At 53.5% G+C, this 115,343-nt stretch carries 95 protein-coding genes (1 of these 95 running past the window's edge); 61 read left to right on the top strand and 34 right to left on the bottom strand.

Translation table 11 applies throughout. The features are described from left to right. The first annotated feature begins 64 nt into the window (after window positions 1-64). Complete coding sequence (locus MKY96_RS16470; RefSeq protein WP_340941699.1) at window positions 65-1,183, top strand: GNAT family N-acetyltransferase; 1,119 nt, start codon at window positions 65-67, stop codon at window positions 1,181-1,183. Window positions 1,184-1,218: 35 nt separating this feature from the next. On the opposite strand, the gene MKY96_RS16465 is transcribed toward MKY96_RS16470, so the two are convergent. Together MKY96_RS16465 and MKY96_RS16460 are read right to left on the bottom strand one after the other, a co-directional pair. Then, on the bottom strand, window positions 1,219-2,826 hold the full coding sequence (locus tag MKY96_RS16465; protein ID WP_340941698.1) for a response regulator transcription factor: 1,608 nt from the start codon (window positions 2,824-2,826) through the stop codon (window positions 1,219-1,221). Continuing rightward, complete coding sequence (locus tag MKY96_RS16460) at window positions 2,816-4,615, bottom strand: sensor histidine kinase (protein WP_340941696.1); 1,800 nt, start codon at window positions 4,613-4,615, stop codon at window positions 2,816-2,818. Before MKY96_RS16460 ends, MKY96_RS16465 begins: the two co-directional genes overlap by 11 nt. A 190-nt stretch (window positions 4,616-4,805) precedes the next feature. On the opposite strand from MKY96_RS16460, the gene MKY96_RS16455 reads away from it, so the two are divergent. The 4 genes from MKY96_RS16455 to uidA are packed head-to-tail and all read left to right on the top strand — an operon-like array spanning window position 4,806 to window position 9,817. After that, window positions 4,806-5,750 (top strand): carbohydrate ABC transporter permease, encoded by a 945-nt coding sequence (locus tag MKY96_RS16455; RefSeq protein WP_340941695.1) that lies wholly within the window; start codon window positions 4,806-4,808, stop codon window positions 5,748-5,750. 11 nt (window positions 5,751-5,761) lie between these two features. Beyond that, entirely contained in the window at window positions 5,762-6,592 is an 831-nt protein-coding gene (locus tag MKY96_RS16450) for a carbohydrate ABC transporter permease (RefSeq protein ID WP_209875756.1), read from the top strand. 27 nt (window positions 6,593-6,619) lie between these two features. After that, the gene (locus MKY96_RS16445; RefSeq protein WP_340941693.1) at window positions 6,620-7,969 is read left to right on the top strand and encodes an ABC transporter substrate-binding protein; all 1,350 of its coding nucleotides are present in this window, start codon (window positions 6,620-6,622) and stop codon (window positions 7,967-7,969) included. A 36-nt stretch (window positions 7,970-8,005) separates the two neighbouring features. Further along, window positions 8,006-9,817, top strand: a complete 1,812-nt coding sequence (gene uidA, locus MKY96_RS16440; RefSeq protein ID WP_340941692.1) for a beta-glucuronidase — start codon at window positions 8,006-8,008, stop codon at window positions 9,815-9,817. Window positions 9,818-9,910: 93 nt separating this feature from the next. Here uidA and MKY96_RS16435 read toward each other — a convergent pair whose 3' ends face one another. After that, window positions 9,911-10,753, bottom strand: coding sequence for an AraC family transcriptional regulator (locus MKY96_RS16435; protein ID WP_340941691.1), 843 nt, complete (start codon window positions 10,751-10,753; stop codon window positions 9,911-9,913). 148 nt (window positions 10,754-10,901) lie between these two features. Here MKY96_RS16435 and MKY96_RS16430 point away from each other — a divergent pair, with 148 nt between their 5' ends. After that, window positions 10,902-12,878 carry a hypothetical protein gene (locus MKY96_RS16430; RefSeq protein ID WP_340941690.1) on the top strand — a complete coding sequence of 659 codons (1,977 nt, stop codon included), beginning with the start codon at window positions 10,902-10,904 and terminating at the stop codon, window positions 12,876-12,878. Between the two features lie 264 nt (window positions 12,879-13,142). On the opposite strand, the gene MKY96_RS16425 is transcribed toward MKY96_RS16430, so the two are convergent. Further along, complete coding sequence (locus MKY96_RS16425; RefSeq protein WP_340941688.1) at window positions 13,143-13,655, bottom strand: GNAT family N-acetyltransferase; 513 nt, start codon at window positions 13,653-13,655, stop codon at window positions 13,143-13,145. A 101-nt stretch (window positions 13,656-13,756) separates the two neighbouring features. Next, the gene (locus MKY96_RS16420; RefSeq protein ID WP_340941687.1) at window positions 13,757-14,614 is read right to left on the bottom strand and encodes an AraC family transcriptional regulator; all 858 of its coding nucleotides are present in this window, start codon (window positions 14,612-14,614) and stop codon (window positions 13,757-13,759) included. A gap of 253 nt (window positions 14,615-14,867) precedes the next feature. Here MKY96_RS16420 and MKY96_RS16415 point away from each other — a divergent pair, with 253 nt between their 5' ends. Both MKY96_RS16415 and MKY96_RS16410 read left to right on the top strand, forming a co-directional pair. Then, window positions 14,868-16,544: a carbohydrate-binding protein gene (locus tag MKY96_RS16415; RefSeq protein ID WP_340941686.1), complete on the top strand. Its 1,677-nt coding sequence runs from the start codon at window positions 14,868-14,870 to the stop codon at window positions 16,542-16,544. Window positions 16,545-16,783: 239 nt separating this feature from the next. Continuing rightward, window positions 16,784-22,546 carry an S-layer homology domain-containing protein gene (locus MKY96_RS16410; RefSeq protein WP_340941685.1) on the top strand — a complete coding sequence of 1,921 codons (5,763 nt, stop codon included), beginning with the start codon at window positions 16,784-16,786 and terminating at the stop codon, window positions 22,544-22,546. Window positions 22,547-22,909: 363 nt separating this feature from the next. On the opposite strand, the gene MKY96_RS16405 is transcribed toward MKY96_RS16410, so the two are convergent. The 3 genes from MKY96_RS16405 to MKY96_RS16395 are packed head-to-tail and all read right to left on the bottom strand — an operon-like array spanning window position 22,910 to window position 27,272. Then, window positions 22,910-23,872, bottom strand: a complete 963-nt coding sequence (locus MKY96_RS16405; protein ID WP_340941684.1) for a sugar ABC transporter substrate-binding protein — start codon at window positions 23,870-23,872, stop codon at window positions 22,910-22,912. Further along, entirely contained in the window at window positions 23,869-25,467 is a 1,599-nt protein-coding gene (locus MKY96_RS16400; RefSeq protein WP_340941683.1) for a response regulator transcription factor, read from the bottom strand. The genes MKY96_RS16405 and MKY96_RS16400 overlap by 4 nt, the downstream gene beginning before the upstream one ends. Window positions 25,468-25,469: 2 nt before the next feature. After that, on the bottom strand, window positions 25,470-27,272 hold the full coding sequence (locus MKY96_RS16395; RefSeq protein WP_340941681.1) for a cache domain-containing sensor histidine kinase: 1,803 nt from the start codon (window positions 27,270-27,272) through the stop codon (window positions 25,470-25,472). 269 nt (window positions 27,273-27,541) lie between these two features. Here MKY96_RS16395 and MKY96_RS16390 point away from each other — a divergent pair, with 269 nt between their 5' ends. The 9 genes from MKY96_RS16390 (at window position 27,542) to MKY96_RS16350 (ending at window position 39,522) form a co-directional block, all read left to right on the top strand. Next, a complete protein-coding gene (locus tag MKY96_RS16390) occupies window positions 27,542-28,582 on the top strand; it encodes an ABC transporter substrate-binding protein (protein ID WP_036729933.1) in 1,041 nt (346 codons plus the stop codon). Window positions 28,583-28,816: 234 nt separating this feature from the next. Beyond that, the gene (locus tag MKY96_RS16385; protein WP_340941680.1) at window positions 28,817-30,328 is read left to right on the top strand and encodes a sugar ABC transporter ATP-binding protein; all 1,512 of its coding nucleotides are present in this window, start codon (window positions 28,817-28,819) and stop codon (window positions 30,326-30,328) included. Between the two features lie 7 nt (window positions 30,329-30,335). Next, window positions 30,336-31,376 (top strand): ABC transporter permease, encoded by a 1,041-nt coding sequence (locus tag MKY96_RS16380; RefSeq protein WP_340941679.1) that lies wholly within the window; start codon window positions 30,336-30,338, stop codon window positions 31,374-31,376. Next, window positions 31,366-32,334 (top strand): galactofuranose ABC transporter, permease protein YjfF, encoded by a 969-nt coding sequence (gene yjfF, locus MKY96_RS16375; RefSeq protein WP_340941678.1) that lies wholly within the window; start codon window positions 31,366-31,368, stop codon window positions 32,332-32,334. The genes MKY96_RS16380 and yjfF overlap by 11 nt, the downstream gene beginning before the upstream one ends. A gap of 184 nt (window positions 32,335-32,518) precedes the next feature. Further along, entirely contained in the window at window positions 32,519-33,580 is a 1,062-nt protein-coding gene (locus tag MKY96_RS16370) for an ABC transporter substrate-binding protein (RefSeq protein WP_340941676.1), read from the top strand. 203 nt (window positions 33,581-33,783) lie between these two features. Beyond that, window positions 33,784-35,703, top strand: coding sequence for a carbohydrate-binding protein (locus MKY96_RS16365; protein ID WP_340941674.1), 1,920 nt, complete (start codon window positions 33,784-33,786; stop codon window positions 35,701-35,703). Between the two features lie 29 nt (window positions 35,704-35,732). Next, a complete protein-coding gene (locus tag MKY96_RS16360) occupies window positions 35,733-37,334 on the top strand; it encodes a glycoside hydrolase family 43 protein (protein ID WP_340941673.1) in 1,602 nt (533 codons plus the stop codon). Window positions 37,335-37,378: 44 nt separating this feature from the next. Next, a complete protein-coding gene (locus MKY96_RS16355) occupies window positions 37,379-38,461 on the top strand; it encodes an endo-1,4-beta-xylanase (RefSeq protein ID WP_445671442.1) in 1,083 nt (360 codons plus the stop codon). 359 nt (window positions 38,462-38,820) lie between these two features. Further along, window positions 38,821-39,522, top strand: a complete 702-nt coding sequence (locus MKY96_RS16350; protein ID WP_340941671.1) for a hypothetical protein — start codon at window positions 38,821-38,823, stop codon at window positions 39,520-39,522. An 86-nt stretch (window positions 39,523-39,608) separates the two neighbouring features. Here the strand turns inward: MKY96_RS16350 and MKY96_RS16345 are convergent, their stop codons facing one another. Continuing rightward, window positions 39,609-40,562 (bottom strand): IS3 family transposase, encoded by a 954-nt coding sequence (locus MKY96_RS16345; RefSeq protein WP_445671476.1) that lies wholly within the window; start codon window positions 40,560-40,562, stop codon window positions 39,609-39,611. Continuing rightward, complete coding sequence (locus MKY96_RS33945) at window positions 40,484-40,786, bottom strand: transposase (protein WP_445671425.1); 303 nt, start codon at window positions 40,784-40,786, stop codon at window positions 40,484-40,486. Before MKY96_RS33945 ends, MKY96_RS16345 begins: the two co-directional genes overlap by 79 nt. Window positions 40,787-40,984: 198 nt before the next feature. On the opposite strand from MKY96_RS33945, the gene MKY96_RS16340 reads away from it, so the two are divergent. After that, a complete protein-coding gene (locus MKY96_RS16340; protein WP_340941669.1) occupies window positions 40,985-41,452 on the top strand; it encodes a hypothetical protein in 468 nt (155 codons plus the stop codon). On the opposite strand, the gene MKY96_RS16335 is transcribed toward MKY96_RS16340, so the two are convergent. Further along, window positions 41,390-42,220 carry a helix-turn-helix domain-containing protein gene (locus MKY96_RS16335; RefSeq protein ID WP_340941668.1) on the bottom strand — a complete coding sequence of 277 codons (831 nt, stop codon included), beginning with the start codon at window positions 42,218-42,220 and terminating at the stop codon, window positions 41,390-41,392. The two genes, MKY96_RS16340 and MKY96_RS16335, sit on opposite strands and share 63 nt — an antisense overlap. A 504-nt stretch (window positions 42,221-42,724) precedes the next feature. Here MKY96_RS16335 and MKY96_RS16330 point away from each other — a divergent pair. The 5 genes from MKY96_RS16330 (at window position 42,725) to MKY96_RS16310 (ending at window position 48,800) form a co-directional block, all read left to right on the top strand. After that, window positions 42,725-43,708 carry an ABC transporter permease gene (locus MKY96_RS16330; protein WP_340941667.1) on the top strand — a complete coding sequence of 328 codons (984 nt, stop codon included), beginning with the start codon at window positions 42,725-42,727 and terminating at the stop codon, window positions 43,706-43,708. A 17-nt stretch (window positions 43,709-43,725) separates the two neighbouring features. Further along, a complete protein-coding gene (locus MKY96_RS16325; protein WP_340941666.1) occupies window positions 43,726-44,607 on the top strand; it encodes a carbohydrate ABC transporter permease in 882 nt (293 codons plus the stop codon). 69 nt (window positions 44,608-44,676) lie between these two features. Then, window positions 44,677-46,254, top strand: coding sequence for an extracellular solute-binding protein (locus MKY96_RS16320; RefSeq protein ID WP_340941665.1), 1,578 nt, complete (start codon window positions 44,677-44,679; stop codon window positions 46,252-46,254). A 96-nt stretch (window positions 46,255-46,350) separates the two neighbouring features. Continuing rightward, window positions 46,351-48,096 (top strand): sensor histidine kinase, encoded by a 1,746-nt coding sequence (locus tag MKY96_RS16315; RefSeq protein ID WP_340941664.1) that lies wholly within the window; start codon window positions 46,351-46,353, stop codon window positions 48,094-48,096. Next, entirely contained in the window at window positions 48,093-48,800 is a 708-nt protein-coding gene (locus MKY96_RS16310; protein WP_340941662.1) for a response regulator transcription factor, read from the top strand. The genes MKY96_RS16315 and MKY96_RS16310 overlap by 4 nt, the downstream gene beginning before the upstream one ends. On the opposite strand, the gene MKY96_RS16305 is transcribed toward MKY96_RS16310, so the two are convergent. Beyond that, window positions 48,797-49,636, bottom strand: coding sequence for a YheC/YheD family protein (locus tag MKY96_RS16305; RefSeq protein WP_340941661.1), 840 nt, complete (start codon window positions 49,634-49,636; stop codon window positions 48,797-48,799). The two genes, MKY96_RS16310 and MKY96_RS16305, sit on opposite strands and share 4 nt — an antisense overlap. A gap of 169 nt (window positions 49,637-49,805) precedes the next feature. Here MKY96_RS16305 and sbnA point away from each other — a divergent pair, with 169 nt between their 5' ends. The 6 genes from sbnA to MKY96_RS16275 all read left to right on the top strand — a co-directional run bounded on the left by sbnA (window position 49,806) and on the right by MKY96_RS16275 (window position 57,684). Then, on the top strand, window positions 49,806-52,028 hold the full coding sequence (gene sbnA / locus MKY96_RS16300) for a 2,3-diaminopropionate biosynthesis protein SbnA (protein ID WP_340941660.1): 2,223 nt from the start codon (window positions 49,806-49,808) through the stop codon (window positions 52,026-52,028). A 248-nt stretch (window positions 52,029-52,276) separates the two neighbouring features. Then, window positions 52,277-53,503 carry an MFS transporter gene (locus MKY96_RS16295; protein WP_340941659.1) on the top strand — a complete coding sequence of 409 codons (1,227 nt, stop codon included), beginning with the start codon at window positions 52,277-52,279 and terminating at the stop codon, window positions 53,501-53,503. A 1-nt stretch (window position 53,504) separates the two neighbouring features. Then, window positions 53,505-54,818, top strand: a complete 1,314-nt coding sequence (locus MKY96_RS16290) for an alkaline phosphatase family protein (RefSeq protein ID WP_340941657.1) — start codon at window positions 53,505-53,507, stop codon at window positions 54,816-54,818. Between the two features lie 370 nt (window positions 54,819-55,188). Continuing rightward, complete coding sequence (locus MKY96_RS16285; RefSeq protein ID WP_340944597.1) at window positions 55,189-55,932, top strand: metal ABC transporter ATP-binding protein; 744 nt, start codon at window positions 55,189-55,191, stop codon at window positions 55,930-55,932. After that, window positions 55,925-56,767, top strand: coding sequence for a metal ABC transporter permease (locus tag MKY96_RS16280; RefSeq protein ID WP_036729903.1), 843 nt, complete (start codon window positions 55,925-55,927; stop codon window positions 56,765-56,767). The genes MKY96_RS16285 and MKY96_RS16280 overlap by 8 nt, the downstream gene beginning before the upstream one ends. Further along, a complete protein-coding gene (locus MKY96_RS16275; protein WP_340941656.1) occupies window positions 56,764-57,684 on the top strand; it encodes a metal ABC transporter substrate-binding protein in 921 nt (306 codons plus the stop codon). Before MKY96_RS16280 ends, MKY96_RS16275 begins: the two co-directional genes overlap by 4 nt. 95 nt (window positions 57,685-57,779) lie before the next feature. Here MKY96_RS16275 and MKY96_RS16270 read toward each other — a convergent pair whose 3' ends face one another. Beyond that, on the bottom strand, window positions 57,780-58,463 hold the full coding sequence (locus tag MKY96_RS16270) for an O-methyltransferase (RefSeq protein ID WP_340941655.1): 684 nt from the start codon (window positions 58,461-58,463) through the stop codon (window positions 57,780-57,782). Between the two features lie 146 nt (window positions 58,464-58,609). On the opposite strand from MKY96_RS16270, the gene MKY96_RS16265 reads away from it, so the two are divergent. From MKY96_RS16265 to MKY96_RS16250, 4 genes are all read left to right on the top strand, one after another. Beyond that, window positions 58,610-59,491: a LysR family transcriptional regulator gene (locus MKY96_RS16265; RefSeq protein WP_340941654.1), complete on the top strand. Its 882-nt coding sequence runs from the start codon at window positions 58,610-58,612 to the stop codon at window positions 59,489-59,491. Between the two features lie 99 nt (window positions 59,492-59,590). After that, a complete protein-coding gene (locus MKY96_RS16260) occupies window positions 59,591-60,079 on the top strand; it encodes a DUF2975 domain-containing protein (protein WP_340941653.1) in 489 nt (162 codons plus the stop codon). A 10-nt stretch (window positions 60,080-60,089) separates the two neighbouring features. Further along, the gene (locus MKY96_RS16255; protein ID WP_340941652.1) at window positions 60,090-60,305 is read left to right on the top strand and encodes a helix-turn-helix domain-containing protein; all 216 of its coding nucleotides are present in this window, start codon (window positions 60,090-60,092) and stop codon (window positions 60,303-60,305) included. A gap of 29 nt (window positions 60,306-60,334) precedes the next feature. After that, window positions 60,335-61,114: a DUF817 domain-containing protein gene (locus MKY96_RS16250; RefSeq protein ID WP_340941651.1), complete on the top strand. Its 780-nt coding sequence runs from the start codon at window positions 60,335-60,337 to the stop codon at window positions 61,112-61,114. A 5-nt stretch (window positions 61,115-61,119) separates the two neighbouring features. Here the strand turns inward: MKY96_RS16250 and MKY96_RS16245 are convergent, their stop codons facing one another. Further along, entirely contained in the window at window positions 61,120-62,247 is a 1,128-nt protein-coding gene (locus MKY96_RS16245) for a saccharopine dehydrogenase family protein (protein WP_340941650.1), read from the bottom strand. A 123-nt stretch (window positions 62,248-62,370) separates the two neighbouring features. On the opposite strand from MKY96_RS16245, the gene MKY96_RS16240 reads away from it, so the two are divergent. Beyond that, entirely contained in the window at window positions 62,371-63,432 is a 1,062-nt protein-coding gene (locus tag MKY96_RS16240; protein WP_340941649.1) for a LuxR C-terminal-related transcriptional regulator, read from the top strand. 157 nt (window positions 63,433-63,589) lie between these two features. Further along, complete coding sequence (locus tag MKY96_RS16235; protein WP_340941648.1) at window positions 63,590-64,216, top strand: hypothetical protein; 627 nt, start codon at window positions 63,590-63,592, stop codon at window positions 64,214-64,216. 119 nt (window positions 64,217-64,335) lie between these two features. Here the strand turns inward: MKY96_RS16235 and MKY96_RS16230 are convergent, their stop codons facing one another. The 5 genes from MKY96_RS16230 to MKY96_RS16210 form a co-directional block, all read right to left on the bottom strand. Beyond that, window positions 64,336-64,878 carry an NADPH-dependent FMN reductase gene (locus MKY96_RS16230; RefSeq protein ID WP_340941647.1) on the bottom strand — a complete coding sequence of 181 codons (543 nt, stop codon included), beginning with the start codon at window positions 64,876-64,878 and terminating at the stop codon, window positions 64,336-64,338. Window positions 64,879-65,073: 195 nt separating this feature from the next. Next, window positions 65,074-66,024 (bottom strand): 2-keto-3-deoxygluconate permease, encoded by a 951-nt coding sequence (locus MKY96_RS16225; protein ID WP_340941646.1) that lies wholly within the window; start codon window positions 66,022-66,024, stop codon window positions 65,074-65,076. A gap of 5 nt (window positions 66,025-66,029) precedes the next feature. Beyond that, window positions 66,030-67,487, bottom strand: a complete 1,458-nt coding sequence (locus MKY96_RS16220) for a glycoside hydrolase family 1 protein (protein WP_340941645.1) — start codon at window positions 67,485-67,487, stop codon at window positions 66,030-66,032. 28 nt (window positions 67,488-67,515) lie between these two features. Continuing rightward, the gene (locus tag MKY96_RS16215; protein ID WP_340941644.1) at window positions 67,516-69,423 is read right to left on the bottom strand and encodes a beta-glucoside-specific PTS transporter subunit IIABC; all 1,908 of its coding nucleotides are present in this window, start codon (window positions 69,421-69,423) and stop codon (window positions 67,516-67,518) included. Between the two features lie 138 nt (window positions 69,424-69,561). Further along, complete coding sequence (locus MKY96_RS16210; protein WP_036729881.1) at window positions 69,562-70,392, bottom strand: PRD domain-containing protein; 831 nt, start codon at window positions 70,390-70,392, stop codon at window positions 69,562-69,564. Between the two features lie 349 nt (window positions 70,393-70,741). Between MKY96_RS16210 and MKY96_RS16205 the strand changes: the two genes are divergently transcribed. Continuing rightward, on the top strand, window positions 70,742-71,788 hold the full coding sequence (locus MKY96_RS16205) for an aromatic ring-hydroxylating dioxygenase subunit alpha (RefSeq protein WP_340941643.1): 1,047 nt from the start codon (window positions 70,742-70,744) through the stop codon (window positions 71,786-71,788). Between the two features lie 113 nt (window positions 71,789-71,901). On the opposite strand, the gene MKY96_RS16200 is transcribed toward MKY96_RS16205, so the two are convergent. Together MKY96_RS16200 and MKY96_RS16195 are read right to left on the bottom strand one after the other, a co-directional pair. Further along, complete coding sequence (locus MKY96_RS16200) at window positions 71,902-72,507, bottom strand: histidine phosphatase family protein (protein WP_340941641.1); 606 nt, start codon at window positions 72,505-72,507, stop codon at window positions 71,902-71,904. A gap of 152 nt (window positions 72,508-72,659) precedes the next feature. After that, window positions 72,660-73,628 (bottom strand): quinone oxidoreductase family protein, encoded by a 969-nt coding sequence (locus MKY96_RS16195; protein WP_340941640.1) that lies wholly within the window; start codon window positions 73,626-73,628, stop codon window positions 72,660-72,662. 174 nt (window positions 73,629-73,802) lie between these two features. On the opposite strand from MKY96_RS16195, the gene MKY96_RS16190 reads away from it, so the two are divergent. The 16 genes from MKY96_RS16190 (at window position 73,803) to MKY96_RS16115 (ending at window position 90,891) form a co-directional block, all read left to right on the top strand. After that, a complete protein-coding gene (locus MKY96_RS16190) occupies window positions 73,803-74,258 on the top strand; it encodes a MarR family winged helix-turn-helix transcriptional regulator (protein ID WP_340941638.1) in 456 nt (151 codons plus the stop codon). A gap of 42 nt (window positions 74,259-74,300) precedes the next feature. Next, entirely contained in the window at window positions 74,301-74,651 is a 351-nt protein-coding gene (locus tag MKY96_RS16185; RefSeq protein ID WP_445671441.1) for an ArsR/SmtB family transcription factor, read from the top strand. Between the two features lie 253 nt (window positions 74,652-74,904). Next, window positions 74,905-75,570 (top strand): TetR/AcrR family transcriptional regulator, encoded by a 666-nt coding sequence (locus tag MKY96_RS16180; RefSeq protein WP_340941636.1) that lies wholly within the window; start codon window positions 74,905-74,907, stop codon window positions 75,568-75,570. Next, window positions 75,563-76,843, top strand: a complete 1,281-nt coding sequence (locus MKY96_RS16175) for an MFS transporter (protein WP_340941635.1) — start codon at window positions 75,563-75,565, stop codon at window positions 76,841-76,843. Before MKY96_RS16180 ends, MKY96_RS16175 begins: the two co-directional genes overlap by 8 nt. Before the next feature lie 3 nt (window positions 76,844-76,846). After that, on the top strand, window positions 76,847-79,165 hold the full coding sequence (locus tag MKY96_RS16170; RefSeq protein ID WP_340941634.1) for an ABC transporter permease: 2,319 nt from the start codon (window positions 76,847-76,849) through the stop codon (window positions 79,163-79,165). Between the two features lie 9 nt (window positions 79,166-79,174). Continuing rightward, window positions 79,175-79,933 (top strand): ABC transporter ATP-binding protein, encoded by a 759-nt coding sequence (locus MKY96_RS16165; RefSeq protein WP_340941632.1) that lies wholly within the window; start codon window positions 79,175-79,177, stop codon window positions 79,931-79,933. Window positions 79,934-80,005: 72 nt separating this feature from the next. Beyond that, on the top strand, window positions 80,006-80,719 hold the full coding sequence (locus MKY96_RS16160) for an ABC transporter ATP-binding protein (protein ID WP_340941631.1): 714 nt from the start codon (window positions 80,006-80,008) through the stop codon (window positions 80,717-80,719). After that, entirely contained in the window at window positions 80,712-82,310 is a 1,599-nt protein-coding gene (locus tag MKY96_RS16155; RefSeq protein WP_340941630.1) for a hypothetical protein, read from the top strand. Before MKY96_RS16160 ends, MKY96_RS16155 begins: the two co-directional genes overlap by 8 nt. A gap of 107 nt (window positions 82,311-82,417) precedes the next feature. Then, on the top strand, window positions 82,418-83,302 hold the full coding sequence (locus MKY96_RS16150) for a MerR family transcriptional regulator (RefSeq protein WP_340941629.1): 885 nt from the start codon (window positions 82,418-82,420) through the stop codon (window positions 83,300-83,302). A gap of 27 nt (window positions 83,303-83,329) precedes the next feature. Continuing rightward, on the top strand, window positions 83,330-83,815 hold the full coding sequence (locus tag MKY96_RS16145; protein ID WP_340941628.1) for a GNAT family N-acetyltransferase: 486 nt from the start codon (window positions 83,330-83,332) through the stop codon (window positions 83,813-83,815). 13 nt (window positions 83,816-83,828) lie between these two features. After that, window positions 83,829-84,314, top strand: coding sequence for a GNAT family N-acetyltransferase (locus tag MKY96_RS16140; RefSeq protein WP_340941627.1), 486 nt, complete (start codon window positions 83,829-83,831; stop codon window positions 84,312-84,314). A gap of 411 nt (window positions 84,315-84,725) precedes the next feature. Continuing rightward, complete coding sequence (locus MKY96_RS16135; protein WP_340941625.1) at window positions 84,726-85,664, top strand: ring-cleaving dioxygenase; 939 nt, start codon at window positions 84,726-84,728, stop codon at window positions 85,662-85,664. A gap of 31 nt (window positions 85,665-85,695) precedes the next feature. Beyond that, window positions 85,696-86,289, top strand: coding sequence for a flavin reductase family protein (locus tag MKY96_RS16130; protein ID WP_340941624.1), 594 nt, complete (start codon window positions 85,696-85,698; stop codon window positions 86,287-86,289). 291 nt (window positions 86,290-86,580) lie between these two features. Further along, window positions 86,581-89,010 (top strand): RNA polymerase recycling motor HelD, encoded by a 2,430-nt coding sequence (gene helD / locus MKY96_RS16125; RefSeq protein ID WP_340941622.1) that lies wholly within the window; start codon window positions 86,581-86,583, stop codon window positions 89,008-89,010. Between the two features lie 146 nt (window positions 89,011-89,156). Then, entirely contained in the window at window positions 89,157-89,693 is a 537-nt protein-coding gene (locus MKY96_RS16120; RefSeq protein WP_340941621.1) for a hypothetical protein, read from the top strand. 208 nt (window positions 89,694-89,901) lie between these two features. Next, window positions 89,902-90,891, top strand: a complete 990-nt coding sequence (locus MKY96_RS16115) for an aldo/keto reductase family protein (RefSeq protein ID WP_340941620.1) — start codon at window positions 89,902-89,904, stop codon at window positions 90,889-90,891. A gap of 21 nt (window positions 90,892-90,912) precedes the next feature. On the opposite strand, the gene MKY96_RS16110 is transcribed toward MKY96_RS16115, so the two are convergent. Beyond that, the gene (locus MKY96_RS16110; RefSeq protein ID WP_340941619.1) at window positions 90,913-91,797 is read right to left on the bottom strand and encodes a LysR substrate-binding domain-containing protein; all 885 of its coding nucleotides are present in this window, start codon (window positions 91,795-91,797) and stop codon (window positions 90,913-90,915) included. 313 nt (window positions 91,798-92,110) lie between these two features. On the opposite strand from MKY96_RS16110, the gene MKY96_RS16105 reads away from it, so the two are divergent. The 4 genes from MKY96_RS16105 to MKY96_RS16090 all read left to right on the top strand — a co-directional run bounded on the left by MKY96_RS16105 (window position 92,111) and on the right by MKY96_RS16090 (window position 94,205). After that, window positions 92,111-92,458, top strand: a complete 348-nt coding sequence (locus tag MKY96_RS16105; protein WP_340941618.1) for a DUF4064 domain-containing protein — start codon at window positions 92,111-92,113, stop codon at window positions 92,456-92,458. A gap of 252 nt (window positions 92,459-92,710) precedes the next feature. Continuing rightward, the gene (locus MKY96_RS16100) at window positions 92,711-93,130 is read left to right on the top strand and encodes a MerR family transcriptional regulator (protein ID WP_340941616.1); all 420 of its coding nucleotides are present in this window, start codon (window positions 92,711-92,713) and stop codon (window positions 93,128-93,130) included. Then, on the top strand, window positions 93,127-93,666 hold the full coding sequence (locus MKY96_RS16095; protein WP_340941615.1) for a hypothetical protein: 540 nt from the start codon (window positions 93,127-93,129) through the stop codon (window positions 93,664-93,666). Before MKY96_RS16100 ends, MKY96_RS16095 begins: the two co-directional genes overlap by 4 nt. After that, window positions 93,663-94,205 (top strand): AAA family ATPase, encoded by a 543-nt coding sequence (locus MKY96_RS16090; protein ID WP_340941614.1) that lies wholly within the window; start codon window positions 93,663-93,665, stop codon window positions 94,203-94,205. The genes MKY96_RS16095 and MKY96_RS16090 overlap by 4 nt, the downstream gene beginning before the upstream one ends. Before the next feature lie 86 nt (window positions 94,206-94,291). On the opposite strand, the gene MKY96_RS16085 is transcribed toward MKY96_RS16090, so the two are convergent. From MKY96_RS16085 to MKY96_RS16075, 3 genes are all read right to left on the bottom strand, one after another. Further along, complete coding sequence (locus MKY96_RS16085) at window positions 94,292-95,188, bottom strand: hypothetical protein (RefSeq protein WP_340941613.1); 897 nt, start codon at window positions 95,186-95,188, stop codon at window positions 94,292-94,294. 62 nt (window positions 95,189-95,250) lie between these two features. Further along, window positions 95,251-95,745, bottom strand: coding sequence for an RNA polymerase sigma factor (locus tag MKY96_RS16080; RefSeq protein ID WP_340941612.1), 495 nt, complete (start codon window positions 95,743-95,745; stop codon window positions 95,251-95,253). 211 nt (window positions 95,746-95,956) lie between these two features. Next, window positions 95,957-98,608, bottom strand: a complete 2,652-nt coding sequence (locus MKY96_RS16075) for a family 16 glycosylhydrolase (RefSeq protein ID WP_340941611.1) — start codon at window positions 98,606-98,608, stop codon at window positions 95,957-95,959. A 122-nt stretch (window positions 98,609-98,730) separates the two neighbouring features. Between MKY96_RS16075 and MKY96_RS16070 the strand changes: the two genes are divergently transcribed. Both MKY96_RS16070 and MKY96_RS16065 read left to right on the top strand, forming a co-directional pair. Continuing rightward, a complete protein-coding gene (locus tag MKY96_RS16070) occupies window positions 98,731-99,141 on the top strand; it encodes a hypothetical protein (protein ID WP_340941610.1) in 411 nt (136 codons plus the stop codon). A 23-nt stretch (window positions 99,142-99,164) separates the two neighbouring features. Continuing rightward, window positions 99,165-99,362, top strand: coding sequence for a hypothetical protein (locus MKY96_RS16065; RefSeq protein ID WP_340941608.1), 198 nt, complete (start codon window positions 99,165-99,167; stop codon window positions 99,360-99,362). Between the two features lie 80 nt (window positions 99,363-99,442). On the opposite strand, the gene MKY96_RS16060 is transcribed toward MKY96_RS16065, so the two are convergent. From MKY96_RS16060 to MKY96_RS16040, 5 genes are all read right to left on the bottom strand, one after another. Continuing rightward, entirely contained in the window at window positions 99,443-101,014 is a 1,572-nt protein-coding gene (locus MKY96_RS16060) for a response regulator (protein ID WP_340941607.1), read from the bottom strand. Between the two features lie 2 nt (window positions 101,015-101,016). Then, window positions 101,017-102,858 carry a sensor histidine kinase gene (locus tag MKY96_RS16055; protein ID WP_340941605.1) on the bottom strand — a complete coding sequence of 614 codons (1,842 nt, stop codon included), beginning with the start codon at window positions 102,856-102,858 and terminating at the stop codon, window positions 101,017-101,019. A gap of 159 nt (window positions 102,859-103,017) precedes the next feature. Next, window positions 103,018-104,688: an extracellular solute-binding protein gene (locus MKY96_RS16050; protein WP_340941604.1), complete on the bottom strand. Its 1,671-nt coding sequence runs from the start codon at window positions 104,686-104,688 to the stop codon at window positions 103,018-103,020. A gap of 45 nt (window positions 104,689-104,733) precedes the next feature. Beyond that, complete coding sequence (locus MKY96_RS16045) at window positions 104,734-105,618, bottom strand: carbohydrate ABC transporter permease (RefSeq protein WP_340941603.1); 885 nt, start codon at window positions 105,616-105,618, stop codon at window positions 104,734-104,736. Between the two features lie 35 nt (window positions 105,619-105,653). Continuing rightward, a complete protein-coding gene (locus MKY96_RS16040; protein ID WP_340941602.1) occupies window positions 105,654-106,550 on the bottom strand; it encodes an ABC transporter permease in 897 nt (298 codons plus the stop codon). A 173-nt stretch (window positions 106,551-106,723) separates the two neighbouring features. Between MKY96_RS16040 and MKY96_RS16035 the strand changes: the two genes are divergently transcribed. Continuing rightward, window positions 106,724-107,467, top strand: coding sequence for a glycoside hydrolase family 16 protein (locus tag MKY96_RS16035; protein WP_340941600.1), 744 nt, complete (start codon window positions 106,724-106,726; stop codon window positions 107,465-107,467). Window positions 107,468-107,477: 10 nt separating this feature from the next. Here the strand turns inward: MKY96_RS16035 and MKY96_RS16030 are convergent, their stop codons facing one another. The 3 genes from MKY96_RS16030 to MKY96_RS16020 all read right to left on the bottom strand — a co-directional run bounded on the left by MKY96_RS16030 (window position 107,478) and on the right by MKY96_RS16020 (window position 112,510). Next, window positions 107,478-108,452: a phosphotransferase gene (locus MKY96_RS16030; RefSeq protein WP_340941599.1), complete on the bottom strand. Its 975-nt coding sequence runs from the start codon at window positions 108,450-108,452 to the stop codon at window positions 107,478-107,480. Between the two features lie 105 nt (window positions 108,453-108,557). After that, entirely contained in the window at window positions 108,558-109,103 is a 546-nt protein-coding gene (locus tag MKY96_RS16025) for a MerR family transcriptional regulator (RefSeq protein ID WP_340941598.1), read from the bottom strand. 293 nt (window positions 109,104-109,396) lie between these two features. After that, window positions 109,397-112,510 (bottom strand): glycoside hydrolase family 2 TIM barrel-domain containing protein, encoded by a 3,114-nt coding sequence (locus MKY96_RS16020; protein WP_340941597.1) that lies wholly within the window; start codon window positions 112,508-112,510, stop codon window positions 109,397-109,399. Between the two features lie 132 nt (window positions 112,511-112,642). On the opposite strand from MKY96_RS16020, the gene MKY96_RS16015 reads away from it, so the two are divergent. Beyond that, complete coding sequence (locus tag MKY96_RS16015; protein WP_340941596.1) at window positions 112,643-113,464, top strand: AraC family transcriptional regulator; 822 nt, start codon at window positions 112,643-112,645, stop codon at window positions 113,462-113,464. Between the two features lie 21 nt (window positions 113,465-113,485). On the opposite strand, the gene MKY96_RS16010 is transcribed toward MKY96_RS16015, so the two are convergent. Next, complete coding sequence (locus MKY96_RS16010; protein ID WP_340941595.1) at window positions 113,486-114,946, bottom strand: alpha-L-fucosidase; 1,461 nt, start codon at window positions 114,944-114,946, stop codon at window positions 113,486-113,488. Window positions 114,947-115,066: 120 nt separating this feature from the next. Between MKY96_RS16010 and MKY96_RS16005 the strand changes: the two genes are divergently transcribed. Then, window positions 115,067-115,343: the 5' end (the start) of an AraC family transcriptional regulator gene (locus MKY96_RS16005; protein WP_340941593.1), read on the top strand. It continues 557 nt past the right edge of the window; only the first 277 of its 834 coding nucleotides appear in the window; the start codon lies at window positions 115,067-115,069; its stop codon lies off the right edge, out of view.

Genomic DNA, 115,343 nt, shown 5'->3' with positions numbered 1-115,343 from the left:
GGGATGCCCATAGAATATAGTCAGGGAAGCAGTTGAATATACAGACTGGAAAGGTAGGACGACAATGGTTAACTACAGAACGGCAGCTCCGCACGAACGCGAGGAATACATAGATTTGGCCAACCTTGCCTTCCGCTTTGATTTTGAAATTCTGATGCCCAAGGCGTATGACAAGAGTGTAGATTCATCAGCGATGCATAAGGTTGCTGTGGACGAGCAAGGCAGGCTGCGTGCGCTGGTGGCTGTTTTTCCAGAGTCTCTGACGGTATGTGATCATACGCTGCGCACCGGCTATCTGGGTACGGTATCTGTTCATCCGCGTGCGCGAGGCGAAGGTCATATGAAAGCGCTGATGAACCTGTGGCTTGAAGAGCTGCAGGGTACCTGTGATATGGTTGTATTATATGGACAGCGGCAGAGATATGAGTATTTCGGCTTCACGCTTGGCGGTGTCAAGTTCAAATATACCGTGGCAGAGGCCAATGTCCGCCATGGCTTAATAGGGGTGAATGACACCGGAATATCCTTCAGTCCGCTGTTTGAGGTTGAAGGAGGAGCAGAATTTGCTCATAACATGAACACCTCACGGCTTGCTTATGTTGAACGTAACTTAGAGCAATTGCCGCTGATTTTCAGTACACTCTGTCAAAAGGCACTCGGCGTTCTGGATCAGGGCAAGCTGATCGGGTATCTGGTTGTCAACGAAGCGGGCGATGATATCGCTGAAATCGCGCTGAAGAGGGCGGATGACATTCTGCGGACGATCAAGGCCTATATGGCTTACATCAGCGAAGGGCAGATAACGTTGCACGCGCCGGAATATGACATCCCGCTGAATAAGGCTCTTGGCGGCATTGCGGAAGACTTCGTGACCGAGAACTCGGATATGTATCATATTTTGGATTTCGCCAATGTCCTGAAGGCGTACCTCACGCTGAAGTATAAGACCACAGGCATTATCCCGGGAGAATTCACCGCAGTCATGGACGGACAGCCGGTGACGGCGCGGGTGGACGAAGAGGGCGTGAGCGTCGAGCGGTCAGCCAAGCCGGATGCAGTTGTACTTAGCAGGCAGCAGGCCCAGGCCCTGCTGCTTACACAGCACAGCCGTTATATGGCCTTGCCTGCACCCGCAGGCTGGTTCCCGCTGCCCCTGTTCTGGTACAAGATTGATAAATACTGAGTCATCCGTCGCGCGATAATCCCGGCTGTTCCCGCCTACAGCGACTTGCGGAATTCCGCCGGAGTCATGCCGGAGAAGTTACGGAACAGCTTGATGAAGTAGCTGACGTTGTCATAACCCAGCTGCTCCGCGATTTCCACGATGGTCAGATTCGTCTGATTCAGGAGATCGCGGGCCTGCTCCATTTTCACTCTGGTCACGTACTCGATGAAGGTCAGCCCGGTCTCCAGGCGGAATAACCGGCTGAAATGGGTGGGGTTCAGGCCCAGGCGCTTCGCCATCTCCTCCATTCCGACCTTCTCGCCTATATGATTCATCACATACCGTTTGGCTTCGGCTATTTCTTTGCGGACATTCTGCTTCCACATGGAGCTTAGCATGAGTATTTTATCCTTCAGGAATTCCTCCAGCCATTCCATAAGCTGCTCCAGCGTTTCGAATTCCTGGATTGAGCGCTGGAGCCGCTCACTGTTGAAGTTGCTGACGAAGTTCTGCATGACGACATATTTCAATTCCAGCTCCATCACCATCTTGAGCAGCCAGCTCTTCACACTCTCCACCGGATACTTCTGGTCCCCGATATACTGCTTGATCTCCCTGACCTTGGCCGCAAGCTGCGGGCTGTCCTCCTGCTGAATGCAGTCCCTTAGCTGCTGAAGGATCTCCGAATAATGCACGAACAGGTCCTCGCCGCTGGTCTGGACAGGTGCATACTTCATAACCGCTCCCTCGGCAGTATAGAAGCGCAGGGCCTGGGAATCCAGCAGCGCCTGAATCTGCTTCTTGATATCGATCAGACTTGGAGTAGCCTCCCCGTAAAAGAAGGAAATTCCCATCCGCAGATGCAGCTTCGCCATTCTCTGGACATGCCGGAAGTTATCACGGAACTCCTCATAAAGATTGCGGACGAGGATATGCGGCAAAGGAATGAACAGGATGAACTGCCGTTCCGTCAGCGCGAACTGGATAATGCCGTCAATCTCCAGAAATTCCTGCAGCACATTATCCATTACGAATTGCAGGTTCACGACTCCGCCGAACCGCCTCTCCAGCTCATAGGAGCGCTCCGGGACCGCCAGTACAGGCAGATACGGGGTGCCTTTGTGCAGGCTGATGCCCATCGCTTCGGCTTGTCCGAACCACTCGGCTTCATCCCAGACCGGCTGCTCCACGAACATGCGGATGAACCTGGTCCGGATGGCGGCGTGGTTCTGGCTGACCAGCTTCTCCATCTGGAGATAGTGGTTACGGGATTTCAATTTCACCTCCAGCCGGGCCACCGCTTCCGTCAATACGGCAATCACCTGATCGATCTGCAGACTCTCCTTCAATATATATTCGGCCACATTCAGTTTCACAGCCTTCTGGGCATATTCGAATTCCCCGTGGCAGGACAGGATAATCGTCTGAAGCTGAGGGTTCATCTCCCGCGCCTTCTGGATTAGCTCCAGTCCATTCATCGCCGGCATGCCGATATCCGTAAGCAGAATATCCGGCTGATGCAGCTGGCAGGCTTCCCAGGCCTGTCTGCCGTCCGAGCAGCAAGCCGATAGTTCAAGGCCGAGGGTGTCCCAGGGAATCGAAGTGCTTAAATACTCCAGCACCGGATAATGATCGTCTGCCAGTACTACTTTATAGGTCATGATTATCTGCTCCTATCCGCTTCACGGGCATGATTAACTGTACGGTGGTGCGCCCCCCGTGAATGCTCTCAATGTTCATCTCGAAGCGCTCCCCGTAGATTAGCTTGAGCCGCTGGTAGACGTTGATTAATCCGATGCCGTGAGCGGACTCTGCCACTGGCGTCCCGTCAGCACTCAAGGCGCCGATCTCCGCATCCTTCTGCCTGATGTGCTGAAGCAGGGCTGCGAGCGTATGCTCCTCCATTCCCGTGCCGTTATCCTCGATGGTAATGGTTAGCCTGGACTGAACGAGTCCGATGGTGATGACCACCCGCCCTCCGCCCTGCAAGAACCCGTGCTTGTAAGCATTCTCAATAATAGGCTGCAGGATGAACCTCGGCACCGTCTCCAGCAGCAGCTCTTTGTCCACATGCACTGCATATTCCGTAGGATATCTCATCGTGAACCGCATTAATTCCATATACTGCTTCGTGAAATCAAGCTCACTGGCAATGGAGACGAATTCCTCCCGGCTGGAGAAGCTGGCCCGCAGCATAGCGGAGAGGGAGCCGACAATCGCAGCATTCTCTTCATCCTGCTTCATCAGCAGCTTCAGCCGGATCGAACTTAGTACATTAAATAGAAAATGAGGGTTAATCTGGGCCTGCAGCATCGCAATCTCCGCCTGGCGCTTGAGTTCCTGCTCCGTCTCCACCTGCCTGAGCATCAGCTGTACCCGGTCCAGCATGTTATCGAAGGAGTGCCCCAGGCTGCCGATCTCATCGGCTCCCCGGATGCCCGAGCGGACCATGAGATCCCCGTCTTCCACCCGGCGGGCCGCCTTGCCCAGAACAAGCACAGGCTTGGTGAATCTCCGCAGCAGAACCGTCAGCGCGAACAAGAAGCTGACCGCAAATATCGTCTGAATAATCAGGCCGGTCCGGTTAATCCCATTCAACCTTTCTGTTAGCTGCTCATAGGGAGCGACACTGATGAGTCTCCATCTGGCAAACTTCAGCGGCAGCGAGAGGAGGAGCTGATTCTCCCCCTTGAACTTGACGATGTCAGGGAAGACAAGCTCATCTACAGGCAGCAGATGGTCAAAGCTTGTGCCTATCAGCTCCTGGTTCCGGTTCGACAGAATGTTCTCCTCTTCATCCAGCAGATACACATCCTCTTCCAGTGAAGCAAACCGTTCACGGATCGAAGCCTCGCTGCGGCTGACAATCAGGTAAGCGTAGGGAGCGGCAGTCGTTTCTTCTCTTAAGGCACGCGCTGTCATGAAGATATACGGCTGCTCAGCCTGCAGGGAGGTCAGGTAATTGTCTTCTGCTCCCATAAATAAGGTGTCATACGGAGGGAGCTGCTCCAGCGTAGAGAACCAGCGCCGCTTCAGAAATTGCCGGGGATCATAATCATAGAAGGAATAATCGGAATAGGCATGTCCTTCCTTATCCAGCAGAGTGATCCTCAGATCGATGGTGTCTCCGGCCACCTGCTCCAGGCGGCTGGTCAGGGTCCGCGCAGCTACGGGATTGGTCTTGGCATCCTCCAGCAGGGTCTTGATCTCCGGGTCGAAGTGAACGAAGTTCGACACCGACACCATCTCCTCGAAGATGACATCAATCTGCGACTGGACAATTCTCAGGGACTGCGTGGCCTTCTCCAGGGAATGTTCCCGGATAATCAGCTTGGAATAGACGTTGGTAATATAGAGCATCCCCAGTGCCGGAATGACCAGGCAGGCGATGGAGGTAAGGATTAGCTTTTGCCGGAAGGAGAGCTGACTGAGCCTGTGCTTTTCTTTCATTAATATCCCTCCAGTTGTAGACCTTCACAGACTTATGGTACTTGATTCTGCGGTTCGGCTCATCCAATAAATTTTTCAATTTAGAAAAAATAATGCTATACAAAGTTTTCACCACAGATAAATTCGTTGCATGTGCAATAAAAGTTGCCCTTCTATAATGAAGCTACAAACATAAAAAGAGGTGGATACAGTGGACGTTATTACTGAAGAGGGGACGGCACAACGGTCCGGCAGCCCCGGGATAAGCAAGATGCGCAAGCAATCCTTTTACGACAATATTGCAGGGTATTTATTCATTGCCCCCATGCTCATTCTGACCGTAACGCTGGTAATTATTCCGATTCTCCTATCCGGTGTGATCAGCTTCTCGAACTGGAACTTTGTATCCGGGCTGGACGGATTTCAATTTATCGGTCTGGATAACTACACCCGGCTGGTACAGGACGAGTCCTTTCACCGCTCGCTCTACAACAACCTGATCATGATTGCCGTTGTTCCGGTAGCGATGTTCCTGGCGCTGGTGCTGGCGGTGCTGATCAACAAGGCAACGTATTTCAAAACCTTTTTCAAAGTGATCTACTTCATGCCCTTCATCTCGAGCTTCGTGGCCATCGCCCTGCTCTGGAGAGTGCTCTATCACCCGAACAACGGTCCGATCAACGGCTTCCTCAGATCTATAGGGATCGAGCATCCGCCCATGTGGCTGGCTGATCCCAAGTTCGCCCTGATCTCGGTCATGATTATTATGGTGTGGACTTCACTGGGCTTCAACATGGTCATCTATCTGGCGGGCCTTCAGAATATCTCACGGGATTTGTATGAAGCCGCCGATGTGGACGGGGCCTCACCGCTCAGACAATTCTTCAAAATTACACTGCCGATGCTGTCGCCTACGTCCTTCTTCCTGCTGATCACAGGAGTTGTCGGGTCCTTCAAGGTCTTCGATCTCATTATGGTGTTAACCGGCGGCGGCCCGGCAGGCTCAACCTCAGTTATTGTCTACTATCTGTATGAGGTGGCGTTCGTCAATCTGGAGTCGGGCTATGCTTCGGCGATGGGCATTATTCTGCTGATCCTCATCCTGCTGGTGACCTTGTTTCAATGGGTCGGACAAAAGAAATGGGTCAACTACTAGGAGGTATACACATGCGATCGATCAAGCTTAACCGTGTTATTGTTACCGTTTTCATGGGGGTAGCGGGCATCCTGTTCATCATGCCGTTCTTATGGATGCTCTCCGCCTCCTTCAAGCCCGAGCTGGATGTGATGAAATATCCGATAGAATGGATTCCGTCGAAATGGAATGCGGTGGAGAACTACAAGCAGGTATGGGCGGGAGCCGTGCCGTTCACACTCTATTACTGGAACACGACGAAGGTTACCCTGATGTCTACAGCGCTGTCGCTGATTATCTCCGCTATGGCGGCTTACGGCTTCTCCAAAATCATTTTCAAAGGGCGGGACATCCTCTTCCTGGTTGTCCTGGCCACCTTCATGATTCCGACGCAGGCCATTCTGGTTCCGCAGTTCATCATGTACCGCTGGCTTGGACTCTTCGACAGCCATTTCGGCCTGGTGCTGCTTGCCGCCTCCGGCGTGCTGGGAACCTTCCTGCTGAGACAGTTCTTCCTGGGAATCCATGATGAAATTATTGAATCGGCGCGGATTGATGCAGCGGGCCATTGGACGATCTTCATGCGGATTGCCATGCCACTGGTGCAGCCAGCCCTTGCTACCTATATGATTCTCCGCTTTATCTGGACCTGGAATGATTACCAGAATCCGCTGATCTTCCTTCGTTCCGATTCATTGTTTACCCTGCAGCTGGGCATCCGGAAATTCGCTGATTTCAGCGGCGAGTTCTACTCCTTAATGATGGCAGGTGCCGTATCAGCCATTCTGCCATTGTTAATTATTTTCATGATCGGCCAGAAGCAGGTGATTGAGGGAGTTGCGATGGGCAGTGTCAAAGGCTAGACTAATTACATTACAGGGGGCCAAATCATGTCAAAAGTAAAACGCAATCTATTCATCGCTATACCGCTGTTATCCCTGCTGGTATCCGGTTGCGGAGGGGCCGGCAATGCAGAGAAGGAGCCGGCGGCAACGGGTGCCGGAACAGATGCAGAACAAGCGGTAACCATTAAGCTGAGCAACTGGTACGCCAAAAAAATGGACAACTGGGATATCGTCATTGCCGAGTTCGAGAAGCAGCATCCGAACATTAAGGTGGAATTTGCCTCTGCGGAGGACAACAACTCCAACGAGTATTATAAGAAGCTGGACCTTGCGGTGGCCGGCGGCGATGATCTGGATATCCTCATGTTCAGTAATATGACCTTCCTGTCCCAGCGTGCAGGGCTCGGTATGATCCAGCCGCTGGATGATTATCTGGCGAAGGACGGCATCAATTTCAAGGATGAATATACAGCCGATACCAGCATTGACGGCAAGGTCTATGGACTGCCCGGCAAGTCCTCCCAGGGTCTGGTGATCATCAATGAGGATCATTTGAAGGAAGCGGGACTTGAGCTGCCTAAGGATTGGACGTGGGATCAGTATATGGATTACGCTAAGGCGATGACGAAGAAAACGGGCGATAAGACCCGGTATGGCACCTACTTCCACAGCTGGATTCAATACGGGTATGTGGCACAGACCTTCGGACAGGCGGTGAATGCGAATCTGACTACCGATGACGGCAAGACCGCCAATATTGACAATCCATTCATGCGCAAGTCGCTTGAGCTGCGGCTTCGGGGAGAAACGGAAGGCTCCGCAACCCCGTATTCCGAGGTGGTCAGCCAGAAGCTGAACTACAGACCGCAATATTTCAACCAGGATACCAGTATGCTTGTCACCGGCTCCTTCCTGATCCCGGAGACTGGCGGAACGGAGACGATTCCGGCCAGCTTCAAGACCGTGTTCGCTCCGCTGCCGAAGATGAAGATCGAAGATCCGATGTCCTCGAACGTGAGCGGGGATGTCCTGAGCATCTACAGCAAGTCCAAGCATAAAGACGAAGCCTACACCTTCATCCGCTGGTTCTCCACCGAGGGGATTGTACTGCAAGGGAAGAATATTCCGTCCTGGAAAAAAGCTGACTTGAAAGATGTGGTGGACCGGATTATCGCAGGCAGCAAGACCCCGGAAATGATCGACAAGGCTTCGCTGCTCTATGTTCTGGAGAATACTATACCGACTACAGCAGCTACAGCGGTGCCTTATCACGCAGAGCTGGAGAAGGTGCTGCTGGAGGAGTTCGACAAAATGCTGCTGTCCGGTCAAAGTATTGATGATACGATTCAGCATGCACAAACCAAGATTCAGAAGATTATTGATTCCAAATCCTAAGAGCAGATATCACAGATTTAGATAGGAGTGCTGCCCGTGCTGTATCCAATAATGACGGAAACCCGCAGTCTGTACGATCTGGGCGGGGTATGGAATTTCAAGCTGGACGATGGCTCCGGCTGGGACGAGAGCTGGCAGGCATCGAAGCTCACAGATACGATCCCTATGGCGGTGCCCTCGGCTTACAATGATCTTGGCGTAAGCCCGGAGATTCGTAATCATGTCGGCTGGGTCTGGTACGAGCGGGAGCTGACGCTCCCGGCGAACATCCTGAATGAACGGCTGGTGCTGCGCTTCGGCTCGGCTACCCATAAGGCGAAGGTATTTATCAATGGAAGCTTGGTAATGGAGCATGCCGGCGGCTTCCTTCCCTTCGAGGGCGTAATTAACGGCTATATCCGCCCTGGAACGAACCGGTTGACGGTGGCTGTTCATAATGTCGTGGATTACACGACACTGCCTGTAGGCCTGTACACAGAGACTGAAGGCCCGGACGGGAAGACCAAGGTGAAGAATCAGCCGAATTTCGATTTCTTCAACTTTGCCGGATTGCAGCGGCCAGTGCGGATCTACTCCACGCCGCAGACCTTCGTTCAGGACGTTACTGTAGTGACCGATTACAAGGAGGAGCAGGGGAAGGAGAGGCAGGGGATAGTCCGCTATAGCGTGGACATTAGCGGAGAAGCGGAGGTCCGGGTCACGCTACTGGATGAAGAGGGGAAGGCGGTCTGCTCAGGTTCAGGGCGGTCCGGCACTCTGGATTTTCCCGGCGTGATCCTATGGCAGCCGTTGAATGCCTATCTGTACACCCTGAAGATTGAGCTTCTGCAAGCGGAGCAGCTGGTTGATGTCTATAAGCTGCCGTTCGGTGTGCGGACGGTAGAGGTGAAGGACGGGCAGTTCCTGATCAATGGCGAACCGTTCTACTTCAAGGGCTACGGCAGACATGAGGATACCCCGTTCCATGGACGGGGACTGGATGAAGCCGCGAACATTATGGATTTCAATCTGATGAAATGGTCCGGGGCCAACTCCTTCCGCACGGCGCATTATCCGTATGCCGAGGAAGTGATGCGTCTGGCCGACCGTGAAGGCTTCGTCGTGATTAATGAGACTCCGGCGGTAGGCTTGGATCTTAATTTCCTGGTGATGTTCTCAGGAGGTTCGAAGAAGGATACCTGGGCAGAGGTCCAGACCTTCGGGCATCACCAGCAGGTGATCCGGGAGCTGATTAACCGGGATAAGAACCATGCCTGTGTAGTGATGTGGAATGTGGCTAATGAACCAGCCTCTTATGAGGATGGGGCTTATGAATATTTCAAGCCGCTGATTGAGCAGTTGCGGGAAGAAGACCCGCAGCATCGTCCGGTTACGCTGGTAACGCATATTGAGGCTTCGCCGGCGAACGACAGGATCTCTGAACTGATCGATGTGCTGGCCTTCAACCGGTATTACGGTTGGTACGTGGACGGGGGAGATCTGGAGTCGGCGAAGGACAAGCTGCGGCTGGAGCTGGAAGCCTGGACCCGGCGTTGCCCGGGCAAGCCGATGATGATGACCGAATATGGAACCGATACCGTGGCCGGACTCCATGATGTGGAGCCGATCATGTTCACGGAAGAATACCAGGTGGCGTTCTACCGGGCGAACCATGAAGTCTTCGACGAGTTCCAGGATTTTGTGGGCGAGCAGGTATGGAATTTCGCCGACTTTGCCACCAGCCAGGGCATCATCCGCGTGCAGGGGAACAAGAAGGGCATCTTCACCCGTGACCGCAAGCCCAAGGCGGCAGCCCACGAGCTGCGCCGGAGATGGACGGCTATACCGGATTTTGGGTATAAGAAGTAGATTGAGTTTAAGTTGCAGCGTAAGTTTGCAAGCCTGCGAACCTGCAAGCCTCCCGTTACGGGAGGCTTGTTTTTTTGCCGCACTCCGAACTGTTTATTCCTGCTTGGCGTACCTTCCAGGGGATACTCCGGCGATCTTGGTGAAGCTGCGGATGAAATTGGCGTAATCGCTGAAGCCGGATTGATAACAGGCCTCGGTAAGGCTAAGCCCGTCGCGGAGGTAAGCCTTGGCCAACGAAATCCTGCGGTCCAGTATGTAGGAACGTAGCGTCAGGCCTGTGTGCTGTTTGAACTGACGGCTAATATAGGTGCTGTTCAAATGAAAGGTGTTGCTAAGCTGCTCCAGCGTGATGGTCTGCTCCAGATGGGCGTCAATGTACTCCATAGTCTTACGGACCAGCTCCGGCATGATATTGGCAGGAACGATACTTGTCTTATGAAACGCCGCATTGGTTAGCACCAATAATTGAGCAAGCATGCTGTTGGCGAGGATATCTGCTCCATACGCATCCGATGAGAGGGCCTTCTCCAAGTCACCGGTCAACCGTAGCACCTGTTGAAGCTCGGCTTCCTCCAGATGCACAATGTTGCCCTTACCCTTCGGACGGTAGTCGAAGCACCAGGATAGCGGGGTAGCCGGAGTAGACAGGCGGTGCAGATAGGATTTTTGGAGATTGATCGTGATCCGTTCGTATTCTGATTCATCCTGGCTGAAGGAACGGTGCATCTCTTCCGGATTCATCACAAGCAGATCACCTCGTTCCATATGGTAACAGCTGTTCTCAATATAGAAGTTGACATTGCCGCGCAGGAACAAGTATAACTCATACGCTTCATGGCGGTGATAGAAGGTCCCCATATTATAGGTAGTCGTCCTGTGCAGGTAGAGGAAATCTTTATGGATAGGATCATACCGCAGCTCAAAAGGGTCGTTCATCGGTAACCTCCAGGTCATTTGGCGCAATAGATCGCGCGGAATTCGCAAGGATTCTTCTCTGGAACTACTTTAAAATGTCATTATCCTAGCATGTCAGGATATGAATTGCAAGCGTTGTATTGTACACACCGGACTGGAGGATAGGATGATGGAACTGATCATAACGGCAAGAAGCAAGCTTCAGGAAGATCCTGAATATACCGGATTGAACGGACATGGATTACAAGCATCCGTCGAGATAACAGGCGGAGCAGGCAGTGCCGTGCAGCCGTATCAGGCATCTGTAACGATCACGAATCTGAACAGCACGCCGTGGTCGGGTGTCATTCATGTAGAGCTGCCGTTTGCGAAGACAGCCCCGCGCTTTTTTCTTCCTGCCTTTATGTATGGGCGCAACCGCGGAGAGGCACCGCAGAATGTTCCGAATGAGTTCCCGCGGCTTAGAGACGGCCAACCCTCGCGTCCTTCTTCTCCCTGGTGGATGGTCCGAAGCGACCGGCTGTCGCATCCGGCGGCGCTGGCATATGACAACGGTAAGGTATGGGGACTGTGTGCCAGCCCTTACTTTGTACACCAAGATGGGGTGAAGTCCCAGTGGAGGCCCGGGCATGAAGGGGAGTTCTACCAGTATGGCGGCTTCACCTGCTCACTTGCCAAGGGAACGGTCGGCTATACACTGGGGTATGAGAATGCTCCGCTTCTGTTCATCAAATCGCGTCTTGTCAAGGAACGGGCACCGCTGGAGGAGAACTGCTTTGAACTGGCGGCCTCAGAGTCTGTAGCGTTCATGCTGGATCTGTATGACTACAAGGCTGAGTCTGAGCTGGGCATTAATACTGCGCTGGAAGACATCTATTTCCGCTATCATCAGCCACCGAGATCTGGAAGTGATATGCGGACCGCTGCGGCCGATCTGTCGAAGGCGATCTATCAATATGCGTGGCTGCCTGAGGACCGGAGCTACACTACCTTCGTCTATGAGGACAAGGAGACGGGCGGGTACCGGTATAATAAAATCATCTCGACCAGCTGGACAGACGGTCTGACTGTAGCCACTCCTATGCTGATGGCTGCGCTGCGGCTGGGGGATGAGCCGATGCGCGGGCAGGCACTCTCCTGCATTGAGAATATCATCGGGAACTCCCTGAATCCGGCTTCCGGTCTCCCTTACGAGGCCTATCAGGACGGGAAATGGAGTATTAACGGCTGGTGGTTCGACGGAATGCGTACTCCGGGACATTCCGCCTATCTGTGCGGACAGGCCTTATTCTATATTATGAAGGCCTATGAATATGAGAAACGGCTCAAGCATGTCGTTCACGAGGAGTGGGTGGACTTCGTGCGGAAGATTCTCCCCGTACTGGAACGAAGCCGGAATTCGGACGATGAATACCCGACGATTCTCTCCGAGCGAACCGGTGCCGGGCTTGAATACGATTCCTTCAGCGGAACCTGGATTATGGCTGCAATCGCCTACTACAGCTGGCTAACCGGAAACCGGTCGCATCTGGACAGCCTGAAGCGCAGCGAGCGGCATTATTATGAGACCTATGTGAAGCGGATGGAATGTTATGGGGCGCCGCTTGATGCGGATAAGGCGGTAGATTCTGAAGGGATTCTGGCGTACATCCGTGCGGTCAGATATCTGCACGCCCTCACAGGAGATGAGCTGTATCTGGATCATATGCGGGATGCGCTTGCTTACGAGTTCACCTTCAAATTCGCCTATAATTCACCGGTTAAGGTGCCGCCGCTCAGCACAGTGGGCTGGTCCAGCTCGGGGGGGAGCGTGACCTCAGTCGCCAATCCGCATATTCATCCCATGTCGAGCAGCGTGGTCGATGAGCTGTACTATTATGTGAAGCGGCGTGAAGATCCGTATGTGAAGCAGCGGATGCTGGATACCGTCGGCTGGGGCTGTCAGACCTACAACCGGTATGACCGGGAATTCGATCACGGCTTGACGGGCTGGATGTCCGAGCGCTTCTGTCATTCCGAAGGGCTGGTAACAGAGACCTACAGTGACGGCTCACCGGCCAGCACCTGGTTCTGTCTGATGCCCTGGGCCAGCGGCAGTATTATTGAAGGTCTGGTTGGCGATTACTGGGAGGCGGACAGCGAGTAAAGCTGTTCATTCTCAATGTTGATATTCTGTCAAAAATATGGGGCTGTCCCAAAAGTGACAGCCCCTTTTATTGTGGGAACGAAAAACAGCATACATTTGCTGATGCGCAGGCGTGAGGCCTGAATGTATGCGAAAAACAGCATATATTTTGCTGATACGCAGGTAATGTCGGAGTGTCCCCTCCCCCAGGTGCTCATGCTGAATCTACTCCAGCAGAAAGAGCTATCCCAAGCAGCCGTTTCATGGTTTCTGGGACAGCTCCGATTAAGCTACCGTAAATTTCATACCAGCTGTCTGCAATACTTTTCCTTGAACTTCAGTGACCCCGTCTTCTGCGGAGACCGGAATTTCCAGTGCTGCTATAAGCTTTGTCCAGAACTTAACCGCTTTTACATTCGATTTGAACATCCCCACCTCGTACTTGCCCGGATGCAGTGTGAAGATTTGCATGACCGCATCTTTGGCTATATCCGTGCCTCTGTATTTGGGCAATACAAACAGCTCCTGCACTGAATAGTCCACTTCCTGTGCAACATAAGGAGGAGAGGTAACCAGAATAAACCCAACGATTTTGCCATTAAACGTGATGAAGTAAGGATGCAACCGTTCATCCCTATAATATGGCGAGATGTCTTCCATTTCGTAGATGCCTTTTGTTCCAACATCCTCCTGTGAGTAAGCAGAAAGCTCGTAGAGATAATAATTAAATAAGTTCTCAAATTGTTCCTTGTTTGTATCTGTTATTGGTTGAATTGTCGCCTTCATCTTAATCCCCATAATATTATTCTCTTAACCTACTGTATCAGCACATTACGCCGAACGTAAGGGAAAAGACCGCTATAATGAACCTTACCTTTTTCAAAAGAATGCCCGGGCACTTACGGCAGCATCCCTGCCCGGTATCTGCCCGGAGATACTCCGGCTACCTTGGTGAAGCTGCGGATGAAGTTGGCGTAATCGCTGAAGCCGGACAGCTCGCAGGCGGCCGCGACGCTCTTGCCGGCGGCAAGGTGGCTCATGGCCAGGGAGATGCGCTTATTGACAATATAAGAGCGGATGGTAAGTCCCGTATGCTCTTTGAATTGCTGGCTTATATATTTGCCGCTGTAATGAAATTCCTGCTCCAGCTGAGCGGAGTAGATCGGTTCGAGCAGGTGCTCCTCGATGTAGGACATCGTCATCCGGACCAGCTCCGGCATGAGATTGTGCGGCAGGGCGGAGGAGGATTGCTGCAGGGTATTAATGAATACAAGCAGTCGGGTGGCATAGCAATCGGCCAGCAGGTCCTGTCCGTAATCCTGCGAGTGGAGGCTATGAATCAATTGGTCCGCCAGCCGGGAGTAGAAGGCGCACTGTTCACGGGAGAGCCGGATCAGTGTGTTCAGCCCGGAGGGTGAGGATTGGAAGCAGGCCAGCAGATTCGTCCGGCTGCTGGACAGCCGCTGAAGGGCGGACCTTCTCAGATTCAGCCCGATCCGTTCATACGGCTGGTTGTCGGCACAGACGCACCGGTGCATCTCACCGGGCCGGATCAGGAGCAGATCGCCGGGGGCCAGCTGGTAACAGGCCTGCTCCACATACATATAGGCATTGCCTCTCAGAAACAGGTAGATTTCGTAAGCATCATGCCGGTGGTAGGGCTGAGCCGGGTTGAGCTGCTCCGTGGTGGTTGACTTGTGGAAGCAGATCATTTCTTCCGGGATCGGGGTGAACACATATAGGACATCCTGTTCCATGGCATACATTCCTTCAAATGGTAATATTGGGATTATCGGTATCCGCGCAATATATTCTCTCTGATGTGCAACGACTAGACTAGCAGATATTTACTATAATACAGGAAAAGGAAGCGCTTGCAAGTGCTGCAAGAATCATGGACAAGCCTGTATGGCGTTCATCTGCCGCTTCTAGCAGACAGGAGGTGTGGCGGGAGAAGATCCGGCAGAACTGATAGGTTAAGAATATTTCATATGAAGAGGAGCTGAAGCAATGAAATCAAAGTTCAAAAAATCACTGTTGACCCTATTGGCTAGTGTGACCATGCTGTCTGCACTGGTGATTCCCCCGCCGCCCAAAGTAAATGCGGCCAGCGATGTGACCGTCAATCTGTCCGACCAGAAGCAGGTAATTCGCGGGTTCGGGGGTATTAACCATCCGGTCTGGATCGGGGATCTGACAGCCGCGCAGCGGGAGACCGCCTTCGGCAACGGGGCGAACCAGCTTGGATTCTCGATTCTGAGAATCTCTGTAGACGAAAACCCGAACAACTGGTATAGGGAGCTGGATACGGCCAAGGCAGCCATTGCCAAGGGAGCGATCGTCTTTGCTTCGCCGTGGAATCCGCCGAGCAGCATGACAGAGACCTTCAACCGCAACGGGAATCCTTCAGCCAAGCGTCTGAGATACGACAAGTACGGCGCATATGCTCAGCATCTGAATGATTTCGTGACGTACATGAAGAATAACGGGGTTGACCTGTATGCGATTTCGGTGCAGAATGAGCCGGACTATGCCGAGACCTGGACCTGGTGGACGCCTGCCGAAATGTTGAACTTCATGAAGAATTATGCCGGTGCGATCAACTGCCGTGTCATTGCGCCGGAGTCCTTTCAATATCTGAAGAATATGTCTGACCCGATTCTGAATGATTCCCAGGCGCTGGCCAATATGGACATTCTGGGGGCGCACTTGTATGGAACTCAGGTGAACAACTTTGCCTATCCGCTCTTCAAGCAGAAGGGTGCAGGCAAAGATCTGTGGATGACCGAGGTCTACTATCCTAACAGCAATAACAACTCGGCCAACCTGTGGCCGGAAGCGCTGGAAGTGGCATACCATATGCACAATGCGCTGGTTGAAGGGGATTTCCAGGCCTATGTATGGTGGTATATCCGCCGTCAATACAGCCCGATGAATGAGGACGGCACGATCAGCAAGCGCGGGGACAGTATGGCCCAGTTCTCCAAGTTCGTCCGTCCGGGTTATGTGAGAGTGGATGCCACGAAGAACCCGAATAACAATGTCTATGTCTCGGCCTACAAGGGAGATAACAAGGCAGTTATTGTCGCTATTAACAAAAGCACATCGGCCGTAAGCCAGAAGTTTGTCCTGCAGAACGGGACGGCCTCGAGTGCCTCGGCATGGATCACGGACGCGAGCCGCAAGGTTGCTGCGGGAGCATCCATCAATGTATCGAACGGTTCCTTTACAGCCCAGCTTCCGGCGCTAAGTGTAACGACCTTTGTAGCGGAACTTGGAAGCGGGGGCGGTACCGGCTCGGGAACGACTTATGAGGCTGAGACAGGCACCACACTGACGAATGCGGCCGCAGAGACAGTCAATGCCGGTTATACGGGCAGCGGCTACGTCAATTTTAATGCGGCAACGGATGCTGCGATCCAGTGGAACAGTGTGTACTGTGCGGTGGCCGGAACCAAGAATCTGAAATTCCGCTATGCCCTGGAGAGCGGCACAAGAAATCTGGATGTGTATGTGAACGGCAGCAAGGTTATCAGCAATGCCGCGTTTACCGCAACGGGTGCCTGGTCCTCCTGGGGGGAGAAGACGGTTCAGGTCCCTATGAATGTCGGCAATAATACGGTAAAAGTGGTGACTACCGGTACGGAAGGCCCGAATGTGGACAGCATTACTGTGACCGCCCAGTAGGCTCTGGAGCCTCATCGGTTCAATAGGCTGAAATTTAATCCCGGCTTGTAGACAGCAGCTTGCACAGTGCGTTTACGGGCCGGGATTTTTGGCATTCCGCGACATCGTTTAAATTTGAAAGAGAATAGTGTTATTTTAAAATGAATCGTGCATCCTTCTGCTACAAATGTCCAAGTTCAGTTGTTAAGATATTACCAGGTAAAAACATGTAAGCGCATACAAGAGGAGGAATCTCTAGGATGAGTAAAAAGATCAGGAGAAAGGCACTCTCGGTTTCAATGGCTGGCGTGCTGCTGCTGTCCGTCATTACCCCTATGCCATTCTCTAACCCGCTTCAAGCTGCTCCGGCTGCTGCCGTTCAGGCCGCAGTTGCCCCGGCACAGGTAACCGCGGACTGGTACAAGACTTACCAGACGATGGATGGTGTTGGCGCCGCTTATGCTTACACGGATTCCATCCATATGCTGCAGCTGGCGTCGGCCGGACATCAAGACACTGTCAGGCATCTGCTGGATCTGACCTTCAGTGAACAGGCAGGAACAGGCCACGATATTGTCCGGGTGATCATCGGCGACAACGGCGGCCTGACGACTTCCGGGGCTACGGCGGCCAGCCCGGGCTTCAACCCGCTCACCAGTCTTCTGGCCGATGTGAATAATCCCGGCTTCGATATTGAAGGCAATGCTATTCCCCTGCGTGGAACGGGCGGGCAATATGGATACAAAATAGAAGCGGAGAACCGCTATTACGATGGCAATACCGACAGTATCTGGCCTGTTGAACCGGAACACGCTCCAGGGACGCTGGTGCCTGTGCAGGATTTCGTATGGGATTATCCTTCCTGGGATCAGCCGGCCGCGAATGACGATGGAGGCCCAACCAATCTCCTGAGCGCACCGGGGGATCATCCTGTGGTAATCAAGAATTCACCGCGTACCCGCAAAGAGCTGTTCGATGTGGATCAGGTCTGGACAATGCGCCAGGCGATGCAATACGGCGTCAAGCAGTTCTACGCTTGTACATGGACTGTGCCTTACTGGATGAGCCAGTCTTCGACAGGCTCCCCGAATAAGATTGTCCGCAGCGATACAGCCACGATTAATGGAAAAGCGGTGAAAATCTATTATCAGGCCTATGCCGATTATCTCGTGAATTATATCCGCGGAATGTGGGAGCAATACGGAATTCCGATTACCCACATCAATCCCTTTAATGAGGTTGATCTCGCGGGCGGGTCAGCCGCGTACGTTACCGAGCTGATTAACGGTTACATCGGTCCTGCCTTGAAGAAGTCCATGCAGCCGGGCGGCGACCTCTACGATATCAAGAATCCGGACGGCCAGCTCATTGACTTCATTCCCCAGCTTGCCGCCGTGGACGGCACCAATCTGAACGCTTCCTTAAGCAGAGGCGGCGAAGTGTTCAGTCAGACCGACCCTGACAATGCACTGGACAAAAACCCTTACCTCGACGTATTTACCACCCATCTGTATGGAACGGTCGGGATCGGCACGGATGAGAACAAGCTCTACCATACCGGTGACTTCTCCCAGAGTCCGCTGGATTACTCCAAGGATGGAAGTAAGTATCCTGAGTACCTGACCAAATACAAGCTCTGGCAGGCCGAGTTCATGAATCAGGATACCGGTGACGGATCGGCCGGTGCCTACACCCAGCGTTACGGCAACCAAAATATCAATGACGCTGTACGCTGGTCCAATCTGCTGACCAATATGTTCAGCAGCAACCCCGGATTTAACGGCTTCGTCTGGTGGAGCATGTGGGACAGCAACGGTGCGGACGGCTCCGACCTGATCCGCTTCGTGACGACCAACTCCCAGCAGGAGCCGGGACGGATCAGCACGCTGACGGGGGAATACCGGCTGTTCAAGCGCTTCTACGGCTATGGGCATTTCTCCCGGTTCATGAATCCCGGAGATGTACGGTTTGATGTGACACGGGTACCTGCGGCCGATATCAACGTGGTCGCCTTCAAGAACCCGGATACCAATGATTTCTCGATGACAGTATCGAATGCCAAGAATGATGACAGCGTTCAGCCGCTTGAATTCAATCTGAAGGACTTCCCGGCGGGCACGACAAGCGTAACCGTGTTCCGGACTTCAGGCAGCGAGAATCAGAAGAAGCTGGCCACGATTCCGGTAACGGGCGGCAAGTTCGTTGTTGACATTCCGTCGGCCAGCATCGTAACGGTGGTTCCGTCCCAAGGCAAATTCGCCACCTACCAGGGGCTTGACGGAGAACGGGATATTTTCTCAACGCTGGAAGCAGAGGGGAATGACAACAGCGTGCCCGGCAATAGTGCAGGTAATGCGGGCCGTGCGAATGAGGCAGTGACACTGGGTGCAGGCGGTTATCTCGCCTATAGAAACCTGAACTTTGCAGATGGCTCCGCGAACGGCGGCGTTGTACGCAGACACTTGCTGTACCTGACCGCCCAGAGTAAGTCGGCTCAAGGAGGTAAGCTGGCCGCCTATGTGCTTCCGGTGGGAACCGCTGTCGGCAATAGCACCGATATCCTGTCCCAAGGCACGCGCGTAGCAGAAATTCCGGTACCAGCCAATGAGGTATACGGTAAATTCCAGGACATGGTCGATACAGGCGATCTTAGTGCTTACGGCCATAAGGATCTCTATATTGTGGCTGAGCCCAATGGAATTGAAGGTACCATTACCGTTGACCGCTTCCTGTTCGGAGCAGGCGATGCCGACTGGAGTACTGCGGCTAATAACTCTACAGTATCCATACCAGGCAATCTGCTGCTCAACGGGGATTTTGATACGGCGACCGCTTCCAATACAGACAACTGGTCTGCCGGACGTTACAACAAGGGAACCTTTGAGCCTGCTGCCGCAGGACCTGTGTTAACGGCGGATACCATACAGAGCTATTCGGGTCTGTCACGTTACCTGAAGAACAGCACCACCTCGAAGGTTGCCGGTTCCGGCAAGCTTGCTGGCCGCATCGACGCTGCGCAGCAGTATGACGGAATGTGGCAGGATGTTACCGGTAAGCTGAACAAGGGAGAGAGCTATAACTTCAAGGGCTACTTCCTCTCGATGATGAGCCGTCCGGAGAGCTATGATGTGGCTGCGGAGCATCCGGGTGATGTCGAAGCGGCGCTGGTGTATTACGACGGGAACGGGAATCAGCTCGGCATGACTCCGATCAATGGCCGCGATATGCCTGAACCGTACGCAGCCCGTGAAGCCGGTGATCCTGCATACTGGGCGGGCGGCAAATTCATCGGACGCATTCTTGAGGGCGGGCCGCTCAGCTTAAGCTCCTTCCAGCCTGTGGATGTGAAGGTGGCGGACTGGCATGAGACGCCTAATGCTCCGTTTACCTATGATGAGCCGGCAGGTACGGCCAAGGTGGTGCTGGCGGTGTATGCAAAGGATGCCAACATCCTCTACGCCGATCAGCTATCACTGACGCCGGAGGCTGTGACTTCGCGCAATATTTTCGTGGATGGCGTTCAGCCGTCTAACTTCGATGCCGCGAAGTATGAATACAAGTACACGGTTACCGGGAACACCGTGCCGAAGGTAACGGCATCAACCAATGACCCGTCTGAAATCGTAAGCATCTCCCAGGCGGACAGTGCGCAAGGCACGGCAGTAGTCCGGTTCGTCAAAGGAGCACAGATCAAGACTTATAAAATTTTCTTCAGTACCAACGAGGTGGTTGATTTCTCAAATGGCCTTCCGGCGGGCTGGGAAGTCATCAATCCGGCTGATCCGCAGACTGCCCTTGGCTATAGCGCGGAGGGCGCGGCCATTCAGACCTTGAAGGGCGACACGGAATATCCGGGCAGCCATAATATGCTACAGATGCCGGGTTCGGCTGAAGGTAACTGGACACTTACAGCGAAGCTTACGGTAGACAAACCGCTTAATGATTCGTCGATGGGTGAGAATTCCCAAGCAGGACTTGGCATCAGCCGGACTACAAACGGTGAATTTTACCGGATCAATGCCAGAAAGGTAAGCGCCAATATCAAAGTGAATAATTCGGGGTTAATAGGCAATCAGCCCTTCACGAACAATACGAATCAGACGAATCTGAGCGGCACGAACTATTATTTGCGGATTGTAAAAGAGGGCAATGTGGTTCAAGGGTATTTCTCCACGAACAGCGGTTCTTCCTGGACGGCGATGGGCAATCCGTCAACGTATACCCCGGACTTCTTCAAGGATGCCAAGGTGCAGTTGTACGGAACCAATACGAGCGCTGTAACGGACTTCAAAGTCACCTTCTCTGGGGTCACACTGGTGAAGACCCTGGGCGAGACGGGACAAATCTGGCCTGAGGGAAGCAAGCTTGAAGCTACCGGTGTTACGCGCAACGGGGTTACCTTATCGTGGCCGGCGGCAATGGATAATCTGGGTGTTACCGGCTACCGCATCTACAACGGGATCGATGCCGAGCCGCTGCTTGTAACCGGCATTGAGCCGGTGGATACCGGAGCCGGAGCCGTATACCGTTATGAGGTATCCGGGCTGCTGCCGAACACGCAGTATACCTTCAAGGTGGAGGCAAGAGATGCTGCGGGGAATTGGAGTAAGGACGGACCGAGCGCCATGGTGACCACTCTTCCGGGTGAAGACATCACACCGCCGGTCTGGGCGGAAGGAAGTACACTTGCCGCTTCCGGCATCACAAGTAGCGGGCTGACGCTAACCTGGTCGGCTACGGCCACAGATGACAGCGGCATCTACGGTTACCGGATTATGAACGGAACCGGAGACCAGCCGATTACGGTTACAGATGCTGTGTACACGGAGACCGTAACCGGTGCTGTATATAGTTATCAGGTAACGGGATTACAGCCGGGTAAGCAGTATACGTTCAAAGTGGAGGCAGGCGATATGGGCGGCAATTGGAGCGAGGTTGGGCCTTCGGTGTCAGCAACCACGCTGCCTGCTACCGACACCACACCTCCGGTCTGGACGGAGGGAAGTCAGCTTGAAGCTTCACAGATTACAGCATCCGGCCTTGTTCTAACCTGGACGCAGGCTGCTGACGATACGGGAGTAACAGGCTACAAAGTCTATAAGGGATCGGAGGAGATGGCAGCGTTGCCTGGCATGGTGCTGCGGTATGAGGTAACCGGGCTTGCTGCGGGAACAAAGTATCATTTCTCGGTGCAGGCCGGGGATGAGGCTGGGAACTGGAGCACGAATGGTCCCGCCCTCTCTGTAACTACGCTAAAAGACAGCAGCGGTCCGTCTGAGCCGACGCCAACACCAACGCCGAAACCAACACCAACACCAACACCAACACCAACACCGACGCCAATATCCACACCAGCGCCGACATCTGCGCCAGGTTCTATCCCGTCATCTGCACCAACGCCTACCCTTGTGCCTGGAGCAGTAGTGTCGCCATCGCCGTCACCAGCTGTAACTTCGGCACCTTCACCGGTGCCTGCCAGCCCATTCCAGGATGTGCAGGCCAAGTATAGATGGGCTTCTGAGGCGATTGACACGCTATACGGGATGGGTATAATCACAGGAATCTCCAGTACCACGTTTAACCCGGAGAAGAACATCACGAGAGCGGATTTTGTGCTGATGCTGGTGCGGGCACTGGGACTTGAAGCAGAGGCAGATTCCAGCTTCGCGGATGTCAATCAGGCAGCCTATTATTATGAAGCATTGGGCATCGCCAAGAAGCTGGGAATCATCCAGGGAGTAGACGGAAGCAGGTTCAATCCGAAGGGAGAAATCACCAGACAGGATATGATGGTCATCGCTGCCAGAGCACTTATGGCGGTGAACAAATTGACGGTTAGCGGCAGTGCGGGAGACTTAAACGGCTATACGGACAGCAGTAAAATAGCGAAGTATGCCGTAGATAGTGTAGCCGCTCTGGTCAGAGACGGCATCGTGCGGGGAGACGGCATATCCATTCATCCCGCCGCAGCCACCACCCGGGCGGAAGCCGCCGTCATGATTTTCCGTATGCTGAAGAAGTAATGAAGTAACACCCCGCAGGTAAAACCATAGAATCACATCAAATACCCCTCACGGCCGCGAGCGTCCACCCATCGGAAGATGGGCCGGATTTCGCTGGCCGGAGGGGATTTTTGAGTAATATAAACTCCCGCGTACCAAGCTCAATCCCTCGCCTTACCTACCACCGAACAAACCAGCATACTAATAATCCCGGGTGAATCCCGGAAACAAGAAGCTACCATGACCGGAATTGTTGGATAAAGTACACTTGCTGATGAGCGAATGGACACTACTGGAGCAGCAGTTGAAAAAAAAATCCCTAGGATATCAGCGAATTAAGATATGTTTTTCCAAGTGTTTGCGGCTTGAAGGTGTGCGTGGAAGCTACTCCCCAATAACCGCAATATCCGTGTTGATCCATTTGGCTGTGTCTACGCTCTTGGCCAGCAGAAGCAGCGTGTTGATGATATCCTCGCCCCAATTCTGCTCGTTCTGTGAGATCACCCGGGTAATCTGGCCGTTATCCAGCGCCTGCTGCAAGGCAGGGGTCAGGCCGAGGGCGAGGTTATAACGCTTCAGCCCCTTGGCCTTCCAGACCAGCACAGAGCTGGTGCTGGAGACGAAATCCAGATTAACCAGCGCGCTGAAATGGGGATGATCCGAGATCATCTGCTCCAGCTGCCCGGCAGCCCGCTCCTCACTGCCGTCGTTGTGACGGATCTCCAGTACATCGATGTCTGTATGCTGAGTCAGGTAAGCTTCAAATCCCAGCAGACGTTCCCGGGTGCTCTGCATCCGGGACATCCCGGACTCGACCAGAATCATTCCTTTGCCGCTTAGCAGGCGCTCCACCGTCTGTCCCATCACTGCGCCGGTTGCACGGTTATCTGCCCCGATATAGGCTGCTCTCCGGCTGGCAGGCGAATCCGATTCGAAGCAGACCACGGGAATCCCTTGGGCGGCCGCTTTGTTAATCATGGCGGTGAGCGCCTGCGAATCCACCGGAGCAATCGCAATGCCGTCTACCCCCCGTTTAATCATCATCTCCATGATGCGGATCTGCTGCTCCAGATTGGCTTCATCGGGAGCTTGCACCAGCAGCTCCACATTATGCTTCCGGGCTACCGCTTCCGCTTTGCCGGTGATCATCTCGTAAGTGGCATTCACCATAGGGTAGATGATGCCGAAGGTCAGCCGAGGTTCTTCGCTAATGCTTGCCGGGGAATCTCCAACGCCCATCTGATGAGTATCCGCTGCTCCGGCAGCCTTAAGGCAGCCGCCAAGCAGGAAGCCTGCCGTCAGCAACAGGAGAACCACGGACCAGCCCCGCAGCCTATTTACGCTCACGCATTTCCCGCCCCTCTGCGGATCGTCTGCAGCTGCTCCTCGGGTTTTCCCTGCTTGCGGAATTCCATGGGCGTCATCCCCGTTACTTTTTTGAACAGGTTGGAGAAATAATGCTGATCGTTATAGCCGACCAGATAGGCGATTTCAAAGGTTTTGTGCCCCGTGGATTTCAGCAGCTCCTTGGCCCGGTCCATACGTGTAGCCGTCAGGAATTCCGTGATGGTCTGTCCGGTCGCCTGACTGAAGGTCTTGCTCAGATGGCTGGGACTGACCCTGACCACTTTGGAGATGTCATTCAGGGAGAGCTGCTCCTTGTCGTATTGCTCCCGGATATACTGCTTCACCCGGTCGATCAGCTCGCGGTGCTTGTCTGCGCCTTCGGACCGCCATTCCCACAGCCGCTCGTACAGCTGCTTGAGATACTGAAGGCCGTCATCACTGCTGGAGATTTGCTTCAGCTGTGTCTGCAATTCCTGGAGGATGCCGGCGTGGCCCGCAGCTGCGCGGAACCCGTTCTTCGCCGTCTGCACAAGCTCCAGGGTGATATCGTTCATCAGGTAACAGGCATATCCTGAGTTCCAGTTCATCTGCTCAAGCTCCTTGGACAGCTCCAGCAGGAAGCCGGACATCTGTCTGTGGTCGCCTGACTTCAGGAACTGGACCAGCCGGCTTCTGTCGAGCAGAACCCCATGGGCGCTAGGGTCATAATACGCCTCAAGCATGGCGGCGGAATGCATTCTGGACATCTGCTTGAACATCCGGTCATTCTCGGCCTCCAGATAGGAGAGGTGAATGCCCTGAAGACGTTCGCAGACCTTGCCCCGGCTGACGGACAGCTCCAGCCCGCAGCCTTCCCTCAGCCGCTGCTTCGCAGCCGTGCACAGGTCATCCAGAGCACAGGTCATCCGGAGCGGATCACTGCCTTTATAGATCAGGACCATCTCCATGCGGCTGCGCTTATAGATGAAGCTGTCGGCCGCCTCCTTGAGCAGGCCCGCTAACAGCGCCTCTGCATCCGGTGAAGCGGGGGGAAGCTCAGGGGACTCCTCCATATTCTGCGGATGCAGAGTAAATATAGCGGCGGCGTAGTAAGGAGCTGTTAACTGCAGCTCAAGCTGGGCCGCCGCTTCGTAGGCGGCAGCGGTACTGATCAGGCCTCCGCACAGATCGGCGAACAGGTTCTCGGGGGTGTAGGCATATTTGTGCCTGATCCGTAATTCCTCATCGATCCGTGCGCTGACGCTGCGCAGAAGCTGCAGCAGGTCGGCTGCGCTGAACGGCTTCAGGCAGTAATCCTCAACCCCCAGGCGCAGTGCCTGCTGGGCATACTGGAAGTCATCATGGCCGCTGAGAATGATGATTTTGATCTGCGGGAATTTCTGTCGGACGACAGAGGTAAGCTCCAGGCCGTTCATGAACGGCATTTTGATATCGGTAATCAGAATGTCGGGCAGCTGCGCTTCAATAATAGGCAGCGCCAGCTCACCGTCGGGAGCGTCACCGCAATAGAGGAAGCCCTCCTTCTCCCAATCGATGCATTCCCGGATATTCTCGCGGATCAGGATCTCGTCATCCACCAGCATAATCTTCTTCATCACTAGACCCCCCTGTTCTTGGGTATGCGAACCGTAATCTGTGTGCCATAGCCTTCCGAGCTGTCCAGACGGATACCATATTCGGGCCCGAAATAGAGCCGCAGCCGCTGATGCACATTCTGCAGGCCGAAGCCTCCCTGGCCGGTGTCCTCGGGTTCCTCAGACTGGATGGGATGCTCGACCGCTTCCCGCAGCGCCTCCAGCCGCCCGGCGGGAATGCCGATGCCATTGTCCGAGACCGTAAGCATAATGGTGCCTCCGTCGGTGTACGCGCCGATGCGGATCAGTCCCATGCCCCGCTTATTCTTGATTCCGTGATACAGGGCGTTCTCGACCAGCGGCTGCAGGGTCATATTCAGAATCGGATACTCCTGCAGCTCCTCCGCCACTTCCAGCTTGAACTCCAGGATGTCGTGGTAGCGCATCTGCTGGATGATCAGATAGCTCTGCACATGGGCCAGCTCGGAGCGGATCTGTATCCAGTCGCGCCCGTTGTTGAGGCTAAGCCGGAAGAACGCGGATAACGCCTTCACCAGCCGGATCACGCCATCGTGATTCCCCGCTTCAGCCATCCAGACAATAGAATCGAGGGTGTTATATAGAAAATGAGGGTTAATCTGCGCCTGAAGCGTCCGCAGCTCTGCCTTTTGCAGCTGCTGCTGCTTACGGATGCTCTGGGCCAGCAGCTCTTTGATCTGCCCGACCATGATGTTGAAGCTCTGTCCGAGATCGGCGATCTCATCGGTGCCATCCGGTTTGACTTTGGCTTCCAGATAGCCACTTGCGGTCAGACGCATCTTGTGCTGGAGCAGCTGGATGGGCCGGGTTAGCCGCCGGGTCAGCAGATAATGGAGCGTGATCGCAAAAATAATGCTTAAGCCCACGCTGACAATAATCAGCTGCCTGATCCGGTTCGCCTCGGCCACAATCTCCTGCAGCGGGGCTATGCCGATAATCGTCCAGCCTGTCGCCAGCGACGAGGTATGGACGATGAACCGGGGCGGGCCGCCCGTCTGAAGCACGAAGCTGCCGCTTCGGCCCCGTTCCCCCGCAGGAATCAGGTTGTCCTGAATGACGGCCAGCTCTCCCGCCCGCACAGGAGGGACATAGAGGGGACGGTTCTGCTCGTCCAGCAGGTAGAAGAATCCGGTAGTGCCGATCGTCACCTTGTCGCAGAACTCTTTAATGAAGGAATCGCTCAGATCCACAATGATATAACCGATGACCTCATGCGTAATCCGCTGCTTGACCGCCGTCATAATCGAGATCACGCCCTCGTCCCCGTAGGTGAATCCGTCCACCCGGTCATAGCCGGTAATCAGCGGCGGGGGCACCCGGAGGATCAGCTCCGGCTGCTGGGATAACGCCTGAAAATGCGGATTACGCAGCGGGTTGCTGGCCGACTGGAAGATTCCCCGGCGCTCGCTGATGCCTTTGCCGTACAGGTTAATCAGGCTGATGTTGAGCACATTCTCATACTTGTAGGTGTCCCGGTAGAGGGTGAAGGTCTGCAGAATGTCCTTGGCCTCCTGATAGGTCTCCGACTGCGAGAACAGAAAGTGGATGACCTGAGGATTATTGCTAAGCTCCAGCAGACGCTCGGTATCCTTGAACAGGTTGTCCATATTCGTTCCCAGCATATCGGCCTGAAGCATGCTTGAAGCCTTGCTGTGACTGGAGATGGATTGGTAGGATTTCTGGTAGGAAATGAGGCCGACGGCAATCAGCGGTATGGTGGACAGCACTATGAACAAAGCCAGCAGTTTGGCTCTAAGACTGGAGGAGATCCAGCGTGTAATCCGCATTATCGGGAATTCCCTTTCACAAGTAGAGTAGATGCCGTTCCTAGCTCTATTTTATAACAAATATTGGAATACCGAAACAAAAAAGAAAGCGCAAACAAAATATCCACCTTTTGAATAAAAAAGTACACCAAAACACCCGCCCGGGGGCAATAAACCCAAAATTAGAAAGCAAACGCCAAAGGCTGCCCGTATAATGCCCTTCTGTAAGCGTTCTATAATGGGCACAACACCGGAACAAGGTGAACGTCAAGGGGGAGGAATAAGGAGATATGAAAAAGCTTGGAAAAGTGGGGGCTGTGCTGGCCCTGACCCTGTCCATGACCCTGTTAGGGGCATGCAGCAGCAATAACGGCGGGAACACGGCGGCGGATGCGGGCAAGACAGACAGTGCAGCAACGAAGGCGCCGGCGGCAAATGCCACCAAAGAGGCTAAGGACATCACGCTCGGCTTCTCGCAGGTCGGGGCGGAGAGCGGCTGGCGCAGCGCGAATACGAAGTCTATTCAGGATTCAGCCAAGGAAGCGGGCTACACACTGAAATTCTCGGATGCCCAGCAGAAGCAGGAGAATCAGATCAAGGCGCTGCGTTCTTTTATCCAGCAAAAGGTCGATGTCATCTCATTCTCTCCGGTAGTGGAATCCGGCTGGGATACTGTGCTGAAGGAGGCGAAGGCGGCAGGCATTCCGGTCGTTTTGACAGACCGTGCGGTAGATTCCAAGGATACCTCACTGTATGTTACCTTCCTGGGCTCCGATTTCGTGGAAGAAGGCCGCAAGGCAGGGAAGTGGCTGACTGAGCAGTATAAGGACGCTTCCGAGGACGTTAACATTGTAGAGCTGCAGGGAACTACAGGCTCAGCTCCGGCTAATGACCGGATGGCAGGCTTCGCCGAGACCATTAAGGATAACCCGCACCTCAAGGTCATTGCTTCACAGACCGGCGACTTCACCCGCGCCAAGGGCAAGGAAGTCATGCAGGCCTTTCTGAAGGCCAATAAGGATATCGATGTGCTGTATGCCCATAACGACGATATGGCGCTGGGGGCGATTCAGGCGATTGAAGCAGCAGGTCTGAAGCCGGGCCAGGATATAAAGATTATCTCTGTCGATGCCGTGAAGGACGGCATGCAGGCCGCCAGTGAAGGTAAAATCAACTTCATCGTCGAGTGCAACCCGCTGCTTGGACCTCAGCTGATGCAGGTAGTTAAAGATGTGGTCGACGGCAAGCCGGTAGAGGCCCGGATCGTGACCGAGGAGACAACCTTCACTTCCGAGCAGGCCAAGGAAGCTTTGCCTAGCCGCCAGTATTAAATATTGTATAAGAAGAACTTAAGAAATTAACGAAAAGCAAAAAGAAGCGGAGGGGAAATTTGGAACTGTAGGAGCGGTAGCGACCGCCTTTGTCACCGGATTTCAACCGCGAAGAGCGGATTAAATCAAGAAATCTGGTGACAACAGTGGCCGTAAGTCCAAATGTTCACCGCAGCGACGACCAAGCTTCAAGTTCAAACTTAAGTGCGTGGAGAATAAGGAGTGGATATAGCCTTGAGCACACAGCAGCCCATACTGCAAATGACCCGGATACATAAACGGTTTCCGGGGGTGAAAGCCCTGACAGATGTGAGTCTGCGCCTGTTCCCCGGCGAGGTGCATGCCTTGATGGGTGAGAATGGCGCCGGTAAATCCACCTTGATCAAGGTGTTGACCGGCGTCTATTCGATTGATGAAGGCCTTGTGGAGATGGAGGGTACCGCCATCTTCATGCGCAGCCCGCAGGAATCACAGTCTGCGGGCATCAGCACCGTGTACCAGGAGGTGAATCTGTGCCCCAACCTGACCGTGGCCGAGAACATCTTCATCGGCCGGGAGCCGCGGCGGTTCGGCTGCATCCAGTGGAAGCAGATGAATCTGCGGGCAGAAGAGCTGCTCCGGGAACGGATGAATCTGCACATCGACGTCACCCTGCCTCTACAGAGCTACTCTGTTGCAGTTCAGCAATTGGTTGCCATTGCCAGAGCGCTGAATATCTCAGCGAAGGTGCTGATTCTGGATGAGCCGACCTCAAGCCTGGATCAGAATGAAGTGGATCAGCTGTTCCGCATTATGAGGAAGCTTCAGCAGGAGGGACTGTCGATCCTGTTTGTGACGCATTTTCTGGACCAGATGTATGAAATCTCCGACCGGGTTACCATTCTGCGCGGCGGTGAGCTGGTCGGTGAATACATGGCGAACGAGCTAAGCCGCCTGGATCTCGTACTCAAAATGATCGGCAAGGAGCTTCATCTGCTGGATGAGCTGCCTGAGCTTGCGGCACAGGACAAGAACAGCCTGGGCGATGAGCTGCTTAGGGCGGAAGGGCTGGGCCGCCGGGGCGGAATCGAGCCGTTCGACCTGACGATCCGTAAGGGAGAGGTCGTCGGACTGGCCGGGCTGCTGGGTTCCGGGCGGACGGAGGCGGCCCGGCTGTTGTTCGGTGCCGATAAGCCGGACTCCGGGCAAGTGATCCTGCCGCCAACTGGCGGCGGGGTGCACTCCCCCCGGGAAGCAATAGGACGGAGGATCGCCTTCTGCTCGGAGAACCGCAAGACCGAGGGGATCATCGGCGATCTGACAGTAAGAGAGAACATTATTCTGGCGCTCCAGGCCAAGGACGGGATGTTCAAGACGATCCCGCGCAAGCGGCAGGAGGAGCTGGCCGGAGAATACATCCGTATGCTGAATATCAACCCTCCCAGCCCGGACCAGCTGATCAAGAACCTCAGCGGCGGCAATCAGCAGAAGGTGCTGCTGGCCCGCTGGCTGCTGACGGAGCCGGAGCTGTTCATCCTCGATGAGCCGACGCGGGGCATCGATATCGGAGCCAAGGCAGAGATTCAGAAGCTGGTGCTGACGCTCTCCCGGCAGGGGATGTCGTTCCTGTTCATCTCCTCAGAGCTGGAGGAGGTGCTGCGGGTCAGCGACCGGATCGCCATTCTGCGCGACCGCCGCAAGGTGAAGGAAATTTCAGAGAAGGACATGAGCCAGCAGCAGATTATGCAGGCGATTGCGGGAGGCTGAACCGATCATGAGCTCAATAATGAAGCATCATTTATTCTGGCCGCTGTGCGTTCTGGCTGCACTGCTGCTGTTCAACCTGTGTTATTCGCCGGATTTCTTCTCGATCACCGTGCATGACGGGCATTTATACGGCAGCTTGATCGATATTCTGAACTTCGGTGCCCCGCTGATTCTGGTAGCTATCGGGATGACGCTGGTAGTGGCTACCAAGGGGATCGACCTGTCGGTCGGTTCCATAGTAGCCATCTCAGGCGCCATCGCCTGTCTGAGCATCAGCAGAGCAGCGGATCAGAACAGTCTGGGGCTGATCCTGACCTCGGTGCTGCTCGCCGCAGGCTTGTCCCTGATGCTGGGGGCCTGGAACGGACTGCTGGTCTCAGGGGCCGGGATTCAGCCGATTATTGCCACGCTGATTCTGATGGTTGCGGGAAGAGGCATCGCCCAGCTCATTACCGGCGGACAGATTATTACGGTAACCAGCACCAAGTATGCGTACATCGGGTCCGGTTCACTGGCGGCGCTGCCTTTCTCTATTTTTGTCGTCGCTCTGGTTCTGGTGATCGCTCTGCTGCTTACCCGGCGGACGGCCCTCGGCCTGTTCATCGAATCGGTAGGCTGCAATCCGGCCGCCAGCAAGATGTCCGGCATCCGTGCCCACTTAGTCATACTGGCCGTCTATGTGTTCTGCGGCTTATGCGCCGGTATCGCCGGCCTGCTGCTCAGCTCGAATGTCTCCAGCGCTGACGGCAATAATGCCGGTCTCTGGTATGAGCTGGACGCTATTCTCGCCGTGGTCATCGGCGGGACGTCGCTGAACGGCGGCCGCTTCTATCTTACCGGCACCGTGATCGGAGCGCTGATCATCCAGACGCTGACCACCACCATTTACATGATCGGCGTCCCGCCGGAGATTACGCTGGTTGTTAAGGCCTGTGTCGTCCTGGCCGTCTGCCTGATCCAGTCGGACACTTTCCGCGCCACGGTTGCCGCCCGCTGGAAGTCGCGGCATTACCCCGCTGAGAAGGAGATGAGCCGCCATGCCTCTTAACCGCAAGTATATTCCGATCGTTGTCACCATTCTGCTGTTCATCGTAATGTTCACCGCCGGTTCCTTCCGGTACACAGGCTTCTTCTCCCTCCAGGTGCTGATGAATCTGCTGGTGGACAATGCTTTTCTGCTAATAACGGCTGTGGGCATGTCCTTCGTCATCCTGTCCGGCGGCATTGATCTGTCGGTCGGCTCGGTGATTGCGTTATCCACAATGGTCTCGGCGAGCCTTGTGCAGCAGCAGGGCTGGCCGCCCGCCGTGGTGATCCCGATTGTGCTCCTGATGGGTGCCGTATTCGGCACGGCTATGGGAGCGATTATCCATTATTTCTCCATCCAGCCGTTCATCGTCACACTGGCCGGAATGTTCCTGGCCCGGGGCTTATGCTATGTCATCAGCATCGATACCATCACCATCGATAACACCTTCTACACCGCCATGGCCCAGACGCGAATTCCGCTGCCGGGAGGCAGCTTCCTCTCCATCAGCGCGGTTATCGCCATACTTGTCGTTGCCGCCGCAATCTTCACGGCCCACTATACCCGGTTCGGTCGCAATGTGTATGCCCTTGGAGGCAGTGAGCAATCGGCGCTGCTGATGGGGCTGCCTGTGGCGAGAACCAAGGTGCTGGTCTATACGCTTAGCGGGCTATGCTCGGCGCTGGCAGGCGTGGTGTTCACCTTTTACATGCTGTCGGGGTATGGGCTGCATGCCGTCGGCTTCGAGCTGGACACGATCGCGGCGGTCGTCATTGGCGGTACACTGCTGACCGGAGGTGTAGGCTATGTGCTGGGTACCTTCTTCGGTGTACTGATTCAAGGCGTCATTCAGACGATTATCAGCTTCGAGGGCACACTCAGCTCCTGGTGGACGAAGATCGTCATCGGCCTGCTGCTGTTCATCTTCATCCTGCTGCAGCGGGTGCTAAGCTCCAGGCGGCTGACTTTAAAAGAATAAGCAGAGTGGGGAGACAAATTATACTTGTCTCCCCATTTTTTTGAAATATAATAATGTATAGGTTTTACGCTATACATTATCTTTCTATTTCTCGCCGAAACGGTACCATCCTTTAAAAGGAAGGCAAAGCCGTTTCCACTTGCTATATAATTGTAATCGCTATCATACGGAAGGGGGGATCTGCTTGCAAACGGTAAAAGAGTGCCTGCTGCTGCTGTTGTTCATCCTAACACTGATGCTGACAGGCGGCTGCACGGGTGGCGGGAATAACGGCGGGCAACAGGGACTGCCAATGCAGGAGCCTTCTCCTGCGGCCCTTACAGGCCTGCTGCCACCGGCAGCGGAGATCGCCGCTGACAACAAGCCAATCGTGCTGGGCTTCTCCCAGCTCGGGTCGGAGAGTACCTGGCGGGAAGCGAACACCGCCTCGATCCGCGAAGCCGCCGGGGAGGCGGGAATTACGCTGCTGCTGAAGAACGCCGAGCAGGATCAGCAGCTGCAGTTCGAGGCTATCCGCTCTTTTATCCGCAGCGGTGTCGATGTGATCGCCATTGCGCCTGTGGTGCAGACCGGCTGGGAGCCGATTCTGCTGGAGATTAAGCAGGCCGGAATTCCGGTGATTATCCTGGACCGTTCAGTGAATGTACCGGACAGCTCGCTCTATGTCACGTTCATCGGCTCTGACTTCTATGAAGAAGGCGTGAAGGCGGCTAAGTATGTGAGAGACAAGATGCGCCATCACAACGGCGAGATCCGCATTGCCGAATTGCAGGGAACCGTAGGCTCAACGCCATCTATCGACCGCGGGCGCGGGTTCCGCAAGCTGATCGCGGATCAGCCGAACCTGCGGATTACCCTGAGCGCCCCGGCGGATTTCACGCGCAGCGGCGGTCATGAGGTGATGAAGACCTTCCTGCAGCAGCCGAAGGAGCAGTGGCCCCAGGTGCTCTTTTCCCATAATGACGATATGGCAATCGGTGCAGTGGAGGCTATTAAGGAGGCCGGACTTGTGCCGGGAGAGGATATTATTATTGTGTCGGTGGACGGAACGCGGCGGGCATTCGAGCAGATGGTGGCGGGCAGCATCAACGCGGTGGTCGAATGTAATCCGCTGCTCGGGCCTCTGCTCATGCAGGCCGTGAAGGAGATTATGGCCGGCCGGACCCTGCCGAAGCGGATGGTGACCCCGGAGGATATATACACCCAGGAGCTGGCTGCAATAGAGATTAACCACCGCAAATATTAAGACAAAAAACCAAAAAATTTCAACTTTTCAAACAAAAATCTACATTGTTCATTGGGCAGAAGTATATTAAGATGATCTCGAATAACAAATATTAGTAGATTCATTCAAGTAATTCAATAGGAGGGGGGGATTGTGAGCTTCCGGCATAAGTAGCGCATCCGATTGAAAGGGTTTACACAAATTCGTAATGGAGGAGAATGCCGATGTTCAAAAAGCTCTCGGTGCTTGTGATGACCTTTGTTCTGCTGCTGGGCTGTATGCCTATGCTGTCTGCTCAAGCGGCAGGGAACGCCACAGCCAAACAGCCGGGAAATTCCAATCCGCTGATGGACCACAAGCTGGGTGCCGATCCCTTCGCATTGACGTATAACGGAAGAGTCTATATCTATATGTCGAGTGATGCCTATGTCTATAACAGCAACGGAACCGTGAAGGATAATGATTTCAGCGCACTGAACAAAATTAATGTCATCTCTTCGGCAGATATGGTGAACTGGACAGACCATGGTGCCATCCCGGTTGCCGGAGCCAATAATGTCAACGGTTCTGCGGGCATTGCCAAATGGGCCTCGCTCTCCTGGGCACCGTCAGCAGCCGTGAAGAAAATCAACGGCCAGGATAAATTCTTCCTGTACTTCGCCAACGGGGCGTCAGGCATCGGGGTACTGACAGCCAACTCTCCGATTGGCCCATGGTCCGATCCGCTCGGTAAAGCGCTGGTGACAGGCAGTACACCGGGAATGTCCGGGGTGACCTGGCTGTTTGACCCGGCGGTACTGGTCGATGACGACGGCAGCGGCTATCTGTATGCAGGCGGGGGCATCCCCAACACTTCGGACCCGGCATCTATTGCGAGTCCCAAGACAGCCCGCGTGCTGAGACTTGGTGCGGATATGACCAGCATTATTGGAAGCGCCTCCACGATTGATGCTCCCTATATGTTTGAGGATTCGGGCATCCACAAGTATGGCGGCAAATATTATTACTCGTATTGCTTCAACTTCTCCGGCACGCATCCGGCTGCCTATCCGGCAGGTGAAATCGGGTACATGGTCAGCAACAGTCCGATGGGACCCTTCACCTATACCGGGCATTTCCTGAAGAATCCGTATACGTTCTTCGGAGTGGGCGGCAATAACCATCATGCCGTGTTCAACTTCAATAACGAGTGGTATGTGGTGTACCATGCCCAGACTGTAGCGAAGGCAGTACTTGGCGACGGCAAGGGCTACCGCTCACCGCATATCAACAAGCTGTTCCATAATTCCAATGGGACCATTCAGGAGGTTCAAGGCAATATGGCGGGCATCGCCCAGATTGCCAATCTGAATCCGTATAACAGAGTCGAAGCCGAGACGATTGGCTGGAACGCGGGTATTACAACGGAACGTACGCAGGCTGCGGGCGGTCCTGTCAGCAATATGAATGTGACCAATATTAACAATGGAGACTGGGTTGCCGTGGGCAATGCCGATTTCGGCTCCGGCGCTTCCAGCTTCAAGGCGAATGTGGCATCGGCTACAGGCGGCGGTAAAATCGAAATCCGGCTCGACAGCGCAACCGGCCCGCTGGTCGGCACGCTGAATGTTCCTAATACAGGAGGAGCGCAGTCCTGGCAGGAGGTACAAACTACGGTCAGTAATGCGGCAGGGGTGCACAGACTCTATCTGGTCTTCACCGGATCAGGCTCCGGCAATCTGTTCAACTTCGATTACTGGCAGTTCTCTACGGGCGGCGATGGCGGCACGACACCTCCTCCAGTGAGCAAGGTGGAAGCGGAGGACATGACGCTCAGCGGGACCTATGCCGGCAAGATCACTTCCCCTTTCAGCGGAGTGGCGCTGTACGGGAATGATGACGCTGCTGTATTCAATCAATATTATGCCTACGGTACGCATAACTTCTCGGTCCGGGGGGCTTCTAACAATTCCTCTACGGCGCGGGTGGATCTGCTGATCGGCGGTGTGAACGTTGGCTCCTTCAATTTCAGCGGCACAACGCCCTCGGTACAGACGTTGACCAACGTGGCCCACGCCACCGGCAATCAGGAGGTCAAGCTGGTGGTTACCACGGATAATGGAAGCTGGGATGCCTATGTGGATTATATTGAATGGAGCCAGTGATGAGGCAATCAGATGGGAGGAGGGGCGCTATGGCAAGTGGAAACGGCCGTGTGCAACATATAAATTCTATTTTTAAAAAAACAGGGCTGTACCTGATGGCAATTTCGCTAATGCTCGGCATCCTGTTCAATCCTTCTACGGTTGCTGCCGCGACCTTCACGAACCCGTTTATTTATGCCGATGCCCCGGACAATGATGTCATCAGGGTGGGCAATGTGTATTACATGACCAGCACCACCATGCATATGACCCCCGGAGTCCCTATCATGAAGTCCTATGATCTGGTGAACTGGGAAATCGTGAACTATGTCTACGATACGTATGCGAACGGGGATGCCCAGAACCTGAACAACGGACAGAATGAGTATGGCAAGGGTTCCTGGGCAAGCAGCATCCGGTACAATAACGGGATCTACTATGTGTCCTTCGGGTCCAACTCAACCGGCCGGACTTATATCTATCAGACGACGAATATTGAAAATGGCCCCTGGACCTCATCGGTCCTGAACAGCTATTATCACGATGCGTCGCTGCTGTTCGACAATGGCCGGGTCTTCCTGGTGTACGGAGTTGATAATATCAGCCTGATTGAGCTGACGGCAGATGCCAAGGCGATTAAGTCTGGCGGAATCAGTCAGGTCATCATCCCGAATTCCAGCAATATTGCCGGTTCGAGCTTCATCGTGAAGGCCGAAGGCGCGCATATCCAGAAGATCAACGGTTATTATTATGTGTTCCTGATCTGCTGGCCTTCGGGAAGCGGACGCACCCAATTGACCTACCGCTCCACCAGCTTAACTGGAGGCTATACGGGGCAGGTGTCACTTAACGACTCGGGCATTGCCCAGGGCGGCATCGTGGACACGCCATCCGGCTCTTGGTACGCAATGCTCTTCAGAGACAGCGGGGCAGTCGGGCGGATGCCGTATCTGGTGCCGGTAACCTGGTCAGGGAACTGGCCGGTCTTCGGAAGCGGGGGCAAGGCGCCGCGGACCCTGAACCTGCCTGCCGAAGGGTATCCGGTGAAGAAGGTGTACGCGTCAGACGAGTTCACAGCACCATCTTCAGGCTCAGGGCTGGCTAAGGTCTGGCAGTGGAACCACAATCCTGATAACTCGAAGTGGTCGCTGACTCAGCGCCAAGGCTTCATGCGGCTGACGACCGGCAAGGTAAGCACAAGTCTGCTGGATGCCCGGAACACGCTGACCCAGCGGACGTTCGGACCGAAGAGCACAGGCGTCACGGCTCTGGAGACGGGCGGGATGAAGGACGGGGACGTTGCCGGACTGGCTGCTTTTCAGGCGAAATACGGGTTCGTCGGCGTGAAAATGTCCGGCAATTCCAAATCCATTGTGATGGTCAATGCCAGCTCCGGGTCTATGACTCAAGTGGCGGGTGTGCCGCTCAGCCAGAACAGAGTCTATCTGAAGGTGCTCTGCGATTTCACCAATCAGACGGATAAGGCGTACTTCTCCTATAGTCTGGACGGCAACAACTGGACATCCATAGGGAATACGCTGCAGATGTCTTATACGCTGCCTCACTTTATGGGCTACCGGTTTGCACTGTTTAATTATGCGACGAAGTCAGCGGGCGGCTATGCGGATTTTGATTATCTGCGTCTGGAATAGCTTGTTTGAATTTGAACCCAATTAGAAAAAGGAGATGTATTCAATTGAAGAATAGAATCAAGAAGGTTGTGGGCGGGCTCGCCTTAGCGAGTGTCCTGCTCACCTCTGTGATGGCAGGCAATGCCAGCGCAGCAATTACTAACGGATCGAAGTTCCTGGGGAATATTATTGCAGGCAGTGCTCCCAGCAACTTCACCACCTATTGGAATCAGGTTACCCCTGAGAACGGCACCAAATGGGGAGCGATTGAAGGCAACCGCAACCAGATGAACTGGGGCAATGCGGACATGATCTATAATTATGCGATTAGCAAAAACATCCCGTTCAAGTTCCATACCCTGGTCTGGGGAAGCCAGGAGCCTAACTGGGTCGCTGGTCTATCGGCAGCGGAGCAGAAGGCGGAGATCAGCTCGTTCATTACTCAGGCAGGCCAGCGTTATTCGGCCAAGTCAGCCTTCGTGGATGTTGTCAATGAACCGCTGCATGCCAAGCCTTCGTACCGCAATGCCATCGGCGGTGACGGAAGCACCGGCTGGGATTGGGTCATCTGGTCCTTCCAGCAAGCCCGGGCGGCGTTCCCGAATTCCAAGCTGCTCATCAATGAATATGGCATTATCGGTGACCCCAGCGCGGCCGATAAGTATGTGACCATTATCAATCACCTGAAGTCCAGAGGACTGATCGATGGTATTGGTATTCAGTGCCACTACTTCAATATGGATAATGTAAGTGTGAGCACCATGAATACTGTACTGAATAAGCTTGCTGCAACAGGCCTGCCAATCTATGTCTCCGAGCTGGATATTACCGGTGATGACAACACCCAGCTTGCCAGATACCAACAGAAATTCCCTGTGCTCTGGAACCATCCTTCCGTTAAGGGCGTAACCCTGTGGGGCTACATCCAGAATCAGACCTGGGCAGCCAACACCCATCTGGTGAATTCCAACGGTACAGAGCGCCCGGCTATGAAGTGGCTGAAGCAATACCTGGGCGGCTCCTCGGCCCTGATGGAAACCACCGACACCCAGGACATCACCGACAGCGTGATCCAGCCGGATAGTGTGGTTGAGCCAGACCTGCAACTGGATATCCAGCCTGTGCTGGAACCCGTTCCGGCCGAGTAAGTTGAGGCAGGCACGCGGTATGTAATAAAAGCATTACTTAAGGGCTGCTCCCGTGGCGCAATGCGCGCCGGGAGCAGCCCTTTTTTGTTGGGATGGGCAGTGTAGAGTCGCATGGACCAAATGTATGCGAGAAACCGAATACATTGGGCGGTGCGGGGGCACGTGGGCCAAATGTATGCGAAAAACCGAACACATTGGGCAGGCACAGGCGGACCGGAAGACAGCTTGTGATTTTCATCTTGCGTTCGCTGACCAAAAGTGGCACACTAGTAATAAATATATTGAACGTGGCAAAGAATGCCCCGCTCCCTTCTCTTGTAGAAGGAGGCGGGGTTTTGTGCGTTTAGAGATTAATCTCATTGCAGAGCGGGGGAATTAAAGTGGGCTTTACAGAAGAACATGACCAGTGGTTAAGCAAGCATTTGAAACAAAGAAAGGGGGAGCGGCTCGATGCACTCAAGCGGGGGCATAGCTACGGTAACCGCTTATTCGTTGAATGTGTGTGGTGGCCACTTACCGGACATTTTCACGGACTCCATCCGGAATATGAAGTTAAGGACTGGCGCGGCAGATCCTATTTTATCGATTTACTGTGGAAGGTTGGTTCCTCGCGAATTGCATTTGAGATTATGGATTACGGATCGCATGGAACGGACCGGAGCAAATACCGGATGGACTTGAATCGCGGTCTCTTTCTGCAATCGCAGGACTATATGGTTCTCTATATCTCGCTGGATGAGATGAAAGAGAATCCGTCATTTGTCCTTTCCACACTGCGGAACATGCTGTCTCCTTACTTGTTGGCAGGAACTGCTAATAGAAGCACAGAGAAATCCTATTCCAGAATTGAACGGGATTTGATGAGGTTAGCTATCCGTAACTATCGTGTCCTACGTCCCGGCGATGCAGCGAGAGAGCTTGAGCTACACTACACCACAATTATTAAATACAGCCGTATGCTGGTGGATAAAGGGAAATTCCGCCCTGTAGCGAGAGGGACATCTCCACGAGTTACATATTACGAGTACATAGGTACAATTCAAAGTCCAGATCTGGTCTAAAAAAACAGCGTCACCGAATGTAATCGAAAAACCGATTACAATGGGCCGGATGGTCATACCCCTGTCAAGTAGACAGACAAAAAAAGCTAAGCAGCCAGCGCGTGCCGATACTCAATCGGCGCACGCTGTTTCAGTTTCGCCTGAAAACGTTGGTAATTGTAAAAATAGATATAATCCTCAACCGCTTGATGAATCTCTGCTTCTGACTTACACTGGTGAAGGTACAACTTTTCTGTCTTCAGATGCGAAAAGAAGGATTCGATGCAGGCGTTGTCCAGGCAGGTTGCTTTGCGAGAGTGGCTGCCCTTGACGCTGAATGCCTCTAATCGTGTGTTGTACGCCTGAGACGTGTACTGAAAGCCTTGGTCCGAATGGAGCACGGCCTCAGACACGTCTCTTTTCCGTGTCCACTGTTCAACCGTATCCAAGACGAGGTTTACGTCGTTTCGCTCCGAGATCTGCCAAGCTACAATTTCATTGTTGAAGAGGTCCTGAATCGCAGACAGATAATAAAAGCGGGTGCCGTCTGAGATATACGTAATGTCCGTTACTAGCTTTTGCTGAGGTGCTGTCGCATGAAACTTACGCTTTAATCGGTTCGGGTAGACCACGGAAGGAGCAGAGCCCGCACGACGCCTTTTCTTGCGAATGACGGACTGGATCGATAGCTCTTTCATGAGCCGCCATACCTTCTTGTGGTTGACGAGGTAGCCTGCCTCCCGCAGGGCTGCCTGCATTCGAGGGTACCCGAAATAGGGATGAGCCAGGTGAATCGCCACCATATGCTCTTTCATAGCGTGCTCTTGCTCATGGGCCTCCATTCGTCGAGCCTGTGTACCTCGCCACTTGTAGTAATTCGCCCGCGATACCTCTGCAATGGCTAATAGGCGGGTGACGCCATGTTGGTCACGTAGTTCTTCAAGGATGGCGTATTTGTCGTGTAGTCCAAGCTTCCCTCCCTTTATAGATTTGGATACCGCTTTTTTAAGTAGTCCACCTGTGCCTTTAAGTAATCTCGTTCTTCTTCTATACTGGCAAATGTAGAACGTGGACGTCCTTTTAAAGGGCTTGTTGCCCCTTTTGGTGTATCGAGTGGCTCCCCATTCCGATATTTCTTTACCCATACTTTAAGCTGGGTACAGTTCACAATCCCCAACCTGTCGGAGACGACCTTATAGCTCTCACCTCCTGTAAAATAAGCTTGAATAGCCTCTTTCTTGAATGCCTCCGTGTACGATTGAAACACTTGTCCCTTTTTGGCCATACCAAAATCCCCTCCCAGTTCACTCATTTCCTCATGTTAACACATGAGGTTTTTTCGAGTGTCTACTTAAAGGGGATAATACCAGGACGGGGGGCGTGGACGAAAATGTAATCGAAAAACCGATTACATTGCGCCGGATGGGTGGTGCGGACGAAAATGTAATCGAAAAACCGATTACAATGGGCCGGACGGGGGGGCGTGGACGAAAATGTAATCGAAAAACCGATTACATTGCGCCGGATGGGCGGTGCGGACGAAAATGTAATCGAAAAACCGATTACAATCGGCCGGACGGGGGGCGTGGACGGAAATGTAATCGAAAAACCGATTACAATGGGCCGGACGGGGGGCGTGGACGAAAATGTAATCGAAAAACCGATTACATTGCGCCGGATGGGCGGTGCGGACGGGAATGTAATCGAAAAACCGATTACAATGCGCCGGATGGGTGGTGCGGATGGAAATGTAATCGAAAAACCGATTACAATGGGACGGACGGGGGGCGTGGACGAAAATGTAATCGAAAAACCGATTACAATGCGCCCGCCATCACTCACCCGCACAAGTAAGTTATCCCCGCGCCCGCTAACGCACCCGCCAAGCTCACCCGCCATCCGCCGCAGGAAGAACGATCTTCCCCTCCCTATACACCTTCCTGTACTGTGACGGCGTGTAGGAAGTAACCTTCTTGAATATCTTCGAGAAGTACAACGGGTCGTGGTAGCCGACCGAGTAAGACAACGACTTCACCGACAACCGCGATTCAGCCAGCAGCTCACATGCCCGCCGGATGCGCACGGTGGTCAGGTAGCCGGAGATGGAGGTGCCCGTCTCTTTTTTGAACAGCCGGAACAGGTAACTGCGCTCAATCGACACATATTCCACCACATCCAGCACCGACAAGGAAGACTTCCAATAGTTACTCTCAATATAGGCCTTCGCTGACCCTACATAGTCCTTCTTGAGACTGGCCTGCTCACTCGGATAATACTCCATGTAATACGACAGCAGCAGATGAAACGCCGCATCCGAGCGCTCCCGTGCATACGGCTCCTGTTGATATCCCTTGACCTGATCGAACATAGCTCTGAAATCCTGCGGGGCAGCCGTTACAACGGGCTGGTCCGGTAAGATATGAATCATGGCAAGCAAGCGCAGAGCCTCTGCCCCGCTGAACTCGATCCAGCAATACGCCCACGGGTCCTGCGGATCAGGATAATAATACACCTCCGTCTGCGGAAAAATCATAAAGCTCTCACCCGTCTCCACAGGGTGCACCGCCTGGCCGGTCTTCAAGTAGCCCCTGCCGCTTACGATATAATGCAGCGCATATACATCCCGGACGCCGGGTCCCCATCTGTGCAGATTGGGGGGCTTGTACCCGTTCCCTTTTACCATTGGACCCTCGCCAAGTCCGTATTCCCTAGAGTTCATAGTCGGCACCTGTACCCTTTAAAATGATAATACTACTATTATAAGCTGAATATCAGCCACTGGCTCTATGCCCAGTCGTCACTATAGTGAATATTTGGACTTCCTGCATAATACCCCAACAGGCTGTCAGAATTAACTGGATTTTATAGGCGTTATGCAACTATATAGATTGAACTTGATAACTCAAGTTAAAGGAAAAGGGACGGAGGGGAATTTTGGAACTATAGGAGCGGTAGCGTCCGCCTTTGTATTTGGATTTCTACCGCGAGGAGCGGTTTCAATCAGGAAATCCTAATACAACAGCGGCCGGAAGTCCAAAACTTCTCTGGAGTCGCGGCTAATCCCAAAACATAAAAATAATTAGTTCAATTTATATAATAATGTAGATGGAGCCAGTTAAGTATGTCTTAGCCGTATTCAAAAATGACAACGCTTTCTTAAGAATGTTGGCTTACGCCGTCGCGGAGCTTGCAGGTAAACTAAAGGTACGAGGGAGGAGCGCATATGGAATTGGAAACACAGCCAAAAAGTCCCGGAACCGGTGGCGGCCGGCGGTCGTTTTTATGGAAGCGGTTTAAAAAACAGAAAGTACTGCATTTGTTCGTCGGGCTAGGCATGATCTATCTGCTGATCTTCGCGTATACTCCGATGTTCGGCATCCTGATGGCGTTCAAGGATTACAGCATCTCCGGCGGCATCAAAGGAATCTTCACCAGCGATTGGGTCGGGCTGAGGTATTTTGATGAATTCGTCCATGATTATCAATTCGGCAAGCTGGTCCGCAACACGCTTGTCCTCAGTCTGCTGAAGGTCATCTTTGCCTTCCCGGCGCCGATCCTGCTGGCAATCATGCTGAATGAAGTGAAGCACATGGCCTTCAAGCGGTTTGTGCAGACGATCAGCTATCTGCCGCATTTTATCTCCTGGGTGGTCGTGGTTGGCGTATCCTATGCCTTCCTGTCCGCCGATGTCGGTGTGGTCAATAAGGCGCTGATGGCGATGGGCTTCACGGATGAGCCGCTGGCCTTCCTGACCAGTCCGAATTACTTTTGGGGGCTGGCGGTAGGGAGTGCGGTGTGGAAGGAGATGGGCTGGTGGACGATTATTTTTCTGGCGGCGATCTCGGGGATCAGTCCTTCCCTGTATGAGGCTGCTGAGATTGACGGTGCCGGAAGGCTGGCGCGAATCCGTTATATCACCCTGCCGGGGATGAAGGGAACCATCGTTGTTGTACTGGTGCTGACCATCGGAAGTATTCTCGGCGGCGGACTGGTGGGCTCCAACTTCGAGCAGGCCTACCTGCTCGGCAACAGTATCAATAATCCAACCTCTGAGATTGTCCAGACCTACGCATTCAGGGTGGGGTTAAGCGACGGGCGGTTCTCCTATGCAGCGGCCATAGATTTAATTCAATCGGTGATTTCGGTAGCGCTGATATTCTCCAGTAACTATATCGCCAAGCGGGTGTCAGGCTCAAGTCTGTTTTAGAGAGAGGAGGGAAGGCTATGCTGAAGAGTCAGCGTCAGAAGGATTTTGTTTTTGACAGCGTGATCTATGTGGTATTGTTCATTATTATGCTTACGATGCTGTATCCGTTCTATTATGTGTTAATTGCCTCCTTCAATAAAGGCTCGGACTCGCTGCTGGGCGGTGTGTATCTGTGGCCCCGGAATTTTACCCTGGAGAATTACCGGGTGTTCATGGATGATCCCAAGTGGGTGAAGGCGTTCCTGGTCTCCGTACTGCGGACAGTGTCCGGCACCTTGCTCGGACTGCTGCTCACCAGCATCGTCGCTTACGGTCTATCCCATCGTGATCTGTTATTCAGCAAGGTCTATTTCACAGTGATCGTATTCGCCATGTACTTCTCCGGCGGACTGATCCCTTATTATGTAGTCCTGCGTTCACTAGGCTTGTTAAATTCCTTTGCGGTGTATATCATCCCGTCCATGCTCAGCACGTTCTTCCTGCTCATTGCGATCTCATTCTTCCGTGAAATTCCCGCTGAGCTAAAGGAATCTGCGCATATAGACGGGGCCGGTGAGCTTACGATATTCTTCCGCATCATCCTGCCGGTCTCAACGCCGGTGCTGGCGACTATGGCCTTGTTCATGGGGGTGGGGCAATGGAATTCCTGGCTGGATTCGGCTTATTTCGTCCAGTCCGAGGAGCTGCGTACGCTGGCCTTCCGCATGATGGAGGTCATCAACAAGAGCAACTCTCCGATGGATTCGCTGGCGGTAGCCAACAGTGCCTCGGCGGGTGTGACCAGCTTCTCCTTACAGGTCACTTCAATGGTCGTTTCCATTGTTCCCATTATCTGTGTGTACCCGTTCCTGCAGAAGTATTTCGTACATGGTATCATGCTGGGTTCGGTAAAAGGCTAGGCCAGTGCTTCAGTGTTCAAATGTTCCATTGCTCATACAGCTCATTAATTCAATCATGGAGGGATTAGCTTGAACAAAAGCAGAAGCTTCAAGATCGTCGCAGCCGCACTCTCAATGGCCGTAGTGTTATCCGCCTGCGGCGGTAACGGGGGAAATACCGCCCAGCCCGCCCCGTCCGGCAGCCCGGACGCCGCAGCAGGCGGGAATGCACCGGCCAAGCCCGGACAGGTGAAGGAGTTAAGCCTCTTCATCGATGCGTCGTGGTACCCGGTTACGGAATGGAAGGGCCCGGTCGCCGACATGATTACCGAGAAGACGGGAGTGAAGCTGAAGGTTACGGTCGCTACCGATGATAAGCAGCTTCCGCTGATGATTGCCTCCGGTGACCTGCCGGACCTGGTGTTCACCTCTTCCAACATAGACCGGTTATCCGACTCGAAGCTGTCATATTCCTGGAATGAGCTGATTGAGAAATATGCGCCGGATTTCAAGATTGACAAGACCCGGATTGCTATTCATACCATGGATGACGGCAAGTTCTATACCGTGCGGAATTCCTTTGCTACCCAGGAGGAGATGGCGAATAGTAAATATTCGTTAGGCAGCGACGGCAACCCGGGCATCGCGGTACGGGAGGACATTCTGAAGGAGCTGGGGAATCCGCCGATCAAGACCCTGGATGATTTCGTCAAGGTGCTGGGCATGGTCAAGGAGAAATATCCCGAGATGGTCCCGCTGATCATGGACAAGGACTGGATCGAACAGTATTTCCTGGCCCAGTTCGGTACGGAGACCCTGCTCGACGGCTGGTATGAACAGGACGGCAAGGTGGAATATGCGATCAGGCAGCCTAAGATGCTGGACTTCTTCAAGTTCATGAATAGCCTGTACCGCAACGGATATATCCTGGCTGAGAATTTCGCACTGGCCAATGACCAGATTGATGATCAATATGCTACGGGCGGCAAAGCCTTCGCCCATAGCCACACCGTCTCCACCGCAGATACCGATAACATCAAGATCAAGAGCAATCAGGGGAACTTCTCCTTCAAGATGCTGCCAAGCGTATTGTCGAAGGATGCCAAGGTAGTCAGCTCAGGACTCGGCTTCTCCGGAACCTTCATCACCAAGAAGAATAAGGACCCGGAGGCCTCCATCAAATTCATGCAATATCTGGCCAGCGACGAGGGCAAGAAGCTGACGATGTTCGGGGTAGAGGGCGTGCACTGGACCTGGAATGAAGAAGGCCACCCCGATTTCAAATACAATCCGTCCGATGCCGATTTCGTGAACAGCAACGGGATTAAGTGGTGGTATCTGTATAACGATGGAGTTACGGAGGGCATGCTGTCCTATGTTCCTGAGCTGCAGAAGACCCAGGCGCTGATGGAGCTGAAGTCCGTCAGAGTCTATAAGCCGGAGATCGGCCTGATCCAGACTCAGCCGGATTCACAGGAGAAGACCATTAAGACCAAGATCGATGAGATGGTCAAGAATGAGAAGGTCAAAATCTATCTGGCTGAGTCGGAGGAAGCCGCAGTAGCAGCCTATGAGAATATGCTGAAGAACGCAGAGAACATCGGCCTGCAGAAGCTGACCGATTGGGCGAATGCGACCTATCAGAAGAAGAAAGAACTGTTCAAGTAAGCGAATTCCTGCCGGTAGAGACCTGTCTCTACCGGGTTTTACATGTTCATGGTAGGATTAGAGAACACAAGTCGGGCACCGGAGGGACAGACTGCCGTGAGCATTGTACGCAAGATGATAGTAGGGTATATCTTTCTGATTTTTATTCCTGTAGTTACGTTTGGCTACTATTATTATAGTAAGATCTATGACAGTGTAAGCAGCCAGTTTGTGGAGAGCCGTCAAAAGATACTGGAGCAGGCCTATGCCAATATGAAGGCGGATCTGGCCCGGATTGATTCCACCCAGCGTATGCTGCAGTACAACCCGTATGTCACCGACTATCTGGACGGCAGCTATGAGACGGACTCAGAGAGCATATATGCCTATAACCGTTATATCAATCCGGTGATTCTGCAATCGCTTAATATCAGTCCTGAGATCGACACGTTCAGAATCTATATAACCAAGCAGGGCGTGCTGCCCATTACTGACCGGCTGCTCGAACTATCGGCGCTGGATGAACAGGGTGCCGAGGCTACCCGTATACTCCGGCCGGGCCAGGGCAAGTGGATCATTCCCGATCCTGAGGTGGAAGCGCCCCCGCTGGTATTCTACCAGAAAATATACAATAATGACTTTACCGAGATTGTGGGATTGCTGGAGCTGCGGGTCGGCAGTGAGCTGATCCGCAAGTTCTACCGGGCAACAGGCGGAGGGGATTGGACCGCGCTGCTTCTGCCGGCAGAGGGTGAGCCGCTGGAGCGGGAAGGCATTCCCGCAGCGGTGGACGATGCCACCTGGAGCAGACTGGCTTCGGGAGAAGCACAGACCTATTTCATTAACCGGGAGGTCATTGTTAATCAGCTATATATGAAGGAACTGGGCGTACGTGTCGCGGTAATCGGCAAGGTATCCGAGGTGTTCCGCTCGATCAGGAGCCAGGAGCTGGTGATGATTACGACATTCGCGGTGCTGCTTGCGTTATTGTCGTTCGCCTATTACACACTTGCATCAACGATTACGAAGCGCGTACTCCGGCTCGCCAGGCATATGCGCAATCTGAACGATGACAACCTGAAGCAGTCGGTCAGCAAGGAAGATAAGCCGGGCCGCAGGGATGAGATCAGCTTCCTGACCGAGACCTACAATTCGATGCTCCTGCGCATGGATGAGCTGATCAACAATGTCCACCGGGCCGAGCTGCGCAATAAGGAAGCCGCTTACAAGGTGCTCCAGGCCCAGATCAAGCCGCATTTTCTCTATAATACGCTGGAGACCATCCGCATGCTGGCCGAATCGAACAACGACAAGGAAGTGGCGGAGATCTCTTACTGGTTCGGCAAGCTGATGCGCTACAGCCTGTCCGCCCAGGACGATCATACCGTTCTCTCCCAAGAGCTTGAGACCGTAGTTTTCTACCTCAATATTCACAAAATGCGGCTGCAAAAAAGACTTACCTATGAGGTCGATATCGCTGTGGCTGCCGAGAACCTGATCTGTCCAAGATTCATCCTCCAGCCGCTGGTCGAGAATAGTATTATTCACGGAGCTGCCGTGACACTGCGGCCGGTCCATATCCTGATTCAGGCCAAGGAGACGGCGGATGAGATTCGAATCAGCGTGTCGGACAGCGGCATTGGCATTCCTGAGAACCAAGTGCGGCTTATTCGCGCCAGGTTATCCCGCGCAGAAGAGGTGAGGACTCAGGAGGAGGCGGAGGGAGGCGTGGGGCTGTATAATGTCAGCGAACGGATTAAATCATTCTATGGCGGGACTTCACGGCTGGATCTTGAGAGTGAAGAGGGCAAGGGGACCTGCCTGACCATCATCCTATCGAAAGGGGCGGCAGAGCAAGCATGAGAATTCTGATCGTAGACGATGAGCCGATTATCCTTGGAGGGCTGGTGAAGGTGATTGGCGGAGCCGCGCCGGTCGGAGCCGAGATCCGCGAGGCCGGCGACGCCTTCGAGGCGCTTCAGATTATGAAGGAATACATGCCGGATGTGACGGTAACCGATCTGCATATGCCGGAGAAAAACGGGTTCGAGATGATGGAGGAGGCGAAGGAGAACGGTTTATGTGAGCGCTTCATTATTCTTACCGGACATGATGACTTCGAATATGCCCGCCGGGCGCTCCGATACGGGGTAGTGGACTACCTGCTGAAGCCGGTGGATAAGGAGGAGGTAGCCCGGCTGCTGAGTCTGGTGAACCGGAATCTTCCCTCCCTGGACAGTACGGACTGTCCGCCTCATGCCAAACGGATTCTTGCCTATACCCGGCTGAATTACATGAATGACCTGTCCCTGGATCATCTGGCTGAGCTGATGCATCTTCATCCGAATTACATTAGCAGCCTGTTCAAGAAGGTCACCGGCGATACGTTCGTCAATTACCTGAATACCACCCGGATCAAGGAAGCGCAGAAGCTGCTGAGCCTCCACCGGGATCTGCCGGTAGGTGAGATCGGACGCCGGGTCGGGTATGAGAACAAGCATTACTTCAACAAAGTGTTCAAAAAATACACCGGCAGCACCCCGGGCGCTTACCGTGACAATCACTAATTAATTCCCCTCTTGGCCTTCATACACTTCAGCTTGTAGGTACGCCCGTAGGCTGTGCCATATCTCACGATCCGGTTCAGCATCCGGGTATCCTTCAGCTTGGTGAACGGGCAGGGATCGGGGGCGGTGTTCACCTCCAGAATCCAGGGAGTCAGCCGCCGGTCCAAGGCCAAATCCAGGCCGATTTCCTTAAGTCCGGGATAGGCAGAGCTTAACTGGAGGGCGCACTTCACGCCAAGTTTGTACATTTGGGCAAGCAGCTCACTGCTTTTTTCTGAACGGGTGTAAGCCTTCAGCAGTGTCTCCACCGGATAGATGGTTCCGCCCTGGCTTCCATTCGTAACCACCTTCTGCGGATGCGCCACGCGTCCCGCCGCTCCTGTAGCCTCCCACTTTCCCTGAAGATTACGCTGCACCATCACACGGATATCAAAAGGCCGTCCGCCGTAAGTCAGCAGCCGGATGCCCTTTTGCACCAGATAGGATCGGCCACGGGTCTCCGCCAGGAGGGCCTGATAGGCCTCGTTATAATTACCGAATGTGCGTATCCTTGTCCCTGCCTGATAGCGGTAGGACCGTCTGGTCCCCGAATCAGTCCCGCTTCCGCCAGCGCCGCTACTGCTCCGCAGCATCCGCTGTTCAACCCTTATGACGCCTTCGCCCAACGAACCGCAGCAGGGCTTAATGTAGACCATCTGATGATTTTGCAGCATGGCCTGGAGTACTCTCCGGCTTAATTGCCGGGTCTCCGGGATATGCCGCTTTAATTCAGACTTCTTCGCCAGTACCGTTGTCTTCGTTAATTTATTGGAGATTCGGCTGATTTGCTCCTTCATGCTACTCCCCCGTTCTATGGACTCTAATAGGCTATAGTACGGTACAGAGCAGGATTTGGCTTGGGCGGATGCCCCGGGGCCGAACACACAGGTCGATGATTACATAGATTATTGAAGGTATTCATCCGGGGCTGCGTCCAGGCAACCGGTGCGGGAGGCGTCGAGAGGAATGGCGGAGCAGTGGCGGGATAAAGTAAACGAAGTAATCAGGTACTTCCCCTGGTACAAGGATCTTATCGGCAATGAGCACGTGAATTACAGTCTGGAGCAGCTTCCCCTTATGACTTCGGATCTGCTGGATATTCATTATTATAACAACGAACCCGATGCTTCCCATGCCGTCTACCGGACCTCGGGCACCAGTACAGGACGGCGTAAGGCAATAGTCTATTCGGAAGAGGATGAACAGCATTATATCGATATCAAAACCAGGCTGTTCGGGGAATTGCTTCAGGGAAGCGGATGTGCCCGGGCGCTGGCGGATATGGGAACCGGACATGCTGCGCATACGGCGCTGGCTATTTTTGCACGGCTGGGACTGGTCAACAGCTCCATTCCCTTCGAGTTGCCGGTAGAACAGCATATTGAGCGTATTCAGGCTTTCCAGCCCGACCTGCTGTACACCATGCCCTCGATCCTGGATCATATCGTATATGCTGCGGAGGACCCCCGGGCGTTCGGAATCCGCAAAATCATTCTGGTCGGCGAGATCGCTACCCGCGAGTGGCAGCAGAACATGGCCCGCCTGTTCGGCCTGAAGCCGCAGGATATTACCGATACGTACGGGTCGATTGAAATCGGCACGATTGCTTATTATTCGCATGAGCTGGGCCGGTATCTGCTGGCTGAAGGCATCGTTGCCGAAGCTGTGGGAACGGAGATCGTAGGGGAAGGGCTCGACCCGCTGGGTAACGGCGAAGGCATTCTGGTGTTAACTTCAACCGTGCGTAAGCTGCTGCCAGCCCTCCGGTTTGTCACCTATGATGTGGTGAGGGATTTCAGGACTGTGCAGGTAGACGGGGTGGAGCGGCAGAGCTTCCAGTCCATCGTCAAGCGGGTGGGCCGTGAGCTGAAGCATGGGGAGAAAATCAGCATCTACGATATTGAACAGGTGGTCTACCGTCATCTTCAGCAGGCCAGGGTCCGGGTCGGGGTCAGCCATAATGCATTATCCGTGTATATCCAGAGCAGGTCAGCAACTCCATCCTGCGTTCCGGTCATCAGGGAAGAGATCAGGGCATGCATCCCGGAGATTGGTCTGATGATCGCAAATCACCTGCTTGACGATATTGAAGTCATTCTGATGGCAGAGGACGGGGAGCTTGCGGGCGGACAGGTGAAGAACAAGAAGCTGTATTACCGGAAAGATCAAACGGAGCCGCAGACAGTGGAGCAGCGGGCAGAGCCTCAGCTTACCAGCGGGATTTTATCGGCTATCGGACATACACCACTCCTGAAGCTGGATAATCTGTTTCCTGCCAGCGGGTTCAGCGTCTACGCCAAGCTGGAGCTGATGAACCCGGGTGGAAGCGCCAAGGACCGCCCAGCCTTGCGGATGATCCGGGAAGCGTGGAAGGAAGGCCTTATCGGGCCGGGGAACATTATTATTGAATCCAGTTCCGGGAATATGGCCATCAGCCTGGCCATGATATGCAAGCAGCTGGGGATGACCTTCATCAGTGTGGTGGATGCCAGAACCACCGGGATGAATCTTCAGCTGCTGAAGGCCCTGGGTGCGGCTATTGATTTCATTGACCGCCCTGATCCCGAAACCGGGGAATTCCTGCCGGCCCGGCTGAAGCGCGTGCAGCAGCTGCTCGCGGAAATACCGGGCAGCTATTGGCCGAATCAGTATGCCAATCCCAATAACTATTTATCCCATTATGATACGACTATGCCGGAGATCGTGAAGGAACTGGTGCAGGTCGATTACCTGTTCTGTAGTGTCAGTACCTGCGGAACGATAAACGGACTGGCAGAATACGTGAAGGACAAGGGACTGCGGACCCGGATTGTGGCGGTGGATGCAGAGGGTAGCGTTATTTTTGGCGGCCATCCGAAGAAGCGGCACTTCCCTGGACTGGGTGCCGGTATTGTGCCCCCGCTGCGCAGACCGGATCTGATTGACCGGATTGTACATGTTACCGACGCCGATATGGTGAAAGGCTGCCGGGCGCTGGCCCGCAGGGAATCCATTCTGGCCGGAGCCTCCTCCGGGGCCGTGCTTGCTGCTATTCGGCAACTTAAGGAGGAGATCCCTCCCGGCGCAGTCTGCACCGCCATCCTGCATGATAAGGGAGAACGGTATCTCGATACGGTATACTCGGACACCTGGGTTCAGAGCCAATTCGGAGCGGAGCTGCTATCAGCTACGGAAGAGTTCCTGGTGTGACCATCTTCCTTGAGCTTGGCCTTATCGGCTAGGAGCCGTGGGGTCAAGCTCATTGTCAGCTGACCCTTAGCGCTCCTTGGCAGCAGGATCGAACGGATTCAGATATAGTCATCACCTGGGAAGAAGGCCTATGGTATGATGGACGTAATCGTAATAGCAGAACCGCCCGTGATTTTACACCCCATTAACATGCTTCATATGTTCGCGTGATATAACTGAAGCAACTGGTTATAAGAGGAGAAGATGAGATGAAGCTAAGCAAAGAGGAGAGATCGTGGATTCTGTACGACTGCGGAAATTCCGCTTATTCGATGGCCGTGACTACGGCGCTGCTGCCGATTATCTTCGGGATGTTCGATAATGTGGGCAGCAGTATGGACCTGGGGTACTTCAACTCCATCGCCAGTATTCTGGTCGCGGTCCTCAGCCCGATTCTGGGCACGATTGCGGATTATAAGGACCGGAAGAAGCGGTTTTTTATTTTTTTCGCTGCGCTCGGTATCCTTGCAACCGCCTCCCTGGCCTTCGTGTCCCCGGACAGCGGTCAATGGCAGCTGCTCATCGCCTTTTACATTCTGTCAGCGGTCGGCTTCGCCGGGTCTAACATCTTCTACGATTCCTTCCTGGTGGATATTACGGAGGACGAACGGATGGACAAGGTGTCTACCCGGGGGTTCGCCTACGGCTACATCTTCAGTTGTATTCCGTTCGGCATCAGCCTGCTGCTGATCTTCCTGCTGGGGATGGACAAGGCCATCGGCTACCAGATCGGGTTCATCATTACGGCGCTCTGGTGGGGGCTGCTTACGGTGCCGATGATCCGCGATGTGAAGCAGAGATATTATATCGAGCCTGAGCCGAAGCCTGTTGCCCGGAGCTTCCAGCGTATCGCTGCCACCTTCAGGAATATCCGCCAGCACCGAATCGTCTTTGTGTTCCTGCTCGCCTACTTCTTCTATATTGACGGAGTAGATACGATTATCAAAATGGTTGTGCCCTACGCCACCTCCGTCCTCGGCACAGATGCCCTGGATACTTTCACGCTGCTGGGAATTCTGCTCATCATCCAGATTATTGCCTTTCCCTGCGCGATTCTCTATGGCAATCTGGCCAAAACTTACTCCGCCCGGAATCTGATTATTGCCGGGATCTTCACCTACGTTATTTCTTGTATCGCAGCGTTCTTCATTAGCTCGGTGTGGCATATTTTCCTGCTGGGTGCGCTGATCGGCTCGGCACAGGGCGGCATTCAGGCGCTTAGCCGGTCCTATTTCGCCAAAATCATCCCGAAGGAGAATTCCAACGAATTCTTCGGGTTCTATAATATTTTCGGCAAGTTCGCGGCGATTCTCGGCCCTGCCTTAATGTCTCTGACCACTACCTTGAGCGGGGATGCCCGCTACAGTATTTTGTCGATTATTCCGCTCTTTCTGATCGGCTTCTTGATCTTCATCACATTGCCAAAGGGGACATAGTATGGAATCTACTGGACTGCAACCGCAACCACCCCCGGCAGCCAAGCATCTGATCGTCATCTCCTATGATGCCTTCTCTGAGGATCACTGGGAGCTGGCCAGCCGCCTGCCTAATCTGTCGAAGCTGATCACCAGCGGTGCTTACAGCAACCGTCTGAGAAGTGTCTATCCCACGCTCACTTATGTGGTGCATACGACCATCGCAACCGGCGTCTACCCGGATAAGCACGGCGTCTATCACAACAATCCGCTGCAGCCGTTCGTGCCGGAGGAGGAGCAGCGCTGGTTCTGGTTCCGGGAGGCAGTCCAGGTGCCAACGATCTATGATGCCGCGCGTAAGGCAGGGCTGAGTACGGCGGGACTGCTGTGGCCGGTAAGCGGCAAGTCCTCGATTCAGTATAATATTCCAGAGATCCGGGCGTTAAAAGGAGAGAATCAGGCGCTCAAGATACTGCGAAGCGGCAGTCCCCTGTACTGCGCCCGGCTGGAGCTGAAATACGGACGGATCAGGCAGGGCATCGCCCAGCCGCAGCTCGATAACTTCACTACGAAGTGTGCCGCCGATACAATTAAGCGGCATAAGCCGAACCTGCTGCTGATGCATCTAATCGACCTGGATGACACCAAGCATATGTACGGCACGGACAACGGGGAAGTAGACGATGTTATCCTGCGGATGGACAACCGGCTGGGTGAGATCATGCAGGCGGTGGAGGATGCCGGAATCCGCGAGGAGACGGTGATTATGGTACTGGGTGACCATGGTCAGTTCAACGTGCGCTACAAGGTGCATTTGAACAATCTTTTGCAGGCTAAGGGGCTGATCTATGACAAGGACGGCGAGATGCACTGGCGGGCCTACTTCCAGAGCGGCGGCGGTTCAGCTTATCTGCATGTGCAGCCCGGAGATGAGGAAGCGCAGCGGCTGGCCTTGGCGGTGGTGGATGAATACAGGAGTGAAGGAGCATCAGGAATCGAGAGTGTATATACGGAAGAGACGCTGAAGCAGCTCCACGCCAGCCCGGTGGCAAAAGTCATGCTTGAAGCACAGCGGGGCTACAGCTTCGATGAGGCGCTGGCGGACACGCTGATCACCGATCTGCAGGCTGAAGGCATACGCTATGCTACGCATGGCTACTCGCCGGATGCAAGCGGGTACCGCTGCAATCTCGTCATCGCAGGGGCCGGGATCAAGCAGAGCTACCCCATCGGTGACCTGGAGATGGTCGATATCGCCCCGACGATGGGACGGATTCTGGGGATGGAGTTCGGGCTGGGAGACGGGCGGGTGCTGGAGGAGATTTTTGAGGGATAGCTAGGGGAATAGTAGTGGTAGTAGGAATGCTAATAGAGCAACTTCCATCGGTCTGATCAGGATGTCCGCGCACGCGGCCGCCGGGTTGGGCTTTTTTTTGTTGATTGCAGAGGCCAATATGATGATATCTAGCTTATGCGGAGGTGTGGAGCGGGAGACTGTAATTTAAATTTAAATTACCGTTGACAATTTGCCTATGATCAAATATATTATCCATAAGAATAAAAGTTTCCTGAAGGAAACATATATGCAGATGAGAAACAATAGACATATTAATAGGCTTTATAGTTTGAACTGAATAATTCAAGTTGCGGCCAATCCCAAAACCTAAAGACTAGATAGACCAAATAAGAGACGGGGTGCTGACATGATTCAGATTAAAGGTTTAAATGTTGATTATTTCGGCCATTCGGCGCTGGAAGGAGTGACGCTGGATATCCCCTTCGGGCATTCGGTAGGCATTATCGGGCCTAATGGCGCCGGTAAATCCACGTTCATTAAGGCGCTGCTGGACGTAATCAAGAAGAGAAGCGGAACGGTGAAGGCAGAGGGGAAGGACATCGCCCTGTACAGACGGAATATCGCCTACGTGCCGCAGAAGAACGATATTGACCTGACTTTTCCCATTACAGTGAAGGATACGGTGCTGACCGGAACTTATCCGAACCTGAAGCTGTTCCGGCGTCCGGGCAAGAAGGAGCGGAGTATTGCGGAGCGCAGCATGGCGATGGTGGAGATCGGTGACCTTGCGGATAAGCAGATCAGCAATTTGTCCGGCGGGCAGCTGCAGCGGGTGTTTATCGCCCGGGCGCTGGCGCAGGAGGCCAGTGTGTTTTTCCTGGATGAGCCGTTTGTGGGCATTGATATGGTCAGCGAGCGCATCATTGTGAACCTGTTCAAGCAGCTCCGCGAGGAAGGGAAGACGATCCTGGTGGTGCATCATGATCTGCATGAGGTCGAAGAATATTTTGACAAAATCATTCTGCTCAACAAGCAGCTAATCGCCTTCGGAGATGTACAAGATACCTTCACCACGGAGAATATCCGCAGAGCCTACGGTACATCCTTGGGCAATGTAATGATCCAGGGGGCAGGAGGTGCCGCTCATGCTTGAGTCCTTATCCAGCCTGCTGAATATTCCAGTGTATGCCATTAACGCCGGGCTATCTGCGATTATCCTCGGGATTGTCTCGGGGGCGCTGGGCAGCTTCATCGTTCTGCGCAAAATGTCGCTGATGGGCGATGCCTTATCTCACGCGGTGCTTCCGGGCGTCGCCCTGTCTTATATTCTGGGCATTAACATCCTGCTGGGTGCTTCGTTATTTGGCCTGTTAGCTGCTATTCTCATTCAATTCATCACCAGCCGCAGCAATATTAAGAGCGATACCTCCATCGGCATCATTCTCAGCTCCTTCTTTGCACTCGGCATTGTCTTGATTACATTCGCCCGCAGCGGGCTGGATCTCACTCATATTCTGTTCGGCAACATTCTGGCCGTTCCGCAATCCGAGCTGCTGCAATCCTTCATCATCATGCTGGCGGTGCTTGCCATTATTACACTGCTGTACAAAGAACTGCTGATCAGCTCATTCGATCCGGTGGTAGCGAAGGCATACGGGCTGAAGACCGGCTTCTATCATTATCTGCTGATGATGCTGCTCTCCGTAGTGACCGTCTCCTCCTTGTCCCAGGTTGGGATTGTGCTGGTCATCGCCATGCTGGTCATCCCGGCAGCCACCTCGTATCTGTGGTCTAATTCCTTACTGCATATGATCGTTTTAGCCTCTGCAGTAGGGGCAGCCTCGGGGATCATCGGCGTATACGTGAGCTTCCGCTACAATCTGCCGACAAGTGCAACAATCGTGCTGGTTGGCGTCACGCTGTTCAGCATTTCATTCATCATATCGCCCAAAAATAATTTTCTGCGGAAAGGATTGAAGCAAGCATGAGACTGTTCAAAATACTATCGGCATCCGTACTCCTTCTACTACTAGCAGCCTGCTCCAACACCAGTAAGGGGGGAGCGGATGACGGTAAGCTGGAGATCGTGGCCACGTATTCGATTATTGCCGACATGACCCGGAATATCACCGGAGATAAAGCGGAGGTCTATAGCATGGTGCCTATCGGCACAGACCCGCATATGTATGATCCGCTGCCCGCAGATACAGGCAAGGTGTCGAGTGCGGACCTTATTTTCTATAACGGCTTGAATCTGGAGACCGGGAAGGGCTGGTTCCAGGATCTGCTCAAGGTGACGAAGAAGGAAGCGGCCGCGTTTGCCGTCTCTGAAGAGGTTGCTCCGATGTACCTAACGGAGAAGGGGAAGGAATCTCAGGTTGACCCTCATGCCTGGCTGGATATACAGAACGCGGTCAAGTATGTGGATGTCATTACCGCGCGTGTGATCGAACGGGACCCGGACAACAAGCAGTATTATCTGGATAACCAGACCGCGTATGTGAAGGAGCTGACCGAGCTGGATCAGTATGCCAAGGAAGCCGTGAGCAAGGTCCCGCAGGAGAAGCGCGTCCTGGTGACCAGTGAAGGAGCCTTCAAATACTTTTCCAAGGCCTATGGCTTCGAATCCGCCTTCATCTGGGAGATCAACACGGACAGCCAGGGAACACCGGAGCAGATGAACCGGATTATCGGCATTATCAAGGAGAAGCAGATTCCGGCGTTATTCCTGGAGACGAGCGTCAACCCCAAGACAATGGAGACCATATCCCGCGAGACCGGGGTGCCGGTGCACTCCAAGATTTTCACGGATTCTCTGGCTAAGGAAGGCGAAGACGGCGACACCTATCTGAAGATGATCAAGTGGAATATCGATCAGGTGATTGAGGGCTTGTCGAAGGAATAAGCGGATGCCTGTGTACGAAAAAGAGCCCGCAACAACCAATAACCCGCAAGGCCGGATAAGCACTGCTATCCTTGCCTGCGGGTTATTCGTTATCCTTAGGGGTTATTTTGTGTGGTGACAATCCCGAGCACAAAGCCGTCATAGCCCTTGCTGCCGACCGTCTGTATTGCAGTAGCATCTATACGCGGCTCTGCGGCGAGCAGCTCCATGAACTGCCGGATACCTTGAACCCGGTCATCCTTACTGCCCGGGTCAATAACCTCGCCGTCACGCACTACGTTATCAGCCACAATGACCGCGCCCGGCCGGGCCAGCTTCAGCGCCCACTTCAGGTAATGCGGATTATTAGGCTTGTCGGCATCAATGAAGATGAAGTCAAACGGCTCATCGCCCCGGGCTTCCAGCAGCGCCAGCGAATCCAGCGCCGGGCCTTCAATTACCTCTGTCTTGTCTGCCAGCCCCGCCATTCTCAGGTTATCCTCAGCTACCACAACATGTTTGTGCTCGAATTCCAGCGAGACCAGCCTGCCCGTCTCCGGCAATGCCCGCGCCAGCCAGATGGTGCTATAACCGCCCAGGGTGCCGATCTCCAGAATGTTGGACGCTCCCTTCATTTTGGCGAGCAGATACAGCAGCTTCCCCTGATTCGGAGCGACATCAATCGCCGGTAAGCCGGCCCCGGCATTCGCATCCAGCACAGCGTCCAGGACCGGATCTGCAGCCAGCAGCCTGTCACTGAAATAGGTATCGACCTTACTCCATTTACTTTGTTCTTCCATGTGAATCCCTCCGTTAGTTGTGTTTTTATATTGGTGTATTAGAACTACTTTAAATATAAGGGTTTATCATTCATAATAATAATATATGTTAATGTCATAATCATAAATATAGGTTATGAATACAACCCATGAATAGGAGCGTGTTTATGAACATTCATGCACTGAGGCTTTTTTATTATGTGGCTGAGACGGGAAGCGTCACGAAGGCGGCTGCCCGGCTGAGGATCAGCCAGCCGGCGGTGACCAGCCAGATCAAGAGGCTGGAGAAGGATCTGGGACTGCCGCTATTCAATCCCAGCGGCCGGGGAATCTCGCTGACTCCCTTCGGGACAGAGCTGGCGAAGCAGGCCGGCAATCTCTTCACCTATGAAGAACGGATTGAGGAGTTCGTAGAGGATTACCGCCAGGGACGGAAGGGGAAGCTGCGCATTGCCGCCACCTATCTTCCGGCGAATTTCCTGGTCCCGGGCTGGGCCGCCCGGTTCAAGGCGGGGCAGCCCGAGATGGAGATTGAGATAACCACGACCAATTCCACGCAGGCCTTTGAACAATTGCAGCGTCATGAAGCGGATGTGGCCTTTTACGGGGGCGGAGCCAAGGAGAAGCCGGAGGATGTAGACTGGCTGGAGCTGTTTGAGGATGAGCTGTGGTTCGTAGTGGCTCCTTCCCATCCCTTTGCCAATGGTACGGTATCGCTGCCGGAGATGATGCAGGAGCCGTTCGTAATGCGTGAGGAAGGCAGCTCTACCCGGGAACGTCTGGTCTCGCTCTGTACAACCTACGGCCTGAAGCCGCCGCGTGTGACCCTGCAATTCAGCGGGCTGGGCGAAGTCATTCGTTCGGTCATGGCAGGGTATGGCGCCAACTTCATCTCCTCACTGGCTGTGCGGGACTATGTGGAGTGGAAGCAGTTATGCCGGGTACAGGTGGAGGGCATTCAGCTTAGCAACCATATTGCTGTCTGTACACGCAAGAACGAGACCCTGTCAGCCGGGCTACAGCGGTTTATTGACATCTGCCGGCAATGATGAACAATAAGAATATATTCCTTTTCAATTAAAATATATTGATAAACGATAAATATTATGCTAAATTATACTCACTCTAACAAGTGAGGTGTTTGTGTGATGAACCGTAAGCCAGGCTCAACCACGTTTCTGAAGGCGGTACTTATTGTGTTCGCGCTGGCTGCGCTGGCCTTATGTATCTTCGCGGTCCCGGCGATCGCTGGCTTCGCGGCGGAGCTGTATCCAGACCATTCGTATATCCAGGTGCTGGTGATGATAGATCTGTACGGGGCGGCTCTGCCGTTCTTCATAGCACTGTCCCAGGCCTACAGGCTGTTAGGCTTCATTGACCGTAATGAGGCGTTCGCGGAGGGCTCGGTGCGGGTGCTGAAGCATATCAAGCATGCGGCTGTGTCGATTAGCGGAATGTTCACCTTAGGACTGCCGCTGTTCTATCTGCTGGCGGAGCGGGATGATGCCCCGGGCATTATTGTGATCGGGCTGATCCTTATTTTCGCATCCATGGTGATTGCAGTATTCGCGGCGGTACTCCAGAAGCTCCTGAATGAAGCGATTGAATTGAAATCTGAGAACGATCTGACAGTCTGAGGTGGCTACCATGGCGATTATCGTTAATATTGATGTGATGCTGGCTAAGCGGAAAATGAGTGTAACAGAGCTTACGGAGCGGGTGGGAATTACAATGGCGAACCTGTCCATTCTGAAGAACGGCAAGGCCAAGGCGATCCGCTTCTCAACGCTTGAGGCGATATGTAAGGCGCTGGACTGCCAGCCGGGAGATATTCTGGAATATACACCGGATGCTGCAGAATAATGGGCACCGGGAGCGGGGAGGGGACGGTATTGAGAGCCATGACACGGCTGCTGAACTTCGGGTATCATCAGGCGATGAGCTGTATCTTTCCTGTAGCGATCTTCGGAACGTTAATCCTGACCCGGACAGCAGAGCTGCCGTTCATCCACCGCTATGATCTGATTCTGCTGATCCTGCTTACTGTGCAGTACCTGATGTACCGGAGCGGGCTGGAGACGCTGGATGAGATCAAGGTGATCTGTGTGTTTCATGGGATTGGACTGGTGCTGGAGATGTATAAAATAAGAATGGGCTCCTGGGCCTACCCGGAACCCGGTTATGCGAAGCTGCTCGGTGTGCCGCTGTACAGCGGATTCATGTATGCCAGTGTGGCCAGCTACATGTGCCAGATCTGGCGCAGGCTGAGGATGGAGTTGACCGGCTGGCCGGGTCTTGCCGCTGCGGGACTGCTGGGCGGAGCGATCTACCTGAACTTCTTCACCCACCACTATATTCCGGATTTCCGCTGGTGGCTGACAGCCCTGGTAGTAGTGGTATTCTGGAGAACCTGGATCATCTACCGGGTGCAGGGCAAGACGTACCGGATGCCGCTTGTGCTGGCTTTTGCCATTGTAGGCTTCTTCATCTGGCTGGCCGAGAATATTGCGACCTTCCTGGGGGCGTGGCAGTACCCGGACCAGCACGGGAGCTGGCGGCTGGTTGGCTTCGGCAAGATCAGCTCATGGTTCCTGCTGGTGATTATCAGCGTGATTATTGTCGCCCAGCTTAAGCATGTGAAGGCCGGGCGGAGCGGCGGGGGACACAGTTAAGGCCATCATGGCCTGCCGGACCGGGTCCAATAAGCCAGGCCGTCCAGCGGATAACGGAAGGACGGTCCGGTTCCGCCGGAGACGGACGGGATTAGCGAACATTGTTCCCCGTTGGAATCAAGGGAGAATAGCTGTTCAATATGATAGACACCGGGAGACGGTGCTGACTCATAGAGTCTCAAGGCGACTCCAGCAGCCGTTGCCGCTGTGATGGATGCTTCATGTACGCCTGTAATTCCGTATTCTCTGGTGGCGGGCCTGTCATCCTTCGTGCCGCAGGCATCGACTTTGACCGCGTAGCGCTCGGAGCCGAAACGGAAGCGGGTGAACGCCTGGACCGCGAGGTTGCGGAGTGTCCGGTTACGCAGCAGACGGGAGAGTCCGGTGCGGCGCAGCAGCGCTGCGGCTGAGGTCATGCTCCGTGAATCGAAGCAGAGCCGGGTCGAGACGGAAGGTACGGCAAGGGTCTGAGGCAGAGTCATCTGATCCGAAAAAGGAAAACGGTAGGCTCTATGCGTCCGCAGAGCAAAGCCGAAATCCGCCGCCTTAGCCTCCGTGAAGCTTGAGGCGGTGCGCGGTCTGCCGTGTTCGGTAATCTCGAAGTCGGCTCCAAGGTTGTCCACCGTCCACTCCATAGCCGCCTGTCCATGGCTGTCACCCAGTCCCAGCATGATCGAGATGTCGATCTGCTCTGTATGGTCCAGCTCCTGGACGGCCCTTGCCGCAAGCAGGTTGGTTAACCCCGGTGCGAGCCCGACACTTAGCACTGCTGCCGCCTTGAGCTTATGCTTCACAGGGTCCAGCCTTTGCAGCATAGTCAGGAAGTCTCCGCTTGCCGAGACATCTACATAATGAGTGCCGCTCTGGAGGCAGGCTTCGGCCAGCCGGGTGTCCTGCTGATCCAGACACATGACGACCAGCTTGACCTTCCCCAGCAGCTCTGGGGGAAGCGGCTTCTCTGCCGACAGGCGCAGCGGCTTCACGTATCCGCCGGTACTGCGGGAGAATTCCTCGGCCCGGTGCAGGTTTCTTCCTGCCGCGTAGACCTTGCCGGGGTGCTGTGCCCCGAGTAGCCGGCATATCTGTGACCCGACATGCCCGTAACCGCCGATCACTACAATATCTGTTTTCATGAGTATTCCCGTCCTTCGTGGTGGATTGCAGAATCTGCGGTATAATTAACGTTACGTATCATTATCCGGCTTAAGCGGGCGGCAGACTATCCCACATTTGTGGGATTTCGGGGAGGACAGAAGATGAACAAGGGAGTACATAGTCTATTACAGCTTGACCCTGCCCGGGGCGGGCCGGTGCTGGATTCCCAGCAGTACCGCGAAGCGGTGATTGCCAGGCTCCGCCTGCTGGTTCCGTTCGCTGCGGCCTGTTGTACGACAGTAGACCCGCACACGCTTTTAACCACAGGGGCGGTCACGGAGCAGGGACTGGAGGAGGTTCATCCGCTATTGTTCGAGTATGAATATCTGCATGAGGATTATATGAAGTATGAGCAGTTAGCGGTGTCGGATATTCCGGCAGTCTGCTTAAGCGGAGTGACCGGGGGAAGCCTGGAGAAAAGCGCACGTTACCGCAAGGTGCTGCAGCCCGCCGGATTCGGGGATGAGCTGCGTGTAGCGCTGCGCACCGGCGGGGTCTGCTGGGGGTTCCTGACCTTATTCCGTCCGCTGGGCCAGCCGGCGTTTCAGGAGCAGGAATGCGCCTTGCTGGCTTCGGTAGCTCCGCTGATCGCTGAACGTCTGCGGGCGTATGCCTCTGTCCTGCCGGTATCCGGAGCGGACCGGGCCGTGCCGGAGGATAACGGTATTCTGGTGCTGAGTGAGCAGCTGGTCCCGGTCAGTGCGAATGCAGCAGCCCGTTACTGGCTGAAGCAGATCTGGAACCTGGAGCTGCTGGAAGAAGGGCAGCTTCCCGGTCCGGTGCGTGCCGTCTGCCTGCGGGTGCTCGGCGCGAAGAAGCCCGCCGGAACCGGGACTTCTCAGGCCAGAATAAGTCTCCCAACCGGAGACGGGGCGTATCTGACGGTTACCGCAAGCCTGCTTGGCGGCCCGCAGAGACAGCTCGCCGTATCCTTGGTGAGTGCCCGCTCCGGGGATGTCTTCCGGCTGCTGGCCGAAGCCTTCGCCCTGACCGCGCGGGAGAAGGAGCTGGCAGAACTGCTGGCGCTGGGGTTATCGACCAAGGAGCTGGCCGAATCGCTGCATATCTCCGCCTACACCGTGCAGGATCATTTGAAGTCCATCTTCGCCAAGACAGGCGTGTCCAGCCGCAGAGAGCTGATCAGCCGGCTGTTGTCACGATAGAGGAGGTGAGGGGGGGCCGGGTCCAAAAGAGAAGTAGCAGTGATGTCTTTCAGCCTTAACATTTCGCTGCTCTCTAGTCATATCTGTTTCGCCTTCTCGCGCTCAAGACTGTGTTATTTTGCTACATGTCACAAGGGGCTGTCCCAAAAGCCATGAAATGGCTGCTTGGGACAGCTCCATTAAATCGGCCGGAAGCGGGCCGGATGGGAAAATGAAAGGGATAAATCCCATTAAATCGGCCGGAAGTGGGCCGGATGGGAAAATGAAAGGGATAAATCCCATTAAATCGGCCGGAAGCGGGCCGGATGGGAAAATGAAAGGGATAAATCCCATTAAATCGGCCGGAAGCGGGCCGGATGGGGAAATGAAAGGGATAAATCCCATTAAATCGGCCGGAAGTGGGCCGGATGGAGAACTGAAAGGGGCTGTCTCAAAAGTGATTTTCTATGAGCGACGACAGCCACTTGCAGAAATCCCCGGAAGCCTCGATTGTTCTTCAGTTGTCCAAGCAATTTCCGGTTCTGTCATTCAGCGTACAGCGAATGGGTCGTCTTTTAAGGCAACACATCCTTACGCAACTGCCGAACGTCCTCTGAGCGATTTTTTTGTTTCTTTTTTAGCATGGATGAGTCGTTTCCCACTTAAACAGCGGTGCGGACGGAACGATTGTGTAAAAGCGGAAGCGGTCGCCTTTGTGTCCGGATTTTCACCGCTAAGGGGAATGAAAAAAATCTGGACACAACAGCGATTGGAACAACGGTCCGTTTGCGGAGCGTCCACCTAAGTGCTCACGTTGGTCCCACTCCGCAATAAAGAGCTGTCCCAAGCAGCCATTTCATGACTTTTGAGACAGCCCCCTTTAACTTAGGATGAATTGCAGCCGGTATTATTCTGCCGGGTTAATTACGAGCGCAGTGTCTTCAGCGCGCCGCTCCAGGCCAAGACCTGATCCAGCATCGCGTTGACGTTGGCAGCATGCAGGTCAGCCGGCTTGAACACCGAGCCGTTCTCGAAGTCGGTGAACAGCGAGAGCAGCGGGTGGACGCGAACATCGGCAACGGACAATTCGCCGAGAATACCGCGCAGATGCTCAGCGGCGCGGGCGCCACCGGCGGAGCCGTAGCTGACAATTCCGGCAGCCTTGTTGTTCCATTCTTCGCGGGCAGAATCCAGTGCGTTCTTCAGTGCCCCGGAGAGACTGTGGTTATATTCTTGGACGATGAATACGAATCCGTCCAGCGTAGCCAGCTTGGCGGCCCAGGCCTGGGCTTCGGCGTAGCTGTCGCTCTCCCCGAGCAGCGGCAGCTTGAAGTCGGCAATATCTACGATTTCGTAATTGGCATCGCCACGGGCGTCAGCAATTCCCTTCACCCATTCGCCTACCTGCGGGCTGACGCGGCCCTGGCGTGTGCTTCCGAGAATAATTCCGATGTTAAGTGTTGTCATTGTAATTCCTCCTCGAATTTTGTTTTCCGTAATTTGTTTTGTTTGATATGTTTTTATTATAGCTGATAACTTTAATAAAGCAAGTGAAATTTTGAAACCTAGTTAAATTTTTAGCTAAAAATTAAAGCGGCCCAATCGCAGACCCGAATCTGGGAAGGCAATGGACCGCAATTGGTGTTATGTCTCTAGTTGCAGCTAATGGCGGGCTTCGGCCGATTTCACTTTTCCGGCCAGCCGTTTAACCACATAAGGTATGGTGATGGAAGTCAGGATAACAGTAAAAGCAATCTGTGCTATAGCTGTATCTGCATAAGGAGCATAAGCCGGGTTGAATCCGGCAGCCATCCCGGGCACGACCATCGATAGACCAGCGACTGAACAGGTAGCCGCCGCTGCATACCCCGGGCGTTTTAACAAGTGACGGTCAATCATAACCAGCGGCAGCAGACAAAGCAGGAAAAAGAGTAAGGTTAGCAACAGACCGGATAAGCTCGACCGGAAGGCCAGGCTCAGGTTGATGCTAGACCCGAAGCTGATGCCGAGGAATGGCAATAGGATCACTGTTCCCGGAGCAAACATCTTCTGAAGGTTAGCATCAAGATTGCCAAGTAGTATACCTACGGCAAAAGGGAGCAGCGTGGCCGCCACGCTAAGATAATCAATTCCTGCCCCGCTGGCCGAATTCAGGATCATGACCGGAATGACCGGAACAGCGATCAGGTTCAGAATTCCAAAGGCAGCCTGATCCATCTCATCTCCATAAGAATGCATCAGTGCCAGATATAGCCCCGGATTGCAGCTTGTCATCACGGCGATGAAGGCAATGGCAGAGATGCCGCCGAAGCCCTCTGCGCCGAACCCCTGCACAAAGGCCCAGCCGATCAGCCAGGCGATCAGGATTCTTGCCAGAACATGCACCCCGGCGCGCTTCAGTGTAGCAGGGAGCAGGCGGAGGTCCAACTGCGTCCCGGATACAAACAGGATCAAGCCGATAAGCACCATCGTTCCTCTGGAGGTAAACAGAGCGGTTGTAGGATCACCAATGCCGAACAGCTGCGGAAACACCGTGTTGACGGCGGCTGCCAGCAGCATGGGGACGATGAGCAGACCGCCGGGTATTTTTTGGACAGACCGTAGTATATTCATACTGCCTACAGCTCGGCCCCGTTCGTCCGGATAACATTCTGATACCAATAGAAGGAATCCTTGCGGGTTCTCTTCATCGTCCCGTTGCCGTAGTCATCCTGATCCACATAGATGAACCCGTAACGTTTGCTCATTTCCGAGGTAGAAGAGCTGATCATGTCAATCGGCCCCCACATGGTATAGCCTATCATTTCGACACCATCCTGAATGGCCAGCCCCATCTGTTCGATATGTTTTCTCAAGAATTCTATGCGGTAAGGATCGTTCACAGTACCGTCTTCATTCAACTTGTCGTAGAAGCCTGAGCTGTTCTCCAGAATAAACACAGGCTTATTGTAGCGGTCATACACCAGGTTCAACGTATACCGCAGCCCAACAGGGTCGATCTGCCAGCCCCACTCATTTTCCGGCAAATGCGGGTTTTTATAGACACTGTGTACGTTGCCTGCCGTCAGTTCGAGCTGCTCTGTGTCACTGCTGGAGATCATGGAGTTGTAGTAGGACATACCGACGTAATCCGCCGTATGTGCACGAATGCTATCCAGATCGCCATCCTCGATGTGCAGCGTGATATTTTTGTCTTTGAAATAAGTCTTGGCGTAATAAGGATATTCGCCCAGGTTCAAGACATCGAGGAAGAACTGGTTTTTCATCTGGTCATCCTTCTGCATCTGGAGGGCATCCTCCGGTTTGCAGGTGTACGGATAGGTAGTGAAGTAAGCTACCATGCTGCCGATTTGGTTACCCGGATCAATCTTATGCGCCAGTCTGGTTGCTCTGGAGGCTGCCACGAACTGATGGTGCAAGCCCTGGAACAGCATTTCCTCATAATTCGGTTTATCGTATTCGATAATTCCGAGCGTTTTTGCTCCGGCTTTGACACTCATATTGATCTCATTGAACGTCACCCAATACTTTACTTTGCCCTTGTAACGCTTGAATAACACCTCGCAGTATTTGACATATAAGTCCACCAGCCTGCGGTTATACCAGCCGCCGAATTTGTCAATCAGCACGATTGGCGTATCGAAATGACTAATGGTGATCAGCGGCTCCATGCCGTGCTTCAGACACTCCTCAATCACCTGATCATAGAATTGCAGCGCCTTCTCATTAGGGGCCGCATCATCCCCTCCAGGGAACACGCGCGCCCATGCGATAGAATAACGGAATACCTTGAAGCCCATTTCGGCGAACAGAGCGATATCTTCACGGAAGGTGTGGTAAAAGTCGATGCCGCGCCGTTTTGGATATTTCACAGTATCCGGGTCGTTTTTGGCTTCCTCGATCATTTCGCGGTTAATTCTCAACTGCTTGGTTACTTTACGATCATTATTCTTATTGAATTGCATCACATCAGGAATGGTCAGACTCTTCCCGTCTACATTATATGCACCTTCCGCCTGACAGGCGGAGAGAGCGCCTCCCCACAGGAAGCCTTCCGGAAATAGAGACTGTGTCATGATATTGTTCCTCCTTGATTGGTATGAGTTATGGAATCAGTTTGAGCAGTGCTCCGCTTTCTTGGATGGGACCGCTATCAGAGGTCGTCAGTACATCGGCGAACTGCTGCATATTGGTCACGACAATAGAGGTAATGGTAGGATACCCATCGGCAATAATTCCTGCGGGATCGAATTCCACCAGCAGATCACCAGCTTGTATGGCTTGTCCTTGCTCTACATAGGATTTGAAATGTTTGCCTTTCAGGCTCACCGTATTTACGCCGATATGAATCAGTATTTCTACGCCGTTAGCAGCTTTAAGCCCGATGGCGTGCTTGGTTCTGTACAATGCCTCAACCATTCCGTCAAAAGGGGCATACACTCTGCCTTCACTCGGCACAATAGCAATGCCTTTGCCCATCAGCTCCTGAGAAAAGGCTTGGTCCTCAACCTCGGCTAACGGCTTAATTTCACCTGTCATCGGACTGACGATCAGCATACCAGCGGTATCCGCAGCGCGGGATACCGAAGGGGTGGCATCCTGAGCGGCTGCCGGCGAAGCGGCGTTCTTCTTAGCCTTCGTAGTGGCTTGCCCGCCCGCATCTTCCTTGATGCCTGCGAGCAAGGTGAATACAAATCCCAGAACGACTGCTGCGATGGAGCCGATCACAATATAGATGTATCGGTCTGCTGTATACGTTCCCAGGGCCAAGACTCCCGGAAGGGCGATAGCATTTGCACTCGCATGAACAATACTGTAGAAACCGCCTACGATTCCGGCTGCCGCACACCCGGCAAAGAACGGCCGTTTGTAACGAAGATTCACACCGTAAATCGCCGGCTCGGTAATGCCGAACAGGGCGGTGAAGCCGCTGGACCCGGCTGCGGATTTCATCGTATTGCTCTTGGTGAGGACGAAGACACCGAAGGCGGCTCCCGCCTGGGCAAGGTTAGCTGCAAGAGAGGCCGGCAGCAGCATGGTTGAGCCTATGCTGGCAATCTGTTGAATCTGGATCGGCATAATGGCGTAATGCATGCCAAACATAACCATAATGGGCTTGAAGAACCCGAGAATCGTACCTGCCAATACGCCAACGGTTGCATACAGGTAGTTGATGCCGTCGGTCAGCCAAGTACCGATATAAGAGCCGACCGGTCCAAGTACGATCAGTTCCAGCGGGATCATGATGAACAATACAATCATTGGAGTTAAGAGCACCCGCAGAAACTTGGGAATGAATTTGTCCACTACAGGGTAGAGGTAGCTCATGACCCACACGCCCAGAATGATTGGAATCACCGACGAGGAATATTTCATCAGCAGGATCGGCATGCCGAGGAAATCGATTGTTTTCACGCCGGTTTCGGCAATTTTGGCTGCGCCATCCAAAATCACGGGATGCATTAATCCGGCAGCAAGCGCAACGGCCAGATACGGATTGGTTTTAAATTTCTGGGCAGCACTTACAGCGATGAAGAAGGGCAGGAAGTAGAAAATCAGATCGCCAATCATATTGACGATGGACAGGAACCCGGAGCCTTCCATCCATCCTAGCGCTGCCAATACTGTAGCCACGCACTTGATCATACCGCAGCCGATCAAGGCCGGGAGCACTGGAGTGAAGATGCCTGCAATCGTCTCAAGGACCACATTTACCGGATTTTGTTTCTTTTTGGGAGCTGCATCTCCGTCTTCGCTCTGGAGGTTCCCCGAGGTGAGATTGCGCAGCTCAGCATACACAGCATCTACCTTGTTCCCGACCACCACTTGAACCTGCCCGCCTGCATTCTGCGCCTTCAGTACGCCTTCGAGTCGGTCCAGCGCCTTCAGATCGGCCTTTCTGTCTTCTTTAAGCACGAATCTCAGCCGTGTTGCACAGTGGGTGAGCGATGAGATATTACGTTCGCCGCCTACAAGCTCCAGTACGTTTTGGGCCAATTCCTTGTTGTTCATGACCATTCTCCTTACATAAAGTAGTCTGGGAATAAAAAAATGACCAAGCCAGGGAATCGTCATTCCCGTGTGCTTGGTCATGCCTGATCGAATCAGTAACAGTCCAATTCATAGTATGCAATTATCGGGCAGGGCCGGCTAGTCGTTGGAGATTAACCTTTGAATGTGAAGAATCAGATACAGCTTCTCATCATTGGTGCAGCTCCAGCCGTAATTGTTCTGCAGGAATGCCGCGATCTTCTCCACACACTCCAGTTCACGCGGGAATTTCTCTGTTACCATCTCAAACAACGCTTCATTCTCTTTCTTCAGCGACTTGCCGCTCATCTGCCGCATGATGAAATAGCGGACATGGGTGGCGAAGCGCATGAAGTGAATGGACTCTTCCTCAAAATCAATTTTCAGCGCGTATTTGATGATGGACAGCATCTCGCCGGTAACGGTGGTAATTTTGGTTGTATCGCTCATTTCTCCAGACCCCACCTGGGCATTCACAAAATGTAAGGCAATCAGGGTCGTTTCGGCTGCCGGGAGACGGACTCCCGCTGTAGCTTCAATTAACCGGACTGCAGCTTCACCTACACGGGTCTCATCCGGGTATAGGGTGCGCACTTCCCATTCCAGCGGATTCTTGATGGAGACACCTTCACGGGTTCGGGCCAGAGCAAAGCTTATATGGTCAGAGAGAGTGAGCAGCAGATTGGTATTGAACGTCTTATGCAGAATGTCGCTGCCCATGGTAATGACTTCTTCCGCCAGATAGATATGCTCAATCGGAATGCTGTTCAACAAGTCGTACATGCGGATGTTTTTGGGAGCGACAAAGATTTTCTCCACCACCATATCGGTTTCAGTCAACTGATAGGGGGTCTTTGGGAAACCAACGCCCTTGCCAACCACAAACACTTCCTCATTGTTGTCATTAATAGCAATAGCTACATTGTTGTTCACTTTTTTGATGACCTTCATACATACTCACCTCCCCGCCAAATAAAAAATGACCGAAAAGGATTACAAAAAAATGTAATCGTTTTCGGTCATGCCTGGTTGCCCAGTAACAGTCCGTGTAAGGAATATAACCTTATTATAATCAGCAGCTTCGAAATGTCAATCATGCATTTTATGGGTATTAGAAATCAATTTATATGTCACTTCGCATAACATTGAATAGCTAATTTTAGGCTCGAATACGAAATATTCAGCAAAATAATTGATTGTCATGATGAAATTAGCTTAAAATACACTCAACAAGTCAGTTATTCTGACATATAATTAAGCAATCTTATGTATCTATAATATATGGAGAGGTGGGGCAGCCATGATAGAGGAAAAGAAACGGCAGACAGAGCTTGAACTCCCGCGTGATTGCACCTTCTCGCCTGAAGACTGGCGTATTCTGGCCCAGTACTGGTATCCGGTGGCTACGGCAGCAGAGGTACAGGATCAGCCGGTGGCCGTGAAGCTGCTGGATATGAAGCTGGTATGCTACCGCAGCGGAGGCAAGGTGGTTATTGCCCGGGATCTGTGTTTTCACCGGGGCGCCCCGCTGAGTAAGGGATGGGTGGAGAACGGGGAGATTGTCTGCCCGTATCACGGGTTCCGCTATAATTGTGAGGGGAAATGTACTGCGGTACCGGCACATCCAAGCGCCAAAATCTCGCCCAAATTGAAATTGATTGTCTATCCGGCCATCGAACGCTACGGTCTGATCTGGACCTGCCTGGCAGATGCGCCGGAGCAGATTCCCGCCTTCCCGGCCTGGGATGATCCCGACTATATTAATATTCTGATTCCGAGCTTCGATATTGCCGGCTCCTCCGGGCGGCAGATGGAAGGCTTCCTTGATGTATCCCATTTCGCTTACGTGCATACGGCAACCTTCGGTGACCGCAATAATACAGAGGTTCCCCAGTACAAGGTGTGGCGTGAAGGGGAGACGGAGCTGGTGGCCGAATACTGGAGCACGGTCAGCAACTATGGCAAAGGGCAGGAGAATCCTGCGCCGGAAGGCTTCCAGTGGCTGCGGGAGTTCCGTGTATTCGCACCGTTCGCCGCATCGCTGACGGTCTATTTCCCGGATGAGGGAAGGCTGAAGATTCTGAACTGTGCATCTCCGGTGTCGGCCCGTTATACCCGGCTGTTCTGCCCGATCTCGCGGAATTTTGACAAGAACGCCCCCTTGGAGGATACGGTGAAGTTCAATCTGCAGGTATTCCAGGAGGATGCGGAGATGGTGGAATCGCAGACGCCGGAGGATCTCCCGCTGGATCTGCAGGCTGAAGCCCATATTCCGGCAGACCGCACCTCCATTGCTTATAGACAGCTGCTAAGCAGTCTAGGGCTGGGGCAGAATTATACGTCCTGAGCATTATTAACAGCACACGCCCGGCAGCAGAGAGCAGAAGCTCGGCAGCCGGGCGTGTGCTGTTGTGTTGATTGGGTGGAGGCTGCTGCGAAACGCAAAGCTGGCGGCAGCAGCTAGACCGTATAATTTTCCAGCGACAGGCTCCATCTTCCGTCCACCAGCCCGATTCTGTGCAGGCTGGCATAGGAAGCAGGGAATTTACTGCCCCGGTTATTCCAGTCGATCCCTTTGATGATGTGATAGATGATATTTATGACACCGCCGTGTGTAACAATCATCAGGTTATCATCGGGGCCGCTGTCCGCATGCTCTTCGCAGAGCCGGGTGAAGGTCTCTTGAATCCGTGTAAAGAATTCGAGCGGACTCTCTCCGTCAGGGTAACGCTCGTCCATCCGCAGTCCTGAGAAGTATAAGCCGGGGTAACGTTCATTCACGATTTCGTTCGGCATGCCGGCGATCACACCATTGTTCATCTCCCGCCAATCCATGTTGCGCTCCAAGGGTAATTCCAGCTCTCTTGCCAGCTCGCCGGCTGTATCCAGCGCCCGCTGCAGATCACTGCTGACTATACGTTGTATAGGGAATGAGGCGGAATTCTCTCTCAAAAAACGGCCAAGCTTCTCGGCTTGTCTGTACCCCTGGGTATTCAGCCCCCGCTGGCTCCATCCGCCGCGATATCCTTCGTCGTCCTTGCCGTGTCTTACCAGATAAATCGCCAACTGCTCTTCGGCCTCCTTTAAGTAGGATACCCTGCTAAGTCTATCACTCACTTTCCAGAATGTTCAAGAACAGAAGTTACAATTGCGTGTCTGGCTGCGGAGCAACACAGCTGACAATACCCGGACATAGCTTGCTTGGCGGGTTCTGGAGATTACTTGTTGTGCGGTACGAAGACAATGCGCTGCTGACTGCCCGGCGGAGTCTTCCATAATTGTTCAATTTGAGATAGCGGATAAACGATGGGGTTCGCAGTAAGCTGCCCCTCTGCAATCGCTTGGATCAACGCCGGGAATTCCGCCAGATATCCGGCTGGCGTGACGGACCCCTGGCCGCTGCCGATGATCTGGAAGTTGGCAGAGCGGAGTGCAGCGGAAGGGATTGCGGCGTCCGTACCGGCCATGGAACCGATCTGAATCCAGGTTAACAGCCGGCTGCGGTCGGACCGGCGGGTTAATATCGGGAGCATAGCGAGTGCAGCAGGCTCACCCCACAGATAGTCGAGAACGATATCCGCTTCGGCTGAGGCTTCACCAAGGCTCCTGGCGGCGGTCCCGGGATCTCCGGCAAGTGATAAGACTACATCTGCACCAAGCTGTGTAAGTGAACGGAGACGTTCCGGGTTCCGCCCGGCGGCGATGATCTGGCTGGCTCCCATAAGCTTGGCGATCTGCACGGCCATCTGCCCGGAGTTGCCGGTAGCACCCAGAATGAGAACCTTGAACCCGGGCTTAGCCTGAACCCGGCGGCGGAGAGTCACCCAGGAGGACATAGCCGGATTCATCGCGGCGGCGATGAGCACGGGATCGGCATCTGCGGGCAGCTGGACAGCGCGGCGAAGATCGATGAGGGTCTGGTCTGCGAACGATCCCGGGGCATTATCGGCGGCTACAAAATAGACCAGCTTGCCATCCGGGAGCCGTCCGACGCCATCAATGCCTGGGATTAGCGGCAGTTCATCCGTACTGGTGTAGTGAGAGCCATTGGCTTGTGCCCGGACCCGGAGATGTAGTCCGGCAGCCAGCACATCTACCAGAGCTTCGTGTTCTCCTGAAGGTACCGGAGCTGCAAGCTTTTCGTATTTCGGACCTGAATCGAAGGATCTTACAATAGCAGCGTACATAAATAGGCCTCCATTTACCCGGATAGTTACCGGGTGAGTGATTTTTGTTTGTGAAACAAACTAAAAAGTTTGTAATACAAACAATATAGTTTGTATTACGTACAAAGTCAACGGCTACTGTGGTACAATAGGAGCGAACAGGTCTGAAATATACAAAAGTGCGGAGTGAAATCAATGAGCGGTTACGATAATTCTTTTGATAAGCTGGATGATCTGTCGATGGTAGACAGCCTTGTGCAGCTATCCTTCCTGGTTCAGAATATCCTTGCCCGGATAGGAACGGAGCATGATCTGTCGATCATTCAGATCCGCCTGCTGGGGATACTGCGCGACCGGGAGCCGGGCATGCTGCAGCTGGCCAAGCATCTGGGCCTCGACAAATCCAGTATTACAGGGCTCGTTGACCGGGCGCAGCGCCGCGGGCTGGTAGAACGTACCGTATCACAGAGTGACCGGCGGGCATTCAATGTGAGGGCTACTCCGGCAGGCTGGAAGATTATTCACGAGGTCGGGGAGCAGATCGAGCGTCAGATTACGGCGGTAACCGATGGTCTTACCGGAGAGGAACGGGCGCAGATGATTGCCCTGGCCAGCAAGATTCTGGTCACTGCACCTGGGGTGAGCCGCTGAACGATAGGGTTCGTGACGATGAAGCATATAGGAGGGATTTCCATGGACCAGGAACTTATGAATGAACTGGCGTCTCAATTCAAGAATTCGCTGAAGGTGCTGAACGCGGTCGGTGCCGAGACCCGGCAAGCTATCCTGATGGCCTTGCTGCAAGGGCCGCAAGATCCGGGCATGCGTGTAGGCGAGATAAGAGGAATCACCCACTTATCCCGTCCGGCCGTGTCCCATCATCTGAGAATATTGATAGAAGCGGAAATAGTTAGCGTCCGAAAAGAAGGCACCCGCAACTATTACCGGCTTGATTCTGGAAGCAAGCTGATGGTGCTCAAAAGCCTGGTGAACGGGCTGGAGAAGGTTCTGGCACAATGCGGGCGTGAAGCAGGGATTCTCTGACCATGGAGAATCCCTGCTGTGCGGTATAGGCTAATACTAAGAATGTGTTGGCGTGAAGGCACGTGGTCCAAACGTATGCGGAAAATTTAAGCTACCTTGTTCCAGCAAAGCATGCTATGCTATAATCAATTACCGACAGACAGTCGGTCGGTAATTATTTTTCACAAATAAAGCTACGGTTACAGCCAAAGTTACATGTACAGTTACACCCAAAGTTAGTACAATCCCAGCCTCACCACAAGGAGACATGACCATGAGAGTTGTAAAAGAAGCGGAAGCCCGCAGAAATGAGATTCTGGATGCAGCAGAGGAGCTGTTCGGACAGAAGGGCTTCGACGGTACCAGTACCGGCGATATTCTGGGCAAGGTCGGCATTGCGCGCGGGACACTGTATTATCACTTCAAGTCGAAGGAGGATATTATGGACGCGCTGATTGAGCGGACGAATGCCGCTATCCTTCATGCCGCTCAGCAGGTTGCTGAAGACAAGAGCATCCCCGTCATCGACCGGATTCTCCGTGTAGTCATGGCGCTGAACATCAGCAGCGGAGAGGGGAGCAGCACGGAGATCATGGAGCATATCCACAAGCCGCAGAATGCGCTGATGCATCAGAAGGTTCAGAAGGCGGTTATCCGCAGCGTTCCGCCCATTCTGGCCTCCATCATCAGCGAGGGGATAGAGCAGGGGATATTCAATACTCCCTATCCGTACGAATGTATGGAGATGGTTGTCATCTATGCCACTACCATTTTTGATAATGACATGGTTGAAATGACAGAAGAAGAGCGTATGTCACGCATTCTGGCCTTCATCGCCAATGTGGAACGGCTGCTCGGTGCCGGGAGCGGAAGTCTGATGAGTGTAATGCAGATGTTCGGCGGCTCCGGTGGAGTGGAAGCGGGCAATGGTGATGAATAGATCCGGAACAGGCTTCGGCAGATTCCTGTTTCTGTGGTCAGGGCAGCTGATTTCGGCTATTGGCGGCGGGCTCACCGCGTTCGGGCTGGGGATTTATACCTTACAGCAGACCGGGCAGGCTTCGGCTATGGCGCTGGTGACATTACTGGCATTCATGCCTTCGCTGCTGCTCAGTCCAGTTGCAGGCGTGCTAGCGGACCGCTATGACCGCAGACTGCTGATGGTGCTGGGGGATACGCTCTCTGCCTTAGGTCTGATTTATATTCTGGTCTGCCTGCTGAATGGAGATGCACAGCTGTGGCAGATCTGCTTAGGGGTGACCGTCAGCTCGGTATTCTCCTCGTTGCTTGATCCCGCCTATAAAGCTACGATAACCGATCTGCTCACAGAGGAGCAGTATACGAAGGCCAGCGGGTTTGTGCAGATTGCCGGCTCCGCCAAATATCTGATTTCGCCGCTCATTGCCGGGCTGCTGCTTACAGTCTCTGATGTGAAGCTGCTGCTGATCATCGATATCTGTACTTTTTTTCTAACCGTGCCTACTACGCTTGCGGTCCGCAGCGGTCTTCCCTCCAAAAAGACGGAGCAGACACCAGCCTTTATCCGTGAATTTCAAGAAGGCTGGAGAGCAGTCTCCGGGAATCGGGGAGTACTGGTGCTGGTGATTATGACCTCGGTCATGACCTTCTTCATCGGGTTCATCGAGACCTTGTCCATGCCGATGATTCTGGCGTTCTCTAATAGTGCCGTCTTGGGGACGCTTGAGACGGTCATGGCATCGGGAATGCTGGTGTCGAGTGTCATTATAGGGATGCTGCATATACAAAAAAATTTCGTACGCATGCTGGCAGTGTCGCTTTTTTGCTCAGGAATCAGTATCGCCGTCTTCGGACTGCGTGAGAATATTGTGCTGATTGGCGCTGCCGGATTTATGTTTTTTGCCATGTTGCCCTTTACGAACACAGCCCTGGATTATCTGGTCCGCACCAATATTGACAATTCCGTTCAGGGGAGAGCCTGGTCATTGATCGGACTGCTCTCACAGCTAGGATTCGTGGCGGCTTATATGCTGGCAGGTGTGCTGGCAGACTACGTATTTACTCCCTTGCTGGTGAGCGGCGGAGTTCTGGCGGATAGTGTGGGGCGGATCATCGGCACTGGCAGCGGGCGGGGGATGGGACTTCTCATCATCATTGCCGGGCTGCTGTTAAGCGCTGCTTCGGTCATGATCTATCGGCTCAAATCCATTACAAGTCTTGAGAGCAGGGGGTAACTTATGTTTTACCGAATCATCCGCAGAGATATCCGCACAAGCAAGGGAATTACACTGACGACTATGCTGTTTGTAGCGGCCGCTGCCATGCTGGTCTCTCTGTCAGCTATTCTGGTCGTCAATCTGAGCGGGGCCATCGATCATCTGATGACTCAGGCGAAGACGCCGCATTTCCTGCAGATGCATTCCGGCCAGCTGGACCAAGCCCGGCTCAAGGCCTTTGCAGAGCAGAACAATAAGGTTGAAGAACACCAGGTGCTTGATTTTCTCAATGTAGAAGGCGCGAGGATTGTCATGGACGGGCATACGCTTGCGGACAGTGTTCAGGATAACGGCTTCAGCACACAGAGCGGGAAGTTTGATTATCTGCTTGATCTGGACGGGAAAGTGATTGATGTACGGGGCGGCGAGGTGTATGTCCCGATCAGTTATATGAAGGATGGCTCCGTCAAGGCCGGAGGGACGGTTACCGTGGGAGACACAAGTCTCACCGTAGCGGGGTTCCTGCGGGATTCACAGATGAACTCACTGCTTGCTTCATCGAAGCGGTTCCTCGTCAGCCCGGCGGATTATGCGGAGCTGGCGCAGTACGGAACCACGGAATACCTGATTGAGTTCAGACTGAAGGACCTGTCGATGCTGGGGGCCTTCGAGACAGACTATACCGCAGCAGGACTTGAAGGCAACGGCCCGGTGATTACATATCCCCTGTTCAGAGTGCTTAATGCCATCTCGGACGGACTTATGATTGCGGTGATCCTGCTGGCGAGTGTGCTGGTTGTTATTATTGCTTTTCTATGTATAAGGTTCACCCTCATGGCAACCATCGAGAGCGATTACCGGGAGATCGGTGTCATGAAGGCCATCGGTCTGCGCGTCTCGGATCTCAAAAGAATCTATCTGGCCAAATACGCAGCGATAGCAGCTCTGGGGAGTATCCTCGGCTTGGCATTATCGTTCAGCTTCAGAGGTCTGCTGCTTGAGAATATCAGGCTGTATATGGGCGAAAGTGCGCATCCGGCACTTGCTCTGGCCTGCGGCATCCTTGGAGTGCTGCTCGTATTCCTCATTATTGTTGCCTATGTGAACAGGGTGCTGAAGCGTTTCCGGAAGATTTCAGCGGTCGAAGCCATCCGTTTCGGCACATCCCGGCAGACCCGGGCGGGCTCAGGGCGGTTTACCTTGAGCGCCAACCGGCTGCTGAACACGAATGTTTATTTAGGCGTTAAGGATGTCTTGTCCAGAAAAGCTCTATATGCAACTATGCTTGCAGTACTCGTCATCTCTTCCTTCCTTATGATTGTGCCCCAGAATCTCTATCATACGATCTCCTCTCCAAGCTTCATTACATACATGGGCATCGGTGACAGTGATCTGCGCATGGATATTCAGCAGACGGACCATATTGCAGAGAAGGCCGCAGATATTGCGCGGGTGATGGAGCAGGATGTGATGATCTTCCGTTTTGCCGTGCTGACCACTCAGGCGCTGAACGTGAAGCTGGACAATGGTGTCGTTGAGCGGATAAAGGTTGAGCTGGGCGACCATTCTATTTTTCCGGTCGCCTATGGTGAAGGACATGGCCCGGTTGCAGCGAATGAGATTGCCCTCTCCGCCGCAAATGCCAAGGAGCTGGGCAAGCAAGCCGGTGATTCCCTGACCCTGCTCGTAGACGGAGAAGCGAAGGAGCTTACGGTGTCCGGGATTTATTCGGATGTGACCAACGGCGGAAAAACAGCCAAGGCCACCTTCACCACGACTTCTGATCAGGCCATGTGGGCCGTGATTTATGCGGAGCTTGCAGATTCCATGCTAATCAGCAGCAAGGTGAGCGAATATGCAGAGCGGTTCAGTTATGCGAAGGTGTCTGATATCGGGGAATATGTGACGCAGACCTTCGGCTCTACCATTAGCTCAGTCGGTAAGGCTGCATGGGCTGCTGTAGCCGTAATGCTGGTCCTTAATGTACTGATTACACTGCTGTTCATGCGTATGCTGGTGGCTAAGGACCGTTACTCTATTGCCGTCATGAAATCGATGGGCTTCCGGAATTCCGATCTGACTGTACAGTATTATGCGCGTTCTATATTTGTACTGGTGACCGGGATGGTTCTGGGCACCCTGCTGGCGAACACTCTGGGGCAGATTCTTGCCGGGGCTGTGATCTCCTCCTTCGGGGCTTCGTCGTTCAAGTTCGTGGTCAATCCACTCTCGGCGTATCTGCTGTGTCCGCTAATCATGACCGGTTCTGTACTCATCGGGGCGGTTATCGGCACATCGGGCATCGGTCGAATTCAAATATCCGGCAATATTAAGGAGTAGATCAAGCAGATGAAGAAGATCATTTCGGGAGAAAATATAACCAAACAATATGGCACTGGCGGGGAGCAGCGCAAGGTGCTGGACGGGGTATCCGTCGATATTCACGAAGGTGAATTCGTCTCGGTAATGGGACCCTCAGGCTCAGGGAAGTCCACGCTGCTGTTTGCGCTGAGCGGAATGGACCGGATCGACTGGGGGCTGGTTACTTTTGAGGGCAGGGATCTGGGGATACTTGAAGAGGATGAGCTTGCGGATCTCCGCAGAACGGAAATGGGCTTCGTGTTCCAGCAGCCGACACTGATGAAGAATCTGAACATCCTGGACAATATTATTCTGCCGTCGATGCGTGACAACCGGCGGAAGGCTGCAGCGATTACGGATAAGGCGCAGCAGCTTATGGAAAAGGTGGGGATCGCGGAGCTGGCGAAGCGTGATATTACAGAGGCTTCGGGTGGACAGCTGCAACGGGCGGGTATCTGCCGCGCGCTGATGGGCAGCCCGCGGATTATTTTCGGGGATGAGCCAACCGGCGCGCTGAATCTGAAGGCTGCCGAGGAGATCATGGACCTGCTGTCCGGAATCAATGAAGAAGGGACGGCAATCCTGCTGGTCACCCATGATGCCACCGTTGCAGCCAGGACGCAGCGGATTATGTTCATGTGCGACGGCCGGATTGTCGATGAGATACGCCTGCCGAAATACAGCGGAGGGACGCTTGAGCCCCGCATGAATTTAATCACGGCAAAAATGCGGGAGATTGGGATTTAATAGAAATGAACGATCTGGCCGGATGGTTCGTATTATAGTTATTTGCTAACACCAAGGAAGAGGTGAGAGGAAATGCTGACCATCAAGAATTTTACGAAGAGTTATAAAGGCGGCGCAAAGGCGGTGGATGATCTTAGCCTTGAGGTTGAACGGGGCGATATCTACGGCTTCATCGGGCATAACGGGGCAGGCAAGACCACGACGATTCGCGCTGTGGTGGGCGTGCTTGATTTTGAACAAGGGGAGATTGAAATTGACGGCATCTCAATTAAAAAAGATCCGTTAGCCTGCAAGGCGAAAATTGCCTACATCCCGGATAACCCGGACTTGTACGATCACTTGACGGGGATTCAGTACCTGAATTTCATCGGCGATCTCTTCAGTGTATCGAAGTCCACCCGGGAGCGGCTGATCGGGCAATACGGCGATGCCTTCCAGCTCACAGCCAGTCTGGGCGACTTGATCTCCTCGTATTCCCACGGCATGAAGCAGAAGCTGGCCATTATCTCGGCGCTGATTCATGAGCCGAAGCTGCTGGTGCTGGACGAACCCTTTGTCGGCCTTGATCCGAAGGCGGCGCATACGCTGAAGACGATCATGGCAGATGTGTGCAGCAGAGGCAGTGCGATTTTCTTCTCCACGCATGTGCTGGATACCGCTGAGAAGCTCTGCAATAAGATTGCGATCATCAAAGGCGGTCGGCTGATTGCCCATGGTAAGACCGAAGAGGTCAGGGGCGAGAACAGCCTGGAGGATGTATTCATGGAGCTGATCGATCATGATTAATGTCTGGAGATTAACGAAGCTGCAGCTGTTGTCCTCCTTCGGCCTCAATAAAGCGCTGCATACAAAGGACCCTGCGGAGAGACGGAAGGCGCTGCTGCTCAGCATCGCGATGATAGCTGGGATACTCATGATAGGATTCGTGTCTTACGGCTACAGCTTCATGATGGCGCAGTCGTTCGAGCAGCTTGGACGGATGGACTTATTGCTGGCAGTGATGATGGCGGTCACTTCGCTGGTCGGCTTTTTCACTACGGTCTATAAGGCAAGCGGGGTATTATTCAGTTATAAAGACTACGATATGATCATGTCGCTTCCCGTGAAGACCAGCCATGTGGTGGCGAGCCGTGTGCTTCAGCTCTATGTGATGAATCTGTTCTTCACGCTGCTGGTCATGCTTCCGGCGGGGGTGGTGTATGCGGTACATATGAAGCCCGGCGTGCTGTTCTACCTGTTTTTCCTATTGACGCTCTTCTTCATTAATCTGCTGCCGATTATAGCGGCTGCGCTTGTGGGCACCCTTATTAGCTGGGTCTCGTCCCGGTTCCGGGCGAGCAAAACCCTGAATATGATCCTCACGTTCGCCTTCATCATTGCACTGATGCTGGGCTCGTTCACGCTCAATCAAGGGCAGCAGGCGATTGCAGATGTTGGAGCCGCCTTGGGCGATATGATCTTCAAGGTGTATCCTCCGGCTTCCGTGTATGTTGACGCGGTCTGCTCGTACCGGGTAAGTGCCTTGCTCTTCTTCATCGCGGTGTCTGTGCTGGTCTTCATGCTGTTCTCAATCCTGCTGGCGACCCGGTATAAGGCGATTCATACAGGGCTTATGACCAGCCGGGCAAGCCGCGGATATACAATGAAGCCGCTACAGGCTAATTCAGCCTTCAAAGCCCTGTATAATAAGGAGCTTCGGCGTTATTTCAGCTCAGTCAATTATGTGCTGAACACAGGGATCGGCATGGTGCTGCTCCTTATGATGTCTATTTCCTTATTATTCGTCAGCTCAGAGCAGCTGGGCACCATACTTAATATCCCGCAGTTGTCAGACTCCCTAAGTACGCTGAGTCCGCTGGTGATCTCTCTGTTTGTTGTACTGAGCTGCACCACGGCCTGCTCCATTTCGCTGGAAGGAAATCATCTGTGGATCTTGACCAGCTCACCCGTGCCCAAACCGGCAATTGTATTCAGCAAGGTGGCGGTGAATCTCACCATTACGTTACCGGTTATAGCCGTAAGCTGGGGGCTGTTGGCCTATACCCTTCGTACCGGGTGGATGGAGAGTATACTCATGCTGGCCGTTCCGGTAATCTATGCCTGCTATTCCGCCCTGCTGGGCGTTATGGTGAACCTGAAGCTGCCCAAGCTGGACTGGACCAGTGAAGTTGCGGCGATCAAGCAGAGTGCATCGGTGCTGGTAACGATGATAATCGGTGTCCTAACGCTGGCTGTTCCGTTCGTGCTGTTCCTGCTGCTTCATGGGGTGGGCGGAAATCTCATTCTGCTGGGATACGGCATTCTAATGGCAGCGGTGTGCGCCGGTATGTACAGATATATCCAGATCAACGGAGAGAGGATGTTTCAGAAGCTGTAGTCCGCTTGTTGTGCACGCGGGGAGAAGTTTTTTTTCGGATACACCCGATTAGCCCCTTGAAGTTGCCGCGGCGTCAAGTGATAGGATAGCTAAGAGAGGAGGGTGAAATGAACAAGACTGTTGTTACCATACAGCAATTGTCGGAGCAACTCGGGCTGACGAGCCGAACCTTGCGGCACTGGGAAGCGGAAGGATTGTTTCAGAGTAAGAGAGAGGTATCTTCCGGCTGGCGTACATACGATGAACATGCGCTTAAGTGTATCAGGATCACAGCGCTGCTGCGGAGAATGGATATTCCGATCAGAGAAATACAGCCTATTCTGGAGAAGGGTTCTGTGTCTGTGCTTAAGCAGGTTATACAGAACAGGACAATCGCGCTGCAGGTGCACCAAGAAGAACTCGAACGGGTGGGAGAGCAATTACATCAGGTACTCGATTACCTGAATACTTCTAATAAGAGGGCCTCCATTCAGGAGGAACTGCTTAGCGAAATGGAGAATGTCTTTATGAGTAATGTAACCGAGCGGTCAACATTCAAAGTGATTACATTGCCGGAGATGAGAGTAGCTTATCATATCGTGGTGGACCAGTCTCCGGAAGACAAAGCGATGGGTCCTATCATGGATTGGTTGGAATCCGCAAAGCTCCTGGGCACGGCGCGGTTATTCGGCGGGAATATGAAGCCTATGCCAAGTGGTGCAGGTAAACCCTATGGCTATGGAATGTGTGCGACAATTCCTGATGGAACCACCGTGCCGGAACCCTTCAAGGAAATGACCCTGCCCGGGGGGCTATACGCCAAGCTGGACAGCAGCGAAGACATTGGCGGCTCCTGGAAGATGCTGATGGATCATTTAGCCCATAGCCAAAAGTACCGCTCGGACCGCAGCAGACTTTGCCTGGAAGAGCATATCCGCAATGACTGCCCTGCGGGCAGCGGCAACCTGTATGATCTTAGTCTGCTGGAACCTGTAGTGTTGAAATCATTGTAGCTGAACCCAAGAAAAGAAGGGAAGTAAATGAGCATTGAATTCAGTAAGATCAGCCTGTTTGAACGGGGAACATTGCTTGAATTATTGAAGGATGCCTATTCCTTCGACCGCAGGTATGAGCAGAGCTGTCTGGAGAATTGGCAGGAGTTCGACTGTTTCTTCTTTGACAATCTGCATATTGCGGATCAATATGGGTTCATGACTACGCTGGACGGTGAGGCGATTGGCTTTGTATCCTGGGACCCGCGGAAGATGCCCCTGTACGCTGAAATCGGCCATAACTGTATTGCGACTGCCAACAAAGGCAAGGGCTACAGCACCCTGCAGCTTCAAGAAGCGGTTCATCGTATTCTGCAGAATGAAGTGCAGCACATTGTAGTGACCACTAATGACGATCTAATCCCCGCCCAGCGGATGTATGAGCGCGTTGGTTTTATTTTGCAGCAGAAGCGGCACTTGGGTCCTGGTTCCGTACTTAAAGGTGAACATTGGGATTATGTGTATAGGCCATGAAATTGGGGGGACTATGAAAAAGTCAGAGGTTACACTAAGTAAAGCTACAGTGGAGGATGCGGCGGTGATTCATGCCATGCAGCTTGAGGCCTTTCTGCCGCTTTTGGAGAAATATCAGGATTATGAGACAAATCCGGCTAATGAAACGTTGGAGAGACTCGTAGAACGGATGAATCAGGAATTTGTTAATTACTATATCATCCGAAACGCCGGGAATGCTGTAGGCAGTATTAGAGTCAAGAAAATAGAAGAGCATCATTACTGGCTCGGTCAATTATGTGTAGTTCCGCAATCCCAAGGCCAAGGCATCGCCCAGCAGGCATTCGCCCGGATTGAAGAGATCTATTCGGATGCGAAAATGTGGGGGCTGGCGACCGTCGTGCAGGAGGAGCGAAACTGCTACTTGTACGAGAAGCTGGGCTACAGAAGGACCGATGAAATCCGGGAAATCAATGATAAGATGACCTTGTGCTTTTATGAGAAAAAGCTTGTTAAGTAAAGTTAATGCTGATAGCTAAGAAATACTGCATAAATTGCAACTCTGGTTGATTAATACCTAAGTATTCGGGAGAAATGTTGTATAAAAAGCAGGAATAGTCCCGTCCAGCTGTCTGGTGGAGGCGGAGAAGCTGCCTTTTGTGCAACATTTTTTGATTACGGGTCTTAGAGTGAGCAGAATGTTGCAAAATGTGCAGGATTGTCACTGTTCATCTAGTAAAATGTGTTCAAAAACTATTAGTTCAGCGGCCTCTTCTTAGGAAGGGGCTATTTATTGTACTCAAGTACTTGACAACTGTAACTATAGAAAGTAAAGTGAGGATATAAATTATCTTAACTTAAAGATAATATTCAACCAAATATCTTAAAGTAAAGATATAATTCGATTTTATTAACTTAGGAGGCAATTCAAATGAACAAACAAACCATGGGTATTCATCATATCACCGCGATTGTCGGGCATCCGCAGGAGAATATGGACTTTTATGCAGGCGTACTGGGGCTGCGGCTGGTGAAGCAAACGGTCAATTTCGATGATCCGGGAACGTATCATTTCTACTTCGGCAATGATGGCGGGAAGCCGGGAACCATTATTACCTTCTTCCCATGGGCGGATGCGTACCAGGGTAAGATCGGCGGGGGCCAGGTTGGCGTTACTTCGTATGTGATTCCGGCCCAGGCGATGGCGTTCTGGAGAGAGCGGCTCACGGCATTCAAGGTGGCTTACACAGAGATGGAGCGGTTCGGGGAGCTGTACCTGGAATTCGATGATCCGCACGGCCTGCATCTGGAACTGGTGGAACGGGAGGCGGGTGAGCGTAATGAATGGACCTTCAGCGGAGTAACACCGGAGGTGGCAATCAAGGGCTTCGGCGGCGCGACACTGCTGTCCACTCATCCGGAACAAACCGCTGAGCTGCTGGAGAAGGTGATGGGACTTACATTCGTGGGGCAGGAAGGCGATGTCGCCCGCTACCGCTCGGCTGCGGATCTGGGCAATGTGATTGAGCTGAAGGTGACGGCTGTACCGCGTGGTGAAATGGGGGTTGGCACTGTCCACCATATTGCCTGGAGAGCGAAGGATGACCAGGATCAGCTTGAATGGCAGGATTATGTGCATGATAATGGATATGGGGTAACGCCGGTGCAGGACCGAAATTATTTCAACGCTATCTACTTCAGAGAGCATGGGGAGATTCTGTTCGAGATCGCTACCGATCCTCCGGGCTTCGCTCATGATGAAACGCCGGAGACGATGGGGACCAGCCTGATGCTGCCGGAACAATACGAGCCGCACAGAGCAAAGATTGAACAAGTTCTGCTGCCGGTTACTGTAAGAGCGCTTGACTAATCTGCTTTGACATTAAAAAGGAGGCATGAGCATGATCCCTATTGATCCGCAGCAGGGCACCGAACGGGATAATTATAAGCTTCTGATCGGGACAATTATCCCGCGTCCGATTGCTTTTGTAACCACCTTGTCGGAGGGAGGGGTCTTGAACGGTGCGCCGTTCAGCTACTTCAATATCGTATCCTCCAATCCGCCGATGATCTCTATCTCTATTCAGCATGCCGGGGGCCAGTCGAAGGATACTGCACGCAACATTAAGCAAATGAAGGAGTTTGTGGTTCATATTGTGGATGAGCAGAATGTCGGACAGGTGAATATGACCGCCGCGCCTTTGCCGCCGGATCAGAGTGAGATAACCTTAGCCGGAATGACGCCTGTAGATAGCCTGCGCATTAAGGTTCCCGGCGTTCAGGAAGCGAAGGTGCGGATGGAATGTATCCTTGAGCAGTGTCTGGAGCTGCCAAATACTGATCTGTTGATCGGCAGGATCGTGCAGTTTCATCTGGACGAGGCGATCTACGAGCAGGGGAGAATTAATCCGGTGGCATTAGGGGCGGTCAGCCGTCTGGCCGGGAATAACTATGCGGGGATTGGGGAAATTTTTGAGCTTGAGCGGCCGGTGTAACGGCTGTGCTGGTGAGCAGACGGTTAGCCGTTTCAGCGGGGGATAGCGGGCAATACAAGGACAGGTTATCACCTAAACAACAAAACCCTGGCGCAAGCGCCAGGGTTATTTATGATTCAGGAAGTATTGCATACAAAGAAATAATATGCTAATGTTAGAAGACTGTTGACTATTTTTAAAAATCAGATCGGAGGTAACGCATCTTATTTATATTTTAATTATAGCAAAGGGACATCCGGTTTGTCAACCCGCCTGTTTGGGACTATTTCAAGAAAGAGGAGTGATCAGGTGATGGAGAAGGTAAGCAGCTGGGAGCAGGAGCAGGAGTGGCTGGAGCAGGTCAAAGAGAAGCTGAAATCGGGGATCGCAAACCTGGAGCCGGAGGTTGGCCAGCTGAAGGAGCAGGCCACAGATATCCGCCGTAGATTCTGGGAAGAGGTTACGGTCAATACGAGTACGGAGGAGGATTTCGAAGAGAGCTTCTTCACCATTACCCAGCAGGACGCAGTCCTGTCAGAACGGGAACGCAGTCATGCGCGGAAGCTGCGGCAATGGAAGAATATGCAGCGGCTGCTGCCGTCGCCTTATTTTGGGCGGATAGATTTTCATGAGGAGGGTCAGAAGGCTGTGGAACAGGTCTATATCGGAGTGTCCTCCTTCATCGAAGAGGATGGTCTGAGCTTCGTGGTCTATGACTGGCGGACCCCGATTGCGAGCCTGTACTACGACTATCCGCCGGGAAAAGCAGCCTTCGACACACCTGGAGAACGGATTAGCGGAACGATGGAACTGAAGCGGCAGTACCAGATCCGTGACGGTCAGCTCCAGCATTTGTTCGATTCTAGCGTTACAATCGGAGATGAACTGCTCCAGCAGGTGCTTGGCAAAGGCGCAGATTCACAAATGAAGAGCATCGTAGCCACGATTCAGGCCGAGCAGAACGCGATTATCCGTAACGATACCAGCCGGATGCTTATTGTGCAGGGAGCGGCGGGCAGCGGCAAAACCTCGGCAGCGCTCCAGCGCGTAGCCTATCTGCTGTACAAACACCGGGAGCGGCTTACGGCGGATCAGATCGTATTATTTTCCCCGAACCCGATGTTCAACAGCTATGTATCCACCGTTCTTCCGGAGCTGGGTGAAGAGAATATGCAGCAGACGACCTTTCAGGAGTATCTGGAAACGTGGCTGGGTCAGGATTACCGGATAGAAGATTCGTTCGATCAGATGGAATACGTGCTTACCGCTCAGCAGGAAGAGGGTTATGAAGCCCGTCTTAAGGGAGTCGGATATAAGGCGTCGGAAGCCTTCCTCCGGGCACTTCAGGGTTATGCGCAGTGGCTGAAGCTGGAGGGGATGCTGTTCAAGGACATTTGCTTCCGGGACCGCGTGTTAATCTCGGGGCAGCAGATCAAGAGCAAGCTGTACAGCTATGATCCTTCGATTCGTCTGCCGAACCGGGTGGAGCTGGTGCAGAAATGGCTGCTCACCGAGCTGGCGGGACTACAGAAGGAGGAGCAAGGGGCAGCCTGGGTAGAGGAAGAGATGAATTACCTCGACAATGACCAATATGCTGAAGTGCACGGTAAGCTGCACAGAGAGAAGGGCGTGTTCGACTTCGCGGAGAAATACCTTCGCCTGCAGGAGCTGCTGGTGCATAAGCGGGAGCAGGATGAAGGGGACTTCGATTACGCCGAGCGGGAGGAGGCGCTGCTGGGAGAGATGATCGTGAAGGAGCAGTTCAAACCGCTGAGACGGGGGATCAGGAAGTTCACCTTTATCGACATGGCCGGGCTCTACCGTCAATTGTTCAGTGATGAAACGGCCTACAGGGAAATGACAGGTGAAGCGGAGGTACCGGAGCTATGGCCGGAGATCTGTGCGCAGACCCGGAAGATGCTGGATAGCGGGACACTCTGGTATGAAGATGCGACCCCGTATTTGTATTTAAAAGAGCTGATCGAGGGTTTGCGGACGAATACGCAGGTGCGGCATATTTTCGTGGATGAAGGCCAGGATTATTCCATGTTCCAGTATGAGTTCCTCAAAAAGCTGTTTCCGCGTGCCCGCATGACGGTGCTGGGAGACTTCGGCCAGGCGATCTTCACGCAGGCGACGAATCTGTATGGAAGCAGCTCACCGCTGCTAAAGCTCTATGGAGAAGAAGAGACTAACCAGTTCCTGCTGGTCCGCAGCTACCGCTCGACCTTTGAGATTGTGGAGTTCACGAAGCGGCTGCTGCCCGGCGGCGAGGCGATTGTGGCTTTTGAGCGGAGGGGCCGGAAGCCTGTGTTGTCTAAGCTGGGGAGCAAGGAGCTGAAGGCAGAGCGCATCCTGGAGGATCTTGCTGAGCTTCAGGCTGAAGGCTATAGCTCCATCGCTGTCATTACGAAGACGGCCGCAGAGAGCAGAGAAGCTTATGAGAGCCTGACTGCCCAAGGTGGCGCCCCGGAGCTGAGGCTGATTACGAAGAATACGCCAACTTTTGAACGAGGAATACAGGTGATACCGGCCTATCTCGCCAAAGGCGTGGAGTTCGATGCCGTACTGATCTATGACGCCTCCCCGCAGACGTATCTCAGGGAGAGTGAGCGGAAGCTTTTTTATACGGCATGTACTCGGGCTATGCACCGGCTGCAGTTGTATACTGCGGGGGAGTGGACGCCGTTTGTCGGTGGGGTAGATGGGGCGTTGTATGAGCAGACAGTAGCTACGCTATAGTTCTAAGAAGGCCTCTCCAATTTAATGGAGGGGTCTTTGCTTGGAAGTTGGATTAGCAGATCAAATTGTACAACTCCCGGAAAAGATGCATAGTCATAGCGGCAGTTCCTATGGTAAACTTTAGGAAAATATTTAGGGGGATATAAATGCGTCGAGGTGTTATTCTATTATTAATGGTTGTGTTGCTCACTGCCTGCGGGTCATCAAGCAAAGGATTATCCACAGATGATCTTGCAATTGTGAGAGTAAATGATGAAAAACAAATTGTAAGCTACGGTATGAGTCGTGCGTTAGCAGAAAAGGTGCTTGGAGAAGGTGAAGAAGATGGTAATACAAACTTTTTTAATTATGAGAGTGATATAAGGATATTTTACCGGGATAATTCTTTAGTGTATATCTATATGGGGGAAGATTCTAAAGGTGTCTATAAGACTGTACAAGGCGCTGAGATTAATATGAACCAAGATGATTTGAAAAGAATATACGGTAAAAATAATTTTATAGAACATGAAGGAATAGTTTCGGCCTATAGATATGATTCGATAAACAAAAAATATCTTACCGATTTTGAAGTTGGCTCAGAAGAAAGAGATAAGTTTTATGAAATAGGTTTTGCTTATAAAGGTGGAGAGGTTAAGGGGATAGGTTTGGCAGATTACAAAGCTTTCGCTGATAGGAAGTAATACCAACGGATATCCCATAAAGAACTTCATAATTAGCCCGCTGGCTTCAGCTAGTGGGCTTTTAACCATAGGCTTGCCTGGTCCGCCAATGAGAATGCAGTGAACGGCTCTGTGATACTTTTTTCATATCAAAACACTCGTTAAATGATATTTCACCTATTAATAGTGATTTGTTACGCTTAAATGGCTATTAAAAGGAGGTAAGAAGATGGAATATCGTAAATTGGGTGCCAGCGGCTTATCGGTCAGTGAGATTGCTTTTGGCAACTGGATTACGCATGGGGATCAAGTGGATAATGACACCGCCAAAGCTTGTGTCCATGCTGCATTGGATGCGGGAATTACTACATTTGACACCGCAGATGTGTATTCGGACACGAAGGCGGAGACGGTGCTGGGACAAGTCTTAACAGGTGTGCGGCGCGAAAGCATCGAGTTATGTACCAAGGTCTATCAGCCTACAGGAACAGGACCTAATGACCGTGGTCTATCCCGGAAGCATATTATGGAAGCTTGTAACTCTTCGTTAAAAAGGTTACAGACGGATTATATAGATATTTATTATGCCCATAGATTTGATAAAAAGGTTTCGCTGGAGGAGACCTTCCTGGCCTTCTCTGATCTGGTGCGTCAAGGGAAGGTTCTGTATGTGGGGATCAGCGAATGGACGGCGGAACAGATCACACAAGCCGCGGTGTTGGCCCGGGAGCTGAGGGTTCCTCTGGTGGCCAGCCAGCCGCAATATTCGATGCTATGGCGGGTAATTGAAGCGGAGGTTATTCAGGCTTCTGAGCGGGAAGGGATCGGGCAGGTTGTCTGGTCACCGCTGGCCCAAGGCATTTTGTCGGGAAAATATCTGCCGAATCAACCTGTCCCGCAGGGGTCCCGTGCTTCGACTTCAGCGGGTTCTCCGTTTTTTCAACGATTGGCTGGCCAGTGGCTGCACACAGAGGTTCTTACGGCTGTATCCCGGCTGTCCTCACTTGCACACGAGGCGGGGCTGACGCTTCCGCAATTAGCCATAGCATGGGTGCTGCAGAATCCGCAGGTGTCGGCTGCAATCATTGGGGCATCCAGACCAGAGCAGGTACAAGAGAATGTGAAGGCTTCGGGGGTGCTTCTTGAACCTGATTTGCTGAGTGAGATCGACAGAATATTAGAGGGACTGGTTGAGCGTGATCCTGCAAAAACCGGGTGAGTAACGCTGTCCGCTCACCTTTCACCTGGAATTATGCTCTTGTAAAATCTCTATAAATGCAGAGAGGATGGCCTGATTCGTATCCGTTCTCCAGGCAGCGTAGAAGGGAACAGGCGGCGCATTTTCTTCGAAGGGTCTGAACACGACCCCGCTGCGCTGGAAGACGGAAACTGAAGAAGGGACAATGGAAACCCCCAGGTTCGCTGCCACAAGGTTAACAATGGTATACATCTGCACGGCTTCCTGTACAACCTGAGGGTAAACATCATGCTCAGCGCAGAAGCTCATAATCAGATCATGAAAAGGAAGACCGTGCTTACGCGGAAAGAAAATAAAAGGCTCGGAACGCAAAGCGGACACTGGCAATGCAGGAAGCTTGGCCAGCGGATGTTGATCAGGCAACACAGCAACCAGAGTTTCGTTGATCAGGCTGCAATGACTAATGTTCTTGGCCGGCTCAATGAAGCGAAGGAATCCAATATGGATGGTGCCGTCATGCAAAGCCTGCCATTGCTGGGCAGAAGTCATCTCCAGCAGGTTCAGCTGTATTTGAGGGAACCGTTGCCGGAAGATTTTGAGCACATCGACCATGATGCCGCCCTCTGCTGAACCGATGAAAGCTATATTTAAATGTCCAATGATGCCTTGGCTTGCCAGTTGTACCGTTCGAATAGACCGCTCCAGTTGAGATAAGATCCGGGTGGCTTCCTCCCAAAAAACAGATCCCGCTGGTGTGAGGCGGACTTGACGTTTGTTCCGTTCAAACAGCTTCACGCCAAGCTCTTGTTCCAGCGCTTGAATCTGCTGAGTCAACGGAGGCTGTGTCATATTTAATTTCTCGGCGGCACGATGGAAATGAAGCTCTTCCGCCACCGCAACGAAGTATTGTAATTTTCGTATATCCATTGTTGTGGTCCTCTTTTCCTACAGATAAAGCTAGTATAGCATAAGGGGTAGGATCGGCATGTATACTGCGAAGCACCGCAGATGAATCTGGAGACAGTCAGATACTATACGCAGATATCCGCCGGGACACGCGGCCTTCGACACACCGTGAGGACGGATCACCGGCACGATGGAGCTGAAGCGGAGGGATTAGTAATTTGATTGAAATGTAAATTGTCGAAAAAGTTAGAAATATGTAAATATAGGTATATACAAATATCTAAAAAAGTAGTAATATTCTCCTGTGAAATAATTACCATGGGGGGGATTTGGAATGTTTGCAATGGGTCTAATTGGTGGTATTACTGGTGTTATCGCCTCACTCTTAGCGATGGCTATCGGAGGCGTTGATGCTGCTTTTTCGGATAGTGGGACTTCAAGTATTACAGGGTTGGCAGTTTCTGCGTTACTATTCAGTATATTGGGAATAGTTGGTTCTGCGTTCTCTAAAAGCAAGCCAAAACTAGCTGGATATCTTATGTTGGTTAGTGGTGTAGCTGGGGCTATCAGTATTTCGTTGTTCTACGTTCTTTCAGGAGTACTACTTATCGTGGCTGGATTCATGGGAGTTTTAAGTAAGAAGAAAGCTGGAAATTCCACAGTTCCTCCTGTATTTGAATAAGTACAGAACAATTGTGGAAATTTAAAATTATAAATTATACAGTTTGGATTTTTTTAAAAAAAGCCTATCAACCAGTTAAGGTTGGCAGGCTTTTTTCTTTTTGTAATTAGGACCTATCAATCTTTTACCTCTGAACTCCAGCAATATCCGGATCTCACGTAAAGTGAGAATATTGACATTCTTCATGTCTTACACTAAACTGTAACAAATACAGTTAACTGTAACAAAAATTCCGTAAGGAAGGAGAATCCAATGAATACCTACACCGCGAAGCAGTTGGCTGAAGTGCTACAGAATGAAGATCCGCAGATGAATCTGCGGACGGTCAGGTATTATACGCAGATCGGGATGTTGCCGCCGCTGGAACTGGTGGGCAATAAGAGGGCGTATACAGATAGTCATTTGCATTATTTACGGGCGATCCTTGTATTAACTAGGAGCGGCGAGACGTTGGCCTCGGCCCAAGAGAAGTTAGCCGGACTGACGATGGACGAAATCATGAAGCTGGGCGATAACCTGCGGCTCTACCAATCGGATCAGATGCTCCAGAGTGAGCTGCATGTTGTTAGTGAGGATGTCATTCTCTCCGTTAGTCCGCGCATCTCAACGGCGCTGAAGGAGAAGATGCTTGAGACGATTACTAGACTACTTCAAGAGGAGGGGCAGGTATGATCCATATCCGCTTTGCAAAATCTGCTATAGAGCAGGAAGAAGGAATGAATCATCTCTGGCTTCACATCGCGCTGCCCGGCGGGGTGCAGAATGCCCGCTTACAATTAATCCTTCCGGCAGGGCTTCACCGGTCCCCTAATCTGAATGGTGCTGTTGAAGACAGCAGTGGGAGAATATGGATTGACGATACGCAGTCAGTAACGGACCTGTACGTTGAAATCTTCACCCGGGAGTCGGTCCCTTGCGGGGAGTATAGTCTGGCGGTTGAATTGTCTTACACGGGTAGGGATGGAACCGGTACCAATGTTAAGCAGGTGATTCCGCTGAAGGTCGTGTCTGAGGAGGAGTCGGTGGAGATTCATACCGATGAGGAAGTGGTGCGCAGAATTAAAGAACTGCAACTTCCACAAGACAAAAGTGAGCTGAATGAGTATAACGAATACACCCCGGCCAAGCTAATCAGGCTTGATTCCAACGCTATGTCGGAATGGGAGAAGAAATACCGCGTGGAAGGAGCTAAGATCGAGAGCATATGAGAACCCAATTACCATTATTCATTATCACCGGAGCCAGCGGAGTAGGTAAAACCACGGTCATGCATGAGTTGAGGGAGCAGATGCCGGAATTTGTTCTGTTCAGTACGGATGACGATAATTTCGGGACGACGGGGAAGAAGCTAGAGTACCAGGACCGGTATAATGTGCTGTTTCATTGTGCGCATGTCGTTGCGTTGTCGGGAAGAGGAACGATTATTTGCGGGACGATGATGCCCTGGGACGCCAAGAAATGCGATGTTTATGATGCTTTCAGTGAAGTGCACTTTATTAACCTGCATTGTGACGATGCCACCCGAAATGCCCGCCTGCGGGGCCGGGAGGATGCAGCAACCTGGACAGAGGATATGCTCAGGCAGCACGAGGAATTCGCGCAGTGGCTGCTGGACCATGCAGATACGGAGTATGATCCGCCGATGCCTACTTTTGACACCACTTCTACACCTACGGCCGCGCTGGCGGAACAGATCAAGGAGTATATTAAGGAAAAATGGAAGGGTAGCACGGGAATTGTCTCTTAGGTGAATAAATCTGCGGTGTATAGGATGGTTTACTTTCTATTCGTGTGTAAAAGCTTAAGGCCATCCCGGCAGGGATGGCCTTTGAACTATTTTAGGTTATCCCACAGCGCCTGGAAAGCACCGGGCTCAACCTCGAAGAATACTGGCGCATTGCCGTAGCGCACAAGTCCCTTGCCGAACAAGGTTAGCTCAACCCGGGCTTTGTCAGCAAGTTCGAGGTAAACCAGCTTGCGGTCCTCATTGTCATAGATGCCTTGCGCCATGAGCGAGTCTGCGGACAGCGGCTTGGCGGCATTAAGCGCGCTCAGGAAGCCGTTAAGCGCTGCGTCTTCCGGCAGCGGAAGGTATTGCTGCTTGCCGTTGTTCCAGCTATCGAAGCTCTCCCACTGGGCAGAGGCGATGCGCCCGTCCAGGTTCAGCTTGCCGATCAGATCGGCTCCGCTGTTCACGGTAATTCCGTTCGTATGTTCGTACAGCTCCGCGAACACCTGACCGTCTGCCTCTGTATAAGACATGACCAGGAAGCCGGAATCATATCCTTTGACAGCATAGATATCCGTCTCCCCGATGTTCGAGGCCAGCTCCGTATACGCATCCTTGCCGCTCCATTCATCAATCCCGCTGGTCGTGCGGCCCAGCTTCTCCCCGCGCAGTGCAGCCGCATCGGCTGCTTCAATGCGGATCGCCGCCTGGGTATAGATATTGCCCTGGTAGACGACCAGGCCGATCATATCGGCTTGGGCACCGGAGCTTTTATCCGACAGCTCGATCTTGGGAATGACGACTCCGGCAGAATTCCCTGCCGAAGGCGTGCCCGGATCTACCTGGGCTACTTGATTAGGGGAAGCTGTACCATTTAGCTGCTTCATTACGCCGGGTCCGGCCAGGCCGATTCCGGCGGCGACCAACACGCTTGCTGCGATATAGACCATCTTACGCGGACGGCGCTTTTGTTCCATTTTACCTTCTAAACCTTGCTTCATTTCTCTGCTTGAACTCATAGTATCCACCGCTTTCTTGTATTGGGTTCGAAACTGATCTTCCTTCATTCCTCTTCTGCTCCTTCCAGTTCCAGTCTTAACAGCTGACGTCCGCGCTGAAGTCTCATCTTCACGGCAGACTCGCTGATCTGCAGAATTCTGCTGATCTCCTGGACGGGATAATCCTCGTAATAGTACAGATGAATCACAGTCTTATACTTCACCGGCAGGGCCAGCACGAGCTGCAAGACCGCCAGCTCCTCGGGGTTATCGGCCGTGACCGGCTCCACCCCTTCGAGCTTGACCTCGCGCTTGCGCCAGCCTCTGCCCAGCAGATTCTTGCAATGATTGGTGATGACCCGGATCAGCCAGGCCTTCTGGTGTTCGTCATCCTTGAATACGGGAGCCTTCTCCATCAGCTTGATGAAGGTGTCCTGCGTAGCCTCTTCGGCATCCTGGCGGCTGCCCAGATGAACCAGGGCAATCCGGTACAGCATTTCTGCATATTGTTCGTAGCTTTTCATCACAGGATGGCCCGGCCGGGTCATGGGTTGCTGCATGAGGTTATGCCCTCCTTTATCTATAACACCCTTTAGGACGGCATCCGGTCACATTTTGTTTCCGGGAATTTATTCTGCTTGTTCTAAGCTCACCCTGATACAGCAAAAAACAGGGGATGAAGAAGTCCAAGACTTCCTCATCCCCTGTGATAGAGGCCGTATGAAGCGGCCGGCTCATCCGGTCACTTATCTGTTTGCAGGAATCCTGCTGTTACTCGGGGGTTCCCTGGGTTACCCCGTGAACATAAGTCTTCCAGGGGGTGTCCAGCGCCCCTTGTCCCGGATTGTAAGTGAAGAAATACTCTACGGAATCGCCTTGCTGCACGTTATTGACCGCGTAGGTGTAATTGCCGTTGCCTGCGGAGGTCATGGCTACGTTCTGCTGGCCGCCGCCGTTGATCTTGTAATGCAGATCAGCGAAGGTGGCGCCGTTCACATAGAAGAGCAGGTTATTGCCTGTTTTCTTCAAGCCGCGCACCTGATCTCCGATCACAATGGTTGCTGGCGGCGGGGAGACTACAGTGATTGTGCTGCTGGAGGTTTTGTTACCATCCGCGGTTGTTGCAGTAACGGTAGTGGTTCCCGTTGCAATTCCGGTAACAAGACCACTCTGGCTCACTGATGCAATGTTGCTGTTCGCTACGCTCCAGTTCACCTGTTTGTTGGACGCACCAGAAGGTGCTACGTTAGCTGTTAACTGGACATTCTGCCCAATCTCCACCTGGGAGGTTGACGGAGTTACGGTAACGCCGCTAACCGGAACGGTACCCGGATTGCCCGGGTTACCAGGATTTCCGCCGCCGCTGCCTTCCTTATACACCCGTACATAATCGACCTGCATCGTTGCCGGGATATCGGACGGAGCCGGAGTCAGTCCGCCGTCGAAATGTCCGCCCACTGCCAGATTCATAATCAGATAGAAGGGCTTGTCGAAGGGAGCATTAGGATTGTTCGGTGCCGCTACAGAATACCACTGCTCTCTATTGACCTTGAAGAAGAATTTGCCGTCCACATACCATTTCACGTTGTCATCTTCCCAGACCATGGAATATACGTGATAGTCGTTCGCAAAGGTCTGGCCTTGCGGGAAGTGATACTCCCCGGCGATGTACTTGTTCACCGGCCATTGTCCGCCGAAGTGAACCGCGCCGCTGGTCGTGCCGGGCAGCCGTCCTTTGGCTTCCATAATGTCAATCTCACCGGATGCAGCCCAGGCTCCATAAGCCGCATCCTGCGGGAGCATCCACAGCGCGGGCCAGATACCGTTGCCTGTCGGCAGCTTGGCACGGATGTCTACCCGGCCGTACTGGAAGGACAGATGGTCTTTGGTGTTGATTTTGCCGGAGGAGTATTGTGCATAGCGGTTCGGGTCCTGCGGGAAGGACTTCGGATCGTTCTTGGCCCGGATGTTCAGCTGGCCGTTCTGCACAAACACATTCTCCGTACTATTCGTATAATGCTGCAGCTCGTTATTCCCCCAGCCCCAGCTGTTAGGGTCATTGGTGATATAGTAACCCTGCTCATAGTTCCACTTGCTGGTATCCAATGCGGTTCCGCTGAACTCATCCTGCCAGAGCAGGTTCATGCCCGCTACGGCCGGGTCTGACGGAGTGCCCAACGTAATATCTTCCTGATCGCTTTCATCTGGACGCGGAGCATTCGGGTTACCGGTGAAGGTATAATACACATAATTGCTGCCGATATTGCCGCCCTGCTGGCCGTTTAACGGATAGCCGATGCGGATCTCCATATTCTCCTGGATCGGCTGGAACCACAGTCCATAGACGTAATCGGCCCAATAGCCCCACTGGTTGGCCGCGGACATATTGTTGTAGCCGTTGCCTGCATAGACGAAGCCGCTCTGGGCGGAATTGCTCAGATCGACCCACTGGCCGCCGATTTTGATCTGATAGACGTATTTGCCCAGCTCGCTGCCAATCGGTGCACCCCCGTCAATTTTCGGCAGAGGGAATCCGATAGACCCGTTGTTATCCGCAGTGAAAGCTGTGCCTTCATAAGCGGATAGGACATAGGAAGCTCTGACGGGCTGATTGAAGGTAAGGGTGTAGATCACGTTCGCGGATGAGGTCTTGGACTCTAGCTTGACGTTGATAGATTCGGTGATCGTGAACCAGTATCCGCCGCCTCCTTCGGTGAACTGACCGAAGTTGCTGTCGTAGATCCAGCCGCTGGCTGCATTGTTGTCAATATCAATCCAGGTGCTGCTGTTCACCGGCTTCACATACACCTTCAGGTCATCGGCCACAGCTTCATAGGTGAGCGCCGGATCATTATTGAAGGTAGGGTAGGTGAAGCCGGCCCCGCCGGTGAAGCCCGCTGTAATCTGCGGCCCTTGGGTTGGTGTCATCGCGGTGATCGTTGTCTTGTTCAGGTTCTGAAAAGCCAGCGTATAATTCAGCGTAACCCCGCTATTCGCCTTAGAGTGGAGCTGGATCTCGGTTGTAGCCGACAGGGTGAACCAGTAGCCGTTCTGTCCGCCGTCGCTCCAGTGTCCCCAGTTCTGGTTGTAGACAAAGCCGCCTGCGCTGTCAATGTCAACCCAGTTGCCATTTACTTTGACTTTGACGCCTACATCATCCGACACATCGCTCCAGGACGCAGACCCGCCGTTAAATACCGGCATAACGAAACCGTAGCTCGCCTGACCGACACCTGATTTGGAGATAACCGGACCGTCTGCCGCTGAGAAATAAGCCATTGAGGTAACTGCAGTTCCTGCGGCCTCCGCTGTACGGATGCCCGAAGCAGGGAGCTGGCCGATGCCGGACAACAGCAGCAGGACCAGTAACAAACTAAGCACCTTCCGCTTGAAACCGGGTTGCGTAACATAAATTCGCTTCATACTTGCCCTCCTTTAATTAAATGGTAGTGAAGGTAACCGCTTACATGTGAGAGAACATCTTTATTCTATCGAAACTTGTCAGCTGCTAAAAGGGACAATCCTTTTTGTTTTGACCCAATTTTTTGGGTCTGCTGCCAGTGAAGGGCTGGCGCGGGGCGCGTGGGCGGAATGTAATCGGAAAACCGATTACATTGGGTATGGCGGAGACGCGGGGAGGGAATGTAATCGGAAAACCGATTACAATGGGCGTGGCGGAGGCGTGGGGAGGGAATGTAATCGGAAAACCGATTACAATGTGCATGGCGGAGGCGCGTGGAGGGAATGTAATCGGAAAACCGATTACAATGGGCGTGGCGGAGGCGCGTGGAGGGAATGTAATCGGAAAACCGATTACAGTGGGCGTGGCGGAGGCGCGTGGGCGGAATGTAATCGGAAAACCGATTACAATGGGCGTGGCGGAGGCCGCGTGGGCGGAATGTAATCGGAAAACCGATTACATTGGGCGTGGCGGAGGCCGCGTGGGCGGAATGTAATCGGAAAACCGATTACATTGGGCATGGCGGAGGCGCGTGGAGGGAATGTAATCGGAAAACCGATTACAATGGGCGTGGCGGAGGCGTGGGGAGGGAATGTAATCGGAAAACCGATTACATTAGGCATGGCGGAGGCGCGGGGAGGGAATGTAATCGGAAAACCGATTACCTTCTGCCCAGCGCGGGACCAGAAGGTCGGCCGCGCTGGGAATTTCGCATAAATAGCGGAGCGGACGGAGCATAGGTTGAATCAGCCGCCCGATAGCTGGTGACTGGCGCGGAGCGCAGGGGCAGATTTTTTTCACAGCACAGCATCGCGGTAATCCTCTTCACTGGCAGGCTTCCGGCGGATCAGCAGACGGTATTCGGTCGGCTGCATGTCCATAGCTTCGCGGAAGGCGCGGGTGAAGCTTTTGTAGCTCTCGTAGCCGACCATGGCGGCAATCTCGATGATCTTGTGGTCGGTCTCGGCCAGCAGACGCCGCGCTTTGCCCAGACGCACATCACGCAAGTATTCGGCGAAGCCCTTGCCGATATTCTTCTTGAACTGGTTGGAGAAGTAGGCGTAATTCAGCGAGACATGATTGGACACCATCGCGAGATCCAGCGGCTTGTGGTAATTCTCGTGGATGAAGCGGATAGCCTCATTCAGATCCTGCGAGCTGCGGTAGCTGCACTTGTATTCATAGTAGAACTGGTCGAGCCGCAGGAGCTGCTGCTGTAAGGCCTGGATATATTCGCGGATGCCGGGATAGTCGAACAGATTGCGCAGACACTCCAGATCAAGCGCTTCTTCACCCAGATAAGGACGGATGACACGCTCATAATCCTCCATCATCCGGACAACGGCGCGGCATAGCTGCTGGGTGTAACGGATGTGATAGCGCTGAAGCACCTCCTTATGGAAGAGACTGGAGATCCCTTGGGTGATTCTGCCGCTGTTACTTGTGCCGGTTAACTGGAAGAGAGCATACAGTTCCTCATAAGGAAGCTCCCAGTGCTGCTCCAGCCGTGCGATGTGCTGAGGCAGCAGGCAGCGCGTATCCGGGAAAAGAAAGCTGTGGCGGTACAGATCAAGCACCTGTATATAACTGCCCGGCAGAGTGCTTAATCCTTGGTGCGGCTCAGTCATGGCCGTGACAGCCCCGATCTGCTCTTCGCTGAGCGCAGCAGGCAAGGCTCCCGGATCTATGGCTGCATCCACGGCCAGGACCAGGTGGGGGCGGTGCTGGAGACAGATGCAGCCCTGTCTGCCGTACACACGGTAAGCCACAGCTTCGATGCTGTGACTGCTGCTGGCCCCCGGCTGGTTAATCCAGCGCTCCTCGCGCAGATGGCAGAGGCGGTAGCTGCGCCACAGCCCCGGGTTCTGCTGCTCAGTCGCGGCAATCCACGCTTCATCGCCCGCCGCACCTTGCATATACATCCGCAGCTCCTTGCGGTCCGTCTCCCGGGCACGCTGCGAGAGCCGCTCGATATCGCTGGTGAGCAATATGCGCGTCTCGATCTCCTGCCAGACATGCTCCACCGAGACCTGCAGGTCCTCGCGCTTCACAGGCTTGAGCAGGTAACCTTTGGCCCCGAGCTCAATGGCCTTCTGGGCATAGGCGAAATCGCTGTATCCGCTAATGATCAGATAATCCGCCTTCAGGCCTTCCAGCCGGCTTTGCGCCATAAGCGCAAGGCCGTCCATATCCGGCATGCGGATATCGGTAATGACGAGCTGGATGCTGTGCGCCCGGAGAAGCTCCAGAGCTTCAAGCCCGTTAGCGGCGCTGTACATATGCCCCGGCTGCTGCGGGAACTGGCGGAGCATCGCCTGCAGTCCGTCGCGGATATGCTTTTGATCATCCACCACCAGAATATTGATCATGCCTACCAACCTCCAAGATTCTCATTTTCCCAGGGCAGCCTCAGGGTTACACAGGTATATTCCCCTTGAACGCTGCTGATCCACAGGCCGCAATCCGTGCCGTAATGGAGCTGCAGGCGCTTATGTACATTGTCCAGCCCCAGCCCGCTGCTGCTGCTGCTGATAATCGGGGTGTCAGAGTCCCCCCGCAGCACAGACTGCAGGCTGTCCAGCATCCGGGGAGCTACCCCGGCGCCGTCATCGCTGATCTCGATCAGCAGCAGACTGTCATTCTCTACCCGTACCGAAATGGTGATCTGAATACTGCCGCCGGAAGGGGCTGCATGGTGTACGGCGTTCTCGACAATGGGCTGCATGCACATCTTGGGGATGCGGTAGCGCTGGACCTCCGGGGGGAGATCGGCCGACAGCTCCGTGCTCCCGCCTTCCATGAAGTTGATGAACCGGATATAGCTGCGGATATTGGCCAGCTCCTCGCTGAGCGCGACCGTATCGCTGCGCCATTGCATGCTGTAACGCAGCAGGGACCCCAGCGAGACGAGAGCGCCTGCGATGGCAGGCTGCCGTTCCACCTCTGCGCGCATTCTGATAGATTCCAGCGCATTGTACAGAAAGTGGGAGTTGATCTGCGAATGGAGAGAGTGGAGCTGCGCATTCTTGGCGATAAGCTGCTTATCTACTACCTGTGTCATCAGCTGCTGGATTTCGTCCAGCATACTATTGTAGCTGACGGCTACATAGTCAATTTCGTCACCGGTTTCGTTCGCGCCAAGCCCGGTATCAATCTTGGCATCCAGCTGGCCCCTGCGCACCTTGCGCATCGAGCCCAGCACCTTCTCTAAGCGTCGGAAGATCCGCCGGGTCATCCTCGACACCAGCAGCAGCATCAGCAGCAGGACGGAGGAGGTGATGGCAATGACCAGCAGATACCCGTCGCGCGGACCTTTCATCAGTGCCTGACGGGAGGCGATGTCCACCACATAGGCGTTCAGGGGAGCGATATAACGGTAGAGCGCATAGTAAGTCTGGTCCCCGGAATGGACCTCAATGGGGGCCTTTTGCTCCAGTACGTTCAATTGCTCATGGGTCCGGCTAAGGATGTCATCCAGCTTCTCTCCGGCCTTCTGCGGGAACACATGCCCCGGAAGGTAGACATTACGGGAAGCATCTGCGCTGTCCATGATCACGGTGAAGAAATCCCGCCCGCTGTCCTCCAGCAGATCGCTGAACAAGACGTTATGCCGCGCCCGGATCTCCATAATCGTAGGCAGCCTCTGCTGCTGGCCCTGAAGCCGCACCAGCCTGTAGTAAGACAAGGTATCTGCGCCATCCTTGAAGGAGAACAGCCGGAAGGCGGCACCGCCTTCATCCCGGAGGGTCATCCAGTAATCCTGCGGCCAGAACTTGCTGTAGTGATAGATTTCCGGCCAGATTTCATAGACATCAGGGTTATCTACATAGAAGCTTAGACTGCTAATCATCGCATGGCTCTGGATAATGTTATGCATCTGTTCATAATGGTTCTGCTTGAATTTCACAAGCCGCAGACCGTCCCCGCGCATGCCCGAATGGATGAAATCCACGAAGGACTTCTGGGTCAGGGCTGTTGAGGAAGCGTTCTCAAGAAGTTCAAGCCGGCTGCGCAGCCGTTCGTTCATCCGGGCGATATGGTTGCTGCCCTCGGCCATAGCCTCTTTATAGAGCTGGTTCTCCTGGCTGCGGATGAACAGGGAAGACACCACAATGGCCGGGATGGCGATCATCAGGCTGAAGGCCAGGAACAGCTTTTGCGAGATCGGGGCATTGCGGTATAGCCTTCTTAACGTGGTCAGCAGCTTCTTCATCGGTAACCCCTCCATCCCAGTAATATAGCATAGATCATAAATGGGCTGGTAGGGAATATGGCACGTATTTTAGCAGCTACAGCCCGTAGGGAGCCTCCTCTATGCAGGAAATACCGGCAGCCCTCACGGCCGCCGGTACAGCTCCATTACACAGGCGGATTATTCCGCCATCTTGGCCTTGCGGGCATCCAGCTCGGTCTGCCGGTATTCCATCACCTGCGCGAACCCGTAGCCGTCGCGGCGGGAGCGGAAGCTCTCGAACACCTTGTCAAAAGCCGCCTCATCCTTGGCCGTAATCAGCTCCGGCAGCACCTCTTCCCAGTTCTGGGAGATCCGTGACCAGGCTACGGCCACATCGGAATCGCCGAGCGGGTCCAGGCCTTTGTAGATCCCGCTGTCAATATCGGCCTGCGCATTCGCGAAGTCCTCCATCTGCTTGATGACCGGGGCTTTCTCCGGTCTCCACTGGTTGACGATGACCGGGTTACGCATCATCCAGTAGGTGTCCAGAATGCCGTATTCTTTCTCCAGCTTCTCGATATTGCTGCCCAGCATGTCGGCGAACTCGGCCTTCAGCTGCGGTTTGCCGTCCACGGAATCCCAGGTTTCGCCCTCCTTGCCGAGGAACAGGTCGCGCTGGCCTTCTTCACTGGCGAGGTAGGTCAGGAAGCGGATCGCCCGCTCCGGGTTCTCCGTGGATTTGCTGATCATGGTCACCATCCAGCCGTCCATGTTGCCGGGGAATAGCTTGGCGCTCTCGCCCTTGTTATTCTGCGGCCCGTCAACCGCGATGTAGTAAGAGTCCGGGTTGGCCCCCGCCGCTAGCATCGGATTGACCGCTGACATGCCGGTCCATTCGCGGATCATCATGAAGTAGCGGGCGTTGTTCGTTTTCTCCTCTACCTGGGTATCGGAATCCACCAGGAAATCGACGTTAATCAGTCCGCGCTCGTAGGCGGTACGGAAGGTTTTGAGCCAGGCGATGTAATCAGGGTCGGTAATACGGTCATATACTTTGCCATCCTTCTCATGCGGAACCGCCAGCAGATTCTGGAGATATTCCGTCATCCCGTAAGGCACATTGCCCTGGGCGAAAAAGGGGCTGATCGGCTGGCCCTTATACTCGGGGTACTTATCCTTCAGCAGCTGCAGCGCACTGAGGAAGCCTTCCGGGGTACTGAGGTCCGGCTTGCCCATCTCCTCGTACAGATCCTTGCGGACCAGGAAGGTCTGGTTGGCCGCCGTCATGCCGGTCTCGTGCATCAGGTTAGGGCTGTAGGAATCATTCGGCACTCCGTAGGTGTTGCCGTTCTCCTGCCGGTACCACTTCAGTGTGCCGTCACCGGCAACCTTGAAGAAGTAGGGATCATACTTGTCGGCCAGTTCATTGAGCGCATAGACATGATCGCCCTCCCACAGTTTTTTGACAGCGGTCTCCCAGGAGCCCATGCTGATCAGGTCAGGCAGCTTGCCGGAGGTCATCATCAGCGTAACCTGCTCATTCGCTTCCCCCGAGGGAACCTCCAGCTTGACGTTCACGCCCGTCTTCTCGGTGACATACTTGGAAGCTAGGCTCTCGCCCCAGGTGTGGGCATACCAGTTCGCGCCGACGAACCACGTGAGATCCACCGGACTGGTATCGAGCTTCCAGGCGGGCTCCTCCGCATTCAGCTTGGTCTCGGTCTGCGGTTCCGCTGACGCTTCGGCCTGAGGCGCAGCCGTCGGCGTATTCTCCTTAGTGGCGGAATTGCTGCTGCAGGCGGCTATGCTTAATGCCAAGGTTACAGTCATCATTGCGGCCAGGATGGGGCGTACAGGTTTGCTTTTCACAGCATAATCATCCTTTCGGGTTAGGTGTGGTTAGACTTCCTACGGTTATCCCTTAATCGCGCCGATCATCACACCCTTGACCAGATAACGCTGAATGAAGGGGTAGAAGATCAGGATCGGCAGCGTAGCCACCATCATGGAGGCGAATTTGATGGAGTTGCCGGGCAGACGGGCACCGAATTGGGCCATAGCCTGCTGCTGCATGAAGGACATGGAGTTCTCGGCGATGATTTTGTACAGCATGGTCTGTAGCGGCAGCAGCTCCTGGGAATGGATGTAGATCACACCCTGATAATAATCATTCCAGTGATAGACGGCGGAGAACAGCGCAATGGTAGCAATGACCGCCATGCTGTTAGGCAGTACAATCCGGAACAGCACGCCGTAATCCGAAGCGCCGTCTACCTTGGCCGACTCCTCCAGGCTATCAGGAATGGTACGGAAGAAGCTCATGAAGATGACCATATTAAAGAAAGTATACATGGACGGGATGATGAACACCCAGAAGCTGTCATACAAGCCGAGCTTGGTCATGAGAATGAAGGAGGGGATCAGCCCGCCTGAGAAGAGCATGGTGATCAGAGAGATTTTGAGATAGAGCTTGCGGCCGATGAGATTCGTCTTGCTGATTCCGTAAGCGATGATTGCGGTGAAGAGCACATGCACCACTGTTCCGATCACCGTGCGCATTGTAGTGATGTAGAACCCGTTCATCAAGGTCTTATCGTTAAAAGCTACACTGTAGCTGGCCAGCGACAGCTCGGAGGGGAACCAGTTGACGGTGCCGAGTGAAGCCTGCTCCGGCGAATTCAGCGAATTGACGAGCACGAACCACATCGGGTACAGCGTCAGGAAGCAGACGGCCAGCATCAAGAGCGTATTGCCGATCTCGAAAGCGCCAATCCGCCGGAATCTTCCGCGTCTTGCCATGAATCGGTTGTCTCCTTTCCAAATGGAATCCTGCTCTAAAAAATACTGTCCCCCGTAAGCCTCTTGGAGCTCTGATTGGCTAACAGCAGTAGTCCCAGCGCTACAATCGAGCGGGCGAACAGGACGGCGGTGGAGAAGGAATGGCGCCCGGAGACCAGTCCCATGTTGTAGATGTAGAGGTCCAGGCTCTCCGCCATCTTCATGTTCATATTGTTCTTCAGCATGAAGATCTGCTCGAAGTTGCTGCCGAGAATGCCGCTCACAGCGAGGATGAAGAGGATGGCAATGGTCGGGCGGATGCTCTGCACCGTGATATGCCACATCCGCTGCCAGCGGTTCGCGCCGTCCAGCTCGGCAGCTTCATACAGCCCCGGATCAATGCCCGCTATGGCCGCTATGTAGATAATGGCGCTCCAGCCGGTCTCCTTCAGCGTATCGGTGAAGAAGGTAATCCACCAGAAGTACTGCGGCTCGCTGTTGAACAGAATATCCCGGTCCTGAAGCCCCAGCGCCATCATCAGCTGGTTAATGACACCGCCCTCGCCCAGCCAGTTGAGCGCGATTCCCCCGAAGATCGTCCAGGCGATGAAATGAGGCAGATAGGAGATGGTCTGCACCGTGCGCTTGAACCGGAGGCTGCGGATTTCATTCAGCAGCAGGGCGAACAGAATAGGGATAGGGAAGCCGAGGAAGAGCTTGATGCTGCTCATCCCGAGGGTGTTGCGGATCGAGCGCCAGAACCGGTCATCTGTCAGGAAATCGCGGAAATGCTTCAGCCCGACAAACGGAGATTCCAGCATAGGCTTCGCGATACTGAAATCCATAAAGGCTATGATCAGCCAGAGCATGGGGATGTAACAAAAGATAAACATCCAGAGAATGCCCGGGATCACCATGCTTTGCAGCTGCCACTGCCTAAGAAGCGCTTTCATTTGTCCCGTTCGGGTGTGGAACATGTACTGTACCCCCTTCCTTCTTCATCGTATGAAAAAGGCCGGCGGAAAAAAAGGCCATGATTATTGGCCCTATCCCAATTTTTTGGATTCCATTGACCGGCCCCCGAAATTAAGTATGCTGTGATTAACTGAAGGGAGTGTGCCAAACGATGAACAGACTGGTATGGGAGCAGGATTTCCAGGGGGGGACTGCTGATTTGAAGCTATGGAACATCCGCATGGGCAATGATCTGCTGGACAATGACGGAAATGCAATCTTCCCGGGCTGGGGGAATGGAGAGCAGCAATTCTATACGGGGCGGCCGGAGAATCTCTCGATTGGCGCAGAGGGGCTGCAGCTCTGTGCGCGCCGCGAGGTGACCCGGCATGAGGGCCGCAGCTTCGCTTACACCTCGGCACGAATGGATACGAGGGATCATTTCGCTTACTGCTACGGCAGGCTGGTCGTACGCGCCAGGCTGCCGGTAGGCCAGGGCATCTGGCCGGCCATCTGGCTGCTTCCGCAGGATCAGGCCTACGGCCCCTGGCCCGCTTCCGGCGAGATCGATATCCTGGAGGCGAAGGGCCGCCTGCCCCGGCACATAGCAGGAACGCTGCATTATGGGCCGGATCTTGAGCGGAAGGTCGTGGAAGAATTCACCCATGAGCTGGAGCGCGGGACGATTAACGAATTCCGGGAGTACACGCTGGAATGGGAGGAAGGCTCCATGAGGTGGCTGGTGGACGGGCACTGCTATGCCGAGCGGCGGCTTGAGCCGGGGATGCCGTTCGACCAGCCCTTTTATCTGCTGCTTAATCTTGCCGTTGGCGGATGGTATGACCCTGTCGCGGTAGATGAAGCTGCGCTGCCTGCGGTAATGACGGTGTCGGGCATCCGGCTGTATCAGAGCTAAGGACAATCCCTCAGATCCCGGCAAAAATATCATTCAAGCGGTCCCAGTTGGCTGCGATCCAATGATTCTCCTGACGGAAGCGGACGAGCGGCGGGAATTCATCCTGCTGAGGCACAGCAATCCATTCGGCTTCCTTCCACCAGGTTAATTTCAGTGACCGGATGAGTGTACTTGCAGGCAAGGGAGTATATTCACGGTAGCCCGTCACGAAGGCCCGTACCCGGTCCAGCCCGATTCCGTCCTCAGATAACGCGCAGGAGAGGATCGGCCGGGCTATATCGAACTCCGGGTAGACGAAATGCAGCCGGTCGAAGTCAAGGATCGCCGCCACCTGATCTGCGCTGAACAGTATATTATCCACGAACAGGTCCCGGTGCCCCCAGCCCCGTTCGCAGTCCGCGAAGATGCCGGTGTCTATCCGGTCGATGATCCTCCGCTGAAGCTCAAGCGCCGATAGAGTATCCTCGCTCTGCCGGGCGGTAGCCTGATGATAGCGTGCCTCCCAGTTTCTCACCATAGACGCCTGGCTGCGGACCTCCCAGTACAGCGGCAACGAAGCAGGCTGAGCGTTAAGTAACTTGTGCATCCGGCCGACTACTCTGCCCAGCGAATACATCTGCTGCTCCGTGGCCGAGCCGGGGGCAATACTGTGCCCGTCACACAAGGTCATCAGCACGTAACGTTCCTGTGAAGGCGTTCTCAATACATAATTTCCGGCGTGCGAAAATAACTTCGGAACAGGAAGGCCTTCCCGGTACAGATGATCCTGATGGCTTAAGGAGACTTCCAGTCCGCGGGTGAGGGCTTCAGGGTAACGGATCTTGCTGTACTGCTTCACGAACAGACGGCCTTGATCACTGTCCAGCCTCCACTTCAGATTCAGGAAGCCCTGATCAATCTGGACCGCTTCAGTGACATGCAACCCGAATTGTTCTGTGATGGAGTCCAGGATATCATCTCGGATTCTTACGGCGGTGTCTGACATACAATATCTCCTCACCGGGATAATATAGAGGCTGGATTAGCGAAGTATTCACACTAGTAGAGCATCAGATTTAAAATGGTGGAGTAGAGGCTGAAAGAGACAGGGTTATAGAAATGGGAAAAAAGAGCGCAATAGACCGCGCTTCCTTGGTGGAGACATCAGCCTGCCAGCGGCAACCGGATAAAGCTCTTCATGCGGGGGGAGGGATGGACTGCCGGGCTTCTGCATCGTTTCCAGCGTTGCGGATAATTGCTTAATCATTACTCGCATATCCTCAAGCTCTGCACGCTGCTGGAGCAGCTGTACCGAAACGATCTCGCTCGCTTTTTGATCCAGTGCGTGTTCAATATACTCGATCCGGGACCATATTTTATTCATAGGGTCACCTTCTGTAGATAGGCTTGGATTCGCTTGCAGCGGGCCCCTTGGCAGCTTGTCATTCGTTAGATCCGGATCTATGCCTTCCAGTGCTTCCCCCTGATTAATACGGTCTTTAATATGATTGAGCTGGCTGATTTGCTGCTCCGAGAAGGTATAATGTCCAAGACGGTCCTTTGGAAAGAAATCGGGGAACATGGCCGCCCAGCGTTTGATCGTAGTCTGGCTAACGGACAGCAGCTCCGCAGCTTCCTTTGTTTTCAGAATTTCCATTTCAATCCCTCCGGTGTAGTAGTCTTCTATGAGTTATTCGCTATTCTTCGGCGGCCCCCTGCACAGGTGACAAAGGAAGTGCTCATTCGCCAAGCAAAGTGTTATTACGACTATTCTTGCTCTCTAGAGAGCAGTGTACATACAGAAGAGTATAATTGTATCCCCGGAGAGCTCCAGAGGTAGAATCTATAACAAAGAAAAAGCTTTCCATAACCCCCTTCCGGGCAATTATGGAAAGCTTTCTTCAGCTAGTTACAGACATTGTGCTGAGTTGCCTTAAGGGAGAAGGCAGTTTATAGCAGGGCGAGCTTGAACTTGAAGGTATACGGACGGTTGGCAGGCAGCGTGAACTGCTCATGGGTTGGCGCACCCCAGCTGTCATCGCCGCCCACGCCCATTTGCTTGTAATTGACACGCAGCACGGTTTTGTCAGAGGCTGGCAGCTTGTAGCCGTGGTCGCTGGCTTCAAGCTCAGCCGGAGACCAAGGAAGTGCATTGACTTCAAGCGGCAGCGCGCCCTCCACGGATAATCCGTGTCCTTCGTGTCCTGCGGTGACGGAAGCATACCGTACATCCGTCTTGTTGCCGCACTCCTGCGGGCGGAGGTAATCCGTGAACTGCTCGCTGACCTTGCCTGTGTACAGCCCCAACGGAGCTCCGGACTTACGGTCCCAATAGTTCTCATGCGGCCCGCGGCCGTACCAGGAGACCGTGTCCAGGCTGCTGTCCAGCTCGAAAACCATCCCGAATTCCGGGATCTCCGGCAGGGCGCTGCTGCCCGGGTTAAGCTCCTGTACAATCTCGACTGAACCATCCGTACGAATCTCGTAATGAACACGCAGGGTGGACTGCGGCTGCGAACCCAGCAGATAGTCAGCGGTCACGAAGCCGAGGCCCCCTTCCACACGGCAGCTGAACCGGGCCAGCTGACGCTCGTAGGACGCTTCCTTCCAGATCGCACAGCGCTCAGGATGCTTGTTGCCCAGATCATTGTCTGTTACAGCTCTCCAGAAGTTAGGTCTGGCCGGTGCGACGAGAACCTCCTTCCCGGAGGACTTCAGCGAGACAAGCGCGCCGGTTGCTGTCTCGAAGGCAAGCGCGAATCCGTTGCCCTCGAAGTTCACGAAGCCATCCTGTTCCTTCACTTGCAGGGTGCCGCCCGAAAGTTCCGGGTTACGGGACGGAATATATGGGGTTAACACGAACTGTTCCCAGGCAACTTCATGCGCGGCCTCAGACCAGGCGGTTGCGCCCTCCTGAACGAACGACACTGTAAGCACAGCTTCCTTGTCCGATTCAAGCAGCGCTGAATCCAGCGGAACCGTGAAGCCGGCTGCTTCGCCAGGCGCTGCGGAGAGCGGCAATTGTCCTTCCTGGGCCGCTACGCCGTTCAGAGCCAGCGTCCATCTCAGCTGATAGTCTGCCAGATCCGTGAACAGGAAGTTGTTGCGGGCCTCGAAGCTTCCGCTCTTCAGATCCAGTGCGGTGATGGTGATATTCTGATAGCATTTCTTCACTTCGTAGAGCTTAGGCGTCACGCTGCGGTCCGCGAACAGCAGCCCGTTGCCGCTGAAGTTGCCGTCATGCGGCTTCTCCCCGAAATCCCCGCCGTAAGCCAGATAAGACACCCCTTCAGGAGTGGTTGTACGGATCGCCTGATCCACCCAGTCCCAGATGAATCCGCCCTGAATGCTGTCATATTTGTCGAACAGCTCCGTGTACAGATGCAGGCCGCCGCAGGAGTTGCCCATGGCATGGCTGTATTCACACAGAATGTAAGGCTTCTTCGGGTTGCTGAGAGCGTACTCCACGACTTCATCCGGCTTGATGTACATCGTCGATTCAATATCGCTGGCCGCGTCCGAAGGTCTGTAATGATAAGTGCCTTCATAATGCACCGGACGGGTCGGGTCAGCTTGCTTCAAGTGGTCATACATGGCCAGGAAGTTATCGCCGCCGAAGGATTCGTTGCCAAGCGACCAGATAATGACGGACGTGTGGTTCTTGTCGCGCTGCATCATGGAGTTACAGCGGTCAATGACGTTCGCGCGCCATTCCGGGCGGCTGCCGGGAACGTTCCCCTCATGCAGCTCCTTCTGCCCGTATTGCCAGGAGCCGTGTGTCTCCAGGTTCGTCTCGTCAATTACATAGAGACCGTATTCGTCGCACAGCTCGTACCATACCGGTTGATTCGGATAGTGGGAGGTCCGCACGGCATTGATATTGTGCAGCTTCATCAGCTTAATGTCGGTGATCATATCTTCCTTGGAGAGCGCACGGCCGGTATCGCAGGAGAATTCATGGCGGTTCGTTCCCTTGAATACAATCCGTTTGCCGTTAATCTTCATCAGGCCGTCCCGGATCTCGAAGGTCCGGAAGCCCGTCTTGCAGCTGAGCGCTTCCAGCAGCTGTCCCTGATCGTCCTTCACCGAAATCAGCAGGGTGTAGAGGTTAGGCTTCTCCGCGCTCCATTTCAGCGGGTTCTTCACGGGTGCGGACAGCTTAAGCAGCTGAGTTCCTTCTTGTTCAAAAGCAAATCCGGCGGACACCGGCGCAGCCCATACCGGCTGCTGCTTGCTGTCGTAGAGCTGTACTTCCACGGTGTGTGCCCCGATGACCCGGTTATAATAGTTCTCCAGAGTCAGGTCGACCTGCAGCTCCGCATCGGTGAAGCTCTTGTCCAGCTCGGTGCGGACGAAGAAGTCGGCTACCCGTACTGGAGGCGCAGTGTAGAGATAGACATCGCGGAAAATTCCGCTCAGACGCCAGAAGTCCTGATCTTCCAGCCAGCTCGCATCACACCAGCGGTAGACTTCAACGGCCAGCTTGTTCTCACCGGGAAGCAGGTAGGCGGTGATATCGAATTCTGATGGTGTGAAGGTATCCTCAGAGTATCCGGCAAGTTCGCCGTTCACCCATACATAGAAGGCGGATTCCACACCCTGGAAGCTGAGGAACACTGGCTGTCCGTCCCAATCCTGCGGAACGCTGAAGGAACGGATATAGGAGCCTACCGGATTGTATACCGTCGGAGCGAAGGGAGGCTTCAGATCCGGCTCGGATACTTCCCAAGGATAGCGTACATTGGTGTATTGGGGATAATCATATCCCTGGAACTGCCAGTGGGAAGGGACGGCGATATCTGCCCAGCCGGCAGCGTCGTATCCGGCCTTATAGAAGTCCTTGATCCGTGCATCCGGGGTCTCGGCAAACGCGAATTTCCATGTTCCGTTCAGCGTCTGGTAACGGGATGAGGACGCTTTATCCCCTTGCAGAGCGTCGGCTGCTGCCGGGAAGGACATCATGGAGGCGTGGGCATCTATACGGTTCAATTGAAAAATCTCAGGATTATTGTTCCATTCGGGATATCCGTTGGCAGGCTGCTGATATGAGAGTTTGTTGCGCAAGTTAACATCTCCTTATATTGTTATATTCATATTATAGGATGGGAAATGTTCTGGGTATATATAATGATTTTGTTTAGATATAATAGAATATGAAACTAAGTGATGCCAGATTGTATCTGGAGGGAGGCTGCTATGGACAGTACGATGATCTTTTGCGAAATGGAAGATATGCTTCTGCTGCCCCTGTATCCCATGACCATCGGGTATTGGGAGCATCAGGGGGAGATGTCCCGGCCTGCGGGCTTCCCGGATTATCAGCTGCACCAGGTCCTCGGCGGCAAGGGTGAAGTGAATATCAAGGGGAAAACCTATATTGCCGAGGCGGGTGATATCTTCTGTCTCTACCCGGATGTGCCCCACTCTTATACGCCGCTTACCCGCGAATGGGAGCTGGCCTGGATCTCCTTCAACGGAAGAGAAGCAGCCCAGATGCTGCTCTACGCCGGAATACGGGAGTCCGGGGTGGGACGCCTCAGAGCAGAATCCATCCTTGCTCCGCTTGAGGAGATGCTTACGCTCTCCTGCGGCAATGAGCTTCAGGACAACATGGAGCGTTCCAAGCTGCTGTATGCCCTGCTGCTCGATCTGAAGCGCAGCCTGCTTCCGGCCTCGAATGAGGACAATGAGCTTGCGCGGATGAAGCCGGTCCTGCAATATATTGAGCTTCACCTGCACCGCCCGCTGCTGCTGAAGGAGCTGGCCGAAGTGGCGTCAGTCTCGCCGCAGTATCTGTGCCGGCTGTTCCAGCGGACCGTCCGTGAACGGCCGGTGGCCTATATTAACAAGCAGCGGGTCAACCGGAGCAAGCAGCTGATGTTCAGCAGCCGGGGGCAGCGGATCTATGAAATCGCCCAGCGGGCCGGCTTCGAGAATGTCAGCTATTTCTGCGCTGTCTTCAAACGGATTACCGGCATGCAGCCGGAAGAGTGGAGAGGTCTGCATGGATTGGACTAGAGGAGCGGCTTCATAGATAGCTCACACAAGCTCCAGCTTAAACACAACCGGCAAGGCGCTTGTGACCGTAGTGGTACGGATCGTTAAGGCCTCAGTATCCCGTTCCCAGGAGGGCTGCTCACTGAAACCGAGGACTGTAATGTCCCTCAGGATTCCCTCGAAGCAGGGGGATTTCTCCCGGAGCGACTGGATGCGCACGATACCATCCTCCGGGTACACCAGGACGGTTGCATACAGGCAGCTGCCTTTTACAGTGAAGCGGATATCTTCCGGTGTGAACGTTTTGGCCTGGCCATCGGTAAATTGTCCTTCTTCAATACGTGTAGGCCCTTCCCCAAAGGTGCGCCAGAAGGAGGTATCATAGATCGCTTCTCCGTTTGTTCCCAGCCAGCTGCCGATGGCCGTCAGAATCGCCTGGTCCTCCTCTGCGAAGCTGCCATCGGCCTTGGGCCCTACGTTCAGGAGCAGATTGCCGTTCTTGCTGACGATATCGACCAGGTCGCGGATGATTTCTGCGGCGGATTTGTAGTCGTTATTCTCCGTATAACACCATGAATTACGTGCTGCCGCCGTATCTGTCTGCCAGAAGAAGGGCTTCAGCTCGGCGAATTGCCCGCGCTCGACATCGGGGACCGCACTGCCGAACATGAAGGCATCATGCTTATAATTAATAGCAGCCGGCATTCCGCGCTCTGCCGCGCGATTGTAGTAGTAGGCCGCGAACTTTTGCAGATAGGGCCGGAAGGCCGCATTCTCAATCCACCAGTCGAAGTAAAAAATCTTGGGCTGGTACTGATCGACCAGCTCGCAGCAGCGGATCAGCCAGTCCTCCAGATACTCTCCGGATGGGGGAGAGCCGTAGGGATCATGATGATCCGGTTCCGGCATGGCCGGCCAGTAGAAGTCGCCGCGGACAAGCGGCTCGCGGATATCGGAGTCGAATTCCTTGCCGTGGGACATGAAGAACCAGTGCTCCGCACGGTGGGAGGAGACGCCCAGCTCCAGTTCCTGCTCTGCGAAGGCCGCCTTCAGCTCGCCGAGAATATCCCGTCCGGGACCCATGTCATAAGTGTTATAATGAGAGACAGCGCTTTTATACATCTGGAAGCCGTCATGGTGTTCTGCCACGGGAATGACATATCTGGCGCCGGAGGCCTTGAATAATGCAGCCCACCCGGCCGGATCGAACTGCTTCGCTGTGAACAGGGGAATGAAGTCCTTGTACCCGAACGTCTTGTGGTTTCCGTAGACTGCCAGATGATGCTCATATTCCTTCGTGCCCTGAATGTACATATTGCGTGAATACCACTCATTGCTGAAGGCCGGAACCGAATACAGCCCCCAGTGAATGAAGATCCCGAATTTGGCCTGGCGGTACCACTGCGGCACCTCATAGGCGCTTAACGATTCCCAATTCGCCTTGTAAGGGCCGTTCTTAATCGTCTCGACAATAACCTGCAGATAATCAGTTGTGTTCATCATGAGCCAGTCATCTCCCTGTGTATGAAGTAATGCCTTTATTGTACCGGGCGGCAGGGCGGGTAAGAATGTACGGTGCTAACTTTTTGATGTACAAAAATAACCTTTAAGGCGGTCTGTCCCATGGACTCCCACAATCTGCTTACCAGCTACCTGGCCAATCTCAAGGTTGACCTGATTGTAGCCGACTATAACGAATGCTCTATGGATTGGAAGGATCTGGACTACACTCCGGATTACAGCAAATTCTATTACATAATTGGCGGAGAAGGCTGGCTGAAGATCGGGGATAAGGAGTATTATCCGCAGCCGGGTGAGCTGATTCTAATGCCGGAGGGTGTGAGGCAATCCTATGCCTGCATCAGCGAACGCCCCTTTCTCAAATACTGGTGTCATTTCA

Origin of the sequence: Paenibacillus sp. FSL R7-0302 (genome assembly GCF_038006885.1) — a bacterium.
Taxonomy (GTDB): domain Bacteria; phylum Bacillota; class Bacilli; order Paenibacillales; family Paenibacillaceae; genus Paenibacillus_AQ.
The sequence above is the reverse complement of the archived record's forward strand: the minus strand, read 5'-3'. Positions and strand labels throughout refer to the sequence as shown.

Bases quoted from the DNA above. Each gene is read 5' to 3' on its own strand.
- MKY96_RS16010 (WP_340941595.1), bottom strand. From the start codon at position 114,946: ATGATGAACACAACTGATTATCTGCAGGTTATTGTCGAGACGATTAAG.
- MKY96_RS16395 (WP_340941681.1), bottom strand. From the start codon at position 27,272: ATGCGGATTACACGCTGGATCTCCTCCAGTCTTAGAGCCAAACTGCTG.
- MKY96_RS16065 (WP_340941608.1), top strand. From the start codon at position 99,165: ATGGCGGAGGCGCGTGGAGGGAATGTAATCGGAAAACCGATTACAATG.
- MKY96_RS16365 (WP_340941674.1), top strand. From the start codon at position 33,784: ATGTTCAAAAAGCTCTCGGTGCTTGTGATGACCTTTGTTCTGCTGCTG.
- MKY96_RS33945 (WP_445671425.1), bottom strand. From the start codon at position 40,786: ATGGCCAAAAAGGGACAAGTGTTTCAATCGTACACGGAGGCATTCAAG.
- MKY96_RS16115 (WP_340941620.1), top strand. From the start codon at position 89,902: ATGGAATATCGTAAATTGGGTGCCAGCGGCTTATCGGTCAGTGAGATT.
- MKY96_RS16380 (WP_340941679.1), top strand. From the start codon at position 30,336: ATGAGCTCAATAATGAAGCATCATTTATTCTGGCCGCTGTGCGTTCTG.
- MKY96_RS16105 (WP_340941618.1), top strand. From the start codon at position 92,111: ATGTTTGCAATGGGTCTAATTGGTGGTATTACTGGTGTTATCGCCTCA.
- MKY96_RS16335 (WP_340941668.1), bottom strand. From the start codon at position 42,220: ATGAACTCTAGGGAATACGGACTTGGCGAGGGTCCAATGGTAAAAGGG.
- MKY96_RS16255 (WP_340941652.1), top strand. From the start codon at position 60,090: ATGGCGATTATCGTTAATATTGATGTGATGCTGGCTAAGCGGAAAATG.
- MKY96_RS16045 (WP_340941603.1), bottom strand. From the start codon at position 105,618: ATGGCAAGACGCGGAAGATTCCGGCGGATTGGCGCTTTCGAGATCGGC.
- MKY96_RS16235 (WP_340941648.1), top strand. From the start codon at position 63,590: ATGGCTGCTTGGGACAGCTCCATTAAATCGGCCGGAAGCGGGCCGGAT.
- MKY96_RS16360 (WP_340941673.1), top strand. From the start codon at position 35,733: ATGGCAAGTGGAAACGGCCGTGTGCAACATATAAATTCTATTTTTAAA.
- MKY96_RS16310 (WP_340941662.1), top strand. From the start codon at position 48,093: ATGAGAATTCTGATCGTAGACGATGAGCCGATTATCCTTGGAGGGCTG.
- MKY96_RS16470 (WP_340941699.1), top strand. From the start codon at position 65: ATGGTTAACTACAGAACGGCAGCTCCGCACGAACGCGAGGAATACATA.
- MKY96_RS16230 (WP_340941647.1), bottom strand. From the start codon at position 64,878: ATGACAACACTTAACATCGGAATTATTCTCGGAAGCACACGCCAGGGC.
- MKY96_RS16090 (WP_340941614.1), top strand. From the start codon at position 93,663: ATGAGAACCCAATTACCATTATTCATTATCACCGGAGCCAGCGGAGTA.
- MKY96_RS16195 (WP_340941640.1), bottom strand. From the start codon at position 73,628: ATGTACGCTGCTATTGTAAGATCCTTCGATTCAGGTCCGAAATACGAA.
- MKY96_RS16330 (WP_340941667.1), top strand. From the start codon at position 42,725: ATGGAATTGGAAACACAGCCAAAAAGTCCCGGAACCGGTGGCGGCCGG.
- MKY96_RS16445 (WP_340941693.1), top strand. From the start codon at position 6,620: ATGTCAAAAGTAAAACGCAATCTATTCATCGCTATACCGCTGTTATCC.
- MKY96_RS16325 (WP_340941666.1), top strand. From the start codon at position 43,726: ATGCTGAAGAGTCAGCGTCAGAAGGATTTTGTTTTTGACAGCGTGATC.
- MKY96_RS16175 (WP_340941635.1), top strand. From the start codon at position 75,563: ATGAATAGATCCGGAACAGGCTTCGGCAGATTCCTGTTTCTGTGGTCA.
- MKY96_RS16060 (WP_340941607.1), bottom strand. From the start codon at position 101,014: ATGATCAATATTCTGGTGGTGGATGATCAAAAGCATATCCGCGACGGA.
- MKY96_RS16170 (WP_340941634.1), top strand. From the start codon at position 76,847: ATGTTTTACCGAATCATCCGCAGAGATATCCGCACAAGCAAGGGAATT.
- MKY96_RS16425 (WP_340941688.1), bottom strand. From the start codon at position 13,655: ATGGGGATTAAGATGAAGGCGACAATTCAACCAATAACAGATACAAAC.
- helD (WP_340941622.1), top strand. From the start codon at position 86,581: ATGGAGAAGGTAAGCAGCTGGGAGCAGGAGCAGGAGTGGCTGGAGCAG.
- MKY96_RS16055 (WP_340941605.1), bottom strand. From the start codon at position 102,858: ATGAAGAAGCTGCTGACCACGTTAAGAAGGCTATACCGCAATGCCCCG.
- MKY96_RS16145 (WP_340941628.1), top strand. From the start codon at position 83,330: ATGAGCATTGAATTCAGTAAGATCAGCCTGTTTGAACGGGGAACATTG.
- MKY96_RS16135 (WP_340941625.1), top strand. From the start codon at position 84,726: ATGAACAAACAAACCATGGGTATTCATCATATCACCGCGATTGTCGGG.
- MKY96_RS16295 (WP_340941659.1), top strand. From the start codon at position 52,277: ATGAAGCTAAGCAAAGAGGAGAGATCGTGGATTCTGTACGACTGCGGA.
- MKY96_RS16080 (WP_340941612.1), bottom strand. From the start codon at position 95,745: ATGCAGCAACCCATGACCCGGCCGGGCCATCCTGTGATGAAAAGCTAC.
- MKY96_RS16165 (WP_340941632.1), top strand. From the start codon at position 79,175: ATGAAGAAGATCATTTCGGGAGAAAATATAACCAAACAATATGGCACT.
- yjfF (WP_340941678.1), top strand. From the start codon at position 31,366: ATGCCTCTTAACCGCAAGTATATTCCGATCGTTGTCACCATTCTGCTG.
- MKY96_RS16220 (WP_340941645.1), bottom strand. From the start codon at position 67,487: ATGACACAGTCTCTATTTCCGGAAGGCTTCCTGTGGGGAGGCGCTCTC.
- MKY96_RS16260 (WP_340941653.1), top strand. From the start codon at position 59,591: ATGAACCGTAAGCCAGGCTCAACCACGTTTCTGAAGGCGGTACTTATT.
- MKY96_RS16085 (WP_340941613.1), bottom strand. From the start codon at position 95,188: ATGAAGCAAGGTTTAGAAGGTAAAATGGAACAAAAGCGCCGTCCGCGT.
- MKY96_RS16130 (WP_340941624.1), top strand. From the start codon at position 85,696: ATGATCCCTATTGATCCGCAGCAGGGCACCGAACGGGATAATTATAAG.
- MKY96_RS16140 (WP_340941627.1), top strand. From the start codon at position 83,829: ATGAAAAAGTCAGAGGTTACACTAAGTAAAGCTACAGTGGAGGATGCG.
- MKY96_RS16100 (WP_340941616.1), top strand. From the start codon at position 92,711: ATGAATACCTACACCGCGAAGCAGTTGGCTGAAGTGCTACAGAATGAA.
- MKY96_RS16120 (WP_340941621.1), top strand. From the start codon at position 89,157: ATGCGTCGAGGTGTTATTCTATTATTAATGGTTGTGTTGCTCACTGCC.
- MKY96_RS16275 (WP_340941656.1), top strand. From the start codon at position 56,764: ATGAGACTGTTCAAAATACTATCGGCATCCGTACTCCTTCTACTACTA.
- MKY96_RS16180 (WP_340941636.1), top strand. From the start codon at position 74,905: ATGAGAGTTGTAAAAGAAGCGGAAGCCCGCAGAAATGAGATTCTGGAT.
- MKY96_RS16225 (WP_340941646.1), bottom strand. From the start codon at position 66,024: ATGAATATACTACGGTCTGTCCAAAAAATACCCGGCGGTCTGCTCATC.
- MKY96_RS16025 (WP_340941598.1), bottom strand. From the start codon at position 109,103: ATGGAAATTCTGAAAACAAAGGAAGCTGCGGAGCTGCTGTCCGTTAGC.
- MKY96_RS16240 (WP_340941649.1), top strand. From the start codon at position 62,371: ATGAACAAGGGAGTACATAGTCTATTACAGCTTGACCCTGCCCGGGGC.
- MKY96_RS16205 (WP_340941643.1), top strand. From the start codon at position 70,742: ATGATAGAGGAAAAGAAACGGCAGACAGAGCTTGAACTCCCGCGTGAT.
- MKY96_RS16290 (WP_340941657.1), top strand. From the start codon at position 53,505: ATGGAATCTACTGGACTGCAACCGCAACCACCCCCGGCAGCCAAGCAT.
- MKY96_RS16210 (WP_036729881.1), bottom strand. From the start codon at position 70,392: ATGAAGGTCATCAAAAAAGTGAACAACAATGTAGCTATTGCTATTAAT.
- MKY96_RS16410 (WP_340941685.1), top strand. From the start codon at position 16,784: ATGAGTAAAAAGATCAGGAGAAAGGCACTCTCGGTTTCAATGGCTGGC.
- MKY96_RS16215 (WP_340941644.1), bottom strand. From the start codon at position 69,423: ATGAACAACAAGGAATTGGCCCAAAACGTACTGGAGCTTGTAGGCGGC.
- MKY96_RS16190 (WP_340941638.1), top strand. From the start codon at position 73,803: ATGAGCGGTTACGATAATTCTTTTGATAAGCTGGATGATCTGTCGATG.
- MKY96_RS16270 (WP_340941655.1), bottom strand. From the start codon at position 58,463: ATGGAAGAACAAAGTAAATGGAGTAAGGTCGATACCTATTTCAGTGAC.
- MKY96_RS16150 (WP_340941629.1), top strand. From the start codon at position 82,418: ATGAACAAGACTGTTGTTACCATACAGCAATTGTCGGAGCAACTCGGG.
- MKY96_RS16435 (WP_340941691.1), bottom strand. From the start codon at position 10,753: ATGAACGACCCTTTTGAGCTGCGGTATGATCCTATCCATAAAGATTTC.
- MKY96_RS16015 (WP_340941596.1), top strand. From the start codon at position 112,643: ATGGACAGTACGATGATCTTTTGCGAAATGGAAGATATGCTTCTGCTG.
- sbnA (WP_340941660.1), top strand. From the start codon at position 49,806: ATGGCGGAGCAGTGGCGGGATAAAGTAAACGAAGTAATCAGGTACTTC.
- MKY96_RS16420 (WP_340941687.1), bottom strand. From the start codon at position 14,614: ATGGAACAGGATGTCCTATATGTGTTCACCCCGATCCCGGAAGAAATG.
- MKY96_RS16160 (WP_340941631.1), top strand. From the start codon at position 80,006: ATGCTGACCATCAAGAATTTTACGAAGAGTTATAAAGGCGGCGCAAAG.
- MKY96_RS16400 (WP_340941683.1), bottom strand. From the start codon at position 25,467: ATGAAGAAGATTATGCTGGTGGATGACGAGATCCTGATCCGCGAGAAT.
- MKY96_RS16110 (WP_340941619.1), bottom strand. From the start codon at position 91,797: ATGGATATACGAAAATTACAATACTTCGTTGCGGTGGCGGAAGAGCTT.
- MKY96_RS16245 (WP_340941650.1), bottom strand. From the start codon at position 62,247: ATGAAAACAGATATTGTAGTGATCGGCGGTTACGGGCATGTCGGGTCA.
- MKY96_RS16465 (WP_340941698.1), bottom strand. From the start codon at position 2,826: ATGACCTATAAAGTAGTACTGGCAGACGATCATTATCCGGTGCTGGAG.
- MKY96_RS16040 (WP_340941602.1), bottom strand. From the start codon at position 106,550: ATGAAAGCGCTTCTTAGGCAGTGGCAGCTGCAAAGCATGGTGATCCCG.
- MKY96_RS16035 (WP_340941600.1), top strand. From the start codon at position 106,724: ATGAACAGACTGGTATGGGAGCAGGATTTCCAGGGGGGGACTGCTGAT.
- MKY96_RS16460 (WP_340941696.1), bottom strand. From the start codon at position 4,615: ATGAAAGAAAAGCACAGGCTCAGTCAGCTCTCCTTCCGGCAAAAGCTA.
- MKY96_RS16415 (WP_340941686.1), top strand. From the start codon at position 14,868: ATGAAATCAAAGTTCAAAAAATCACTGTTGACCCTATTGGCTAGTGTG.
- MKY96_RS16030 (WP_340941599.1), bottom strand. From the start codon at position 108,452: ATGTCAGACACCGCCGTAAGAATCCGAGATGATATCCTGGACTCCATC.
- MKY96_RS16075 (WP_340941611.1), bottom strand. From the start codon at position 98,608: ATGAAGCGAATTTATGTTACGCAACCCGGTTTCAAGCGGAAGGTGCTT.
- MKY96_RS16390 (WP_036729933.1), top strand. From the start codon at position 27,542: ATGAAAAAGCTTGGAAAAGTGGGGGCTGTGCTGGCCCTGACCCTGTCC.
- MKY96_RS16450 (WP_209875756.1), top strand. From the start codon at position 5,762: ATGCGATCGATCAAGCTTAACCGTGTTATTGTTACCGTTTTCATGGGG.
- MKY96_RS16095 (WP_340941615.1), top strand. From the start codon at position 93,127: ATGATCCATATCCGCTTTGCAAAATCTGCTATAGAGCAGGAAGAAGGA.
- MKY96_RS16185 (WP_445671441.1), top strand. From the start codon at position 74,301: ATGGACCAGGAACTTATGAATGAACTGGCGTCTCAATTCAAGAATTCG.
- MKY96_RS16305 (WP_340941661.1), bottom strand. From the start codon at position 49,636: ATGAAGGAGCAAATCAGCCGAATCTCCAATAAATTAACGAAGACAACG.
- MKY96_RS16265 (WP_340941654.1), top strand. From the start codon at position 58,610: ATGAACATTCATGCACTGAGGCTTTTTTATTATGTGGCTGAGACGGGA.
- MKY96_RS16430 (WP_340941690.1), top strand. From the start codon at position 10,902: ATGGAACTGATCATAACGGCAAGAAGCAAGCTTCAGGAAGATCCTGAA.
- MKY96_RS16155 (WP_340941630.1), top strand. From the start codon at position 80,712: ATGATTAATGTCTGGAGATTAACGAAGCTGCAGCTGTTGTCCTCCTTC.
- MKY96_RS16280 (WP_036729903.1), top strand. From the start codon at position 55,925: ATGCTTGAGTCCTTATCCAGCCTGCTGAATATTCCAGTGTATGCCATT.